The following is a 110,116-nucleotide window of genomic DNA, read 5'->3' as shown; positions in this document are numbered from 1 at the left end:
GTCTTCCTGGAAAAACCCGAGCAGGCACCGGTAAGTTGTATTGATGTAGTGATTAAAAAGACCGGCGACAAAAGTATCGACGGCGACCTGTTCTACGACAATGGCACCAAACCTTACATAGCGACTTATGCGCCTGTGCGCGGCTGATTCCGGGGACGAAACATGGAACTTTTCGAGACATTGACGACAGCGCTGGCGGCTTATCGCTACGCGATCTGGCCACTGATCAGTCTGCTGGTCCTGGTCGTGGTAATCATCCGCTGGTGGGAAGAGGTCAAGTACTTCTTCCTCAATCTAGGCGTCAGCTTTCCGGTCATGGGCTTCATTGCCAAAGCCTCCAAACGCGATCTCATGCAGGATCGCGAAGAGGGCGGGACAGCCTGGTACAAGGCTGAACGCGAACTGTGCGCGAAATATCACCGCTATTACGAGCGTGTGAACAAGGACGCAGCCTTTTACGACAAGTGCGCCAACTACCTGAACAAGGTGGAAGAGCGCGGTCGCAAACCGACGGGATTGCCCCTGTGGATCGGCAGCATCTTTCTGGTGATCCTCGAGGCGTTCATCTTCGCCCTGGTACTGGCGCCTTTCATCGCCAACAACATCTCCGCCAATCAGGCGGAATTCTCGGCCATCGTCATCTCCCTGCTGATTGGTACCATTCTGGTTCCCGCTACCCACCTCATGGGCGCCGAGATTCACCGCAACGGCCTTATCCGCAAAGCCCGCGAATGGCATCGTCAGGCCAGGCGCAACAACAATGCCAAGGATCTTCAGGCGGATGCCGGCGTCGATCTGGACCGTACCGGCCTCGATGATAGAGAGCCCAAGTACCTGCATATCATCAACCGGGTAAAGCATAACGCCACGGTCTCCCCAACCTGGTGGACCACGGTCATTGCCACCGCGCTTATTCTGACGCTGGCCATCGGTGCCTATTTCATCCGGGCGTCCACCATCAACGAATTGGAAACACAGCAGGTAAACGGTTCACCCTATGCGTCGGCCAGCAATTCGGCGCTTACCCCAGACGCCTCGCCTTTCCAGTTGCCCAGCGAAGCCACTGCCGATGGTCAGGCGGCTGACCAGCGTGCGGCCAGTGAGGTCGCTGGCGATCGGATCTTCGCCTACAAACTCACCTTCTTCATCCTGTCGGTCATTTTCATCGGCGTGCAGATCATCGGCATCCTGATCGGCGTCTTCCGTTCGTTCGCCGGCACCCAATCACGGGAAGCAGCGGGCTATATCTCCGGCTTCAGCAGTGCCAGCGAATTCGCGGCCTATCAGCAGAGTCAGCGTGATCGAGTCGCCCGAGATGCCGAGGCCAAGCTCAGCAGTCTGCAAGAGCGGATCGAGCACCGGCATTCTCTAGGCGGTAGTGCTGACCGTGGGCCGCGCCGGAGCTTTGCGCTCTATGCCAACGAGAAAGAGCGGCAGAACAGCGAAAGTCAGCGCCAGAAAAAAGCGCATGACGCCGCCAGCGAGCTGGAAGAGATGCGTGAGGCACTCGATACCGCCAAGAAAAAGCAGGCGTTGCAGCGTGAACTGGCTGCGCTCAACAACGCGGCGGCCAGTGCTGAAACCTTAACGCCTGAGCGCTCGTCGAGTGCGACCGTTGAAGCACCAGCACCAGCACCAGCACCAGCACCAGCACCAGCACCGGTACCCGCAGCTGCGTTGGATCAGAACGCCTTGATCGCCAACCTGGGTGACCTCACGGTCTATTCCCCCGAAGAACTGACCGCCATCGGCGAAGAGCTGGGTATCGACAGCGCCGCGCTGCTGAGCAAGCAGAAAGTGCAGATGGCGATAAAGCGCGCCAAGAAAGAGGGTGCCTGAGATGCGTCTGACCGTAACCCTGGCAATCGCTGGCCTGTTGTTGGCGCCTGCGGCAATGGCGGCTGAACGTAACGACCTGCCGAGCTGTTACCGCTATGCGCAATTGGCCAGCGAACAGCCAGCCGCGTCAGGGCGAGCGTTGACGGTGGTCATCGATGAAACGGTCAATATGCCCCAGGCGCTGAAAAGCAGTGCCTGGGAGCACACCCTGAGATACCTGCAGCCAGGCGACAGCATCAAGCTCTATCAATTTTCGGCTTTGTTGCAGAACAACTACATGAAGTTGCAGTTCGCCGGCATCCTGGAAAAGCCGTTGGTTGGCAAGGTGCGTAACCATATTGGCAACGCCAGTCTCAAGAAGCTCGATACCTGTCTGCAACAGCAGGCTGGCTTCTTTCAAAAGACGTTCGGCAAGCAATTCGTCGAGAGTTTCGGCAAGCCGAACGAGGAGATTTCGCGCAGTGAAATCTTCGCCAGCCTCAAGAAAATTGGTGAAGACCTAGGCCAGGAGCCCAGCGAGGATCAAGTCATCCTGCTGGTATCCGACATGCTGGAAAACAGCGACTTCGGCAGCTTCTATCAAGCCAACCGCATTCGTGGAATCGACCCCGCAGCCGAGCTGGCCAAGGTAGAGAAGAAGGCGCTGTTCGCCGAACTGCACGGCGCCCGGGTTTATGTCATGGGTGCGGGGCTGATCGGCGACGATGCCAAGGGCGCCTATCGTTCAGGCAAGGTACTGCAGAGTCTCGAACGTTTCTGGCAGGGCTATTTCGAGCGTTCCAATGGCAGGCTCGTCAGCTTCGGTACGCCGGAGCTGACGACCGATCTCAAGTAAGCCGCTGGATCCTGCTGCCTCAGCTGCGATTTCAAAGGATCAATCCTCCTTTACCAGGTGCGATCCTTTGAAGAGCCGCTTTTCCCACGCCGACGTCATCAAACACGATCGGCATTCATCCCGGTTGGCGCCCAGTCAATCGGCTTGCACCAGAATCCGATCTCTCTGTCTGCCGAAGAGCGGCTTTTGCCTGGGGGCCATAGGTGGCTATGGCGTCCTCGATCTGCCTTCGATCGTCGAAATCCAGATCGTTACGAAGTCTGCGGTATTCGCGACGCCTGACCTTCAATTGATCGATACAGGCCTGATCCCGCTCTGGTTTTGCCTCTTCTGCCTGGATCAACCGCGAACAGTTGGCCATCAGCGCTTCCAGACCAAAGCGCGCCGTTTCAAAGCGGGCCAGCTTTTGGGTAGTAGTGTCCGTATCAGTCATGTGACCTCCGGTTCTGCTTACCAATGGCAAGGATCAGCGATTGATTAGAGGCGAGAAGATTCTATCGAGCGCGCTGCCGACGTTGCCGTTCATCCATCACATCGCCCAGGGTCTTGGGTACTTCACTGCGGATCCACGCCTTGAGGTCGCGATCAAAGCGGAAGGCCTCGCCACAGGCCGCGATCATGAAGCGGCGAACGTTCTGCGTGTGCCTATAGTGCCGATCAATGACGGTGGCGCGATTCAGCTCGGCACCATGCCAATCCACTTTCATTCCGGTTACTTCGGTAGTGGGGAGTGATCGGGCGTCGGTCGTTTACCTCGGCCCGGCCTAGCCTCGCTAACGCCCCCGATACGCCTTCCCGTAATGCCGCTCAAGGCGCGACTGCATGAATTCCATGGCCAGGGACATCAGCCAGTAGAGCACCGCCGCGGTGGTCAGCATTTCCAGATAGCGATAGCTGGAGCGGCCATAGGACTGGGCGAGGAACATCACCTCCCAGACACCCATTACCGAGACCAGGGAGGAGTCCTTGAGCATGGAGATGAACTGGCTGGTGGTGGGCGGGATGATGCTGCGCATGGCCTGGGGCAGGGTGACGCGCCAGAAGATCACCCGCGGCGACAGGCCCAGCGCCCGGGCCGCCTCGCGCTGACCGGCGGGGACGCCGAGCAGACCGGCGCGAAAGATCTCGCTGAGGTAGGCGCCATAGTTCAGCGACAGGGCGAGGATGCCGGCGCTGATGGCGCCGGGCACCACGCCGATCTGCGGCAGGCCCAGGTAGATCAGCAGGATCTGGATCAGCAGCGGGGTGCCGCGAAAGAAGGAGGCGTAGAAGGTGGCCACGCCATAGGCCAGGGCACTGGACGACAGCCGCCCCAGGGCCGCGGCGAAGCCCAGCAGCACCGACACCAGGATGGAGCTGAGGCTGAGGAACAGCGTTAGGGCCGCGCCCTGCAGGAAGCCGTTGGGACCCAGGCGCCAGCCCACCAGGTTGGGCAGGCGCGGCCAGACGCTGGCGAACTTGAGGTCGAAGCCGAGCACGAAGACCACGCCCCCGGCCAGCAGCGCCAGCCAGGTCAGCCAGACACGGGTACGAAAGCTCAGCAGCGGACGCGATTCGACCGGGGGCGGTAACTGACTCATTGGCTGATGTCGGCACCGATCCACTTGTCGGAGATCCGTTTCAGGGTGCCGTCCTGGCGCAGCCCCTCGATGATCTCGCGCAGCTTGGCGGCGAATTCCGCATCACCCTTCTCGATGGCCACGGCGTTGGGCTCGGCATAGAGCGGTGCGCCTGCCAGCTTGAACTTGCTGTCCTGGGCCAGGCGCGGCTGGGCGGTCACCAGGTTGGTCAGCACCGCGTCCAGGCGTTTGCCGGCGCCCAGGCCCAGGTCCTGGAAGGCGACGTTGTCGTCGGGGAAGGGCACCACCTGCACCTGGTCGAAGGGGTAGCTCAGCGGCTGGTCTTCCTGGCCTTCGATGGTCAGGTCCTTGTTCAGATAGCTTTCGTAGGAGGAGGCGCTGGTGACGCCGACCTTCTTGCCGGAGAGGTCCTTGGCACCGTGGATGCGGTCGTCACCGGCGTTGACCACGATCACCGCTGGCGAGGCGTAGTAGTTGACCGGGAAATCGAACACCTGGGCGCGCGCCTGGCTCGGCGTCATGGAGCAGATGCAGACGTCGTAGCGACCGCTCCAGCGACCGGCGGCGATCACGTCCCAGGAAGGGGTTTCCAGGCGCAGCTTGACGCCGAGCTTGTCGGCCACCGCCTTGGCCACGTCCACGTCGAAGCCTTCCAGCTGATTCTGGGCATTGAGCTGGGAGAAGGGCGGATAGCTCTCCATGAGCACATTGACCAGCTCGCCCTTGGCCTTGATGCGGTCCAGGGTGGTACCGGCCGAGGCCGAGGTGGCGACCAGCGCCAGGGTCAGGCCGAGGGCCGATAGCAGAGCGGTTCTCATGGGGCGTCCTTTGCAAAGGGAAAGAGGGCCTGGTATTAGAGAGATATGAGAACCGATATTGAACTCTGTTTTGGTTATAAGGAAAAGTGAAATAGCTATATGGCCAACATGAATCTAGTTCTGCTCGACGGTGGCATGGGCCGCGAACTGCAGCGCCGTGGCGCGCCCTTTCGTCAGCCGGAGTGGTCGGCCCTGGCCCTGAGCGAGGCGCCGGAGCAGGTGGAGGCGGTGCATCGGGCCTATATCGAGGCCGGTGCCCAGGTGATCACCAGCAACAGCTATGCGGTGGTGCCCTTCCATATCGGCGAGGAGCGCTTCGCCGCCGAAGGCGAGGCCCTGGCTGCGCGGGCCGGTCAGCTGGCGCGGCAGGCGGTGTTGGCCAGTGGTCAGCCGGTGCGGGTGGCGGGTTCGCTGCCGCCGCTGTTCGGCTCCTATCGCCCCGATCTGTTCGAGCCGGCGCGGGTGGACGAGGTGCTGCAGCCGCTGATCCGCGGCCTGGCGCCCCATGTCGATCTCTGGCTGGCGGAAACCCAGAGTTCCCTGGCCGAGGTGCGTGCCATCGCCGCCGGGCTGCCCGGGGATGGCAAGCCGCTGTGGCTGTCCTTCACCCTGAAGGACGAAGACGTCGACGAGATCCCACGACTGAGATCCGGCGAGCCGGTGGCCGCGGCCGCGCAGCTGGCGGTGGGGCTGGGCGCCGGAGCGCTGCTGTTCAATTGCAGCCAGCCCGAGGTGATGGCCGCGGCGCTGGATACCGCGCGGGCGACCTTCGCCGCGGCGGGGATCGAGATTCCCTTTGGCGCCTATGCCAACGCCTTCCCGCCCCAGCCGGAAGAGGCCACCGCCAACGACGGCCTCGATCCCCTGCGTCCGGACCTGGATCCGCCCGGCTACCTGAGCTTCGCCCAGGACTGGCAGGCGCGTGGCGCGAGCCTGATCGGCGGCTGCTGCGGCATCGGCCCGGAGCACATCGCCGTGCTCAACACGCGACTGCGCGGCTGACGCCCGCATTCGGTCGGCAAAAAAAGCGGACAGCGCTCAGGGCGCTGTCCGCTTTTTTCTTGCCGCCAGACGCCGTTCAGACCTGCGCCTGGCCACCATCGGCGAAGAGTTCGGCGCCGTTGACGAAGCTGGAATCGCTGGAGGCCAGGAACAGGGCAACCCTGGCGATTTCCTCCGGCTCGCCGACGCGACCCAGGGGGATCTGGCTGGCCAGGTGGTCCAGCAGACCCTGCTGCTGGGCGGCATCCGGACCGGCCAGTTCCACCAGCCCCGGGGTGCGGGTGGCACCCGGACTCAGGGTGTTGATGCGGATGCCGCGGCCCTGCAGCTCCAGGATCCAGTTGCGGGCGAAGGCGCGTACGGCGGCCTTGGACGCGCCGTAGACGCTGAAGGCCGGGGTGCCGGTACTGGCGGCGGTGGAGCCGGCCAGGATCACTGAGGCATGGTCCGCCAGCAGCGGCAGGGCCTTCTGCACGGTGAACAGCACCCCCTTCACGTTGCGATCGAAGGTGTCGTCGTAGTGGGCTTCGGTCACCTCGGCGAGGGGCAGCATGCTGCCACCCCCGGCGTTGACGTAGAGCACGTCGAGGCGTCCGTGTTCGTGGCGGATGCGCGCATAGAGGGCATCGAGCTGGTCCAGGCGCGAGGAGTCCACGGCGATGCCGGTGGCGTTGCCGACCTGAGCGACCGCGGCATCCAGTTCCGCCTGCCGCCGGCCGGTGAGGATGACATGGGCGCCCTGCTGGGCGAAGAGTTTGGCGGCGGCCAGGCCGATGCCGCTGGTTGCGCCGGTGACGAGGGCGATCTTGTCGGCGAGCTTGAGAGTCATGGCTGAATCTCCGAGTGGTTGTGATCAGGTGGAGTCAGCCTATCGACCCTGGCCTCTCTGCAAAATAGAATGATTGGCAAGTCATCGTTGCAGAAATGAAATGAGCAGATTGCCGGATTTCGAAGGCTTGGCGATGTTCGCCAAGGTCGCCGAGGAGGGCTCCTTCGCCGCCGCGGCGCGGGTGCTGGGCGTGTCGGTGGCCACTGTCTCGCGGGCGGTGACGCGCCTGGAGGAGCGCCTCGGCGGGCGGCTGTTCAATCGCACCTCGCGGCAGTTGGCGTTGACCGAATTCGGCCGCGAGCTGGCCGCCCAGGCCGGTGATCTCTATCGCCAGGCGGAGGCGACCGAAAGCGCTGCCCAGGCGCGCGCCGTGCAGCCCCGCGGCCAGGTGCGGCTGGCGGTGCCCATGGCCTTCGGCCTGCGCTGGGTGGCGCCGCTGCTGCCCGAGCTGCTGCGTCGCTATCCCCAGCTGACGGTGGATCTGCACCTGTCCGATGCCACCGTGGATCTGGTGGCGGAGGGCTTCGACGCCGCCCTGCGCATCGCCGCCTTGCCCGACTCCTCGCTGGTCGCCCGGCGGCTCTGCGCGGTCAGCCAGCTGCTGGTGGCGGCGCCGGCCTATGTCGAGCGCCATGGCCATCCCCAACATCCGCAGGAACTGACCGAACATGCCTGCCTGAGCTACGCCTACCGGGCGCGCAGCCAGGTGTGGCGCTTCAGCGGGGACGACGGTCGCGAGGAAAGCGTGCTGCCGCGTGGTCCCCTGCGCGTCACCAATTCCGAGGCCCTGCTGCCGGTGCTGCTGGAAGGCCTGGCCATCGCCGAGTTGCCGGACTTCATCGCCAACGACTACCTGGCCGATGGCCGGCTGGTGCCGCTGCTGCCGGACTGGCAGCTGACCCGTGGCGGCCTCTATTTCGTGACCCCCTCGGCGCGCAGTCGCCCGACCAAGATCCAGGTGCTGCTCGATTTCTTCGTCGAGCACCTGAGCACCCCGGGCTGGCAGCGGGGCGAACAGCCCCCGTTCGTGTCGGCTTCGTGACATCCCGCAACATCCACTCGCCACCACGCAAGGCTGGCGAAAGGTTGACCTCTTAGGATCCGCTCAAGACCCGCCCCCGTGAGCGGGCGACGTGCCTACAAAAATAACCAGGATTCTTGCCATGTCGTATCTGTCCCTCCAGGCGTCCCCGCGCGCCCGTCTCCCCTGGATTTTCGCCCTCTCCGCGCCGCTGCGCCGCGGCTGAACCTTCCTTCTCTTCGCGAAAATTCAGAGGTATTCCCATGCTGACTTTCCTCGGCTTCGCCATGGTCATGACCTTCATGTACCTGATCATGACCAAGCGCCTGTCTCCGCTGATCGCCCTGACCATGGTGCCGATCGCCTTCGCCGTGCTGGCCTGGGCGCTCTCCAGCGAATTCGCCAGCCTCGGTAGCGTCAAGCTCGACGCCCTCGGCCCGATGATGCTCGACGGCATCCGCAAGCTGGCGCCCACCGGCGTGATGCTGCTGTTCGCGATCCTCTACTTCGCCGTGATGATCGACACCGGTCTGTTTGACCCGGCGGTGCGCTGGATCCTCAGGCTGGTCAAGGGCGATCCGCTCAAGGTGGCCATGGGCACCGTCTTCCTGACCCTGGTGGTCTCCCTGGACGGCGACGGCTCGACCACCTACATGATCTGCGTGGCGGCCATGTTCCCGCTGTACAAGCGCCTGGGCATGAATCCGCTGATCATGACCTGCCTGATGCTGCTCTCCAGTGGCGTGATGAACCTGACCCCCTGGGGCGGTCCGACCGCCCGCGCCGCCAGTGCCCTGCACGTGGATCCGGCCGACGTCTTCGTGCCCATGATCGCGCCCATGCTGCTGGCCATCGCCTGGCTGTTCTTCCTCGCCTACCTCTATGGCCGCAGCGAGCGCGCCCGCCTGGGCATCCTGCAGATCGGCGAGACCGAAGGCGCCGACGTCACCGTCTCCCAGTGCGCCGAGGCCCGCCGCCCGCACCTGCGCTGGTTCAACGGCCTGCTGACCCTGGCGCTGATGGCCGCGCTGATCGTTGGCGTGCTGCCGATGCCGGTGCTGTTCATGATCGCCTTCGGCATCGCCATGACCGTCAACTACCGCTGCCTGAACATGCAGAAGCAGCGCATCGCCGCCCATGCCGAAAACGTCCTGGCGGTGGTCTCGCTGATCTTCGCCGCGGGCATCTTCACCGGCATCCTCTCGGGTACCGGCATGGTCGACGCCATGTCCAAGGGCCTGCTGGCGGTGATCCCGGACGCCCTGGGTCCGTACATGGCGGTGATCACCGCCCTGGTCAGCCTGCCGTTCACCTTCTTCATCTCCAACGACGCTTTCTACTTCGGCGTGCTGCCGGTGCTGGCCGAGGCCGCCGCGGCATATGGCATCAGTCCGGTGGAGATCGCCCGGGCCTCCATCGTCGGTCAGCCCGTGCACCTGCTCAGCCCCCTGGTGCCCTCGACCTACCTGCTGGTGGGCCTGGCCAAGGTGGAGTTCGGCGACCACCAGCGCTTCACCCTGAAATGGGCGACCGTGACCTGCATGTTCCTGCTGGGCGGTGCTTTGTTACTGGGTGTGTTTCCGCTGTACAGCCGCTAGAGTTTTACCAAATGTACGACTAGCCTTGCGGGCTGTTCGAAAATGGCGCGTCGCCTGACGCGCCTTTTCCATTGGAGCGCGCGCCCGAGCGCGTCTCAGCTAAAAGAGGATTTGCAATGGACTGGCTGACCAACCCGGAAATCTGGGTCGCCTTCTTTACCCTGACGGCCCTGGAAATCGTTCTGGGCATCGACAACATCATCATGATCTCCATCCTAGTCAGCCGCATGCCCAAGCACATGCAGGCGCGGACCCGTTTCTTCGGTCTGGCCCTGGCCATGGTCACCCGCATCCTGCTGCTGCTGTCCATCACCTGGGTGATGCGCCTCACCGCCGACCTGTTCTTCGTCTTCGGCCAGGGCATCTCCGGGCGTGACCTCATCCTCTTCTTCGGCGGCCTGTTCCTGCTGTGGAAGAGCAGTGCCGAGATCTACGAAGGCCTGGAAGGCGAAGACGAGCACGACGAGGACGCCCCCCAGAAGAAGGGTGGCGGCTTCATCGGCACCATCATCCAGATCGCCATCATCGACATCGTCTTCTCGCTGGACTCGGTGATCACCGCGGTGGGCATGGTCAGCCACGTGCCGGTGATGGTCGCGGCGATCATCGTCGCGGTGCTGGTGATGATGCTGGCGGCCGGCGCCATCAGCAATTTCATCGACAAGCACCCGAGCCTGAAGATGCTGGCGCTGTCGTTCCTGATCGTGGTCGGTACCGTGCTCATCGCCGAAGCCTTCGAAGTCCATGTGCCCAAGGGCTACGTCTACTTCGCCATGGCCTTCTCGCTGGCGGTGGAAGCCATCAACATCCGCCTGCGCGGCAAGGCCAAGGCGCGCGAGGCGGTCAAGCTGCGCAAGGAGCAGATCTGATCGCGGCGGCGGAACCGACCCGGCTCTCCGCCGCCTAAACCAGCAAGTCCCCACGAGCCCGAAGGTGCCCTGCCTTCGGGCTCGTGCGTCTGTGCAGAACGGTCATTACGATTTTGTGACAAGCTCGCCAGGAGCTCTTGGACACGCGCCGGGAGGGCGCCACGATGCTGACACTGCTCAATCTGCTATCCGCCGTTGCCCTGCTGGTATGGGGCACCCATATCGTGCGCACCGGTATCCTGCGGGTATACGGCGCCAGCCTGCGCCGGGTGCTCAGCCGCAGCATGCAGCGCAGGCCGCTGGCCTTTCTTTCCGGCATCGCCGTCACCGCCCTGGTGCAGAGCAGCAACGCCACCGCGCTGCTGGTGACTTCCTTTGTCGCCCAGGGCCTGGTGCCGCTGACCCCGGCGCTGGCCATCATGCTCGGCGCCGACGTGGGCACCGCGCTGATGGCGCGGGTGCTGACCTTCGACCTGTCCTGGCTGTCGCCGCTGCTGATCTTTCTCGGCGTGGTGTTCTTTCTCGGCCGCAAGCAGACCCGCGCCGGCCAGCTCGGCCGGGTCGCCATCGGCCTGGGGCTGATCATCCTGGCGCTGCAGCTGATCGTCGAGGCGGCCTCGCCCATGACCCATGCGGCCGGGGTCAAGGTGCTGTTCTCTTCACTGACCGGTGACCAGCTGCTCGACGCCCTGACCGGCGCGGTGTTCGCCATGGTCTCCTATTCCAGCCTGGCGGCGGTGCTGCTGACCGCCACCCTGGCCGGCTCCGGGGTCATCTCGCTCAAGGTGGCGCTGTGCCTGGTGGTGGGTGCCAACCTGGGCAGCGGCGTGCTGGCGCTGATGGGCGCGGCCAAGCAGGGCGTGGAGGCGCGGCGGGTGGCGGTGGGCAGCCTGCTGTTCAAGCTCGCCGGCTGCATCCTGGTGCTGCCCTGGATCGGCCTGCTGGCCGACTGGCTGCAGGGCTACGACTTCAACGACGCCGAGGTGGTGATCGGTTTCCACGTCGCCTACAACCTGGTGCGCTGCCTGCTGTTCCTGCCGCTGACCGGACCCCTGGCGCGCTTCTGCACCGCCATGCTGCCGGCCAAGGACAGCGCCGAGACCATCCTGCGACCGCGCCACCTGGACACCGCGGCCCTGGATACCCCGGCCCTGGCGCTGACCAACGCCTCGCGCGAGCTCCTGCGCATGGGCGATGTCATCGAGCAGATGCTGCAGCACCTGCTGGTGCTGATCAATGCCGGCGACAAGCAGCTGGCCCGCGAGGTGCGCCGCCTTGATGATGATGTCGACGCCCTCTACACGGCGATCAAGCTGTACCTGGCGCGCATGCCGCGCGACGACCTGGACGAGCGCGACAGCCGGCGCTGGGCCGAGACCATCGAACTGGCGATCAACCTGGAGCAGGCCGGCGATCTGATCGAGCGCATGGCCAGCGACGTCGACAGCAAGAAGATCGCCGCGCGGCGGTCCTTCTCGGCTTCTGGGGTAGACGAACTCTCCGCGCTGCACCGGCTGCTGGTCGATAGCCTCAAGCTGTGCCTGTCGGTCTATCTCTCCGGCGACCTGGACGCGGCGCGCCGCCTGCGCCGGCTCAAGCAGCGCTTCCGCCTGCTGGAACGGCGTTATGCCCATGCCCATGTCGAGCGGCTGCACCAGCAGGTGGTGGAGAGCTTCGAGACCAGCTCCCTGCACCTGGGCTTGCTCAGCGACATGCGCCGGGTCAATTCGCTGTTCTGCAGCATCGCCCACGGCGTGCTCGAAGCGGCTGATGCCGGCTACGCCACCGAGCACGAGCTGCCGGTGGAAGGACGCGAGAAGTCGGGCGGAGCTTGAGGCCGCGGTTTGACGCAGGGGTTCGTGGAGGAGGCTACGCCACCATCCGCCCCATCCGCCCTACGGGGCTTCAATGATTTATCGCGGCCATGGCGGTCTGCCGATGCGGCCGCTCCTACAGATGACTGTCTGCTCGCATTATCGCGGCCATGGGCCGCTCCTACAGAAGCATCACACCCTGTAGGAGCGGCCCATGGCCGCGATAAACCCTTCGCTCACTGCACCCGGCTATCGAGCTGCTGCAAGATCCGCCAGGCCGCTTCGATCCGCGCGGCATTCGGGTAGTTGCGGTTGGCCAGGATCACCAGGCCGAGCTGGCGCTCGGGGATGAACAGCGCATAGGCGCCGAAGCCGTTGGTGGAGCCGGTCTTGTTCAACAGCCGGGCGCCGCTCGCCGGCAGCGGCGGGTGCTGCCAATCCACCGGTTGCGGCTCCAGGGCCATCGCCGGGGTGTTGCCGGCCAGCAACCGGGTCTTGGGCAGCGGATAGGCGTAGGCCTCCCAGGCCAGGCCCTGGCTCATGGGTCCGCTGCGGTAGTAGCCCTGCTGGGAGGCGTCGAGCGCCTTGGCCAGGGGCACCGGCAACCGGCCGGGATTGAGATTCGCCTCGATGAAGGTGAGCAGATCACCGGCGGTGGTCTTGATGCCATAGGCCTCCTCGGCATAGGCGCCCGGATTGACCCGCAGCGGCTGGTCGTTCTTGCCATGGCCCCAGGCATAGTGGGCCTGCTCGGCCGCCGGCACCTGCAGATAGGTACGGCTGAGGCCGAGGGGCTTGAGCACGTGGTGCTGCAAGGCCGTGGCGAAGGGTTCATCGAGCCGCTGGGCAGCCAGGGCGCCAAACAGGCCGATGCTGGGATTGGAGTAGAGGCGGCGGCTACCGGCGGGGAAGGGCGGCTGGAAGGCGCGGTAGAAGGCCGTCGTCTGATCGTCGCGGGTGACGCTGTCGGGAAATTGCAGCGGCAGGCCGCCGGCGCTGTAGGTGGCCAGCTGTAGCAGGCTGGCCTGGCCGATGGCGCTGCCGGCCAGGGCCGGGCGGACCTGAGCAGCGGACTCGTCCAGCCGCAGGCGACCGGTCGCCGCCGCGTAGCCACCCAGGGCGGCGGTGTAGGTCTTGCTCAGGGAGCCGATCTCGAACAGGGTGGCGGCGTCCACCGGCTGGCCGCTGCGGCGATCGGCGGTGCCGAAGTAGTAGAGCCGGCGCAGGCCTGGAGCCGTGACACCCACGGCCAGGCCTGGAATGTCCTGCGCGGCCATCACCGCGCGGGCGGCGGCGCGGATCTCGTCGTCGAGGGGGGTGGCCGCGTTGGCCAGGAGCGGCAGGGTCAGGCCCAGGCCAAGCAGCAGAGAAAGACGCGGGAAAGCCGACATGCGGGAGCTATTCTTGAGGAGGAAAGGCCAGGAGTCTAGCCGAGCCTTGCCGCACCGGTATGAGACGTGGCCGGCGTTGGAAGATTTTGCCGCCGGTGCTGTCCATGGCTGGCTGGAGCCCGGTCCTCGACTGGACTACAGTCGCCTCTTCCCTTTTCCAGGAGTCATCCCATGTCCGCTGCCCCCCTCGTCGAACAGATCCAACTGGGCCAATTGCCCGTCTGGCGCATCCGCGTCGGCCAGGCCGAAGCCCTGGTGGCCTGCCAGGGCGCCCATGTGCTGCGCTACGGCTTCGACGGCGAGCCGGACATTGTCTGGGGCAATCCGGAAGCCGTGTTCGAGCCCGGTACCCCTATCCGTGGCGGCATCCCGGTCTGCTGGCCTTGGTTCGGCGACCTGCTGAAGAATCCGGCCGCGGTACAGGCCATGTGCACCACCACCGCGGACGCCCCGGCCCACGGCCTGGTGCGCCAGGTCGCCTGGCAGGCCGGCGGCGTCGAGGTGGACACTGACCGGGTGCGCCTGGACTTCCATCACCGCACCTCCGCCGAGACTACTCCGGGCTGGCCCCATGCCACTGAGCTGACCCTTAGTCTGAGCGTCGGTGAGCGCCTGGAGCTGACCCTGAGTGTGCGCAATCTGGAAGATCACCCGCTGGTGCTGAGTCAGGCGCTGCACACCTATTTCGCCGTGAGCGACGTGCGCGAGGTAGGCATCGAAGGTCTGGCCAATGCCGACTACTACGACTGCCTGGACGGCTGGACCCGCAAGCGGCAGAACGGCGAGCCGACCATCACCGCCGAGACCGACCGGGTCTATGTCGGCCTGCCGGCACGCCTGGCAATTCGCGATACTCAGTGGCAGCGCCGGTTGTTCGTGGAGACCCGCAACAGTCATTCGGCGGTGCTTTGGAATCCCTGGATCGACAAGGCCGCGCGCCTGAGCCAGTTCGCCGATGACGCCTGGACTGGCATGCTCTGCATCGAAACCGCCCGTGTGATGGACGACGTCCTCACCGTGGCGCCGGGTACCTCGGCCGAAATGGCGGTGAGCCTGTGGCGCGAAGCGCTGTAAGGCGCTGAGCGAGCGTCTCGGCCAGCCCTCACCCCGGCTCTCCCGGAAGGTGAGGGAGCCATTGGCACCTAGCCGAAGATCACAACTCCTCGCACAGATTCCGCCCGATCCACTCAGCCACCGCCACGCGCTCCAGGCCGCAGCCGAGCAGGCTGTGCAGCTTGCCCAGGGCGGCTTCACGAGTCATACCGCGTCCTGAGATCACCCCGGCATCGGCCAGGCCGCTGCCGGCGGCGTAGGTGCTCAATTCTACTGTCCCGCGAGCGCCCTGGCTGAGGGCGACCACAGGAACGCCGGCATCGCGCAATTCGGCGAGGGCGGCGAGAAAGTCGGCGTCATCCGCGGGGCCTGTGCCGCTGCCATAGCACTCCAGCACCAGCCCCTGTACGCCGCTGCCCGCCAGGCCGCGCACGACTGCGCCGTCGACGCCTGGAAACAGCGGCAGCACCGCCACCCGCACCGACTGACGTGGCAGGTCGAAGCGCAGCGCTGGTGGCGTTGCGACCAGGGCCTCGCCGCTGCGCGGCCGGGCGCTTTCCACGAAAGCCTTCCAGCCGCTGCTGGCCTGCTTGGTGCAGCGCGCCGCCGGCAGGCGTTCGCCATGGAATTGCACATGCACCCCCGGCGTCAGCCCGCTCGAGAAGGCGGCGAAGCTGTCCACCAGGTTGCCGTCGGCATCGCTGTCCAGTATGCCGGCCGGCAGCATGGAGCCGGTCAGCAGCACCGGAATGGCCAGACCCAGCAGCCGGAAGGCCAGGGCGGCGGCGCTGTAGGCCAGGGTATCGGTGCCGTGCAGCACCAGCACGCCACGACACGCCGGGTCCGCGGCCGCGGTGATGATCGCCTGAGCCATGCGCTCCCAGGCGGCGGGGGTCATGTTGGCGCTGTCGATCAGCGGCAGCAGCTCCTGCAGCCGCCAGGCCGGCGTGCCCAGTTCCGGACGGCTGGCCAGCAGGGCGTCGATGCGCGTCTCGAAACCGGCGGCGGGAGCCAGGCCGGCGGCGGTCGCCTGCATGCCGATGGTGCCGCCGGTGTAGAGGATGTGCAGGTAGGGTGAGCTCATGAGGGACTTCCTGATAAAACTGCCCCCACACGGGGTGGGGGCAGGAAAGCGGTCGCGGTCCGGGTCAGCGCGACCCGGTGGCGGCGGTCAGTGCGCCTGGCGCGGCTGGGCGGCGCGGGCTTCGGCGACGGTCTCTTCCAGACGCTCCAGCGCCGGCCAGGCCTGGCGATCCAGGTCGAGGTCGCGGAACTGGTCGGCGTCGAACACCGGCTGGTCGACCCCGGCACGGCGCTGGGCGTCGTAGTCGTTGAGGATGCGCATGCCGACCTTGATCAGCATGGCCAGGGCGATCAGGTTGACGAAGGCCAGGCAGGTCATGGTGATGTCGGCGAAGGCGAACACCGTGGTCAGATTCTGCATCGAGCCCCAGCAGATCAGCACCAGCACCAGGCCGCGATAGCCGAGCAGCACGGCTTTGCCGCGGCCGAGCAGGTAGCGCAGGCCGTTCTCGCCCAGGTAGATGTTGTAGAGGATGCAGGTGAAGACGAACAGCGACAGGGCGACGCTGATGAAGATGCGGCCCCAGTCACCGACCACCGCGGCCAGGGAGTTCTGGGTCAGGACGATGCCATCACCTTCGAAGCCCGGGGTGTAGAAACCCGAGAGCAGGATCAGCAGCGCGGTACAGGTGCAGATGACGAAGGTGTCGAGAAAGACGCTGAAGGCCTGTACCACGCCCTGGGCGGCCGGGTGCTTGACCGCGGCCACGGCAGCAACGTTGGGCGCAGCGCCCAGGCCGGCTTCGTTGGCGAAAACGCCACGCTTGACGCCCATGGTGATGGCAGCCCCCAGCAGGCCGGCAAAGGCCGGCTCTAGGCCGAAGGCGCTCTTGACGATGGTCAGCAGGGTGCCGGGGACCAGGTCGATCTGGGTGATGATCACATAGAGGGTGACGGCGATGTAAGCCAGGGTCTTGACCGGCACCAGGATGTCGGAGACTGCGGCGATGCGCTTGATGCCGCCGATGAACACCAGACCCAGCAGGATGGCGAGGGCGATCCCTGTGTACTGCACCGGTAGGCCAAAGGCGTTTTCCAGCGAATGGGTCACGGTAAAGGACTGCAGACCAACGAAGGCGAAGCCGTAGGTCACCAGCAGCAGCGCCGAGAAGATCAGCGCCATCCAGCGCTTGTTGAGGCCGTGCTGGATGTAATAGGCCGGACCACCGATGTAGAGGCCGTCGCCGTCGGCGCGCTTGTAGACCTGCGCCAGGGTGCACTCGAAGAAGCTGCTGGCCATGCCGACCAGGGCGGTCACCCACATCCAGAACACCGCGCCCGGACCACCCAAGGTCACGGCCAGGCCCACGCCGGCGATGTTGCCGGCACCTACGCGACCGGCCAGGCTGAGCATCAGCGCCTGGAAGGAACTCAGGCCATCGCCGCTGTTGCGCAGGGAGTCCTTGAAGACGGTGAACATGTGCGGGAAATGGCGCACCTGCACGAATCGCGAGCGCAGGGTGAAATAGCTGCCCAGGCCGACGATCAGCACGATGAGCACGTGGCCGGACAGGAAGTCATTGAGCATTTCTAGGTAGTGCATGAAGAATCCTCGAGCATGCTAGTGATGCTCCAAGGCCGGCTCGCAAGCCTTGGGGCTATTATTGTGGAATATCCCGCCAGGGCATGCTCCCGGCGTGGGGAGACGACGGCAACAGGCTCTGGAACGGATCGGTCCGGGTGGAACGGGCAGTAAGACGGACCGGGCGCCTAGATTCGGCTATCCCACCGGCGTGAACAATTCCGCGCCTCGCTTCAAAATGGCGCGACTTGATGCTAGTTTTCTGGCCGTCTGTCAAGCTCGGGCCGGATTCATGAGCGACTTTTCCGCCAATTTGCAGCTGCTCTGCCAGCGCCACCGCTCGATTGCCGCCGTCTGTCGCGCCGTCGGCATCAACCGCGCCCAGTTCAATCGCTACCTCAACGGGCAGAGCCGTCCGTCGCCTTACAATTTGCAACGCCTGGCGGAGTTCTTCGGGCTGCCGGTGGGCGACCTGCAGCTGCCGCAGCGGCAATTCGAGGCGCGCCTGGGCGCGCCGGTCGGTCGGGAGACAGGCTGGGCAGGGCAGGCACTGGCCCTGTTTGGCGAGCGTCAGGAAGGCCTGGCGCGCTACCAAGGCTATTACCACGAATACTATCCGTCGCTGTCCACGCCGGGCGTGGTGCTCTGCGGACTGGTCTGGCTGTTCGCGGAAGCGGGCGTCTTCCGCTACGTGCGTTTCGAGCGCCTGCGCCGGCGCGACGAAGCCACCAGCCAGGCGCGCTTTCGCTACCTGGGCCTGGCCATGAGTCTGGAGAGCCGGCTGTTCTTTACCGACTACGAATCCCTCACCGGCAACGAGTTGTCGCAGACAGTGCTGCTGCCCAGCGCGCGCAACCGCATCGATCGCTTGAACGGACTCAAGCTCGGCGTCAGCGCCTCCGACCGGCGCGAGCCGGCCTGCACCCGGGTGGTCTGGGAGTACCTCGGCACGCGGCCACCTCGGGGTCGGGCCTATGCCCGCATCGGCCTCTACGACTGGCAGGATCCCCGCCTGGACGAGGATCTGCGCCAGCGCCTGGCCAGCGTGGCCCTGGTCGACCGGGTCTATCGCCTGGGCTAGAGGGATTCCTCCATCGCTGGGTGGCAGCGATCGCAGTCTTCGAGGATGGCGCGGTCGCGCCCGGCCTGCTTGGCCCAGTAGAGCTGGCGATCGGCGGCTTCGATGAAGGTTTCGGCGCAGTCGTGATCCGGCCGGGCGCAGGCGCCGCCGATACTCACCGTCACCCGCGGACCGGCATGGGGCGCTAGGTGAGGGATCTCCAGGCGCCTTACCGCGTCGAGCAGGCGCTGCGCCAGCTTGGCGGCATCCTCCTCGCGCGAAGGCGTGCAGAGGATGGCGAATTCCTCGCCGCCGTAGCGGGCCAGGCAATCGCCGGCGCGCAACTCGTCGGCCAGGGCGCTGGCGACCTGTTGCAGGCAGCGATCGCCGGCCGGATGCCCGTAGCGATCGTTGAAGGCCTTGAAGTGATCGACGTCGATCATCAGCAGGAGCAGCGGCCGGGGCGGGGGATGGGCCAGGGCGGTGGCCAGGGCCTGCATCAGCGCCCGGCGATTGGCCACGCCGGTCAGGGGGTCGGTGGCGGACTGCTGTGCCAGGAAGCGATTGGACGCGGTCAGTTCTTCGTTGCGCAAGCGGTCGCGCAGGATCAGCAGATAGCCCTGACGGCGGGCGCGCTCCATCCAGAAGTTGTTGAGCAGGGTGAAGCTCGCGGTGGCGAACGCCAGGGTCATGACCAGCGACGCCTCCAGGGCAGGCAGGGCATGCATCTGGGTGGCCAGGCCGATGGCCAGCAGGGCGAACAGGCTGTGTACCGCGGCCTGGCGCAGGGGCGGGGCGATGCAGCTGTTGGTGAAGAGGGTCATCAACGGCATGGTCGCCAGCCAGAGGGCGCGATGCGCGGCATCGGTGGCCTCGACGTCCAGCAGCGGCGGCGCATAGGCCAGCAGACAGGGCAGGATACCCACCCATTCGCGTGCCGGATGCTCGGCTGGCATCAGCCTGAGCGCCAGCAGGACCAGCCCGCCGCCAACCACCACCAGTGCGCTGAGCAGGCTGATGAGCCAGAAGGCATCGGTCATCAGGATCCAGTCCCAGATCGAGAAGCTGGCATAGGCGAGGATGGCCACGGTCAAGCTGATGCGCAGGTGCCGCCGGCGCGAACGGGCGATGTCGTGCTGGTAATGCCGTTCCAATACCGGTTCGAAGCGCAGGGCCCAGAAAGGGCGAGCCAGCGCTCGGGTGAGGGCGAGACTGAGGGACATGGATGCCGTACCTGGCGGGAAAATCCGAGGATCACTTCAGCACAATAAGTCCCTTAGCACGATAGAGGGTTCCCGGATGCGGGAATGTAACCGCCGAATGGTAGCCATTGGCTACCATTCGGAAGACCGTGAACGCCGCGGTCGCTAGTTGCCGGCCTTGATGCGACTCCAGGCGCGCGTCCGCACCCGCTCGATGGGCTGCGGCAGCGGCTGCACCACATAGAGCTTCTTGAGCATGTCCGGAGTGGGCACCAGGTCGTGGTTGTCGCGGATGGCGGCGGTCACCAGCGGCATGCCCGGCTTGTTGGCGTTGGGGTAGCCGAGATAGTCGCTGATCCCGGCGATCACCTTGGGTTCGAGCAGGTAATTGATGAAGGCATGGGCCTGGTCGACGTTGGCGGCGCTGGCCGGAATGGCCCAGGTGTCGAACCAGATGGGCGCGCCCTCGCGCGGCAGCCGCCAGTCCACCACCACGCCGTTGCCGGCTTCCTTGGCCCGGTTGCCGAACTGATAGAAGCTGCCCGAATAGCCCACCGCCACGCAGATGTCGCCGTTGGCGATATCGGTCATGTACTTGGTGGAATTGAAGTAGGCCATGTAGGGGCGGATCTTCAGCATCAGCGCCGTGGCCTTCTCGTAGTCCTTGGCGTTGGCGCTGTTGGGGTCCAGGCCCAGGTAGTGCAGCACCACCGGCAGGATGTCCGACGGCGAGTCCAGCATGGCCACGCCACAGCTCTTGAGCTTGGCCATGTTCTCCGGCTTGAACACCAGGTCCCAGCTGTCCACCGGTGCGTCCGCCCCCAGCGCCGCCTTGACCTTGGCCGGATTGAAGCCGATCAGGATGGTGCCGTACATGTAGGGCACGCCGTACTGGTTGCCCGGGTCGTTGACCTCCAGCAGCTTGAGCAACTCCGGATCGAGATTCTGCCAGTTGGGCAGCTTGCGCTTGTCCAGCTTCTGGAAGACCCCGGCCTTGATCTGGGTTTCCAGGAACTGGTTGGAGGGAATCACCAGGTCATAGCCGGAGCGCCCGGTGAGCAGCTTGGCCTCCAGCGACTCGTTGCTGTCGAAGGTGTCCCAGGTGACGCGGATGCCGGTCTGCTTGGCGAAGTCCTTGGGCGTCTCGGGCAGGATGTAGTCGGCCCAGTTGTAGACCCGCAGTTCGCCGGGATCGGCGGCCTGGACGGCGGTGGCGAGCAGGGCGCCCCCGAGCAGGACGGTGAGCGGACGCAGGAGGCTGTGCATGGTCGGATTCCTCGCGATAGGGATCAGGCGCCGTCGAAGGCGGCCAGGACGTTCACCGTGTTGATGCCGATCTCCGCCACGGCGTAACCGCCCTCCATGACGAACAGGGTCGGCAGGCCGAGCCGTGCCAGGCGTTCGCCCAGGCGCAGGTAGTCGTCGCTCTCCAGCCTGAACTGGGAAATGGGATCGGCCTTGAAGGTATCCACGCCCAGGGAGACCAGCAGCAGGTCCGGGGCATAGTCCTGCACGCGCGTCAGCGCTGTTTCCAGGGCGGCGCTCCAGCTGTCCCAGGCGCTGCCGGCGGGCAGCGGCAGATTGAGGTTGAAGCCCTGGCCCGCGCCGCTGCCGGTCTCGTCGGCATAGCCGAGGAAGAAGGGGAATTCGAAACCCGGATCGCCGTGCAGCGAGAGGAACAGCACATCGTCGCGCGCATAGAAGATGTCCTGGGTACCGTTGCCGTGGTGGTAGTCGACATCGAGGATGGCCACCCGCCGGGCGCCGCCGTCGAGGGCGGCCTGGGCGGCAATGGCGGCGTTGTTCAGATAGCAGTAGCCGCCCATGACGTCGGCCGCGGCGTGGTGGCCCGGCGGGCGGCAGAGGGCGAAGGCGCTGCGTGCGCCCGCGGCGACCTCGGCCCCGGCACTCAGGGCCACCTGGGCGGCGCTGTAGGCGGCCTGCCAGGTTCCGGCGGTGATGGGCGCGCCGCCGTCGAAGCTGTAGTAACCGAGGCGTCCGTGCAGGCTGGTGGGCGGCAGCACCTGGCGCAGGGTACGCGCCGGCCAGGTATAGGGCAGCAGGTCCACGGTCTCGCCGCGGGCCGCCCATTCGTCCCAGGCGCTGGCGAGAAAGTCGAGATAGGCCGTGCTATGGACGCGTGCCAGCGGCGCCCGGCCGAAGTCCGTCGGCGCCACCACCTCGCCGAGCTGCCGGCGGTGACACTCGGCGAGGATGAATTCGACGCGCTGGGGTTTTTCGAAACAGGGCTGCAACTGGCCGTCGATCAATTCGCAGCGACCGTGGTGCAGGGCGTGATCGGGACTGTGGTGGATGCGCATGGCGACTCCGGGCGGCGGGCTCTCTCCTGATTCTTGCCAGCCCGGCGACCCGCGACGAGAGGCGCAACGGCCAAAAGGGGATAGATCCGGCCAGATTGTGCCCGGCGTCGGCCATCAACCGCCCTTGGCTTCGTAGACCACGAAGCGCTTCAGGGTCGGCTCCAGCACCTCCCAGGTGCCCTGGAAGCCGCGTGGCACGACGAAGCTGCTGCCGGGACCGAGCCGGGTGGCGTGGCCCTGGTCATCGGTGACCAGACTCACCCCTTCGAGGATCTGGCAGTACTCCTCCTCGGTGTAGTTCACCCGCCAGGCGCCCACCTCGCTGTGCCAGTGACCGACGGCGAAGACACCGCTGCCATCCTCGTAGTCGAGCCAGAGGCTCTGCAGTGGATCGCCGGCCAGCAACTTCTCCGCCGGCAGGCGGTATTGCTGGGTGGGTTGGCCGCGCGCTTCGAGCAGTTTCAGCGAGGGCATGGAAAATCCTCCTTGGGGACGGGAAGCGCTCAGCATACGCCGGCCGCTAGAGCCGATACCCCCGCGGCGATTGCCCGCTCCAGCGGCGGAAGGCATGGCGGAAGCTGGCGGTTTCGCTGAAGCCCATCACCTCGGCGATGCGATAGATGGGCAGGCGCTCCTGGGCCAGCAGGTCGCGCGCCCGTTCGAAGCGCAACTCGTCGAGCAGTTGCTGATAGCCGCTGCCGCCCGCCTGCAGATGGCGGCGCAGGCTGCGCGGGGCCATGCCGAGGTGGCCGGCCAGGGCCGCGAAGGAGGGCGGGGCCGCCAGGTCGGCGCCCAGCAGGGTGCGGATGCGGGCGAGCAGGGCGCGCTGGCGATCCTGCTCGGGGGCCAGGCGACCGCACTGCTCCAGGGCGTCGCGATGGGTCACCGGATCGGCCAGGGGCAGCCCGCGCTCAAGCCAGGCAGCGGGAAAGGCCAGGCCGTTGTAGGGCGCGTTGAAGGCCAGGGGTGTGGCGCCGAAGCAGTCGCCATAGCGCACGCGATAGGCCGGCTCGGCGTGCCGAAAGGCCACCTGCACCAGCGGCAGGGGCGTCCCCAGGAGGTCGCAGCAGATCGCCAGGAGGGAGGCCAGGCAGCACTCGGCGTTGCAGCGCTCCAGTTCCGGCGCGAAGGGATGGTCGTCGGCCCTGAGCCAGGCCAGCTCGCCGTGGCGCTCCAGGCGCAGGGTGAAATAGGCGCCCAGCAGCCCCTGGTGGGCCAGGGCCGCCTGCAGCGCGGCGCCCAGGGTCGGGGCGCTGAGCAGGGCATAGCCGAGCAGGCCGTAGCCGGAGACGCGCAACCGCCAGCCCAGCAGCAGCCCCAGTTCGGGCGGGGCGACCGGCAGGGCGTTGGCGATGACCCGCTGTTCCTGGGCCAGGGTGATGAGCCGATGGGGCTGTTCGAGATCGTCCAGCCGCAGGCCGCTGCCGGCCAGCAGCGGCGCCGCCCGGGCGGGCGTGTCGGCCGCCAGTTGCTGGAGCACCAGGGACACCAGGTTGAGATTGATCAGACCGGACTGACGCATGGGCAAACTCCCCGGGGCGGTGGCAGCCTTCCAAGCAAGAAGGATACCGCGCCCGCGGGGAGTTGCCGTCGGTTACCGCTCAGGTCTGGCGTGCGGGACTCAGACCTTGGCCTTCAGCGGTACGAGCCGCGGGGCGATCATGTTTTCCGGGCGCAGGATGTCGTCCAGGGTCGCCTCGTCCAGCAGATTTTCCTCGCGCACCAGCTCCAGCACGCCGCGACCGGTTTCCAGCGCCGTCTTGGCGATGCGGGTGGAGGTCTCGTAGCCCAGGTAGGGGTTGAGCGCGGTGACCAGGCCGATGGAGTGCTCCACCTGACGGCGGCAGTGCTCGACGTTGGCGGTAATGCCGGTGATGCAGTGCTCGCGCAGCATGTCCATGGCGCGCTGCAAGAGGCGGATGGAGTCGAAGATCTTGTAGGCGATCAGCGGCTCCATGACGTTGAGCTGCAGCTGGCCGCCCTCGGCCGCCAGGGTCAGCGCCAGGTCGTTGCCGATGATCTCGAAGGCCACCTGGTTGACCGCCTCGGGGATCACCGGATTGACCTTGCCCGGCATGATCGAGCTGCCCGGCTGGCGCGGCGGCAGGTTGATCTCGTTGATGCCGGTGCGCGGACCGCTGGAGAGCAGGCGCAGGTCGTTGCAGATCTTCGACAGCTTCACCGCGGTGCGCTTGAGCATGCCGGAGAACAGCACGAAGGCGCCCATGTCCGAGGTGGCTTCGATCAGGTCGGCGGCGGGCTTGAGCGGCTGGCCGCTGATGTCCGCCAGGCGCTGCACGGCCAGCAGCTGGTAGCCGGGGTCGGCGTTGATGCCGGTGCCGATGGCGGTACCGCCCAGGTTGACCTCGGTGAGCAGCTCCGGCGCCAGGGTCTTGAGGCGCGCCAGGTCTTCGCCCAGGGTGGTGGCGAAGGCATGGAATTCCTGGCCGAGGGTCATGGGCACCGCGTCCTGCAGCTGGGTGCGACCCATCTTCAGCACCTCGGCGAATTCCACGCCCTTGGCGGCGAAGGCGGTGATCAGGCTGTCCAGGCTGGCGAGCAGGGCGTCATGGCCGAGCAGCAGGCCCAGGCGGATGGCGGTGGGGTAGGCGTCGTTGGTGGACTGCGCCATGTTGACGTCGTTGTTCGGGTGCAGGTGGCGATACTCGCCCTTGGCGTGGCCGAGCAGCTCCAGGGCGACGTTGGCGATCACCTCGTTGGCGTTCATGTTGGTCGAGGTGCCGGCCCCGCCCTGGATCATGTCCACCACGAACTGGTCGTGGAATTCGCCGCGAATGATGCGCGAGCAGGCGTCAACGATCGCCTGGTGCTTCTCGGTCGGCAGGTGGCCGAGCCGGTGGTTGGCGTCCGCCGCCGCCTGCTTGACCATGGCCAGGGCCACCACCAGCTTGGGGTAGTGACCGAGGGGTACGCCGGAGAGGCGGAAGTTCTGCACGGCGCGCAGGGTCTGGATGCCGTAGTAGGCATCGGCGGGGACGTCGAGGGTACCGAGGAGATCTTTTTCGAGGCGGACGGATGATGCAGAGTCGGACATGATAGCGTTGGGCTTCGATCAAGCGGCAGGCGCCGCGATGCCGTAGAATCTAGGCCTGCCAGCCGATCCCGGCCAATGCCGATCCGCCAAGCCTCATGCCGGATCGGCATAACTCTGGTTGTGACCTCGCGAGATCAGACGACGTATGGGTGCCATGAACATCGAATTCAAATGGCTGGAAGACTTCGTGGCCCTGGCGGCCACCCACAGTTTTTCCCAGGCCGCCGAAAAGCGTTTCGTCACCCAGCCCGCCTTCAGCCGGCGCATCCGCGCGCTGGAGGAAAGCGTCGGCCTGACCCTGGTGGACCGATCCCATACCCCGATCAGCCTTACCGAAGCAGGTCAGCTGTTTCTGGTCACGGCGCGCAGCGTGGTGGAGCAACTGGGCGAGACGGTGCGCCATCTGCATCACCTGGAAGGCGGGCAGGGCGAGGTGCTGCAATTCGCTGCCGCCCACTCCCTGGCCCTGGGCTTCTTTCCGAAGTGGATCGCCGGGTTGCGTGGCCAGGGCCTGGCGCTGGCCAGCCGGCTGGTGGCCACCAACGTCGGCGACGCCATCCACGCCCTGCGCGACGGCGCCTGTGACCTGATGCTGGCCTTCCACGATCCCGACGCCGCGCTGCAGATGGACCCGGAGCTGTTTCCGTCGCTGCACCTGGCGCACACCGCCATGCTGCCGGTCTGCGCCACCGATGGCGAAGGCCGACCGATGTTCCAGCTGGACGGGCAGAGCAGCGTCCCCCTGCTGGCCTACAGCGCCGGCGCCTTCCTCGGTCGCTCGGTGAATCTGCTCCTGCGCCAGCGCAAGCTGCGCGCCGTCACCCTCTACGAAACCGCCATGGCCGACAGCCTCAAGACCATGGCCCTGCAGGGCCTGGGCGTGGCCTGGGTGCCGCAGCTGTCGGTGGCGGCGGAACTGGCCCGCGGCGAACTGGCCGTGTGTGGCGATGCCGCCTGGCAGGTCGGCCTGGAAATCCGCCTCTACCGCTGTGCCCTGTTGCGCAAGCGGCTGGTGCAGCAGGTCTGGCGACATCTCGAAAGTCAAAGCCACGGCGGCTGATCGACAGTAGGAGACTATGCTGATATCGGCTTTTAGTTAGCCGACGTCCTGCAAGCCTTTTGCCGTCATCTGCGCGACACTGGCACCTCTCTCACGGAGGTCAGCCATGCAGCGCATCCGCGTCATCGACTCCCATACCGGCGGCGAACCCACCCGCCTGGTCCTCGATGGTTTTCCCGAGCTCGGCCACGGCAGCATGGCCGAGCGCCGCACCCTGCTGGCCGGCGAGCATGACGCCTTTCGGCGAGCCTGCATGCGTGAACCGCGCGGCAACGAGGTGCTGGTTGGTGCACTGCTCTGTGAGCCGGTATCTCCTGCCGCCAGCGCTGGCGTGGTGTTCTTCAACGAGGTCGGCTACCTCGGGATGTGCGGCCACGGCACCATCGGCCTGGTGGTGTCCCTGGCCCATCTCGGCCGGATCGGCCCTGGCGATCACCTGATCGAGACCCCGGTGGGCGATGTCACCGCCACCCTGCATGATGACGGCAGCGTCAGCGTGCGCAACGTCCCGGCCTATCGCCATCGCCATGCCGTCCATGTGGAGATTCCCGGCCATGGCCCGGTCAGCGGCGACATCGCCTGGGGTGGCAACTGGTTCTTCCTCTGTGCCGATCACGGCCAGCGCATCGCCGCCGACAACCTCGACGGCTTGCTCACCTTCAGCCTGGCCCTGCGGGGCGCGCTGGAAGCCGCCGGTATCACTGGCGACCAGGGCGGCCATATCGACCATATCGAACTCTTCGCCGACGACCCTGACGGCGCCGACAGTCGCAGCTACGTGCTCTGCCCAGGCCGCGCCTATGACCGCTCGCCCTGCGGCACCGGCACCAGCGCCAAGCTGGCCTGCCTCGCGGCCGACGGCGATCTCGCGCCCGGCGCCGTCTGGCAGCAGGCCAGCGTCATCGGCAGTCGCTTCGAGGCGCACTATCAGCCCGGCGACGAGGGTTGCATCCTGCCGGTGATCCGCGGCCGCGCCCATGTCATGGCCGAGGCGACTCTGCTGCTGGCCGCCGACGATCCCTTCGCCTGGGGTATCCCGGGGTGAAGCCCGTGGCGGAGGTCCTCGTCGTCGGCGCCGGCATCATCGGCGCCAGTTGCGCCGCGGCCCTGGCCGCGCGCGGCTGCCGGGTGCGGGTGCTGGATGCCGGCCTGCCTGGCGCCTCCGCCGCCGGCATGGGCCACCTGGTGGTGATGGACGACGACCCCGCCGAATTGACCCTGAGCGCGCGCTCCCTGGCGCTCTGGCGTGAGCTGGTGCCCCAGCTGCCGAGCGCCGCCGACTACCGCAACTGCGGCACCCTCTGGCTGGCCCGCGACGCAGCCGAGCTGGATCTGATCGATGCGAAGCGCCAGCGCCTGGACGCGCAGGGCGTCGCCAACCAGCCCTTGAATGCGGCCGCCACCGCCGCTGCCGAGCCGGCGCTGACCACCCTGGCTGGCAGTCTGGAGGTGCCCGGCGATGGCCTGCTCTATGCCCCGGTGGTGGCCGCCTGGCTGCTGCAGCGCTCACCGCTGATCGAATTCCAGCGTGCTCGGGTGACGGCGGTCGAAGGCCGGCGCGTCCGCCTGGACGACGGTCGCTGGCTGACCGCCGATGCCGTGGTGCTTGCCGCCGGCCTGCAAGCCGCCAGTCTCTGCCCGGATCTGCCGCTGGTGCCCAAGAAGGGCCATCTGCTGATCACCGATCGCTATCCCGAGCAGGTCCGCCACCAGTTGGTGGAGATCGGCTATGGCGCCAGCGCTCATGCCAGCAGCGGCGCCTCGGTGGCCTTCAATGTCCAGCCGCGACCCACCGGGCAACTGCTGATCGGCTCGTCGCGCCAATTCGAGCGTCCGGACATGGCGGTGGAGCCTGCGGTGGTCGGCCAGCTGCTGCGCCGTGCCCTGGACTTCCTGCCCGGTCTGACCCATACCTCGCTGATCCGTGGCTGGACCGGCCAGCGCGCCGCCAGTCCCGACGGCCTGCCGCTGATCGGTGCCCATCCCGACCAGCCCGGTCTATGGCTGGCGGTCGGTCACGAAGGCCTGGGCGTCACTACTGCCCCGGCCACCGCCGAAGCCATCGCCAATGGGCTATTCGGCGAGCCTTCGACGTTCCACGTGGAACCCTTCGCACCGGCGCGTTTCACCACCGTGCCGGGGAGCCAGGCATGCTGACCCTGTTCATCGATGGCGAGCGCCTGGAGATTCGCCCTGGCAGCCTGCTCACCGCCGCGCTGGCCAAGAGCGGCAATCCCGCCGCGCGCCGTTCGGTAGGCGGAGAAGCCCGGGCACCGTTCTGCGGCATGGGCATCTGCCAGGAGTGCCGGGTACAGGTCGACGGCGTACGCCGTCTGGCCTGCCAGACCCCCTGCCAGGACGGCATGCAGGTGGAGCGCCTGTCATGAATAGCGCGAGCTGCGATCTGCTCATTATCGGCGCCGGCCCGGCCGGTCTCGCCGCTGCCCGCGCCGCCAGTGGCCGCGGCCTGAACCTGGTGCTGCTGGATGACAATCCCTTGCCCGGCGGTCAGATCTGGCGCGCGCGGGCGGGCCAGGTCGCCGCCGAAGTCGGTCAGTTGCCGGCGGACGTCACCCTGCTCACCCAGACCCGCGTCGCCGCGGTCCTGGGGTCGCATCAGCTGTTGCTGGAAGACGCCCACGGCAGCCGCACCCTGGACTTCGAGACCCTCATCCTCTGCACCGGCGCCCGCGAACTGCTGCTGCCGTTCCCCGGCTGGACCCTGCCCGGGGTGACTGGCGCAGGTGGCCTGCAGGCGCTGATCAAGGGTGGCGTGGAAGTGGCCGCTGAGCGCCTCGTCGTCGCCGGCACCGGTCCGCTGCTGCTGGCCAGCGCCGCTACCGCGCGCCAGGCGGGTGCACGGGTCGCCCTGGTTGCCGAGCAGGCCGCGCGCCGCGCCCTAGTCGAATTCGGCCTGCAGCTCTGGCGCTGGCCGAACAAGTTGCGCCAGGCGCTGACCCTGGCCACTCCTCGCTATAGCCCCGGCACCTGGGTCGAGGCTGCACTCGGCAGCGAGCGTCTCGAAGCCGTGCGCCTGCGCCAGGGCGACCGACGCTGGGAGGTCGCCTGCGACCGCCTGGCCTGTGGCTACGGCCTGGTACCCAATGTCGAACTGGCGCAGAGCCTGGGCTGCGCGACCCTGGACGGCGCCGTGGCGGTGGATGACCATCAGCGCACCAGCCAGCCGCACATCCTGGCCGCCGGTGAATGCACCGGCATCGGCGGCAACGAACTGGCCCAGGCCACCGGCCGTATCGCCGGCCTGGTCGCCAGTAGCCAGCTCGACGCCATCGCTGGCGTGCAGACCGACGCCCGTGCCTGGCGCCGCTTCGCCGCCCAGCTGGCGCGCACCTTCGCCCTGAATCCGGCCATTGCCCGTCTCGCCCAGCCGGATACCCTGGTCTGCCGTTGCGAGGACGTCGCCCTCGGCGCCCTGGTCGGTCATGCCGACTGGACCCAGGCCAAGCTGCGCAGTCGCTGCGGCATGGGCGCCTGCCAGGGCCGCATCTGCGGCCAGGCCACCCGCGTCTTGCTGGGCTGGACGCCCCCGGCGCCGCGCTTTCCCCTGCAACCCACCCGTATCGACAGCCTGCTGGCCCTGACCGAGGACGAGAGATGAATGCCGCCGCCCACCTGGACGCCCTGAGCCGCGCCCGGCCCGCCGACCTGCCCGCGCTGCTGGCCAGCCTGAGCCTGGTGGCACCGCTGCTCGATGCCATCCCCGGCGTGGTGTTCTTCGTCAAGGACCTGGACGCGCGCTATGTGCTGGTCAACCTGACCCTGGCCCAGCGCTGCGGCTACGAGGACGTCAGCGAATTGCTCGGCAAGACCGCCGAGGAAGTCTTCCCGGCGCCCCTGGGTGGCGCCTACGCCGAACAGGATCGTCGCGTGCTGCGCGAAGGCCTGGCGCTGGACGACCAGCTGGAACTGCACCTCTATGCCGGGCGTACCCCGGGCTGGTGCCTGACCCGCAAGCTGCCGCTGCACGACGCCCAGGGCCAGTTGATGGGTATGGCCGGCATCTCCCACGATCTGCAGGCACCCGCCGCCGATCATCCGGCCCACGCCAAGGTGGCCGAGGTCGATCGCTATCTGCGCGAGCACTATGCCCAGCCGCTCTCGGTGGGCGAACTGAGTCAGAGAGTCGGCCTGTCGGTCTCCCAGCTCGAACGCCAGTGCAAGCGCATCCTGCGCCTCACGCCCCAGCAGTTGCTGCACAAGGCCCGGCTCGACGCCGCCTCGCGCCTGCTGGCCCGCGATCTGCCCGTCACCGAAGTGGCCCTGGCCTGTGGCTATACCGACCACAGCGCCTTCAGCCGCCAGTTCCGCCGTCTCACCGGCCTGTCGCCCCGGCAATACCGCGACTCTCTCAAGCCCCGTTCCCGTCTGGAGGAAACCCCCGCATGAGCACTCCCCGCGTCAACTGGAGCGGCGTCTTTCCCGCCGTCACCACCCAATTCAACGACGACTTCTCGGTCAACCTGGAAAAGACCCATGGCGTGATCAGCAACCTGGTGCGCGATGGCGTCTCCGGTCTGGTGATGTGCGGCACCGTGGGCGAGAACACCTCCCTGACCCTGGAAGAAAAGGTCGCCCTGGTGGAGGTCGCCAAGGACGCCGCCGGCGGTCGCGTACCGGTGATCTGCGGTGTGGCCGAATTCACCAGCCTCAATGCCGCCCGCACCGCCCAGGCGGTAGGGCGCGCCGGCGCCGACGGCATCATGCTCATGCCGGCCCTGGTCTACTCGGCCAAGCCCCACGAGACCGCCGCCCACTTCCGCAGCGTGGCCAGTGCCCTCGACCTGCCGCTGATGGTCTATAACAACCCGCCGATCTACAAGAACGACGTCACCCCGGACATCCTCATCTCTCTGGCCGACGTCGACAACATCGTCTGCTTCAAGGACTCTTCCGGCGACACCCGTCGTTTCATCGACGTGCGCAACGAGGTGGGCGACCGCTTCGTGCTCTTCGCCGGTCTCGACGACGTGGTGCTGGAAAGCATCGCCGTGGGCGCCGAGGGCTGGGTCTCGGGCATGTCCAACATCTTCCCCACCGAAGGCGAAACCATCTTCCGCCTGGCCAAGGCCGGTCGCTTCGCCGACGCCATGCCGCTCTACGAGTGGTTCATGCCGCTGCTGCACCTGGACGCTCGTCCGGACCTGGTGCAGTGCATCAAGCTCTGCGAAGAACTCGCCGGTCGCGGCAGCGCCCTGACCCGTCCGCCGCGCCTGGCCCTGCCCGACGCAGACCGTGCGTTCGTCGAACGGCTGATGGCCAAGGCCTTGGAAACCCGCCCGCAACTGCCGGATGTGGGGATCTGAGGCCGACTTCCACCTGAGCCGATCCGCCCCCCTCTTCCGCAAGCGGGAGAGGGCTGGGGCGAGGGCGCTCTTCAGGGCGATCCCACCCGAATCACCTAGGCCTCTAGCCCGCACCTCTCACCCTACGCCACCACCCATCCCATGGGCGCCACATCCTGGCCTGCAACCGACAAGCGATACCCGGCGCAGGGGCACGTTCCGCCACGCTTTCGTCTATACTGTGCCGCTCATTTCCCAAGCCACGTCTGCCGCGTGGCTTCTTCATTTCAGAGGCACGACGATGAGCGCACTCGTAGGCGTGATCATGGGCTCCAAGTCCGACTGGTCCACCCTGAGCCACACCGCCGACATGCTGGACAAGCTGGGCATTCCCCACGAAGTGAAGGTGGTCTCTGCCCACCGCACCCCCGACCTGCTGTTCCAGTACGCCGAAGAGGCTGCCGGGCGCGGTATCGAGGTGATCATCGCCGGTGCCGGTGGCGCCGCCCACCTGCCGGGCATGTGCGCCGCCAAGACCCATCTGCCGGTGCTGGGCGTGCCGGTGCAGTCGTCCATGCTCTCGGGCGTCGACTCCCTGCTGTCCATCGTGCAAATGCCGGCCGGTGTACCGGTCGCTACCCTGGCCATCGGCAAGGCCGGTGCCATAAACGCCGCGCTGCTGTCCGCCAGCATCCTCGGCGGCAAGTATTCCGAGTACCACGAGCGGCTGAATGCTTTCCGCGAAGAGCAGACCCGTACCGTGTTGGACAATCCCGATCCGAGGGAACCGGCATGAAGATCGGCGTCATCGGTGGCGGCCAGCTGGGCCGCATGCTTGCCCTGGCCGGCACGCCGTTGGGCATGAACTTCGCCTTCCTCGATCCGGCGCCGGATGCCTGCGCCGCCGTTCTGGGCGAACACCTGCGCGCCGACTACGGCGACCAGGACCACCTGCGCCAGCTAGCCGACGAGGTCGATCTGGTGACCTTCGAATTCGAGAGCGTCCCAGCCGAGACCGTGGCTTTCCTCTCGCAATTCGTACCGGTCTATCCGTCCGCCGAAGCTCTGCGCATCGCCCGTGACCGCCTGTTCGAGAAGTCCATGTTTCGCGACCTGGGGATCCCCACCCCGGCCTTTGCAGACATCCTCTCCCAGGCCGACCTGGACGCTGCCGTGGCCCGCATCGGCCTGCCGGCAGTGCTCAAGACCCGCACCCTGGGGTACGACGGCAAGGGCCAGAAGGTGCTGCGTCAGCTGGAAGACGTCACCAACGCCTTCGCCGAACTAGGTAGCGTACCCCTGCTGCTGGAAGGCTTCGTGCCCTTCACCGGCGAGGTCTCCCTGGTGACCGTGCGCGGTCGCGACGGAGAGGTGGCCTGCTACCCGCTGGTGCACAACACCCATGAGAGCGGCATCCTGCGCCTGTCGGTGGCCAGTTCCGATCATCCGCTGCAGGCGCTGGCCGAAGATTATGCCCGCCGCGTGCTGGAACAACTCGACTACGTTGGCGTGCTGGCTTTCGAATTCTTCGAGGTCGAGGGTGGCCTCAAGGCCAACGAGATCGCCCCGCGCGTGCACAACTCCGGGCACTGGACCATCGAAGGCGCAGAGTGCAGCCAGTTCGAGAACCACCTGCGCGCCGTGGCCGGCCTGCCGCTGGGCTCCACCGCCAAGGTCGGCGAGAGCGCCATGGTCAACTTCATCGGCTCGGTACCGCCGGTGGCCGCCGTCACCGCCTTGGAAGATTGCCATTTGCACCACTACGGCAAAGCCTTCAAGGCCGGGCGCAAGGTCGGTCATGCCACCCTGCGCAGCGCCGATGCCGCAACCCTGCAGACTCGCATCGCCGCCTTGGAAGCCCTGATCCAGGACTGATGCCAAACGGCTTCCGCACACGGAAGCCGTTTTTCCCTGAACCTCGACGGATCACCGGTGGTCGGAGAGTACGACGACGCCTGCTGACCGGCGTTGTCTTACCAGCACTCAAACAGGGGATTCTTCAAATGGGCATCATTGCAACCATCATCATCGGTCTCATCGTCGGCCTGGTTGCCCGCTTTCTGAAGCCGGGTGACGACAGCATGGGCTGGATCATGACCATCATTCTGGGCATCGTCGGTTCCGTGGTCGCCACCTACCTGGGCCAGGCGATGGGCATCTATCGTGCCGGTGAAGGCGCAGGTTTCATTGGTGCCGTGGTCGGCGCCATCATCGTGCTGTTCATCTACGGCATGGTGACCAAGCGTCGCTAAGACGCTGCTTCGCCTCGGCGAAGTCAAGTAGCACAGCGTTTCCGCCCCTGGTGTCGCCCGTCGACCCAGGGGCTTTTTCATGGGCGAGGCTCTGCTTTGCGGCCTTGGGGCTGGACCCCTAACCTAGCACGCCGCACACTCGAACTTTTGCGTCCGACCCGCCGACCATGCCCAGACTGCTCATCATTCTGCTGCTTGCCAGCCTGCCGCTGCTCACCCATGCCGCCCAGGGCGAACCGCCAGAAACCAACTGGCTCGATCTGCTGACCGCAGAAGATCGCCACGCCCTAGAAACCATGCCCGAAATCAGCCACAACAGCCCGGAGGCCCCAGGGGGTTTCGGCTCGCCCGGCGGACTCAAGCAGAAGGACAGTGGCCTGCCCGAGGTGATGCACTCCACCCGCACCGTGGCTGCCCTGGATGGCAAGAATGTTCGTCTGGGTGGCTTTCCCGTGCCCTTGGAGACTGACGCCAAGGGCAATTTTCGTGAATTTTTTCTGGTGCCCTATCCGGGCGCCTGCATCCACGTTCCGCCGCCGCCGCCCAACCAGATCGTGCTGGTGCGTTATCCCAAGGGCGTGCCGCTACCTGACATCTACGAGCCCTACTGGGTCATCGGCACCCTGCATACCGAGTCGGTCGATAACGCCCTCGCCGAGGCGTCCTACACCCTGGACGCCAGCAAGGTCCGCAAGGTCGAAGAAAGCGACCTGTAGCCGCAGGGTGAGTTGAGACAGGTACACCCTAAAGCGCATCAACCCCGGTCAGACCCGTAGGATGGTGACTGGCCTTGTTCACTGCTACCCACCACCCGGACATCAAGCCGATTGCCGCTCGCCGTACCGCTGTTCCAGATAGGCGATGATGTCATCAGACTCGTACATCCACACGCTTTGACTGCCTTCGTCGATACGCAGGCAGGGCACCTTCACCCGGCCACCGCCCTGTTCCAGCTCGGCGCGTAGTTGCGGGTCCTTCTTGATGTCCTTAAGGCGGATCGGCAGATTCAGCCGATGCAATGCCCGACGCGTCTTCACGCAGAAGGGGCAGGCCTGGAATTGATAGAGCGACAGATTCGCCAGCTCCGCCTCGATGGCAGCCTGAGCCTGCTCAGGGCGCTGGAGCTTGCGCGGCCGGGTTACCAGATCCAGGCCGACGATCACCTGGCCGAGGCCGTTGCGTAGCAGATTGATCAACGGGATTCACCTTGAGGGTCGTTCGAGCCGGGCAGTTTACCCTATCGTCCCAGGGCTGCCGCTCCGCCAGTCGTTACGGAACGTCACCTGCAGGGCAGCGCTCTACAGGAGGGATTAATTCCTCGATGGAGACCTGTTGCATGCCGCTGTCTTCCGCAGAGCGCGAAGCCTTTCGCCAGCTCGCTGCCGATCTTCCAGGTGTCGATCTTCCGGTCTATGAACAGTTCGCCAAGGACCCGCTGGACCCCATTATCGGTCTGGGCGATCCCGATGCGCCCCTGGGCTTCTTCGGTCGCGATCCAGGGCGGGACGAGGTGAAGTACGGCGAACCCTTCATCGGCAGCGGCGGCCAGATCGCCCGCAAGGTTCTCTACAAACACCTGCATGGCCAGCCCCCAGCTGATTTCGACGCCGCCCGCAGCCTGAGCCAACAATTCTTCTGGGCCAATACCGTGCCCTACAAACCGCTGGGTAACAAAGCCTGGTCGGAGCGAGTGAAAAAGACCTTCCACCCGTTGATGTTCCGCTTGCTAGTGAAGCACTGGCACGGCACCCAGCTCATCACTCTCGGTCGCGAAGCCTTCCTCTGGTTTGGCATCGGCCAACCCAAGGAAGAACGCACCCGCCTGGAAGCCTTCTGGAAGAGTGAAGAGCGTTTCGAAAGCAGCATCGAGGTCACCCTGGAAACGGAAGAGGGCACCCGCAAGACGCTGATGCTTTATCCGCTACCCCACCCATCGCCGTTAAATCAGACGTGGTTTACGCGATTCCCCGGGCTGTTAGAGCAGCGCTTGAAGAGGCTGATACAGTGACAGTAAGCATTTTCAACATGGACGCGGACTGTTGCGGCAACATGTACGTTCCAGATTCGCTAAGTTTGGGAGTCGCAAGGCAGGTAGGACAGTTGGGTGCGCATCATAGTCGTCTTCAATTTGATACAGACGAGCGCGTACCTCATGCAGCTATTTATGGACTTCACAGCACTGACTTGCCGTTAGCCCTGCGCAGCACCCTGCCTGGCGTGACGCCTGTGCTGTACAGGCGCTGTGCTATCTTAACCGGATGATTGGCGGGTACGCGCAGACCTGAACTGGACGCGCGCGATCCCCTCCTGGATGGTTTGAGAACGGAACAGGCTATATGCAGCGGCTCCATCGTAAACGCATCGTGCTGGGCGTCGGAGGTGGCATCGCCGCTTACAAAAGCGCCGAGCTGGTGCGCCGACTTAAGGATCAAGGCGCCGAGGTGCGGGTAGTGCTGACCCGCGGTGGGCGCGAATTCATCACTCCGCTGACTCTGCAGGCGCTTTCTGGTCTGCCGGTACACTTGGATCTGCTGGATCCGGCCGCCGAAGCGGCTATGGGCCACATCGAGCTAGCTCGCTGGGCCGACCTGGTGCTGGTCGCGCCGGCTACCGCCGATATCATGGCGCGCCTGGCCCAGGGCGTAGCGGACGATCTGCTCACTACGATCGTGCTGGCCACGGATGCCCGGGTCGCCCTGGCGCCGGCCATGAACCAGGCCATGTGGCGCGATCCGGCCACCCAGGCCAATGCCGAGCTCCTGCGCAGCCGTGGCATCAAGCTGTTCGGTCCAGCCAGCGGCAGCCAAGCCTGCGGGGACGTCGGTCCCGGTCGGATGCTGGAAGCCAACGACCTTGCCCAACTCGCCGCCGACTGCTTCCAGCGACTCGACCTGACCGGTCGCCACGTGGTCATCACCGCCGGCCCGACCCAGGAAAACATCGACCCGGTACGCTATATCACCAACCACAGCTCCGGCCGCATGGGCTTTGCCTTGGCAGAAGCAGCGGCGGAGGCAGGCGCGCGCGTCAGCCTGGTGAGCGGCCCGGTGCATCTGCCGACCCCTGATCGTGTCGAGCGTATCGATGTGATCAGCGCCCGCGACATGCTGGCCGCCTGCGAGGCACTGATGCCTTGCGACGTGCTCATTGCCTCGGCGGCGGTGGCGGACTATCGCCCCGAGGTCATCGCACCGCACAAGCTTAAGAAGGATCCCACCCGCGGCGACGGTCTCTTGCTGGAGCTGGTGCGCAACCCGGACATCCTTGCCACCCTGGCAGGCCGCCCGGATCGGCCCTTCAGCGTCGGCTTCGCCGCGGAAACCCAGAATCTGCTGGAGTACGCCCAGCGCAAGTTGCGCGACAAGAATCTCGACCTCATCGTCGCTAACGACGTGGCCAACCCGGCCATCGGCTTTAACAGCGAAGACAACGCGGTCACTGTGATCGACCGTGGCCTGCACGAGATCCGCTTCGAGCAGACCAGCAAGGGCAAGATTGCCCGTCAGCTCATCGCTCTGATTTCCATCCACCTGAAAGACCCTGCCCAGACCCATGCATAGCCTTCAAGCCAAGATCCTCGACCCGCGCCTTGGGCGCGATTTTCCGCTGCCGTCCTACGCCACCCCCGGTTCGGCCGGCCTCGACCTGCGCGCCATGCTGCAGGAGGATCTGGTGCTGGAGCCCGGGCAGACCGTGCTGATCCCTACCGGGCTCGCCATCCATGTGGCCGATCCGTCGCTGGCGGCGGTGATCCTGCCGCGCTCGGGGCTGGGCCATAAGCACGGTATCGTGCTGGGCAACCTCGTCGGCCTGATCGACTCTGACTACCAAGGCGAGCTCATGGTCTCCTGCTGGAATCGCGGCCAGACCACCTTCACCGTAAGCGTAGGCGAACGTATCGCCCAGCTGATGCTCGTACCTGTGGTCCAGGCGCACTTCGATATCGTCGACAGCTTTACCGAGACCGAGCGGGGCGCTGGCGGCTTCGGGCACTCCGGTACCCGCTGACGCCAGATACGCAACGCGCGCCGTGACATAAAGGAGAAGAACGGCATGGCAAGGGGCAAGAACGGCAAGGATGTGCGCAAGGCGGCCCCGCGGGTCGCGGCTTTGCCCGGCGTGGGTGCAGGGCTGCTGCTGGCGCTCGCCGGCCTGCTGCTGGCCGCGCTGCTGCTGTGGTTCCTGGTGTTGCAGCCGCAAGGCGCGCGCAACCAGGAGCAGCAGGCGGATCAGGCGCTGCAGGCCCAGGCGGCCTCCCTCAATCAGCTGCTGGTCGGCTTGACCCGCCGGCTGCAGGGCGTCGCCGGGGATGCCCTGGTGCTGCAAGCCTTGCAGGGCGATGACCCCGCAGCGCGCACGGCGGCCGAGCGCCAGCTGCGCGAGCGCCTCGGTGTGGTCGATGTCCTGGTGGTGCCGGCCGGCATGCGCCAGATCGAAGACGATCGCCCCGGTCCCCTCAACTATGCCGCCCTCGATCTGCTCAAGCGTCTGGAAAGCGGTCAGCGGACGCCGCCGGAAGCCTATCGGCTAGGCGATCGCTGGCTGGTATACAGTGCCCAGCCCATCCGCCGCGGCGATCAGTTGCTGGGCAGTGCCGTATTGATAGAAGAGCTGCCTGCCGTGCTGCAGGGCTTGGCCACGCCACCCGCGAACGTCGGTCATTGGCGCCTGCTGCAGCAGTTCCCCGGTAGCAGTGTGCAGGTGCTAGCCAGTGGCGGCAGCCCCGGTGATCCGTCTCTGATGCGTCGACTCGCCACCGGCAGCCCACTCTGGACGCTAGAGCTGGCACCTGCTGCCGAGGCCGGCGCCGATACACCCGTCGCCATTCCCTTGGTGGCACTGCTGCTGGCGTTGTTTGGCGTGCTGACGGGCTTTTGGCTGTTTTCCCGGGAGCTGTCACGCCGGCTCCGTGACGACGTCCGCAGTCTGACGGCCTATGCCGAGGAACTTGAATCCAATCAGATAGCCAAAAGCCCGACTTTGCGCCTGGCGGTAATGGAACCCGTGGCCAAGTCGACGGCCCGATTGGCCAGCCGATCGGCCGGGTCGTCGCCGGACCTATATGCTGCGGCACCTAGCGATGCCGTGGCCAAGACCCTGGCGGAGTTTGCCGACAGAGGCCGCTCTCAGCAGAGCGAGCCGCTGTTCCAGACCACCGACATCCTCGATATCAGTATCCTCGACGAAGACCAGGATCTCCTGGGATTGGAGAAACCCCCGATGAGCACTACCCCGCAAGCCCCCCAACTCAACGCCAGCATCTTCCGCGCCTACGACATCCGTGGTGTGGTAGGTGACTCCCTGACCGCCGAAGCCGCCTACTGGATCGGGCGCGCCATCGGCTCGGAGAGCCTGGCACGTGGCGAGCCCAACGTGGCCGTCGGCCGTGATGGCCGTCTGTCCGGCCCCGAGCTGGTCGCCCAACTGATCAAGGGCGTGGCCGACAGCGGCGCCAATGTCAGCGATGTCGGCATGGTGCCGACCCCGGTGCTCTACTACGCAGCCAACGTTCTCGAAGGCAAGTCCGGCGTCATGCTGACCGGCAGTCATAACCCGCCGGACTACAACGGCTTCAAGATCGTCATCGCCGGCGAGACCCTGGCCAACGAATCCATCCAGCGTCTGCGTGAACGCATCGAGACCGGCGATGTGGCCAGCGGCCAGGGCCAGATCAAGCAGGTCGACGTGCTCAAGAGCTACGCCGACTACATCCGCAACGACGTGGTGCTGGCCAAGAAGCTCAAGGTGGTGGTGGACGCTGGCAACGGTGTCGCCGCGGTCAATGCACCCCAGCTGATCGAGTCGCTGGGCTGCGAGGTTATCCCGCTGTTCTGCGAGGTGGATGGCAACTTCCCCAACCACCATCCGGATCCGGGCAAGCCCGAGAACCTGGAAGACCTGATCGCCAAGGTCAAGGAAACCGGTGCCGACCTGGGCCTGGCCTTTGACGGCGACGGCGACCGTGTCGGTGTAGTGACCAACGAAGGCAAGATCATCTATCCCGACCAGCTGCTGATGCTGTTCGCCAAGGACGTGGTCTCTCGCAACCCGGGCGCCGACATCATCTTTGACGTCAAATGCACCCGCCGCCTGAACAACCTCATCGCCGGCTACGGCGGTCGTCCCATCATGTGGAAGACCGGCCACTCGCTGATCAAGAAGAAGATGAAGGAAACCGGCGCCCTGCTGGCTGGCGAGATGAGCGGCCACGTGTTCTTCAAGGAACGCTGGTTCGGTTTCGACGACGGCATCTATAGCGCCGTGCGCCTGCTTGAGATCCTCAGCCAGGAGAAGAACAGCGCCCAACAGGTGTTCGATACCTTCCCGGTAGACATCTCCACCCCGGAGATCAATATCCAGGTGACCGAAGAGAGCAAGTTCGGCATCATCGAGACCCTGCAGCGCGACGCCCAGTGGGGCGATGCCCAGATCACCACCCTGGACGGCGTTCGCGTCGATTACCAGAACGGTTGGGGTCTGGTGCGTGCATCCAACACCACGCCGGTGCTGGTGCTGCGCTTCGAGGCGGAAACCCTCGAGGAGCTGGAGCGCATCAAGACGGTGTTCCGCAAGCAACTGCTGGCGGTGGAGCCGGATCTGAATCTGCCGTTCTGACCTCGGGTCAGCGGTAGCACAGAGGGCGCCTAGGCGCCCTTTGTTTTTTCTTAGTCGACCTTGAGAGGTGAGCCATGACCCTGAGCCGCGAGGATGCCTCGCACGTCGCCGAGGTGCTGTCCGAGGCGCTGCCCTATATCCGCCGGTTCGTCGGCAAGACGCTGGTGATCAAGTACGGCGGCAACGCCATGGAGAGCGACGAGCTCAAGGCCGGTTTCGCCCGTGACATCGTGCTGATGAAGGCGGTGGGCATCAACCCGGTGGTGGTGCACGGCGGCGGTCCGCAGATCGGCGACCTGCTCAAGCGCCTGTCCATTGAGAGCCACTTCATCGACGGCATGCGCGTCACTGACGCCCAGACCATGGACGTGGTGGAGATGGTCCTGGGCGGCCAGGTCAACAAGGACATCGTCAATCTGATCAACCGCCATGGCGGCAAGGCCATCGGCCTAACCGGCAAGGATGCGGGCCTGATCCGCGCCACCAAGCTCAAGGTCAGCCGGCAGACGCCGGAGATGACCAAGCCGGAGATCATCGACATCGGCCATGTCGGCGAGGTCACCGGGGTCAACATCGACCTGCTCAACATGCTGGTGCGTGGCGACTTCATCCCGGTCATCGCGCCCATCGGCGTGGGTCCGGAGGGCGAGTCCTACAACATCAACGCCGACCTGGTGGCAGGCAAGGTGGCCGAGGCGCTCAAGGCCGAGAAGCTGATGCTGCTGACCAACATCGCCGGCCTGATGGACAAGCAGGGCCAGGTGCTCACCGGGCTGTCCACCGAGCAGGTCAATTCGCTGATCGCCGACGGCACCATCTACGGCGGCATGCTGCCGAAGATCCGCTGCGCGCTGGAAGCGGTGCAGGGCGGGGTGCAGAGCGCCCACATCATCGACGGTCGGGTGCCCAACGCGGTGCTGCTGGAAATCTTCACCGACGTCGGCGTCGGTACGCTGATCTCCAACCGCAAGCGCTGAGCGCTTTCGCTCGGACCCCAAACGGCGCCCCAGGGCGCCGTTTCTATTGCTGGCCCGGACTCACTGCTCCCAGCTGGCCTTGGGCAGGGTCAGGCCGTGCTGACCGTTGTAGGCCGCCCGCTTGGGCGACTCCCAGCCCTGCAGCAGCGCTTCCTCGACCCGGTAGATCTCCACCCCCAGCGGACGGCAGACCCTGAGCGGGTCCTCGGCATCGGGCCCCCACATCGCCAGGGACAGGTCGCCGCCCGGGCAGGTGGACAGGGCGCAGAGCACGTCGATCTCGGCGAAGAATTCTAGGTAGTCGCCAGGCTTGGCCGGGCAGGCCTTCATGAAGTACAGGTCGTCATGGTTGAGGCCGGTGCACTGGAAGATGTTCAGCACATCGTGGACGTCGAATTCGGTGAGGCCGTAGGGCAGTACCGCGCGGGTCAGATTCGAGTGGCAGTGGTGGTGGAAGTCCTCGCCAGTAAGCATCTTGTTGACGTAGGGATCGCAGCGGGTGCCGAGCAGGTCATGCAGGCGGCCGCCGTGTTCGTCGATGCCATAGCCGGCCAGGCTGTCGTCGGTGATGGTCAGCAGCGGCCGCAGGAAGGGCAGGTTGGACCAGAGCCGGTCATGGGTGCTGACGTGGGCGCCCTGCAATTGCCGGGTGCGCGCGGCCCACATCCGTTCGCGGGGATCCTCGGCGTTCCAGACGTTGAAGTCGCCGACCTGAGGCCCGTGCGGGGTGGTGACGCGGAACAGATGGCCGGCGGGGACCTTCCAGGCGCGACCGGTACGGATCGGGATCTCGAATTGCTCGATCAGGGTGCGTCCGTCCTTGCGTTCACGCAGCCGATCATAGAAGGCCTGATCGACCTGCAAGGCGGAGCCCTGGGTGGACTGGTAGGCAGCGGGGTAGTCCTTGTACATGGGAGGTCTCCTCGGTCAGAGCGGCCTGGCTGCGCTGAGCAGATCCAGCAGCCGGTTTTCGGAATCGTCGAGATAGCTGGCCATGGCCTCGCCCGCCGCCTGGCGGTGCCCGGCGGCGAGCAGGTCGTGGATCTGGCGGTCGCGGGCTATCCAGGGCCGCTGGAAGTGTTCCTCGTCGGGCGCGAGGGAAAACAGCAGGCGCATCTGGGCGGCGACGGTGGCGAAGAATTCATCGAACAGCGGACTGCGCAGCAGGCCGACGATGTGCTGATGGAAATGCAGGCTGTGGGTGCCAAGGGCGCGCCAGTCCTCGCGCGACTGCGCCAGTTCGGCTGCCTCCAGGGCATCCAGCATCCGATCGGACTGGTATTCGCGCAGCGGGCAGCTGGTGAGGATGGCCTGCAGTTCCAGGGTGCGACGCACCTGGAAGATGTCGCGCACCTCAGCCAGGCCCAGGCGCCGCACCATGACCCCCTTGTGGCGAACATAGGTGGCCAGGCCCTCGCGATCCAGCTGGTGCAGGGCTTCGCGGATGGTGTTGCGCGAGGCGTTGTAGGCCTTGACCAGCTCACCCTCGACCAGCGCGGTACCGGGCAGCAGGCGGCCGCCGATGATGTCTTCGCGCATTTCCAGGAGCAGCTGAGCCCCTAGGGACAGCGCCGCCGTTTCCTTGCCGCTCATGAGTCTTGGCTATCCGATTGTTCAACAATATGTTGCAAGCGGTTTTGCACGGTACGTGCCAAGACTCTTGGGTGTAAGAGGCCAAGCGCCCTGAATCAGGTCGTCAGCTAATGCGAGGAGGGCGGCTGATAGGCAGCCAAGGGGTACGATAGGGGCTAGGGCGCAGATCCGAACATGCGCCCTGCCGGCTCAGCGATCCGCGTCGGGGGTGCCTTCCAGCCGCTGCATGCGCGCGCGATCAGCGTCGAAGGCAGCGCTGGTACTGGTGCGCAATTCAGCGTAGCGCTGCAGATCGGCCTGCAGTCTCACCTGATCAGCCGCCGCGGCGTCGAGCCGTGCCTGCAGATCTACCGGGAGCGCCTGGCCATTGCGCTGCTGCACCGCCGCCTGCTCCATCAACTGGCTTTGCAACTGGCGTGCGGCCTCTAAGTTGGCCTTCTTGATCTGCATCAGGCCGTCGAGCTCCGTCAGCTTGCGCGCCTTGGCGCGGTCGACGTCCTCGACATTGCTGTAGAGCTTGCGCAACTGGCCATCGACGACCGCCTGCTGGCGCTCGCGCGCCTGGCGATCGAGTTCTGCAGCGGGTAGCGCCGGAGCGACCTTGCGGATCACTCGGCCCTGTTCGTTGAGCACGTCGTAGCCCTTGCCAGCGTACTCCGGCGGCACGCCCTGGCGATCGATGACCAAGGTGCCGTTACGGTCTAGATAGCGATACAGCTCGGCCGCCTGGCTGGCCAGCGGCAGGGTGATGAGCAACAGGCTGGCAGCGGCGCGACGTACGACCATGGCCGTCTCTCCTGGGGCTGGCGGCTAGATGCCGTATTGAGCGCGATAGTCCTGGACGGCGGGCAGGTGACGCTTGAGCTCGGCATCCTCGGCCAGATATTCGAGCACCTGATCCAGGGCGACGATGCTGAGCACCGGAATGCCGTAGTCACGCTCGACTTCCTGGATGGCCGACAACTCGCCGCGGCCACGCTCCTGGCGATTCAGGGCGATGAGCACCCCGGCCGCGCTGGCACCCTGGCCTTCGATGATCTGCATGACTTCGCGGATGGCGGTGCCGGCGGTGATGACGTCATCGATGATCAGCGCCCGACCGGTTAGGGGCGCGCCCACCAGCAGGCCGCCTTCGCCGTGGTCCTTGGCTTCCTTGCGGTTGAAGCACCAGGGCACGTCGCGGCCATGGTGTTCGACCAGGGCCACCGCCGTGGCCGCGGCCAGGGGGATGCCCTTGTAGGCTGGGCCGAAGAGGACGTCGAACGGCAGGTTGGCCTGGACCAGCGCATCGGCGTAGCAACGGCCGAGCTGGGCCAGCGCCGAACCGCTGTGGAACAGGCCGGCGTTGAAGAAATAGGGGCTGATGCGACCCGATTTCAGGGTGAATTCACCAAAGCGCAGAACTCCGCGCTCGATGGCGAAACGAATGAAATTACGCTGGTACGCCTGCATATAAGTCCTTGCGCGGCTTGTATTTAGCTAAACCGGTTTAGCTCGGGTATCATACATCCACGATTTTTTGGGGGCCATTTATGCGGATCATCAGCTTGAACGTCAATGGTATTCAGGACGCTGTGGAGCGGGGCCTGTTGCCTTGGCTCAAGGCGCAGAATGCCGACGTGATCTGCTTGCAGGATACCCGCGCCTCTTCTTACGACATGGACGACCCGGCCTATGCGCTGGAGGGTTACATCCTCTATGCCTGCGACGCCGAAGTGCCGTCCCAGGGCGGCGTCGCGCTCTATACGCGGGTCCAGCCCAAAGCGGTGATCAGCGGCCTGGGCTTCGAGTCCTGCGATCGCTTCGGTCGCTATCTGCAGGCGGACTTCGACAAGGTCAGCATCGCCACCCTGCTGCTGCCTTCGGGCAAGCGCGGCGATGAAGATCTGAACATGAAATTCAAGTTCATGGACGACTTCACCCACTACCTGAACAAGCAGCGCCGCAAGCGCCGCGAGTACATCTATTGTGGCTCGCTGTACGTGGCGCACCAGAAGCAGGACGTGAAGAACTGGCGCGACTGCCAGCAGATCCCCGGTTTCCTGGCGCCCGAGCGAGCCTGGATGGACGAGGTGATCGGCAACATGGGCTATGTGGATGCCCTGCGCGAAGTGAGCCGCGAAGGCGACCAGTTCAGCTGGTGGCCGGACAGCGACCAGGCCGAGCACCTGAATCTGGGGTGGCGCTTCGACTACAACATCCTCACCCCGGGCCTGCGCCGCTTCGTACGCTCGGCGCGCCTGCCGCGGCAACCGCGCTTCTCCGAGCATGCGCCGCTGATCGTCGACTACGACTGGACCCTCAGCATCTGATCCACGGGGTGCCCGAAAACAAAAAACCAGCCCAAAGGCTGGTTTTTTGTTGGGTGGCTATTTCACCAGGATCACCGGCAAGGGCACCTGGTGCACCACGCGATGGGCCACCGAGCCGAGCAGCAGGCCACTGAGCGAACCCAGGCCGCGGGTGCCCATGACCACGGTGTCCACCTCCAGGCGCCGCGCCGTCTCGCCGATGGTCTCGGCGATACCGCCGAAGCCGACGTGGGTCTGGGCCTCGATACCGGCTTCGAGCAGGGCCGGGCGCGCCCGCATCAGGATGTCTTCGGCCTTGTCCTGCAGGCTGCCGCGCCATTCGCGCAGGATGCGGTCATCGAAGGGCGCGCCATAGATTTCTGGCTCGTTCTGCACGTTGAGCAGGTGTAACTCCAGCGTCAGCCCGGCCTTAACCAGGTCGAGGATATAGCGCAGGGCGTTGTCGGCGCTGGGAGAACCGTCGTAGGCGACCAAGACAGTGTGCATGGGGGCATCTCCACGAGAGGGGTATGCCTTCATGCTAGACCCTGGCTGTCAGGGTCGCTTGATCCCGATCAAGCCCGCGGCCTCAATGGCCCACCCAGTTGCGCGCGCCCTTGGGAATTACCTCGGATTCGTCCAGCTTGCTGGCGAACATGCTTACGGCTTCCACTGCGTCGCTGGCGCCATCGCGGATCTGCACGATCACCGCGCCGGCCTGGTCCGCTAGTTCGACGCCCTTGGCCGCTCGGCCTTGGGTGCTTTCCATGCTGGCGACCGCCTGCTGGGTTTCGTTGAGAATCCGCCCGATCATCTCGGCAATCTCGGCCGTGGCGCTGCTGGTGCGCCCCGCCAGCTGACGAACCTCGTCGGCGACCACGGCGAAGCCACGGCCCTGGTCACCGGCGCGGGCTGCCTCAATGGCAGCGTTTAGCGCCAGCAGGTTGGTCTGGTCGGCGATGCCGCGGATGGTGTTGACGATGGCGGTGATCTGCTCCGAACGCTGACCCAGCTGGCCGATCACCTCGGCGGAGGCACTGACGTTGTGCGCAATCTCGCGCATCTCGCCGGCGGCGGCCTGGATGATCAGGGTGCCGTGCTCGGCGACCTTCTCGGTCTCGGCGGAGATGTGATAGGCCCGCGAGGCGCTGCGGCCGTCGCTTTCGTGCTTTTCCACCCGCTCGCTGATGTCGCTGGCGTACTTCACCACCTTGTACAGCCGGCCGGTGGCGTCGTACACCGGGTTGTAGCTCGCTTCCAGCCAGATGACCCGGCCGTGCTTGCCCAGGCGCTTGAATTGGCCGCGAAAGAATTCGCCAGCGTTGAGGCGGCGCCAGAAATCAACGTATTCGCTGCTGTTGACCAAAGCGGGCTCACAGAACAGCCGATGATGCTGCCCCAGAATTTCCTTCAGGCTGTAGCCGAGGGTGGCCAGGAAGTTGTCATTGGCAGCGAGGATGCGCCCATCCAGATCGAACTCGATCCGCGCCAAGGCGCGGTCGAGCGCCTTGAGGTTACTCTGGGCTTCGCTGTCACGTTCGACCTGGGCAGTGACGTCGAGGGCGTACTTCACCACCTTGGCGATCTTGCCGCTGCTGTCGGGTAGTGGGTTGTAGCTGGCTTCCAGCCAGAGGGTACGGCCCTGGGCATCCAGGCGCTGGAAGGTGCCGGCGATGAACTCACCGCGCTTCAGGCGTGCCCAGAAATCGCCATAGTCGCGACCCTGGACTACGGTGGCGGGGCAGAGACGGCGATGATGCTGGCCGACCAGGGCGTCGGCGCGGTAGCCGGTCAGCCGGAGGAAGTTATCGTTGGCGTGCAGGATGGTGCCGTCGAGATCGAACTCGATCACCGCCATGGAACGCTCCAGCGCCTGGGTCAGGCCCTGATTGGCATGCAGCTCGGCTTCCAGCCGAGCGATGGTCTTCTTTAGATGCGCATTGAACATGGCAGAACTCGCTGGCTGGGGCAAAGACATAACTAGCCTATCGGCGCCAACAGAGCCGACTTGATAGGACCCGGCGAACGGCAGAACTCACCCGTTGAGTGGCTGTCGCAAACGCGCCGGCCCGGGGCGTAAACAGGCATCTTGGGGTCTGGGGCGGGGCCTACCATCGCGGCAAGGGGGTGGTTTTCACCGCCACAGACTTTAGGAGCGCCGCGATGTTCAGCAAGCAGGACCAAATCCAGGGCTACGATGATGCGCTGTTCGCCGCCATGGGCGAGGAAGCGCGGCGCCAGGAGCATCACCTGGAACTGATCGCCTCCGAAAACTACACCAGCCAGCGCGTCATGGAAGCCCAGGGCAGCGTGCTGACCAACAAGTACGCCGAAGGCTATCCGGGCAAGCGCTACTACGGTGGTTGCGAGCATGTCGACAAGGTCGAGCAGCTGGCCATCGAGCGCGCCAAGCAGCTGTTCGGCGCCGACTACGCCAACGTCCAGCCGCACTCCGGCTCCCAGGCCAACTCGGCGGTCTACCTGGCGCTGCTGCAGCCCGGTGACACCATCCTCGGCATGAGCCTGGCCCACGGCGGTCACCTGACCCACGGCGCCAAGGTCAGCTCCTCCGGCAAGCTGTACAACGCGGTGCAGTACGGCATCAACACCGACACCGGGCTGATTGACTATGACGAGATCCAGCGTCTGGCCGACGAGCACAAGCCCAAGATGATCGTGGCGGGCTTCTCCGCCTACTCCAAGACCCTTGATTTTCAGCGGTTCCGCGACATCGCCGACAGCGTAGGGGCTCTGCTGTTCGTCGACATGGCCCACGTGGCCGGTCTGGTCGCTGCGGGGGTCTATCCGAACCCGGTGCCCTTCGCCGACGTGGTGACCACCACCACCCACAAGACCCTGCGCGGCCCCCGTGGCGGCCTGATCCTGTGCAAGGCCAACGCCGACATCGAGAAGAAGCTCAACGCCGCGGTGTTCCCGGGCGCCCAGGGCGGCCCGCTGATGCACGTCATCGCCGGCAAGGCCGTGTGCTTCAAGGAGGCCCTGGAGCCGGGCTTCAAGACCTACCAGCAGCAGGTGATCAGGAACGCCCAGGCCATGGCCGGCGTGTTCAAGGCACGTGGCTACGACGTGGTCTCCGGCGGTACCGACAACCACCTGTTCCTGGTCAGCCTGATCAAGCAGGGCATCACCGGCAAGGACGCGGACGCCGCCCTGGGTCGCGCCTGCATCACCGTGAACAAGAACGCCGTGCCCAACGATCCCCAGTCGCCCTTCGTGACCTCGGGTCTGCGCATCGGCACCCCAGCCCTGACCACCCGTGGCCTGGGCGTCAGTGAAAGCGAACGCGTCGCGGGCTGGATCTGCGACATCCTCGACCACCTCGGCGATGCCGATGTGGAAGCCCAGGTGGCGCGCCAGGTGGCTGCGCTGTGCCGCGACTACCCGGTTTACCGCTAGTCGCCGCACGCCTGACGCAACCCTTATCCAACCCCTTTCCCCCTCGCGGAAAGGGGCGTCGTCTGCAGGAGTCTCCAGATGCAACGCTATTCCGGCTTCGGCCTCTTCAAGCACTCCCTGAGCCATCACGAGAACTGGCAGCGGATGTGGCGCACCCCGACGCCCAAGCCGGTGTACGACGTGGTCATCGTCGGTGGTGGCGGTCATGGCCTGGCCACCGCCTACTACCTCGCCAAGCAGTTCGGCGTGAAGAACGTCGCGGTGATCGAGAAAGGCTGGCTGGGCGGCGGCAACACCGCGCGCAACACCACCATCGTCCGCTCCAACTACCTGTGGGACGAATCGGCGCACCTCTATGAGCACGCCATGAAGCTGTGGGAAGGCCTGTCCCAGGACCTCAACTACAACGTCATGTTTTCCCAGCGCGGCGTCTACAACCTCTGCCACACCCTGCAGGACATGCGCGATTCCGAGCGCCGGGTCAGCGCCAACCGCCTCAATGGCGTTGACGGCGAACTGCTCGACACCCGCCAGGTGGCCGAGGAGATTCCCTACCTGGACTGCAGCAAGAACACCCGCTATCCGATCTTCGGCGCCACCGTGCAGCGTCGCGGTGGCGTGGCCCGTCACGACGCCGTGGCTTGGGGCTTCGCCCGCGCCGCCGACGCCCTGGGCGTCGACCTGATCCAGCAGACCGAGGTCACCGGCTTCCGCAAGCAGGACGGCAAGGTGATCGGCGTGGAAACCAACCGCGGCTTCATCGGCGCCCGTCGCGTCGGCGTGGTCACCGCCGGCAACTCCGGGCACATGGCCAAGCTGGCCGGTTTCCGCCTGCCGCTGGAATCCCACCCGCTGCAGGCGCTGGTGTCCGAGCCGATCAAGCCCATCATCGACAGCGTCATCATGTCCAACGCGGTGCACGGCTACATCAGCCAGTCCGACAAGGGCGACCTGGTGATCGGCGCCGGCATCGACAGCTGGGTCGGCTACGGCCAGCGCGGCTCCTACCCGGTGATCGAGCACACCCTGCAGGCCATCGTCGAGATGTTCCCGATCCTCTCGCGGGTGCGCATGAACCGCCAGTGGGGCGGCATCGTCGACACCTCGCCCGACGCCTGCCCGATCATTTCCAAGACCCCGGTGGAAAATCTGTTCTTCAACTGCGGCTGGGGTACCGGCGGCTTCAAGGCCACGCCTGGCTCGGGCAACGTCTTCGCGGCGTCCCTCGCCTCCGGCGAGATGCATCCGCTGGCCAAGCCCTTCTCCATCGACCGTTTCCACACCGGCGCGCTGATCGACGAACACGGCGCAGCGGCCGTCGCGCACTAAGGAGCCCGAGCATGTTGTACATCCATTGCCCCCACTGCGGGGAATTGCGCTCCGAAGAAGAATTCCACGCCGCCGGCGAGGCGCACATCCCGCGTCCGCTGGATCCCGAGGCCTGCAGCGACGCGGAGTGGGGCGATTACATGTTCTTCCGCGACAATCCGCGCGGTCTGCGTCACGAGCTGTGGGTTCATGCTTCGGGCTGCCGCCAGTACTTCAACGCGACCCGTAACACCGAGACCTACGAAATTCTCGAAACCTATCCGATCGGCGAGCAACCCCGCTTCACCGCCGAGCGAGGAGAGCGCACATGAGCCAGGTCCATCGACTCACCCAGGGCGGTCGCCTGGACCGCAGCCAGGCCATCACCTTCACCTTCAACGGTCAGACCTACCAGGGCTTCAAGGGTGACACCCTGGCCTCGGCGCTGCTGGCCAACGGCGTGGACGTGATCGGGCGCAGCTTCAAGTACTCCCGGCCGCGCGGCATCGTCGCCGCCGGTGCCGAAGAGCCCAACGCCATCATGCAGATCGGCGCCACCGAGGCCACCCAGGTGCCCAACGTGCGGGCCACCCAGCAGGCGCTGTACCAGGGCCTGGTCTCCGCCAGCACCAACGGCTGGCCGAGCGTCAACAACGACCTCATGGGCATCCTCGGCAAGGTCGGCGGCAAGATGATGCCGCCCGGGTTCTATTACAAGACCTTCATGTATCCGCAGAACCTGTGGATGACCTACGAGAAGTACATCCGCAAGGCCGCCGGCCTCGGCCGTGCGCCGACCCAGGTCGATCCGGATACCTATGACAACTTCAACCAGCACTGCGACGTGCTGGTGGTGGGCGGTGGCGCTGCCGGTCTGGCCGCGGCCCTTGCCGCCGGTCGTAGTGGCGCCCGGGTGATCCTGGCCGACGAACAGGAAGAATTCGGTGGCAGCCTGCTGGACAGCCGCGAGCGTCTCGACGGCGCCCCGGCCGCAGACTGGGCCGCCAAGGCGGTGGCCGAGCTGCAGGGCCTGGACAACGTGGTCTTGCTGCCGCGCGCCACGGTCAACGGCTACCACGACCATAACTTCCTCACCATCCACGAGCGGCTCACCGATCACCTGGGTGATCGCGCGCCCCATGGCCAGGTGCGGCAGCGCCTGCACCGCGTCCGCGCCACCCGCGTGGTGCTGGCCACCGGCGCCCACGAGCGGCCGCTGGTGTACGCCAACAACGACCTGCCGGGCAACATGGTGGCCGGCGCCGTATCCACCTACATCCGTCGCTATGCCGTGGCCCCGGGTCAGCGCTTGGTGCTGTCCACCAACAACGACTACGCCTACCGCGTGGCCCTGGACTGGCTCGAAGCCGGTCGCCAGGTGGTGGCCGTGGCCGATGCGCGGCCCAACCCCCGCGGCGCCTGGGTCGAGGAAGTGCGCAAGCGTGGCGTGCGCGTCATGGGCGGTACCGCCGTGAGCGAAGCCCGCGGCAACACCCGAGTGACGGGCGCCAAGATCGCCACCATCGACCTGACCGCCTTCCGCACCCTGGGTGGCGGCGAGTGGGTCGACTGCGACCTCATCGCCACCTCCGGCGGTTACAGCCCGGTGGTCCACCTGGCTTCGCACCTGGGCGGTCGTCCGCAGTGGCGTGAAGACATCCAGGCCTTCGTGCCTGGTCCGGCGCCGCAGAAGCGCGTCTGCGCCGGCGGCGTGAATGGCGTCTTCGCCCTGGGCGATGTCCTCGCCGACGGTTTCGAAGCGGGCGCGACTGCCGCCGCCGAAGCCGGCGCCAAGGTGGTCAGCGGCGAGCTGCCCCAGGCCGAATTCCGCCAGGAAGAGCCGAGTCTGGCGCTGTTCCAGGTGCCCCACGACAAGCCGTCGTCGCGAGCGCCCAAGCAATTCGTCGACCTGCAGAACGATGTGACCGCTGCCGGCATCGAGCTGGCCTGCCGAGAGGGCTTCGAGTCCATCGAGCACGTCAAGCGCTACACCGCCATGGGCTTCGGTACCGACCAGGGCAAGTTGGGCAACATCAATGGTCTGGCCATCGCCGCCCGGGTGCAGAGCAAGGCCATCCCGGAAGTCGGCACCACCATGTTCCGCCCGAACTACACGCCCATCACCTTCGGCGCCATCGCCGGACGGCATTGTGGCCACCTGTTCGAGCCCAAGCGCTACACCGCGCTGCACGCCTGGCACCTCAAGCAGGGCGCGCTGTTCGAGGACGTCGGCCAGTGGAAGCGCCCCTGGTACTTCCCCAAGGCGGGCGAGGACCTGCACGCCGCGGTCAACCGCGAGTGCCTGGCCGTGCGCCGCAGCGTCGGCCTGCTCGACGCCTCGACCCTGGGCAAGATCGACATCCAGGGCAAGGATGCGCGGGAATTCCTCAACCGCGTCTATACCAACGCCTGGACCAAGCTGGACATCGGCAAGGCCCGCTACGGCCTGATGTGCAAGGAAGACGGCATGGTCTTCGACGACGGCGTCACCGCCTGTCTCGCCGACAACCACTTCCTGATGACCACCACCACCGGCGGCGCCGCGCGCGTCTTCGAATGGCTGGAGCTCTACCACCAGACCGAATGGCCGGAGCTGGAGGTGTACTTCACCTCGGTCACCGATCACTGGGCGACCCTGACCCTGTCCGGTCCCAACAGCCGCAAGCTGCTGGCCAAGCTGACCGACATCGATCTGGACAACGCCGCCTTCCCCTTCATGGCCTGGAAGGAAGGCCAGGTGGGCGGGGTGCCGGCGCGGGTGTTCCGTATCTCCTTCACCGGCGAGCTCTCCTACGAGATCAACGTGCCAGCCAACTACGCCATGGGCGTACTGGAGCAGGTGGTCGCCGCGGGCAAGGAATTCGACCTGACCCCCTATGGCACCGAGACCATGCACGTGCTGCGGGCGGAGAAGGGCTTCATCATCATCGGTCAGGACACCGATGGTTCGGTCACGCCCCAGGACCTGGGCATGGGCTGGGCGGTGAGCCTGAACAAGAGCTTCTCCTTCATCGGCAAGCGCGGCATGCATCGCGTGGACTGCGTCCGCGAGAATCGCAAGCAACTGGTCGGCCTCAAGCCCCTGGATGCCCGCGACGTCCTGCCGGAAGGCGCGCAGCTGGTGTTCGAGCGCAACCAGCCGATCCCCATGGACATGGTCGGTCACGTGACCTCCAGCTACCACAGCGCGACCCTGGGCTACGGCTTCGCCATGGCCATGGTCAAGGGTGGGCTGGGCCGCATGGGTCAGACCGTCTACGCCCCGCTGGCCGATGGCCGCTACATCGCTGCCGAGATCGTCTCGCCGGTGTTCTACGACCCTAAGGGTGAGCGGCAGAACGTCGCCTAACGAGGATAGCGCCCCATGAACAACATCAATGTCTACGACCAATACTCCGCCAAGGCGCGCGCCGAATCCCCGCTGTTCCACGCCGAGCTGAACAAGCTCGTCGGCCGTGGCCCGGCCACCGCCGGGGTGACCCTGCGCGAGCGGGCCCTGCTGGGGCACCTGGTGCTGCGTGGCGATGCCCATGACGAAGGCTTCACCGGCGCCGTGCAGAGCGTGGTCGGCCTGGAAGTGCCCGGTCCGCTGGCGATCACCCAGAAGGGCGAGAGCTCGCTGCAGTGGCTCGGCCCGGACGAGTGGCTGCTGGTGGTACCTGGTGGCAGCGAGTTCGCCACCGAGCAGGCCCTGCGCCAAGCGCTGGGCGAGCGCCATGTCGCTATCATCAACGTCGGTGGCGGCCAGACGCTGGTCGAGCTCAAGGGACCCAAGGTGCGTGAAGTACTGATGAAGTCCACCTCCTACGACGTCCACCCGGACAACTTCCCGGTGGGCAAGGCCGTGGGGACGGTGTTCGCCAAGTCCCAGCTGGTGATCCGCCACACGGCGCCGGATACCTGGGAACTGGTGGTGCGCCGCAGCTTCGCCGACTACGTCTGGCTGTGGCTGCAGGACGCGAGCGCCGAGTACGGACTGCGCATCGAGGCCTGATTGGTCGCTGCGCTCAGTCGCTCCATCGAACCCGACCTGCGTTGCGCGCAGGTCGGGTTTTGTGATTCTGGCTTCATCTCCATGCAAAGGAATTCATCATGAGCCGCACGCCCGATACCTGGATCCTCACCGCCCAGAGCCCGAGTCGCCTCGGCACTGTGGACGTGGTCACGCGCTACCTCTTCGAGCAGGGCTGCTACGTCACCCAACACCATAGCTTCGATGACCGCGAAGCCCAGCGTTTCTTCATCCGGGTGGAATTCCAGGTGCCCAGCGACTTCAACGAAGGCCTGTTCCGCGTCGGCCTGGACCTGCGCTTCACGCCCTTCGACATGACCTTCGAGCTGACCCCGCCCGGCTATAGAGCCAAGGTCGCCATCATGGTCTCCAAAGCCGACCACTGCCTCAACGACCTGCTCTATCGCCAGCGCATCGGCCAGTTGCCCATGGACGTGGTGGCGGTCATCTCCAACCATCCGGATCTGGAGCCCCTGGCGGCCTGGCACGGCATTCCCTATCACCATTTTCCGCTGGATCCCCAGGACAAGCCGGCCCAGGAAGCCAAGGTGTGGCAGGTGCTGCAGGAAACAGGTGCCGAGCTGGTGATCCTCGCGCGCTACATGCAGGTGCTGTCGCCCGAGCTGTGCCGCCGCCTCGATGGCTGGGCGATCAACATCCACCACTCGCTGCTGCCCGGCTTCAAGGGCGCACGGCCCTATCACCAGGCCTATGCCAAGGGCGTCAAGCTGGTGGGCGCCACCGCGCACTACATCAACAACGACCTGGACGAGGGTCCCATCATCGCCCAGGGCGTCGAGTCGGTGGACCACGCCCACTACGCCGAAGACCTGGTGGCCCGCGGCCGTGACATCGAGTGCCTGACCCTGGCGCGCGGGGTGGGCTATCACCTGGAGCGCCGCGTCTTCCTCAACGCCGGGCGGACGGTGGTGCTCTAGGTCTTCTCGCGACCTCCCCAGGCTGGCTGCGAGCTCGCCGAGACGCTCGCAGTCGGCCTGTCTGGTGTCCCCCCGATCATTTTACAGTCGCTTGGCAACACCCATGAGGCGCTGCCAGGTAGGGTGTCTGCGCGTCTATTGCCCAAGGGCCATAGGCGTAGCTGAGGATCACCGGAGGCGCGAGGCGGATTGGCGAGCCAGGCTGGCTTTGCCGGCATTGGAGCAGGAGGGGGCGCACCCGCCTCCACAGTGGAGAGGCGGGTGCTGGGGAGTCAGCCCGCCTGGGACAGGGTCGAGCGGACTGCCGGCGGGACGACGTCTTCGCCGGCCTTTTCCAGATTCTTGCCAAGCAGGGCGTGGTAGAGCTCCTTGTCACCGAGGATGCCCACGGCGCGGCCGTCGGTCTCCAGCACCAGCTTGTGCCCGGTGTGGTAGCGGATCTCCAGGGCGTCGCGCATGCGGATGTCGGCTGGTGCCAGGGTCGGTTGGCGCTGCAGGCTAGTGACCGGCATGCCCGGGGTCCAGCGTTGCAGGGCCAGGCTCTCGCCGCCGCGGCGCAGGGCCTTGACCGTCTGGTTGTCCAGGGCCAGCCAGATGTCGTGGCTGCGCTCCAGGCAGATCTCGTTGCCCTCGCGGCCACACTTGTCCAGGCCGCGCATCAGGCTGTAGCCGCTGAGTACGTTGAGCGGATTAGTGTGGGCGACGAAGGTGCGTACGTATTCGTCCGCCGGATTGAGCACGATGTCCTCGGGACGGCCGTGCTGGATGATGCGACCGTCCTTCATGATGGCAATGTTGGTGCCGATCTTGAGGGCTTCGTCGAGGTCGTGGCTGACGAAGACGATGGTCTTGTTAACCTTGGCCTGCAGTTGGAGCAGTTCATCCTGCAGCTGCTGGCGGATCAGCGGGTCGAGGGCGGAGAAGGGCTCGTCCATCAGCAGGATGTCGGCATCCATCGCCAGGGCACGGGCCAGGCCGACGCGCTGCTGCATGCCGCCGGAGAGGGAATCGGGTTTCTTGTTGCGCCACTGGGTCAGGCCGACCAGCTCGAGCTTCTCGTCGACCAGCTTCTTGCGCTCGGCCGTCGAGCGACCCTGCATCTCCAGGCCGAAGCCGACGTTCTCGGCCACGGTCAGCCAGGGCATCAGGGCGAACTTCTGGAACACCATGGCGATGCGCGTGGTGCGCATGTCCTTGAGCACCGTGGGCGAGCAGTTGGCGATGTCCACTTCGCTGCCTTTGTGCTCGATCAGCAGCTTGCCGCGGCTCACGGTGTTGAGGCCGTTGATGCACCGCAGCAGGCTGGACTTGCCCGAGCCGGACAGCCCCATCAGTACGCAGATCTCGCCCTTCTGGACCTCCAGGCAAGCGTCCTCGACACCCAACACCTGGCCGGTTTCCTGAAGGATCTCGCTGCGACCCTTGCCCTGGTCGAGCAGCTCCAGGGCACGCTTGTTCTGCTTGCCGAAGATGACGTCGACGTGTTCGAAACGAATGGCGGTCATGACTTATTTAACCTCGCGAGGGGCGGGTTGCTTGCACACCCGGTCGAGCAGGATGGCGATCAGGACGATGGACAGGCCGGCTTCGAAGCCCAGAGCGATGTCCGCGGTGTTGAGGGCGTTCACCACCGGCTTACCGAGGCCGTCAGCGCCCACCAGGGCGGCGATCACCACCATGGACAGCGACAGCATGATGCACTGGGTGATGCCGGCGCCGATGCTGGGCATGGCGTGGGGCAGCTCGATACGGGTCAACAGCTGCCAGCGCGAGCAGCCGAAGGCCTTGCCGGCGTCCATCAGCTCGGCGGGAACGTCCTGGATGCCCAGGCAGGTCAGGCGGATCGGCGCGGCCACGGCGAAGACCACCGTGGAAATCAGCCCGGGTACCACGCCCAGGCCGAACAGCGTCAGGGTCGGAATCAGATAGACGAAGGTGGGAACCGTCTGCATCAGGTCCAGGACCGGGCGCAGGCCGGTGTAGAACCAGGGCTTGTGCGCGGCGATGATGCCCAGCGGCACGCCCACGGCGATGCACACCAGGGTGGCGAAGACCACCTGGGCCAGGGTTTCCATGGTTTCCTGCCAGTACCCCAGGTTGAGGATCAGCAGCAGGGAGATGAGGGCGAAGATCACCAGGCCGATGCTACGTTGCAGTAGATAGACCCCTACCGCGACCAGGGCAATGAAGGCCAGCGGGTTGAACCACATCAGGCCGGCGGTGAGGCCGTGGATGAGGCCGGACAGCACATCGGAGATCTTGTCGAAGACGCTGGCGCCATGCAGCGTCAGCCAGTCGATGAAATCGGCGATCTGCTGGCCGAGAGGGAGCTTATGGTCGGTGATTAACATAACGGTGCCCGTCAGGTAGGAGTGGACAGGTCGAAGCACGAGAACCGCTGATTCGTGCTTCGGCTGTGGCAGTACCCGCCCGAACTGGCGCGGGACAGTCGAATGTTAGTGTTCGATCAAGGTGCCAGGGCGGTCTTCGCCGCCTCCAGCGCAGGCTTGCCGTCGCGGGTGGTCACGCCGGCCAGCCACTGGTCGAGCACCTGCGGATGCGCCTTGAGCCAGGCCTTGGCGGCGGCGCTTGCGGCTTGTTTTTCGTTGAGGACCTTGTCCATCAGCTGGTTTTCCATGTCCAGGGTGAAGGACAGGTTGGTCAGCAGCTTGCCCACGTTGGGGCATTCCTGGACGTAGCCCTTGCGGACGTTGGTGTAGATGGTGGCGCCGCCATAGTTGGGGCCGAAGACGTCGTCGCCGCCCTGGAGATAGGCCATCTTGAAGCGGGTGTTCATCGGGTGGGGTTCCCAGCCGAGGAAGACCACCCACTGCTGGCGCCGCTCGGCGCGCTGGATCTGCGACAGCATCCCGGCCTCGCTGGACTCCACCAGCTTGAACTTGCCCAGGTCGAAGGTGTTCTTGTCGATCATGCCCTGGATCAGGCGATTGCCATCGTTGCCCGGCTCGATGCCGTAGATCTTGCCGTCGAACTTGTCGGCATTCTTGGCGATGTCGGCGAAGCTCTTGACCCCGGCGTCGTAGACGTACTGGGGCACGGCCAGGGTGTACTTGGCACCCTCCAGGTTGGCGCGCACGGTCTCCACGCTGCCGTTGTCGGCGTAGGGCTTGATGTCCGCCGCCATGCTCGGCATCCAGTTGCCGAGGAAGACGTCGATGTCCTTGTTCTGCAGGGACTTGTAGGTAACCGGTACGGAGATCATGTTGGTCGTGGTCTGGTAGCCAAGGGCATGCAGCACCTCGCTGGTCACGGCCGTGGTCACGGTGATATCGGTCCAACCGACGTCAGCAAAGCGCACCTTGGCACAGGAAGCCGGCTCGGCTGCCTGAACAACGAGTGGCGCCAGCAGGGCGGCACTCACGAGCCAACGGGAACAACCTTTCATGGACACATCTCCTTGCGTTTGGCGGGGTACCTTTCGGTGCGCCCCACGTGTATTTATCTGTAACCCATCCCCCCAGGCTCGCCTACCGCCTGCGTCGCTACCAGTGTACGCGGCGTCGTAACCAGAAGCGGAAATGTCGTATCCAGCGTGAGCCCCGGAGCACGTCAGCGCCTGGGACGCCGTGGCAGCACAAGCGTCGAAGCGACCGCGCACGGCCCCCTACGGTGAGCCGCTGTCCAGAGGTGTTGGCAGCCGCCGGACGGGCCTGAGATTCAATTGGCCAGGCTGGCCTTCACCGCGGCGTTGCCCGGCGCGCCGCTGCGGGTGGTGACGCCCTTGAGCCAGGCGTCGAGCCGTTCGGGATTGCGCTTGAGCCAGTTGCGCACGGCGCGGCGCGGATTGTCCTTTTCGTTCAGCACCCGATCCATCAGCTGGTTCTCCATGTCCAGGGAAAACTCCAGGTTGCTCAGCAGCCGGGCTACGTTGGGACACTGCTGGGTATAGCCCTTGCGCACCACCGTATAGACCGTCGCCCCGCCCTGGTTGGGTCCGAAATAGTCATCGCCGCCGTCGAGGTAGGCCAGCTTGTGCCGGACGTTCATTGGATGGGGTTCCCAGCCCAGAAAGACGATCCACTGGTGATCCAGCAATTCCTTCATCCGCACCTGAGTCAGCATGCCCTGCTCGCTGGACTCGTCGAGCCTGAAGTCGCCCAAGCCGAAGGCATTGCTGGCGATCATCTTCTTGACCAGGGCATTGCCATCGTTGCCGGGCTCGATGCCGTATAGGGTGTGATCGAAGCGGTCGGCGAAGCGGGCAATGTCTGCGACGTTCTTCACCCCGGCGTCATAGACGTACTGGGGCACTGCCAGGGTGTAGCGGGCGCCTTGCAGGTTGGCGTGCAGGCGTTCGACCGCCCCAGCATCGACCAGCGGCTGGCTGAGCTTGGCCTGCGCCGGCATCCAGTTGCCGAGAAAGACATCGGCCTCGTCTGCGGCCAGGGCGTCGTAGGTCTGCGGCAGGGACAAGCGCAACACCTCGGTCTCGTAACCGAGGGCGCTGAGCAGATAGCGGGCCGTGGCGTTGGTGGTATTGAGATCCGACCAGCCGACATCGGTCAGGCGGACCTGCTGACAACTCTCGGCCTCGCCCGCCTGCACGGTCGAACTCAGCAACAGACCGGACAACCACAGCGCTTGGGAGATTTTCATCCTGAACTCCAGGGTTCGCGAAGGGAAGGGCCCGGGTCACTGCACGTACCGGTCCGTCTAGCTCGGGGCTTGGTGGCTTTTCGCCACAAGTAGCGAGAGAGGCGACAGACGGTTGAAACGGCTGACCTACAACTGTGCCCACTGAGTCGCCATGCCACATTTTGGCGCGCGTCGGTTACGTCCCGGTGTTACCGATGGAATACATCTGGCGAAGTGCCATCGGCAAAAGGTCGGTCTCGGACTTGAGAGGTCGCAATTAAAAACCCTAGCTAATCAACATCATTGAGCGCTGCTGAATGGGTTGTTCGTCCCAGACAGCCTGCCTGCGCGAGGATTCACCCATTTCCGGCATGGGAATTGCGACATGACTTATGCGTCCGCGACACATTCTTCGCTCTTAGTCGTATGACGGACCTTATTAGAGCCCAGTAAAGGGGCCCAGCCTGCGTGAAGGAGATTCAAACCATGTCGCCCGTTCCCACCTCGTCACAGGCCCGTGCAGTTCAGTCCATCTGCTTCCTGCTCTTGGATAATTTCACGCTCATCTCTCTGGCTTCGGCCGTAGAACCGCTGCGCATGGCCAATCAGTTGTCGGGGCGGGAGCTCTACCGCTGGTGCACATTGAGTTTGGACGGTCGTCCCGTACGGGCGAGCGATGGTCTGCAAATCACCCCGGACAGCGCCGTAAGCGCCGCGCCGGTCATGGACATGGTGATCGTCTGCGGCGGCGTGGGCATCCAGCGCAGCGTGTCGCGCGAACATTGCACATGGCTGCAGAGCCAGGCGCGCCAGGGTCGCAAGCTGGGCGCTGTCTGTACTGGTAGCTGGGCCCTTGCCCGTGCCGGCCTGCTCGACGGCTACGACTGCAGCGTGCATTGGGAAACCCTGGCGGCCCTGCAAGAAGCCTATCCGCGGGTGGTGCTCAGCACCCGGCTGTTCACCATCGACCGCAATCGCTGTACTGCTTCGGGTGGTACCGCGCCGATGGACATGATGTTGCACCTGATCGGTCGCGAGCATGGCCGCGAGCTGTCGGCGGCGATCTCGGAAATGTTCATCTACGAACGCATCCGCAACGAGCAAGATCATCAGCGCGTTCCCCTTAAGCACATGCTGGGCACCAACCAGCCTAAGCTGCAGGAAATCGTGGCGCTGATGGAGGCCAACCTCGAGGAGCCCATCGACCTCGACGAACTGGCGGTCTATGTGGACGTGTCCCGGCGTCAGCTGGAGCGCCTGTTCCAGAAGTACCTGCATTGCTCGCCGTCGCGCTACTACCTCAAGCTGCGCCTGATCCGCGCCCGGCAACTGCTTAAGCAGACCACTCTGTCGATCATTGAGGTAGCCTCGGTGTGCGGCTTCGTCTCCACCCCGCACTTCTCCAAGTGCTATCGCGAATACTTCGGCATCCCGCCGCGCGACGAGCGCCAGGGGCCGACCATCCAGCAGCCCATCGCGCTGATGCCGCTGTCCCAGGAGCTGTCGCTGATGCCGGCCTCGTCCGCGCTGGCGGCCCTGAGCCAGGCCCAGGGCGAATCCACCTTCGCTAGCGTGCGGCTGTAAGCCGCGTCCGGCTGCCTAGCGACCGCTGGGCAGGCTGAGTAGCAGCGCCGCCGTTTGCAAATCCGGCTGGCCGTCGAAACGGCCCGGCCGGTACTTCATCTGGAAGGCGCCGATAACGTCGCGGGTGGCCGCATCGAGCACACCGGTGCGGGGTACCGCATAACCGATGCGTGCCAGCTGATCCTGGAACCAGGCCGGCGGCGGCAGCACGCCGCCCAGGCTGGCCTGGCGCTGGGTGACCACCGCCGGATCCGGCCAGTTGATCAAGCCCGCAGCGGCCAAGCGCGCCCAGGGAAACAGCGGACCCGGATCCTGCTTGCGCCCCGGGGCGATATCGCTGTGCCCGATGATGGCGCGGCGATCCAGGCCGTGGCGTTGTTCAATGTCCTTGAGTAGCGGAATCAGCGCCTTGATCTGGGCTTCGCTAAAGGGATACCACTGGCGTCCGGCCGGGGTGTCACGAAAGCCCAGGTTGACCATCTCGATGCCGATGGAGGTGGAGTTGAGCCAGGTGCGGCCTTCCCATTCGCTCACACCCGCATGCCAGGCACGGCGATTCTCGTCCACCAGGCGATAGATGGTGCCGTCGGTGTCGATCAGGTAGTGGGCGCTGACGCCGGCCTGGGTCAGTAGCTTGAGCGACTGCTGGGAGCCTGCTGCGGTGTAGTGCAGCACGATGTACTGCACTCGGCTGTCCTGGTCACGGGACGTATAGTCGTCATTGATGCGGGGACCGCTGGAGCAGCCGGCCAGGAGCAGGCCGCAGAGCAGCCAGGGGAGAAGCTTGAAGGGCTTTCGCACGATTACCTCGCGAACGTGGAAGGGGTCAGGCCACGTCCAGGCGATCGCGTCCGGCGCGCTTGGCGCGGTAGAGCGCCTGGTCGGCACGCTCGAATACGGTATCGGCATCCTCGCCTGGCGCAAAGGCCGCGAGACCAGCGGACAGGGTGATCACCACCCGTTCACCCTTGAAATGGAAGGGGCAGGCGGCGACCGCGGCCCTTAGCTGCTCGATCAAGGTAACCCCGCCGGCGACCGGCGTGGCACCGAGCAGCATGACGAATTCCTCGCCGCCGAAGCGAGCGATGAAGTCGGTCTTGCGCAGGCGGCGCTGCAATTCGCTGGCGATGATCTTGAGCACTTTGTCACCGGCCAGGTGGCCATAGCCATCGTTGATGCGCTTGAACAGATCGACGTCGAGCACCGCCAGTAGCAGGTCGCCGCCATAGCGCTGCCAGCGGGCCACCTCCAGCTCCAGGCGCTCGCTCCAGGCGGCGCGATTGGGCAGCCCGGTGAGGGGATCGCAGAGGGCCTTCTGCCGCTGTTCTTCCAGGTGGCCGCGATACTGCTGGGCCTCGCGCTCCATGCCGGCGACGCGCTCGGTGAGGGCGCTGAGTCTTTCGCTGGCTTCCTGCTCGCGGGTCTCGCGCTGGCTCTGCTGGTCGGCCAGGCTGGTCAGCAGGCCTTCCAGGCGGCTATCAAGCGACAGCTTGAGGCTGTCCAGGTCCGTCGCCTCCTGCACCTCGCTCTGCAATTCGCTGACCTGGCCGCGCAGAGCGTCGCCGAAGGCGCGCTCCTGGGTCTGGCCGTCCTGGCGCCCGACGTGGACGTCCTGCAGACCGGTCTGGAAGGCGGCGAGGCGCTCGTTTAGGCGGCGCAGGTAGAGCTGGAATTCACTCTGCCCGGAATGGTTGAGCGCCAGCACCAGCACCGACAGGTCATCGAGCACGGGTACCAATTCGTACCAGTTCAGGCTGCCCTGGATGCGTTGGCGCAGGTGTTCGGCCTGGGGCTTGTGGCTGTCCGGCAGCGCCAGGTCGTCGAGCAGCCGCAGCAGGGTCGCTTCCAGATGAGGGGCAATGGCACTGTAGCCGGGCTCGGGCACGGGGGGCAGGGCATAGGCCGGGTCGGCCTGGACTGCCTGGGGCTCTGCTGAGAGGTCAGGCCGCGCGGCGGGCATACCTTCGACCGCCAGCGGCGGCGGTTCGGGCGTTGCCGGCGTTTCCGCCGCTGGCGAGGCTGCTGTCGCCGGCGAGGCGTCTTCTACTGGCGGACTCGACGTTGTCCCCGGCGCCTCTTCCGCAGCCTCGCCACGCCCGCCCAGCAAGCGCTGCAGGAAGCCGGCGCGGGCGGGCTGTTCGGGGTGCAGCTGACTCAGGGCCTGTTGCTGCAGACGACTAAATTCGCCAAGCAGCGCGGGCAGTTCGCCCGGTTGGTCGGCAGCGGCCTGGGCGCGCTTGGCAAAGCCCTTGAGCGCCTTGCGCTGGTCGCGCGGTAACTCCAGGGTCTGCAATAGCCGGCAGAGTTCGGCGAAGGCCTCGGCCACCTGACGCGCGCGCAATTCCCGGCGCTGCTCGGAATCGAGCACCGTGCGCTCCAGGCGCGGAATCAGCTTGGCGAGATCGGCGTCGCTGTCGTCACGGCGGAGGATATCGCGCAATTCGACCAGGCAGGCGTCCACCGCCGCGTCGTTGCCTTCGGCGGCCAGGCTGCTGCGCACGAGGCCACGACGCACCAGGTCCAGGCGGTTTTCCCACCGGCTTTCCAGGCGCTCGAGATTCTCGAGGCTTTCCAGGTATTTGCTTTTCCAGCGTTCGACGTCCGCGCGCTCCATCCGCCCGCTCCAGAGGCTTGAGGGTGGCCAGCAGGCAGGCACCACGGGGCCGCCAGCCGACTTGCTAGTGGCTAGGGTATCGGCGGTTACGGAGAAAGTTTGAGCAGGACGACCGGAGGCCGCTTGAGAGGGACGAGCTGAGGAGCCGCCGCCGCGGGACGCGGCGGCGGGTGGCGCTTACTTGGCGGCGCGTTCTTTCTGGATCAGGAAGTCGGCGACCTTCAGGGTTTCGTCCGGACCACCCGAAGAGCCCAGGTCGAAGCGGTACTTGCCATTGACCACCATGGTCGGCACACCGGTGATCTGGTAGGCCATGGCCAGTTTCTTGTCCTTTTCCACCTGACCCTTCACGGCGAAGGAGTTGTAGGTGCTGAGGAATTTTTCCCGATCCACGCCCTGGGTGGCGAGGAAGTCGGCCATCTCCTCGGGGGTGGCCAGCTTCTTGTGTTCCTTGTGGATGGCGGCGAAGACGGCGTCATGCACCTTGGCTTCCACGCCCATGGCTTCCAGGGTCACGAACAGCTGACCGTGGACGTTCCAGATGCCGCCGAACATGGCCGGTACCCGCTTGAAGGAGACGTCGTCGGGCAGCTTCTTGGACCAGGCGTTGAGGGTGGGCTCGAAGGCGTAGCAGTGCGGGCAGCCGTACCAGAACAGCTCAACCACTTCGATCTTGCCGGGTTCGGACACCGGAACCGGACTGCTCAGTTCGGTGTACTGCTTGCCGGCCTGGATGTCGTCGGCATGGGCGGCCGCGCCGAACAGACTGGCGGCGGCGAACACGGCGGAGAAAAGCAGGTTGCGCATGGGACTACTCCTGGAAGAAGGCACGCCCACCAAGCGGGCATGACGGATTGCGGGCATTGTAGCCGGGTGCATCGCCGCGCCTAGTCGCCGCAGCGCCCGAGGCCGGCCATGTTCAGGCTTCGTTCAGGTTACCGGGGGCGCGGCTCTCACCCGGCGCATCCGATATACTGCTGGCTTTGCCGCGCGCTCGCGAGTACCCCCATGTCCAGCTTCAAGAATCCCATCGTCGGTCTGTGCCAGCAGGCGTCCTTTCTCATCAGCGCCGCTAAGGTCGATCAGTGCCCGCTCGACAGCGGCCGTGAAGTGGCCTTTGCCGGCCGCTCCAACGCCGGCAAGTCCAGTGCGCTGAACACCCTGACCCACGCCAACCTGGCGCGCACCTCTAAGACGCCCGGGCGTACCCAGCTGCTCAACTTCTTCACTCTCGACGACGAGCGACGCCTGGTAGACCTGCCCGGCTACGGCTACGCCAAGGTACCGATCCCGCTCAAGCAGCACTGGCAGGAGCACCTGGAGGCCTATCTGAGCAGCCGCAATTCGCTCAGCGGCGTGGTACTAATGATGGACATCCGCCATCCGCTGACCGAATTCGACCGCCTGATGCTGGACTGGTCCCAGGCCAGTTCCATGCCGCTGCACATCCTGCTGACCAAGGCCGACAAGTTGGCCTTCGGTGCCCAGAAGAATGCCCTGCTCAAGGTCCAGCGCGACGTGCGTCAGGGCTGGGGCGATACCGCCAGCATCCAGCTGTTCTCGGCGCCCAAGCGCCAGGGGATAGAGGATGCCCAGCGTGTACTGGCCAGGTGGCTGGGCCTCGACGAGCCCGCCGCCGAGACATAAAAAAACTCCGGACTTCCATCGGGGGAGGGGAGAAGTCCGGAGTTCAAGACTGGACCGCCAAAGCAGGGGTCCAGCATCTGCCAACACTAAACAGCAAAGGAGCAGAACGGTTATCCGAACCGTTCAGCAATTCAGACGGGGCGCCTTGAGAAAGGTTCGCCCTGCCCGGGAAGAAAGCCGGCGCCCTGACTAGCGGCCGCTGGCGAGTCCCAGACCCTCGTCGACACCCAGGTGCACGTTCATGCATTGAACGGCTGCGCCCGCCGCGCCCTTGCCCAGGTTGTCCAGGCGCGCCACTAGCGTCATCCGCTCGGCATTGCCATAGACGAAGAGATCGGCGCGGTTGGTGTCGTTGCTGGCCTGGACGTCGAAGAACCCATTGTCCAGCTCCTCCTCGGCCGCTACCGACGCCACGCGAATGAAGGCTTCGCCATCATAGTGACGGGCCAGCACCGCCTGCAGGTCGGCCACGGTGGTGCCCGGACGCAGGTGGCTGGCGTGCAGAGGGATAGTGACGGCCAGGCCCTTGAGGAAGGGGCCGACGATGGGGCTGAACACCGGCGCAGCGACCAGGCCGCTTTGCACACGCATTTCCGGCAGGTGCTTGTGGCCCTGGCCCATGGCATAGGGACGCGGACTCAGCAGGCGGGCGTCGCCGCCGGCTTCGTAGGCGGCGATCATCTGCTTGCCGCCACCGCTGTAGCCGGTCAGGGAAAAGGCCGACAGCGGGGTGTCCGGGGCCAGTAGGCCCGCGTCTACCAGTGGCCGGGCCAGCAGGATAAAGCCGGTGGCGTGGCAGCCGGGATTGGCGATGCGCTTGCTGGCGCGCAGCGCTTCGCGCTGACCGGGCGCCAGTTCCGGCAGGCCGTAGGTCCAGCTGCTGTCGGTGCGGAAGGCGGTGCTGGCGTCGATGATGCAGGTGTTGGGATTGGTTACCAGGCTTACTGCTTCGCGAGAGGCAGCATCGGGCAGGCAGAGAAAGGCCACATCAGCGGCATTGAGGAAACGCGCGCGTTCGGCCGGGTCCTTGCGCTTGCTCTCGTCGATGCGCAGCAGTTCGACGTCCGAACGACCGGTCAGGTAGTCCAGCAGACGCAGGCCAGTGGTGCCTTCCTGGCCGTCGACGAAAACTTTGAAGCTCATGGCGTTGCCTCTCGAGGATGGGCGCTGAAAGCCTCGATTGTAGCGACTCAGGCAGATCAGGCATACGCCGCGGAAAGCGGATACAGCCACGGCTCGTCTGACCAGCGCAGTGAGCTGGATCAGCGCGATTCAGGCAGGATCGACAGGTACAGATATATAGCTGAATGATTTGTACGGATACAGTGTTTTACAGCTGTAAGTGGTCTGTTCCTGCGTCAGCGGCGAAGCTGAGGTTCCTCCACCGCTTCGCTGGATATCGCCATGGATCGCCTCTCGCCCGACACTTCCATTACCCGCTTCGTCTCCCCTCGGCGCGACTGCCGCGCGTTATTCGCGCTGCTCCTCCGCTGGCGCGTGCGGGCCCAGGGCCGGCGGCAACTGCAGCAGCTGGACGGCCGCGCCCTGGGTGATCTGGGACTGAATCTCGCGGATCAGCAGCGGGAAGGCGGCAAACCCTTCTGGCGAGAGTGAAAATCTGCGCCAGGATGCGACTTCCTCGGGCTGACGGTAGTCTCAGTCAGGCCTATCCAGACGGGAGTCCCCCATGAAAACCCTGCACCTGGGCGCCGCCGCGGCGCTGTTCTGCCTGTCCACCGCCGCCTCGGCGTCGAGCTTCTATGTCACCACCGACATCATCGTCAACGCCATCGATGCGACCTCGGACACCACCTCGTCCATCACCGGCTCCTTCAAGAACGACAAGCTGGTACAGGAAGCCCGTGACGATGCGGCTACTTTCGTCGGCAGCGCCGGCGACATCCGCGGCGTACGCCTGGAGGCGGCGCTGGACCACTTGCGCAGCCAGGCGCCCGAACTGCGTCAGGCCAGTGACGACCAGTTGGCCCAGGCGATTCTCGCCATCTGACGCGCAACACCGCGATACCCCCCGTACTCCGTGCCTGCTAGCCCGGAGCGGGGGGCTGCGTTAGCCTTGGCGACCACCTGCCATCGGAGGGTCGCCATCCATGTATATCCGTCGTTCTGCCGCGCTGTTGCTCGGTCTCTGTCTCGCCACGCCGGTCCTGGCGTTCGACTCCACCACCGAGGGTCTGGTGAAGACCATCTACGGCACCAGCCAGATCACCACGGCGCCGTTCCAGAACAAGCTGGTCCTGGCGGCGCGTGACGATGCCGCAGCCTTCATCGCCACCGACGGCGCCCTGCGCGGTGCCCAGCTGGAGGAAACGCTTCGCGCCCTGCGCGCAGCCGATCCGGCGCTGCAGGCCTCCGACCGGGAACTCGCCGAGGCGATTCTGAGTCAGTAGTCCGTTTCAATTCCGTGACATCCCTGGAGTATCCATGCGCCGTTCCCTGCTTATCGCCGCTGCCCTGACCCTGGGCGTTTCGAGCCTGGCTCAGGCACAGACCCTGGTGGCCACCAGTAACATCGTGGTGCGGGCGCTGCAGCGCAGCATCGACTTCACCTCCGATACCACCACCTCCATCCGTGACGCCAAGATGATCCAGGCCGCGCGTGGCGACGCCGCCAGCTTTGTCGCCAGCGATGGTGACATCCGTGGCGTCCAGCTGGAAGAAGCCTTCCGCAGCCTGCGCGACCAGTTCCCGGCCGCGCGCCAGGCCAACGACCTGCAGCTGGCCCAGGCCATTCTGGCACTGTGAGGAACCGCGCCGGCCGGCTGCGGCAGTGGCTGGCTGGCCTCGCGGCCGGCCTGGCCCTCGGCGGGGCTCAGGCCGCCCTGCACCTCGAACTCGATACCCAGGGCTTGACGCCCGCGCAGATCCAGGCAACCCAGCAACTGCTGGCTGAAGCCCAGGCTTTGTTGCCACCCAAATTCAAGGCGGCGCTCGATGAGCGCATCCCGGTGCGTTGGAGCAGCGAGCTGCTGGAAGAAGCCTATGGCGAGGCGGATCGGCGCAATCTTCTGCTCAATCGCCGCCTGCTGCCCAGTTTGGTGGACGGCAGCGATACTCGCATCCAGACCGGTCGGCCCCATGGCACCCAGCACCGCGAACTGCTGGCCACGGTGCTGCACGAGCTGACCCACTTCTATGACCGCGAGCGCGTCTGGACGCCCGAGCAGCGCCAGCTGATCCTCTCCTGCGGCGGCCTGGGGCTGACCTCCGACCAGTTGCCGGTGAAATGCCAGGGCCAGGCCGGGCGCAGCTACACCCTGTCCGACGATCCACGGCTGCTGGACCTGGCCGGCTGGCAGGTGAAGACTCGCAAACATGGCAATCGCGAGTCGAAGAATCTCTTCATCGCCCGCAGTCCCGATCTCTATGAAGTCACCAACCCGAAGGAATTCGTGGCGGTGAACATGGAGTATTTCCTGCTCGACCCCAGCTACGCCTGCCGGCGGCCAGCGCTGCAGCGTTACTTCGCCGAGCACTTTGGCTGGTCGCCTGCGCACGACGCCTGCCCGGGGCGCTATCCCTATCTCAACGCCGGCAACGACTTCGGCGAGGCGCCTCTGGGCTGGCTCGATCCGGAGCGCGTCTATGCGGTCGACTACCTGCTGGCCGAGGGCAACGAACAGGTCATGAGCCGCTGGGGGCACAGCATGCTGCGCCTGGTGGTCTGCGCCCCGGGCCGGCCGCGCGGCCCGGATTGCCGGCTGGATCTGCAATACCATCTGGTACTGTCGTTCCGCGCCTTCGTCAACGACGTCCAGCTTTCCAGCTGGCGTGGCCTGACCGGCTCCTATCCGTCGCGGCTGTTTGTGCTGCCGCTGGCCCAGGTGGTGGACGAGTACACCAAGGTAGAGCTGCGCGGCCTGCAATCCGTGCCGCTCAAGCTGACCCGTCCGGAAATCGCCGACTTCCTCGAGCGGACCGCCCAAGTGCACTGGAGCTATGACGGCCAGTACTACTTCGTGACCAACAACTGCGCGGTGGAAACCTTCAAGCTCCTGCACGACGGGGTACCGCGCCTGGCCGATGCCCAGCTCGATGTCATCACGCCTACAGGCTTGATGGATGCGCTGAGGTTCAAGGACCTGGTGGACACCTCGGTGCTGGACGATCCGCGCGAGGCCTTGCGGCTGGGCTATCGCTTCGACAGCTTCCGCGAGCGCTTCCAGGCCATGTTCAAGGTGGCTCGTGAGCGTCTGAAGCTGCCCCAGGCGGATGTCGAGGCCTGGCTGGCGCTCACTCCGCAGCAGCGCCGCGAGCAATTCCAGCGCGCCGACCTGCGCGCCAGCGCCGCCTTGCTGCTCTTGGAGCAGGCGGCCTATCGCCGGGCGCTGCTGCAGGCGCAGACCGAGCTCAAGGATCGCTACCTGGGGCAGGACGCGGTGGACAAGGCGCGCTTCGGCAAAGCCGGCGGCGCCCTAGAGCAGATTCTCAAGGACAGCGGCTATCTGAGCAGGCCGGCCGAGCTGCTCGGCACCGACGGTTACGGCCTGCCGCAACCGGGGGAGTGGGAGCAACTGACCGCCGAGAGCCAGAAGCGCCAGGCACACCTGCGCAGCCTCAGGGATACCCTCAATAACGAGGTCCGCCAGCTGCTTTCGCCAGAGGCCCGCGATGGCCTGGACCTGACCGAAGCCAATCTGGATCTGCTCGGCAAGCACCTACGCGAGCTGAACAAGGCCAGTGGCGGGTTAGAGTTGAAGTAGGGCGGTTGGGGCATTGGGCTTGGCACGGCTCAACCTACCTACTGGATTTCGCCGTAGGTTAGGTTGAGCAGGCCTTATCGTCGAAGCCTAACGTTTCGAGCATCCGCTAGCGCTTCGGCGCCTTGTTCTGCGGTTTGGCGGGTGCGGCGGGTTGCGGGCGCTCCAGCAAGGCCAGCAGCTGTTCTGGCGGGACTTCCTGGCCGTTGAGCATCAGCCGCCCGGCGCTGTAGTTCAGGGTAGCCACCAGATCCTCACCGTCGGCCTTCAGCAGGCCGCTGTTCAGGCCGATGCCGGCCAGGGCTTCGGCGGTGGCCTGGGCCTGCTGCTGCATGGCCGGCTGGGTGCGCTGGGCGCCTGTCTGGAACAGGACGCCATCCACCAGGCTGCCCCGCGCCACCGACAGGCGCGCATCGAGACCGGCCAGCATCTGGGCCGCGAGTTGCTCGGGCGGCAGATCGTAGGTCGCCGGCTTGGCCAGGGTTAGGTCCAGGCGCAGGTGGTTGCTGCCGCTGGGGGTATCGAAACGCAGGTCATCCACCACCAGCTGGGGGCGCGCGGCGAGCACATCGCCGAGATGCTGCTGCAGGGTCGCCTGGGTGGTGGGATCGAGGCCTTGCTCGGTATCCAGCTGCAGGTGCTGCAGTAGGGTGTTGAGCTGGGCCAGCGCCGGGCTGTCGAGATTGGTGTAGTGACTGCTCAAGGTCGCCTTACCCAGGGTCTGGCCGGCGATATCGAGCCGGCCGAGGCTGGCGTTAAGCGTGCCCGCCAGTTGCTGGCCTTTTTGCTGGGTGTCGCCCTGGATCTGCAGATCCCGCAGCTCGACCGCAGGCTTGCCGGGCATGGCCAGCAGCAGGCGGCCGAGACGCAGCTGACCCGGGCCGAGCCAGAAGCCATCGGCATTACGACGGTTGTCGCCGGTCAGTCCGAAACCCTCGGTCTCCAGCTTGGCCCAGCCATCCGGCGTGCGCACATTGAGGCTGAATTGCCCGACGGTGCCGTCCAGGCGCAGCCGACTGGCTTCCATGTCGGTACTGAAGGTGGCATTCAGGCCGGAGAAAGCCACCGCGCCCTGGGGCTGGTCCACGTGCAGGGCGGCCAGGGCGAGACCGCCGTCCACCGCGCGGTCGTAGCCCAGGGTGGCGTCGAGCCGCACGGGCTCGGCGCCCTTGGCCAGGGTGAAGAGATCGGCGGTGAGTGGCGTACGCGCCAGGGTGAAGCGGTTGACCGCCATGACCGGCGCCAGCTGCAGGGATTTGAGGCGGGTCAGGGGGAAGGGACCGTGCTGGATGTCGTCTTGAATCCGCAGCACCTCCACGGGCGGCCGATCCTCGGCCTGTAGGGTCAGGCTGAAGGTAGCTGTGCTGCTGAATACACCGCGTTGCAGCTCAACCAGCTGAAGCTGCACGGGGTACCCTGGCAACTGAGTCTGCAGGGCTACCTGAGCCTGGCTCGCGGCCTGGCGCAACTCGCCCTCTAGCCGAGTACCGGTATACCAGGCGCCGCCTACGGCGGTACCGACGGCGATTAGGGCCACACCGGCGAGGGTGGTAAGTAGCAGTTTCTTCATGGTGACCAAATCCCTTTGTATGAGGCACACGGCGGCGCGCGGCCGATAGGAAGCGGAGTGTACGAGAGCGCCGGGTGGATGCCGAGGGGGGCGGCGGTAATCCGCTCGCAGGGCTGCAGACTGTGATGGCTTTCCGACGGTGTCGGCGCCGAGTCGACGGCTGCGGCGGTGGGTGCTAGCGTGCCGCGATCCCCACTGCCGGAACATCCGCCATGACCGCTCTCCCGTGCCTGCCTGCCGTTTCCATCCTTGCGCTGCCGGGGGTGTCGGTATGAGCAGTCAGCGTCCGGTCGATGGCCTGCAACTCCCTGCCGAACTCCTCACCCGCGCCGAGGCGCTGCTGGCCCAGGGTGGACGCCGCCTGCTGGGCATCGCCGGTACTCCGGGCGCGGGCAAGTCGACCGTGGCAGAGCTGCTGGCGGCCGCGCTCGGCGAGCGCGCCGTGGTGGTGCCCATGGACGGCTATCACCTGGCCAATCGCGAGCTGGCCTGTCTGGGCCGCGCCCAGCGCAAGGGGGCGCCGGACACCTTCGATGCGCGCGGCTATCGCGCCCTGCTGCAGCGGCTGAAGACGCCGGTGGCCGGCGAGACCGTCTATGCGCCGTTGTTTAATCGCGAGATCGAAGAGCCCATCGCCAATGCCATTCCGGTTCACGCCGAGACCCAGCTGGTGATCAGCGAGGGCAACTACCTGCTGCTGACCCAGGCGCCCTGGGGCGATGTGGCCGGGGTATTCGATGAGTGCTGGTACGTCCGGGTTGATCCTGAAGAGCGTCGCGAGCGGCTGGTCGCCCGCCACATGCACTTCGGCCGCAGCCGTGCGGACGCCGAAGCCTGGGTCGAAAGTACCGATGAGCCCAATGCGCGACTGATCGATGGTGACCGGGCACGGGCGGATCTGGTGGTGGAGTGGCGGGATGGCGCGGCTGCCGGCAAGGCTTAGGCCCGTTCCCGCTGCCATTCGGTCGGGCTCGCGCCGGTGATGCGGCGAAAGGCGCGGGCCAGGGCTGAGGGACTTTCATAGCTGACCTCGTCGGCGATCAGCGCCAGGGGGCAGCGCTGCTGCAAGCGCTGATACGCACGCGGGCGAATCAGCAGCATGAGGCTGGGCTCGACCAAGTCCCGCCGCTCGCCCCGTGCGGTTTCGAAGCTCAGGCGTCCGCCGCGCAGCAGATGGACCTGGCCCGTACCTACCGGCCTAGAGCTCTGGCCCTGGCAGGGTCAGATCAATGACTCGAAGTTGGAGAGATGCTTAACGAACTCGGGGAGCTGTTGCTTAAGCAGCGTGTCAAGGAACTCGCGGGGCGTATGAATAGGGTTCTTCAAAGAAGCACGCTGTCTTCGGGCCGCTTCAAGCACAGCTGCTTGATCCAAGTCCCAGATGTCGGACAGGAAGACGTCGGGATGCAACGCCTCGATCTCATAGCACTTGAGGAACTCAGTAGGAAAGTCCCTGAGGTTGTAGGTGACGATGACCGAAGCACCGCATTTGATGGCAGCAGCCAAGACATGCCGGTCGTCTTCGTCTGGCAGGTCGAGCCCTTTCACCAAAGGCTCATAGTCCTTCACAAGACAGTCAGGAACCGCCCGGTTCATGAGTTCGACAGTGCGATCGAGCTGCGCGCTTGTCAGGTCGGGACGGTTTTCAGCACGTTTCTCGTCCAATCATCATGGATCTGGTCGGACCATCGCGCTCGATACGCTCCAGTCAGGGCCAGTTGCATCAGCAAGTCGCGCAGAGGTGCGGGATACAGAACACAGGCATCGTAGATGACGGTAAACGGTGAATATCTCATCAATACCCCATCTTAAGCGCTTGGGCTTGCGCAGCCAGTTCTTCCATAGCGTCCTGACTCGCCCTATCACGGTCAGCTTTGTAGACCATGAGGTCGGTGAACCTAATACGTCGATGGCTACCGGTTTTGGTGTGTGGAATCTGGCCTTCGTCCAGCAGCTTAACGAGATGAGGGCGCGAGACATTAAGCATGTCGGCGCATTCTTGGGTCGTCAGCTCTGCATGAATCGGCACTACCTTCACGGTGTTGCCTAAGGCCAATTCGCTGAGTATGTCTCTGAGCAACTTAAGCGCGAGCGTAGGTAGTTCAACAACCTGGCGTTGCTGGGCCTCATCAACCAGTTCAATACGCTGAGTATCCAGCGTCGTTGAAACGAAAGCAGCGATCTGACGGCTTGATTCAGTAGCCGTAGCGATTGCTTTTTCATCCGGGAGAATGGTTCGAGCAAGATCGGCGGTGGTCATGATGTATCTCCCAAAGGCAACGCACATTTCTGGCGTCTCATACGCCACTAGCGGTTATAGTCGAAATAAACGAAACGTACAATATTCGAAATAAACGAAAAGACCATTGATGCCTACTTATCACTGCTGGAGTGACATGCACGTCGACCACTGATACCTGCCGACCGCGGGAGGCGGCCGGCAGCCTTGGTCAGGCAACGGGGATGGGGTTGTCGGCCAGCGCCTGGTTGAACTGGTTGATCAGCGCATGCTCCTGCGGGCCGGGATTGGCCCGCAGCGGCAGCACACGATCCACTAGCACCTGGGTCTCGGCAGCGACAAGCTTGTCCAAGGTCTAGGAGACGAAAGCGTCCAGTGGCATGGCGCGGCTGTCGCCAGCAGTTGCTGGTGGAGACCTAAGCCCTGGCCATCGAGCCGTCGCTCACACTGCTGGATTTCGTCCGCTTGGCCGGCGCCCAGGCGCGCCGCACAGCGGGGATCTGTACCGGTGGCTTTGCGCTGGTCGCGGCCGGTCTGCTCCACCGGCGCCGGGCTACCACCTATTGGTCCTTCGCACGGGCCATGCAGGAGCGCTATCCATAGATCCGTGTCGAGGAGGACCGCATCTTCATCTTTGACGGCCCCGTGTGGACCACCGCCGGCCTGGACCTGGCCCTAGGCATAGTGGAAAAGGACTTGGATATGGAGGTGGCGCATCGGCTGGTCATGCAGAAATTCCGCTCTGGCGGCCAGACTTAGCATTTAGAACTGCTGACCCTGATGCCCAAATCGGATCGGATTCAGATCGCGCTCGCATACGCCCGGCAGCACCTAGGTCGCCCCCTGAGTGTTGAGGAGCTGCTGAGGTGCCTCACCTGAGTCCGCGGCAATTTAGTTGGGTGCTTATCGCCGAGACGAGGTAGTCACCCGCAAAGGCCGTCGAGGGGCTGCGTCTGGAGACGGCACGTTTGATGATTGAGCAGCCCCGTCATTCGCTGGAAACGGTGGCGCGGGAGACCGGCTTTCGCAATCACCGCCATCTGCGCGGATTGTTCATGCGCGGCTTCGGCGTGCCGCCACAGATGATCCGACGCGACGCCCGTCGTTTGGCCTAGCCCAGGCCTTAAACGTTTCACGTGGAACCTGGCAGGTAGCGTTGAAATGGCCTATACGCTTGCGCTATTCAGGCTGCGACTTAGCTTAGAGCCCCTTACGCACGCTCAACAGGAGGCTTGATCTGCCACGGCTTGAGCGGCCTGAAAGGCGAGATCCCCCAGGATGTCTGCGTGCGCTTCCTGGCCGCTAATGATGTACAGCATCTGCGTCCAGAGCACATCGTAGCTTGAGAGCCAGGCGAGCAAATCTGGGTCCAGCACGTGGACGTGGAGCAGTGCGGTGGCCGCAGCCTGTAAGCGATAGGGCCGCTCAGCTGGATAGTGAACGCGATAGGGGCGCTGCAGCGGGCCTTGCCAGGGTCGCCATGGCGTTCCGTCATCGTGTTCTACGCGGAGGTCAACGACCAGCTTACCCAGATCCTGCAACAGCACGGCATAGGCCACTGCGGCAGTCCAGGCTTCGGCTTGCTCGGCCTGCTCCTCGGGTGGCGCGCCGGCAGGTAACAGACAGGCCTGGCGCAGGCGAAGTGCGCAGATGACGCGGTGAAGCGCCTGATCGAGCATACCTCCGGCGTACCGGTAGTGCCCGTCCTGTGAAGCGGGAAAGTCCTGAACCAAATGGGCGTACCGCTGCAGGGGGGCGAGGTACAGCTGTGCGAATTGCTCGCGCGAGACCGCGGTGCGTTGCCAGATCTGTTCTACCAGGACAGTGCGCGTAGGCCGTGCCAACAAGACGTCTCCCGGCAGGGGGTGACACAGGCGTTGAGCCGACTCTGTCATAGGGCCTGGATCAGGCGGTGGAGAGGCGTCGGTGCGACTATTGAGCCAACGTCTGAGCAGGCTGAGGTCTCTGGTGGCTAATCGCATCACCTGATGGAAAAAGCGTATGTGCTGGTTCACGGGTTGTGCCTGGTGGTTCAGGAATAAGCCTTTACTGCATCCCTTGTCGCAGCGCTTGGGTTCCCTTGCCGCCTGCGCCTCGTGCGTCTTGAGTGGCCGTTGCCAGCGCCTGAAGGGCCGCACCGGCCCGTAGGCCTGCCCAGGTCAGAGCCGTTATCCAGAACGTTGGAAAGGCGATGAACATCGTGGCCATGACGAAATTCAGCAACAGGTCACCGAAGGCGTTGTTCAGGCCAATCAGTGGATCGAAATTTCGATGGGGACGTCCGGCGCCAAAGCCCCAACCATAGAGAGCATCCAGGATGGTGCTGTCGAGCCAACGGGCTAGCTGAAACCAGAACTCCACGAAGAAGAGCGCGAACTGCACGGTGCTGAGCGTCATCGTGGTCTTGAGGTCGTAGGTGCCTATGACCAGCAGCAAGGGAAGGCCAATCACCAGCGCCATCTTCAGCAGTGACAGCACCATCGGCAGTGCCTGACGCACGACGTCCATGGCTGGAAAGAACCCCAGGGATCCCAAGGCCAATCCCGTGTCTCCGGCCAAACGGGCGGCCATGTTAGGCAGCGACATATCCACCTGGCCGCCATAGTCGGTATAGACCTGACCCTGATTGAGCTTCTGCTGGCGCGGCGCGACAACAGCGCGTATGACCGCATCGTCTACGGTCTGCCGGGAGACAAAGCCTGCCCACTGTGCCAGACGGTTCAGCAGGCCGGCATCAACCTGGGTCAGCAATCGCTCGCGCAGCCCCCGTCCTGGATCGGACCACCATTGGCGACAGGTTGGATAGCCTGCGCCGTTGGGACCCGGTGCCAGGCCTGCATCACGCGTCGCTTCGTAAGGCCAGGCGGCGCGTGGAGTACGCGCCCGGTCAATGTCATAAAAGCCGGGTGAGTTGAGAAAATAGCGCGAGCCGATCCAGGTGACGTCATAACGCTGATCCGCAGCCAGGCCAGGGCGCTGCATGAACAGCCGGGCGCGCGAAGGGCCGTAGCACTCACGGGTGAAGTCGGCTACTTCCTGTGCGAGCAGTGGATCGGCAATGCGTGTGGCATCGAGCTCCATACGGATCTGTCGCAAGTCCGTGCCGCAGGGAATGGCCGCGATGGCCGCACCGGTCACAGCCTTTGACAGCGCGTGCACAAAGAACCACCAGACCGGTATCAGGGCCTGCTGTCCATTGAGCTGGGTATAGCTCAGGGCCCAGCCGGTCTTGGCAGGGGCCGCAACATCGACTTGGCATTGGCGGGATCGGGTCGTATCAAACTGAAGGGTGTTCAGCGATACCGGGATCATGGGAATCGCTGCAAAGGCGATGATGCCGATCGCCAGGAGCATGCGGCTTTCGATGCGCCGGCTGGACAGTAGGCTCTGCTGGCTTTCATCCGCACTGACGGTACGAGCGTGTAGCCATTCCTGGACCACGATCAGCAGAAAGGGCAGCGCAAAGAGACCGCTGGCCAGCAAGAGATTCCAGATGCCGTTATGGATAAGCCAGCCGACCAGGGTGAGGTAGTACTCAAGGTAATCCGTGGTGTAGAGCGTCATGACAGGGTGTCCTCACTACACGGCGTGGGCCCAAAGGCGCCATTCCGCAACCACCAGTGTCGACAGGGCTAGGCCTTCCAGCAGGTACAGACGTACCACGCCGCGTGATGACCCTTCGCGGGCGCGTACCCGTTGGTGCAGCCCATACCAGCCCCACGCCGTGAGGCCATATAGGCACAGCCGCCACAGCAACAAGAGCATCGCGTGCGCCTCCAGCCAAGCGGTCCAGGCCTGTAGTCGGTCTAGGGAGGGTTGGCCGAATTGCGGTGCCAGGAGGAGCACCACCAGGAGCACCAGCGCGGCCAGTGAGCGACGCAGCAGGCATTGTTTGCGGACCGCACGCCAAATAAGTTGCCTCATGGCGCATCCTCCTGAGGGGCCTGAATCACATCCAGGCGGCGGGGCGCGGCATCACCCTGGAAGATGCCGCTTGAGCGAGCGGCGCGTTCGCGTTGGCGATCGACCACACGCGACGCCGCATTGGTCGTCAGCGTCCTGCGCAGCTCCAGCTCGGTCTTCAGGTTACCGACCTCCTGGGTCAGGGTTTCCTGCTCGGTACGAAGGGTGCGCGTGGCGATCTCATTTGCGGCGACGTTGGGCTCCTTGAGACCGGTCAGCAGCAACCGCTGGAGCAACAGCGCTTGCTCCACGACGCGTGACAAGGCCACCTCGGAGGCAAGACGCTCGCTTAGTACATCTCGGTCCGGCTCATCGCGTAAGGCCTCGATGACACCTCGGGTGACGGGCAATGCGCGGCTACCCGCAGCGGCAAGCTGCTCGGAGGTGGTGGGCGTGGTGCCTGCCACGAGGTCGCGCAGCGCGCGCAGGACCTTGTCGTACTCCTCCTGGATCAGCGGCGTCAGGCCTACGCCGGGTGTGGTTTGGGTCTTGGTGCACTGCGTACAGGTTCTAAGTTCGCGCTCTCCTAAGACTCGATTGGCCCAGGCTGTCGCGGCGTGGGGCGACGGCCAGACCTGACAGATCAACCGGTCGTGGCACTGCGCGGGGTCCAGGTCGGTGGTCTCTTGAGCACTTCGCCCGTTGAGCAGGTTGTAGCCTGCCCGGGTCACATCGCTGATCAGGCGAATTGGGGGCTGATCACGTCCTCCTGCTGGCGCGCCGGCCACCCACGGCACGCCCTGCTGACCCCCGCGCGTTTCAGCCTGCTCGATCGCGGACACTCCGTCGCGACTGGCAAGGGTTTGCTTGAGCGCCATGCCTTCGGCTAGCTGATCCCATCCGGCGCTTCCGCCTGCGAGATCTGCCATGCGACCGGCCAGGGCGCGGCAACTGGCCTTGGAGCGATCAAAGTCCAGGCGCGCCTGCAGGATGCCGTTGGTGAGGAGGTTATACAGGGCAGGATCTGCCCGTTGGATGATGAGCGCGGGCAGTGAGGCCACTGCACTGGTGGCGTTCTGGATGACGTTGTTCATCAGGCTGTGAAAGCCGTTGGTGACGCCATTGAGCTGATTTTGCACCGTGGTCGACAGGCTCATGTCGCCACAGACCAGGTTGCTGTTCCAGCCAACGCCCACACCCAAGCTCTCCATGTTGCCCGCCGGGCTCATGGACACCGCCCGGCCGCCGCCAATGCTGTAGAACACCTCGTCACTGAAGACCGGACCGCTAAGGTTGATGCCTGTGCTGTCCAGGCGGAGTGATTGCGCGCCACTGCTGGTGAGCAGCAGCATGCCTGCGGCGAGGTGCAGGGTCCGCCAGAGGCCCATTCGATGAGGAGGGGTCATGGAGATACCTGCTGAGATCGCTACATAAAGTCCTGGCTGCCCAGTAGCACCTGGCCCTGGCGCTCACAGCAGGCATAGGGGCGCCACAACGCCCAGGCGTAGTCGCCCTGCATGGCCTGTGGCCCTGCTTGGTCATGTGGGAACACCACGCAGGTGGACGAAAGCCGAGGCGCCAAGGGCTGCCACCTACCGGTTTGGGCATCGCCCTCTTTGAGCGGGCCGGCGGGCCAGTAACCCGGTTGCGGCTGCGCCCGCAGCGGCTGGTAGACGTGGGGCTGTCCCTCGCGTGTGACGATATCGCCTGCGCGCTGGGCAATGACGGCAGCGCCCTTGTAGTCATCGGCTTGATGCACAAAGCCGGTCCGGGGATAGACGGTGCTCCAGAGGTTGGCTTGCGCGCGGGTGCCAATCTCCCGTAGGCCGGGTGACACCGCTTCAGGATAGGCGCGCTCGGGTATGCCATATCGCCAGGCCAGGGTATCGAGGGTGCTGAGCAAATAGGGTTTGAACGGTGTCCCGGCGCCACCGCAGGTGTAGCCAAACTGGCCGGCATACTGACCCAGGGCGGCAGCGCCGGGATGACCGATCACATCCGCATTCTTGAATAGGGCAAGGTTGTTTTCATGCACCTCGGCGCTGGTTCCTGCGCCGCCTGAGCGTGCCATGGCAGTCGCCGGACTCAGTGCACGCAGGGCCTGCCACGGGTTTTCACCGGTGTTCGAATAGCTGGCAACGACGGCGTCCGGAACGTAATGCCTGACCTTGAGCGAGGTGCGGACGCTACAGCCGCTTAAGGTGCAGTAAAGCCAGTAACAGATGCCGACAACGCGGTACTGCAGGCAGTCGGGTGAGGCCACCGAAGCTACGATCGCCGGGGTATCCAGCGCCAAAGCCGCGGTCGTGCTGGCAAGGGTGCCGGCCAGCAGCAAAGGACGCAGGCGAGCAGAGCGCTTCATGGCCGGCGGCCCAGCTGGCGTTCGATGCGTGCCACGGCCCGGGCCACGTTCGTATCGCCATAGACGACGTAGCGGTGATCAACCACTACCGCCGGTAGGTGGGTAAGCCCCAGATGCCAGGCCTGTAGGAGATCTTGGTAGGCATGGGTCAGTTGCAGGGTGAGGACCGGCGTCTGTTCCAGGCGATGGCGAACCCGTTGTTCAGCAGTCGCAAGGTCGGGTGGTAGGTCTCGAGAAAGCGCTTCTTGCAGCCACGAGGCCTCGTCGAGCAGAACGACACGGGCACCCTGAGTCTGAGTAAGTGGATGGTGGCGGTCCGTATAGGCCACAACGTCCACAGCCTCTGCGCGAAGGCAGGCTAGCCCCAGGACCAAGGGCCCCAGGCAAGTAGGGCGATACCGGGCATTACGATGGGGCATGGCGGCAGTCGTCTCCAGGCACAGGGGATATGCCTAGTTCAAAAGACGACGAAGCCGAGTACCAGAAAGAATAGGGAAGCGGGCCTTACCGGATTTTTAACGACGTTTTTGCTTGAGCGCGCATGCGGCCAGCACCGGAGAACACCCTTTGTGAGCTGCAGTGATCGACGCTCAACGAAAATTCAACTGGCAGCGGGTCTGGACCTCACTGCCCCATGCTGCGTTGTAAGGCTGAAATGAGCGCCAGGCCAGCGCGCAATCGCTCGTAGGTATAGTGCATTATGCGCCAAATGGCAGTAATGTATACGCCAAATGACGCTAGAGGGTTTTGTCATGACTACTGTCACCAGCCGGTCGACCAAAGACTACAACCTAGCCAAGCCGACATGGTTTCTCATCCATGTTGATGCTGGCCAGCTTAGTGATTACGACATCTACAAACGCACTACAGAGGGCTTTCACCGTCACGACGTAGATGCATTGATTTCGGCATATCAGCCTCTGGCGCACAAAAAGATCACCAGCCGCATCATTGGCAAATCGATCCGTACGCTGCAACGCCAGAACAGCGCAGGCCGTTCCGAAAGGTTGGATGCTCTTCAAAGCGCTGTCGCGTTCCAGTACGCCAAGGTGCTAGAGGACGCGATCAATGTGTTCGGTGACCAGCAGCTTGCAGAGCAGTGGTTGAGTCGGCCCTGTAAGTATCTCGACGGAGACATTCCTTTAGATGTCATCCATAACCCGATGGGGTTTCAGGCGGTCGAAGATTATCTAGAGCGGATTAAGTACGGGGTCTATCAGTGAATGCTTTGCCTTGGTCGGGAGCGTGGCATGCCTGGCGCCTCGACCGTGCTGAGTTTGCGGACACATGGGACAAAGGAATCGGAGCTCATAAGGTGGGTGGCCGATGGAATCCGCCGGGGCGCCACGTTGTGTACGCGGCTGCGGATCCTGCTACCGCGATCTTGGAAGTCGCGGTCCACACCGGGTTTGACCTGCTGGACATCGTCCCGCATGTGCTGACTTGCTTCACTGTGCTTGATCCAGACCTGATCAAGGTCGTGCAACCCGAGGACGTTCCTAACCCCAATTGGTTAACAGGTGCCCGGCCTTCCCCGAATCAGTGTCAGTTCGGGGACAACCTGTTAGATAAGCATCCGTTTGTCCTCATCCCCTCCACGGTATCTCGACACTCGTGGAATCTGCTCATGAGCTGCGATTTGGCAGAAGGCTCATACCGGTTGGAAAGCCAGGAGCGGTTTGGCCTCGATACGAGATTGCTTAAAAAAGTGAGCGAAGAGTAGAAAGATCAAAAGCGTTGCTAACGCAAACCCATAACTCTGATTTGCGTTTCGCATGCTTTCGGGTGGATTTTCCAGCGTGAAACCAGCCTTACGGATGTGAAGCACCGCTCCTGCTGACGGTAAATTACCGCCTCGCTTGGATAAACCGATTTGGCTACGCTTGGGTGGAGCATGCAGATTAGGATATGCGTTTTCTATAAAGCCTATGGCAGTGCGGCGACTGATCATCCCTGCGGATAATGAGCGACAGGTCTGCCTGAGCGGCCGCTTGTTCAGTTAGGCGGCGGCCAAGGAGGGTCAAGGAGGGCCGTGGTAATGCCACGCTGCTGGTCAAGCGCCTCTGCCATTTTGAACGCTGCGTCCAACTCGCTGAGCCCGTCCTGCATATAGCGGTAGCGCTCAGCTTTTTCTTCCGGGTCGGTCATGGCCAAGGCCAGAACGAGGCTAGGCGGTACCACGCGAAAGAGCGTTTCCATCGACTTGGACAGGATGACCCCTTCGCTAAACTTGCCCGCCTCCTTGCGCGCAGAGCGCATCAAGGCCTTCTGTGCCGGCGTCAGCTCGCGGAAGCGGGCGATCTTCTCGACCTCATCGGGCGGCATCGACAGGCAGATCCACCACTCGATCATGTTGAGCATGGGTTCGGCCGCTGCTGGCAAGTCGTCCAGATTCTGAGTGGCCAGCCAGAACCAGGCGCCGAGCTTTCGCCACATCTTGGTAATCTTGACCACATAGGGTGCCAGCAGTGGGTTCTTGGTGATGATGTGTCCTTCGTCGGTGACGTTGATCAAGGGACGCCCCAGGAACTGATCGCGCTCAGCCAGGTTGTTTACGGCGTTGATGAGGCTGACGTAGGCCACGGCAAGCTGCGCGCCATAGCCCTCCCGGGCAAAGGTCGCCAGATCCACCAGGGTGATGTCAGCCTCAGGCCACGGCGTGCCAGGGCGATCAAAGAGTTCGCCGTCGCTGCCCTGACAAAACAGGCTCATGGCTTCGGCCATGTCCAAGAGGCGGGCGCGTCGAGGTTCGGGAAGGGCGTAGTCGCGCGCCTGCTCGCGTAACGTGGCGCAGAGATCGCGGGTCAGCACGGGCTGTCCCTGCGCTACACAACGTTCGGCGGTCGCCAATAGGCACTGACGCAGCAGGCTCCGGTCTGAGCGGGTCATGCGTGCGTCCTCGCGTGGATCTCCGCCGGTGATCATCAGGCGCGCAATGATCTCCAGTTCGCCCAGGACATCACGCTGCTCATCCGACGCCTCCGATTGCTCACCCTCTGCATTGTCGAGCGCTTTGGGGGAGGTCGGTGTGACCAGCCGCCAGGCATCGGCGAAGGGGGCCAGGCTGATGCCACTGCCCGGTGTGAGGGTTACGCGGTGAACGGATAACCCCAGGCGGGCGGCGAAGTCGGCAAACAGCCCAAAGGAGTTACCGGCCTCGACGATGAATAATCGAGGTCGGTACAGCGCGGTCACCTGCTGCAGCAGGTAGTTCAAGGTCGCGCTCTTGCCCGACCCGGTTGGGCCGAACAGAAACAGGTGGGCGTTCATCTGGCGATCAAGGCGGCTCAGCGGATCGAAGGTCACCAGACCCCCACCTCGATTGAAGAAAGTGATGCCGGGATGACCCGTTCCAGTACTACGGCCCCAAACCGGTGCCAGGTTCACGGTGTGCTGCACGAACATCAACTGGGTATACCAATGCCGGCGGTCGGCCGCAGGATCAAAGACTGCGGGTAACCAACGAAGGTAGCTGTTAAGCGGCGCCACCTCCGCGTCTTCGCGTACCACCTGCAGGCCTGCCGTCAGCAGCACGTTGTTAAGTGTGTGGCAGCGTTGGCGCAGACTCTCCATCGCCGGTGCGCGCACATAGAACGCCAACGCTCCTCGATACAGCTTGTGCTGTCCGCCAATCAGGGCGCGGGCCTGCTCGACGTCCTGGCGGGTGTGCAGGGAGGCCAAAGTGTCGCCCACGGCCTTGCGTGCCAGCGTATTGAGCTGCGCTTCTAATCCATCCTGTGGCGTTGCGACCACCGTCAGGCACATCACTGTGCCCTCTGGCAGCTGATCCATTACCGCATTGAGGGCCTCACCATGCCGCATCTCACCGCTCAGGTGGCCTGCTTCCGGAGGCTGACGCAGTCGATCAACCACCAGAACGCGATGAGGTTGATCGTCGAAGTACCACACCCCGGTGGTTCGGTCTGAGCGAGGTGGCGTGAAGAAAAGGCGCTGCGCAAAATCGGTCCCGCTGGCCAATTCCAGAGCGTCGGGTGGTGTCGTGTCCGGATAGCGGGTCAGGGCATAGAAGCGTGCCTTGTCGGCGTCGGTATGGCCCAGGTGAGTGGGATCGGGATTGAACCAGCGCAGCAGCCAATCATGGATGGCGGCAGCGTCCAGGCGTGTGCTGGACACACCCGCGCTGGTAAGCGCTGCAGTAAGGCGGTCGCAGGTTGCATTCAGATCCTGCTCAGGCGCTGACACAGGGCTGCGGCGTGCGGTGGCGGGAAGGCGCCGGTAGACGACCATCCGGGTACGTCGGTGCTGCCCACGCCAGGGCAACTGGGTCACGGTGGTGTCGTCGAACAGTGCGCCAGGCGTGCTGACCGCCTGCAGGTGGCGGGTGGTCAGGCGCAGGTAGTAGTCCGTGAAGACGCTGTGACGCGCGAGAGGGCGGACGTAGTCGGACAGTGTGTTGAGGTAGGCCTCGAAGGTGGGCTCGTCCTGTGCATAGAACTGTACGACCCAGGGGCTCTCGTCGTGCTCATCGAGTGTTTCCTGCAGGGCGGTTTCTACGGCGTCGCGCGCTTGCGCGAACCAGTCAGGCTCGCGTCCTTCTGTCGCCAGTGGTTGCAACTCGAAGAAGGCCGCCACCGAGCGTCCATCGTCCAAGAGCATGCACTGCGCGTCAGGCAGGTATTCCACCCACGGCAAAAGATCGACGAACGAGGGCGCCTGGGCGTACAGCCTGTCCTGATCCGCTTGGGTGGCAGGCCGGCGTTTGGACGGGTCCAGGCAGGCGCCCGGGGCGGCCAGCCCGTGCTTGGCTAGCCGCATGACATGGGCCTGCCAGGCATCCGATGACTGAGGATCCGGTGTCGTCTGGCGCAGGCGCGGCCAGCGGAGCCAAGCGCTGCGCATCAGTAGTCCTCCACTCGCTCACCGGGCAGGGCGTAGGGTACGTGTCGATAGAGCGGAAATACTGTGCTGTAGCCTGGTACCGGAACCGACTCCTCGCCGGCCAAATGCGGGAAGACATACATCACCAGGTCAGGGTTGGGCAGGCGGGGAAATTGCTGGTTGAGGGCCTGAGCGCGCTGACGGACGTCCCCACGCATGCTGCTGGAGGGGTGCTCATCTCCGACGGACAACGGACGACGCACCTGCTGCCGGGCCTCGTTCAGGCGAACCTCGGCGCCCTGGACACTACTCGTGTGGGTACGCCAGAGGTCGAGCATGGTGTGATCACCGGGCGGCAGTAGCGTGTCCTTGCTGGCGCAGCCTGCCAGCGCTAGGGCCAGCAGCGGAGTGGCAAGCGCGAAAGTCACGTCAGTCCAAGGGCGCTGCATGGAAGCCTCCTGTCAGGTGATGAACGCGTCGCCCCTGGGGGGCGTAATCCAGCGTGACGGGCCGCTCCAGGTGAACCGCAACCTGGGCGCCGGGTTTCACGTACACCGCCGCGAAGGCTTGGCCATAGAACCGATTGACCCACTGCGACAGGTCCTGCATACCGCTGGCCAGGATTTGGTTGAGCGCCCCCTGTCCGGACGTGCTGGTGGTGCCGAACGTGCCGGCGCCGCTGAAGACGGCATGCGTGCCCTTGTCGGCTGACAGGAGCGATGCCGCGCCAGCACCTGCGGCGGTGATCAAGGCTTGCGAGCCCAGGTACTGGGCCGCATTGCTACGCCGCTCACCCGCTACGCAGGGAATGCCTTGGTCATCGCTAATCCAGCCCAGGGCGTTGTCCGCTGACTCACCGCGCCGGGCCTGGCCGCTGGGCGGGTCATCGTCAGGCAGGGTGCGGATCGTGCCGTCGGTAAAGACGAAGGTCAGGCTGCGGATCTGTCCGCGGACGCAGGACAGGGTCCAGTCGCCAGAGGCCGTTCCGCTAACCACGGCGCCGGCCACGTCGGGTAATTCGATGCCGTTGGCGGTCAGGTTGTCCGGGCCGATTAGTACCTTGAAGGGGTAAGGGTCATTCACCGTGCCGTCGACGGGGACCCGGCCGATCAGGGCCGTCATGGCGACCGAGCCCACCAGGGTGGCGTTGGCCGGCAAGGTATAGACCGGTTTGGCCGGTGCATCAGGCGCGTGGCTCATTCGGTCGTCAGGGGCTGGGGCAGGTGGCGACTCAGGGGCTAATCCAAGCTGCAGTGGGTGCGCTTGGCTCTTGCCGGGCGCAGCGTCAGGCGGCACATCGCTTGGCTCAATCCAGCGCAGTGGTACTTCAGTCGACCCCTCTTGGGTGGGCTCCAGGCCGAGTCCTACCGGCAGCTCCGTGGCATCGTCCTGTGCGGGGGTGTGCAGGCGCTGCTTGACGTCGTTGAGCAGTTGTTCGGTCTGCTGCCGTTCACGCGCCAGCTGCTCCTGAGCCTGCTGCCGCTGCGCCCGCTCAGCCTGCAGGGCGTGTTCGATTCGCTGATCGACCAGCGCGGTTGCATCCTCAGGACGGCCGGACGCCTGACGCGAGTGCTGCACATCGCGCGTCGCAGTCTCCAGTTCCTGACGCAGCTGCTTGACCTGCGCCACCAGGGTCGCGACGGTATCCCGAGGGGAGTCACCTTCAATCCCCAGGGCGGCGCGTTCCTCGCGGGTCAGCGCATGAGCGGTTTCGGGGTCAACATCAGACGTACTGGATGACCCGGTGCATCGCGTAAGGCCGATAGCAGTCATCATTCCGGCCAGGGGAATGGCTGCCCATTTGAGTAGGCTACTGATCTTCATCGACATTACCGTGGCGCAGCGCGGGCAAGACAGGAGGGCGAGGTGTGACGTCTGGGAAGGGCGTGATCCTGGGGAGCAAGGCGCCCCGCAGTCCCTGGTGGCGAGTGACGAGATAAACCACTGTGGTATCGGTAGCCTGACCGGACGGGCCAAGGTCGGGGTGCTGGAAGGTGGCGGCCACAAAGTCGCCCTGTAGTGCCTCGGGTACCAACGCGATAGGACGTGCGCTTTGATTGCTCAGGCGAACTGCGGTGACTCGCAGGTGCTGCAGTTGCCAGACGGCAAGGGCGTGTGCCCTAACCAGTAGCCCCGGCAACAGGCTGTCCAGCGGCAGCGCTTTCTCCACCGCGACGGAGCGAATGCCCTCGACCGGCTCAAGGGTGCGTAAGGGTGCATAGAGACGCTGCGCGGCATAGCGGGTCAGGGTCATCGCCAGGGCCGCGTCCGGAACGCTCTGAGCAGTACCGGCTTCAGGTGTATTCGGCGCGGGCGGTAACTCTTCGTCTGGCGCATCCAGGACGATGCGAATCGGCTCCGCCGCTGGTTGCCCCGATTTTGCCGGCTCCGCGGCGACGTCGAGCAGGATGATCATGCCCGTTTGCACATCCTGTACCTGCAGCCGCGTGGGCGGAACCACGGTGCTGGCGCGCAGGTAAAGCGCGCCGCCGGTACTTTGAATACGCAAGCGATCACTCAGGGCTGTAGGGATGCCAACGCGGACCTTGCGGTCAAGGAACACGACACGTTCCTGGCCTACCGTGAGCGGCACTGCGAGGGGCAGGCGCTTCCAGTGCAGGATCTGTGTGGCCTGACCGGGTGCTGCCACACCGAGCCCAAGGAACAGCGCGGCGAGCAGGGATAGGGGCTGACGAGTCATGTGGCGGCTCCTGGGGCTTGAGCAGGCGTCGGGTCCGGATGGGTGTCGATGCGTTGTGGCGGCTGGGCATAGCAGTCCAGTGCAAGGCCGAACGGGTTGTGCTCAGGGTCTTGATCCAGCCGTACGACCTTGAGCTGATAGCGCACCAGTGCCCGCTTGATCTGCTCGCTGCTGTAGTACTCATCCGCCGTCAGATCCAGCGTGACGATCCAGTCGCGAGCCGAGATCACCTTGACCCGATGCGCCGGGTCCTCGCCGTAGCTGCGCCCTGGGATCTCGTAGACGCCCCGGACGCGTAACCGCAGCTCGCCGTTGGCGCGGCGACGCTGATAGTCCTGCTCGAGGAAGGCCTGGCAGGCGGGCGTGAGGTAGGCCGAAAGGGTCTGAAGGTTGCGCGGGTAATCCGCCTCGCCATCGCTGGGCCAGCGCTGCAGCTGCTGCCAGATGTAGAAGGCGAAGGCATAGACGTTTTCGGGCGGTACGTCCCACCAGCGTCGAGTGCTGCCTGAACGCAGGTCAGGCGGTATATGGATGGTCAGATCCCGCGGCGCGCTCCACCAGCCGAGGCCCAGTAGCAGCGCCAGTAGGGCCAGGGCACCGGCGGCCAGGCGAAGGGTGCGTATGTGCGCCTGCAGATGCACGATTTCGTGGCGAAAGCGGCTCATGACCAGTGCTCCCCTTCACGCAGGACCGCCCGGGAACGTCGTGTGCTCCAGGTGCCTGAGCGCAGAATCAACGCCTGTCCGCCGACCCAGGCGGCCAGGAGGGGTAGGTGGGTTGCTACCTGCCATTGCAGGTGCCGATGCAGCCAGGTATCAGGTCGTCCGCGCTTGAGGGTCTGCAGCACTCCGCTGCTCAGGTAGAGCCCAACCGCCAAGGTAATGAGGATGCCGGTGGGCAGCACCGCCAGCTGCCCAACCACAACCGCCAGCGGCAGACTCAGCCCTGACCCGATCAACGCAAACAGCGTGGTGGCAAACCAGAGCTCGTCCGCGGTCAGCCCTCGGACAACGGCCGGTTGGCGATTGAGTCGGTGGGGCAGGAACAGAACCTGGCCGTCTTCGGCGCGTACGGTCTCCATGGTGAGGGGCAGCTCCGCGTGTCAGAGCACACCGATGGCGGTGGTCAGCAGCCAGATCCCCACGACCAACAGCATGGCGCCAACGGCCACGGTGAGACCAAATTGCCCCCAGGTGGCGCGACCGGTGTGGATCTCGGAGTAGCGGGTATAGGCGTGGTAGCACACGCCAATAAACATGGACGCCACAACCAGCAGGGCGACCAGCATGACGATGTCGTAGCCGTAGTTTTGCAGGGTTTGCAGGATGCCGGTGCCCTGCCCACGGGTGGGTGCTTCCATCTTGGGCAAGCCAGCGGCGTGGGCGCCTTCAATCAGCTCGATACCACTAACGGCCGTCAGGGATTGAGCAAGGCGGCGAGGGCAGATGCGCAACAGCGACGTAGACACGTTCAGGTCCTCCACAAGTCAGGAGAGCAGTAGAAAAATCAGGGCCAAGTACAGGAAGAAAAAACGCACCGCGACACCCAGCAGTTGGCGTTGGGTCATGCGGTGCTCGGCCCAGCTCACGAAGGCCGTGCGCAGGGTCCAGACGCCCCAGAGCTGAAAGACGGCAAAGACCAGGCTCAGCACCACCATGGAGACGGCGGCAGGGGTGAAGCCACCGCTGGCCTGAAAGGCTGTGCTCTGTGCGGCGGAGAGGGTCATGGCGAGGACGCCTCATGTGAATCGACCTCGCGGGCGTAGTCACCTGCCAGCGGCTGCAGATCCCTGGGCTGGGCACGGGACGGTGTCAGGTAGTGTTGGATGCCCTGGCGGATGCGCTGCAGGTCTTGCTGCAGGCGGGCATAGTCGAAGTGGTAGCGGGTGCCTGCAGGGGCTGCGTGCGCAGCGGTCTGAACGGCCAGGTGTTCAGTGATCGTCAATTGCCGGATGACGGCAGCTAGCTGCTCACGTTCAGCGTCACTGTCGCCCGCCTGTGCTTGGGGGGCACTTAGGGCAACCAAGAGCGGTGTGAGGAGGATTGGCCAGTGAAGTAGGGCAGAGCCTTTGCGCGTTGCCATCTTGCTCGCGTCCTGAGCGATTCGATGGCGCGAAGGTGCCGTTTACGGGAGCGTCACGCTGCAGAAAATCCGATTCAGCGCGTACCCGGTTTTCTGTGGACGGCGGCCTCACCGAGAAAGCGGAGCGCATGCCAGCCGGTTTGTTGGTTGCAACCGATAACCACGGACGTTAGATTTTGGTTGTCGTGGTCAATCCCACGACCGGGCGTGAGAACCTGGAAGTTGTCCAAAGGCGCGGTAGCGTCATAGTGCTTAGCCAGTATTTGCATGCTGCGCTAATGCTTCTCTATGGCGGGCCGTGTGAGGCAGGCTTTTGCCTGGCCGGTTCCCTTGGACGCCGGATTCTCACCCTTGCACGGTCCGCCTCCTATGCTCGTGAGAAGGCTGGTAGGCGGTTCCTTAACCTGTCCAAGGAGTAAAAGGAAAATGCCTCGTCCTCCTTTCAAGCCCGGGCTCCGCCTGGCATATCCGACTACGTGTCTTACCTCTCGCACGGAGGTGTGCCATGACTAGTCGCACTAACACTATTGTTCCTTTTCCAACGCCTTCGCTTCGAGCGCGCCAGCCCGACTTCCAGCCAGATACGCCGGAAGCCGAAGCTGAGTTGCATGTTTCAGTGCTGAACGATCTGCTAGATCAGTTGGCGTCTGAGTCGGTAGAAAACGGAGAGCTTCGCCAGCAGTTGCTCGCATCGATGATGCGCGACCTGCTTGACGACGTTGTCGTGCTCTATCGCCGAGCCCTGACAGAAGCTCGACATTAACAACGCTCTTAAGCGATGACGCTGCACCTGTCAGATAAGGTAGCGCTGGCAGGTGCGCTACTGTCTTTGCTAAGAAGACAGGTTAATACCCGCTAGCGCTTTAGTAGAAAGCCGGCGGCCTGAAGTTGTTTCACTCAGCGAAAGATCAACGACTGGTGAGCTGCGCCACCTGTGCGAGCACCGTCGCCGACCGCGATCGCCACGTTACCGGCAGCCACTGCCGCATCTCCACAAGCGAACACGCCTGCCACGCTGGTTTCCCGCATCTGATCTACTGTGAGGAAGTCGCCCAAGGGACCGCTTTCAACGGCAAGGCCCAGCTGCTTGATCAGGGGGTTGTTCAGATGCGTGCGTGGTTGGACGAACAGTCCTGCAAGCGTAATCACATGACCACTGGCCAGTGTCACTTCCAACCGCTCCCCACCAATAGAAACAACCTGATCTTGCTCGAGCGAAACGCCACGCTGTGCAAGCTTCTCGCTTTGCTCTGCATCGGGCTGGAAGGCGCCGTTGAGGAACAAGGTTGTTGGTCCCCAATCAGGCAGCATCAGGGCCTGATGGATAGCGAGTGGTGAGCTGGCCAAGACACCGATGTTTCCTTTGTCCAGCTCATACCCATGGCAGTAAGGGCAGTGGAAGACCTGTCGCCCCCAGCGCTCAGCCAAGCCAGGAATATCTGGCAGCTCATCGGTGACGCCGGAAGCCAGAATCAGCCGACGGGCATTGAAGGTGAGGCCATCGCTTGTAGCGATAGAGATCACATCGGCCTGTTTCTCTGCTGCAACCGCAGACGCGTCATGCCAGGTGACGGATGGGTAGGCGAGTAGTTGCCGACGCGCTTGGTCAGCAATTGCATCTGGGCTGTTGCCGTCTTGCCCCAAGAACCCATGAGACGTGGCAGCGAATCGATTACGGCGTTGCCCAGCATCAATCACCAATACAGAACGGCGCGCCCTAGCCAGTTGCATGGCAGCGGACACACCGGCGTAGCTACCCCCCACAACGATCACATCGTAGATCATGGAATTTTCCTTTTGAATTTCAGGAAACAACATAAGTTACGTGATAAGCGAAAGTCTAGGTCTTGTAACTTTTCCTGTGTCGAGAGATGCTGGTTGGCTTGAATGAGGCTTTTGAGCTATGAGAAATGACACGCGCCTATCGCGGATGCTGCATACGCTGATTCACATGGCTCGCCATGAACAGCCTGCGACGTCTGACACCTTGGCGCAGATGCTGAGTACTAATCCGGTGGTGGTGCGCAGGACGATGGCCCTGCTCAAGGAGCAGGGGTACGTCCGCTCTGAAAAGGGTCATCGAGGAGGGTGGATGCTGGCAAAGCCACTTCCAGAGATCACACTGCTTGATATCCACCAGGCGCTCGGGTCGTCGTCGATTTTCGCTATAGGTTTGGCGACCGATCATCCCGAATGTCTGGTCGAGCGGGCTGTAAACAACGCGCTGACCGAGGCGTTCGATGCCGCACAGGCTCTGCTACTAACCCGCCTGAGAAGTATCACGCTGCAGCAGCTAGCGGATGGTTTCGAACAGCGCGCTGAGCTGCTCGAAACGACCAGAGCGTAACGTCTTCACGCGATCAGGCTGATCCCTAAGCCCTGTCTGGAAGCAGCTTCCATCCCCAAGGTGATGAAGTAAAAGGACCGCTCATTGGGTGGTTTATCGTGCTTGGCTCGAAGAGCGAACAGCTGGAAAACTGCTAAAGGCGATATTCGGGCTCACACGATCGGAAGGACTTAGACACAGAACAGCGTTCCACGTGAAACGTGTCGTAGCCAGGCCGGCGATCACTGCTCTAGCTGTCTTGCTTGGATGGAATAGCCGAAGCTTTTTGTCAGAGATGCTTCTTAAACGACCCAATGGCAATTGCGGCCATCAGGCCTGACAGGATCGCGCTAACAATCACAAAGCTGGCAATGGATAGGCTAATGGGCAGCACCAGGTACATGAACCCTGGCAGCAGCGTCAGTGGAAGGAAGAGGGCCTTCGCGCGGTGATGGAGATAGCCCGATTCACGCTGTACGTTGAAGCGGCGCACGTGCCGTTGGACCAAGCCGTCTACGATACCAACGAGCACGCTCAGTATCAGCAAAGGCAGCGCCTGAAGCAGCAGTAGGCTTCGTATACCAACGCTCAGCGCGCTGTGCCGAGCTGCAGATAAAGCCTCTTTTAGCCACGAGTGTTCTTTTGCCCAAGGCAAACGCGGCGTCTTATAGCCAAGGATGCTGGGTACGGCTGGGAGCCTGTCCTGCAGCTCGATCCATGGGTTGGATAGCTCCATGAGCTGCACTGAGCGTTTGGTATTTAGCCACGTACGGGAAATCGACTGCCATCGATCCGGCCAAGGCGTGCGGGCGAGATCGCGTCGATCCTGCTCGTAAAGGATCTGCGCGTGCAGATCGCGGTTATCCGGCCAAACGAACAACATGCCGAAGCCTTCCAGCAAAAGCCGAAGGAGCAGCGCGGCGCACAGCAGGCCCAGGACGGTAAAGGGCAGTAGCAGAAGCTGGGTAAACCCTCCGTAACGACGCGGCCGGGTGTCTACAGCTTCACTCATGAGGAGATGCCTCAGCAATCGAAGTCACCGGTGGCTCTGGGGCGGTCGGGAGCGGTGAGTCTGGTTCGCCAGATGGCTCAGCCGTCTTGGGTCCGAACGGGCGCCGACGCATGGCAGCGGTCAACGCGCGAAGATCAGCCGGTAAATCATCATCAGTGTCTGGTAGCGGCAAGGGCATGCGCACCTTCCACAGCGCACCACCTTCAAGCAGCGCAAAGCACTGCCCCTTGGGCAACGCGACGAGATGAGCGGGCTCAATCAGAGGCCGCCGGCTGCCTACGAGCTGATCTTGAGTGCTGGAGGTGAAGGCGCTCTCGGCCATTGGATCAGAGGTGTCGGTGACGCTACTGGATTGCGCGGGTGTATAGACGTCGACCTGTGGGAGTTGGCGGGTCAGCAGTTCGGCCGTGGCTGTTTCGCGTACCCGCAGCATGAACAGGTTATTGAAGTTGCCAATCACCTGACCGGCCTTGGCGCGATTACCTAGCCGCGCCTCGATATCCGACAGGGTCTGGGTGTAGGCCGTCACCTGAATGCCAGCGCCACCGCCCTTGTTGACCAGGGGGATAAACTCATCACCCATCAGTTCGTTGAACTCATCGGCGTGGAGATTGATGGTGGGCTTGGTGCCTGGCTTGCCGCCGGGTAATCCGCTGTCGACGCCGAACTTATAGAGGTGTCCCGCCACCGAAACCAGATCCGCGAACATGGAATTGCCTACGGCTGCGGCGACCTCGGCATCGGACAGGGCATCCAGGCCCACATAAACAATGGCGCGTTGCCGAACGACTTGCATCCAGTCGAAGATCGGCCGCGGATCTTGCAGATCCTCATAGTCCGGCGAGAGCAACTGAACGATCTTGCCTGTGGTGAGCTTCTCCAGCAGCGGCAAGAGGGACGCCACGATCTTGTCGAAGAAGCTGCGCTCATAGCGCACGGCGCTGCGCAGACCATCGAGCACCGGATCGAAGTGATTGGTAGCGGAAAGGTACTGCTCGAGGGCAACGACCCGAATATCCCGCCCGATCATGTGCCGCGGCAGATTACGGTTGTTCAGTCCCGCCTCAAGCGTGAGGATCGCCTCCCACGCCTCGGGCTCACGTGTGGCGAAGTAGTGTTCGGCGTACTGAATGAACAGCGCATCGATGTTGATGACATAGCGCTGGATCAACCGATAGTCAGGGCGCTGACCCAGCTCCACCAGCGCGCGCGCAATGATGTTGACGAAGCGCCAGGCAAACTCGCGAAAGGCGGCGCTATCGCCTTCACCAGAGAGTTGCCCGGCAAGACGAGTAGCCACCTCGGAGATACGACCAAAACGGCCGACGGCGTTGTACCGAGCCGAGCTGTCGGGCCAGCCCAGGTGGAACACCAAAAACTCCTGCTCACGACCGGCGCGCTTGGCTTCGGCGTACATCCGCTTGAGCAGATCTGCATCGCCTTTGGGATCGAACACGATGACCACTTCATGCTCGCCCTGCGCATTGCGGCGGCGGATGTCCTGCGCAATGAAGAGCTCGGCCAGCCGCGTCTTGCCGACCCGCGTTGTACCCAGTACCAGCGTATGGCCCACACGCTCGTTCAAGGGTAGGCAGACGTCTTGCTCGTCAGGCTCGACGCCATGCAGGCGAGGCAGGCCGCCAATGGCGGCTTGAGCCAGGTGACCGCGCCGTGAAGGCTGTTTGAAGAGGTGTTGGATAAAGCGGTCATACCGGCTTGGCTCGACATAGCGGCGCCACTGCGGCAAATAGGTCTCGAGCAAGCGTTGGGTATGCCGCGCCTCCCAGCGAAACCCACGGCCGATGAACAGCGTCTGCGTGCTGACCGGTATCGCAGCGCTGGACAAGGCGTAGGCAGGCAGCCGCCGGAGATTGCGTCGGTAGCGCAGGATGCGATGGGCCTGATACAGCCGTGCGGCGGCGAGGCATAGGAATGCCGTTGTGGCGAATGAGGCCATTGGGGCCGAGAGCCCGAGCGTTTCGGGGATGAGTGCAACAAGGCCAGCCGCTAGCATGCAGGCGACAACGCTGTACAACTCCACGGCTGGACGAAGCCAGCGCTCATAGCCGGTCGGATGGGACATGGCCTGCGCTACCTATCATCTGCCATTGGCAGGAGCAGCACAGGGTAGTGGTACAGCCCCAGGCGTTGGGCGAGGTCATCCCCCGAGGTTGGAATGAGGGTGAGGTCGGGGGCCAGGCGCCGAAGTTCGGCCAAGGCACCGGCAGTGTCGATATTCACCACCAGGCCGATAGCCCGCTGCTCCTTTAGCCGCCGCTGCTGCTGGCGCAGCCAATGACGTGAGTACTCATCATCACCGATGAGAAACAGGGGGCTAAGCCCAGGTGCTTGGAGCGCTTGTGTCGAAGCTTCGCCTGGAGTCAGTCTTTGCGACCGCACCGGTAGCATTGCGGTCTCAGCCTCGTAAGCATCGGCAGGAAATAGGGTCACAGTGGCCGTGCGTGGTGGAGCTGTTCGTTTGAACGGCTCGAAGTACGGCCGGGTGGAAACACCTCCCTCGTGACCCACCACGATGAGTGGGTCCGCCATTGCCTGCAAGGATAGCCATCCCGTACCGAGTACGAACAGCGAGCGTCTTCCGAACCCAGGTCTCACTGCAGCTCTCCCACCTGCAGTCCACTGGCTACCTGACCCTGTAGGCGATCCAGATGCGCCTGGACGAGGCGCTGATAGCGTGCGGCGAATGCGCCGCCGCCCGGGCGGTGGTAGCGGCCAATGGCGGCTGGCCAATCAGGAGCGGCTGCGCGCTGCTCGACGAGGATTGCAGCGGCAATCGCAAGGTTTTGATAGGGGTCTAGCAAGTCACACGGATGGGTGACGCGATGGCGGTGGTAACCCAGGTTGATCTGGCCGAGACCCACGTCGATTTTGCGGCCTGGGGTAGTGTCCATGGCCTGCAGCAGGCCGGTGCATGCCGTATGGCGATTGGCAAACCGCTTGGCCTCGCCAGCCACGTTCAGGGTCCAGGGCCACGGCACTGACCGTCCTTGCCAGCGTCGCCCGCTTTCCTGCAGTGCTATGGCGTACAGAACCAGAGAGGGAACGCCGGCTTGCTGGGCCGCAAGCTGATAGGCCGGAGGCGGCAGCTGAGCCTGCGCCCAGGTGGCGACGCTGACCAAAGCTGACAACAAAAACGCCAGGCCAGCGACTGCTCGACGGCGCCTTGTTGGCGTGGCTACTGTCGCTGCCATTGTCCATTCACCCGCTGTGCGACGACGGGCAATTCGCCGGCAAGACCTAGCGACTGAAAGCGGCCATTGTCATGGTTGAGGGTGATGGTCCGCTGCTGAACCCGTGTGGGATCCAGGCGCGCCTGACGCGCCCAACGCCGGAGTCGTGCGTCATCGCCTTTACTATCCACCAGGTACAGGTCGAAGGCCCGACCTTGTGCCTGCAACTGCCGGACACGTTCAAGACAGGGCGGGCAGTCCGCTTTGACGAACACAGAAAGGCGCGCCTCGTCTGCCACGTTGGCGTCCTCGAGCGTGACCCGCTGCAAGTCAGGTGCAAGGCGCTGCCAGGCAGCGTCGTAGGCACGCTGATAGGTCAGCAGTTTCTCGACGCGTCGGGCCTCGGCTCTGACCTGCAACTCCGCATAGCGCGCACGCTCTTCGTCACTGCGTGCCTCGATACCTAGGGCGGTCAATGGGTCTAGGTTCGGCGCGTAGATACCTAGCGGACCCTGCATCAGCTCGCGATAGCGGACCCAGTCACTGGCCTGCAGACCCCAGGCCCGAGCCTGTGCGTCCTCGTTCAGCACGAGGCGGCTGTGTTGGGTCTCGCTCCAGCGCGTCTGGTCGTGGGCAGTAGGCGCAGGAGATGCCTGAACAGCTTGAAGAGAGCTAAGGATCAGGCTAAGCAACGCGGTCGCGGGTAACCGTTGTGTCATCGCGTGTCTCCTCCAGGCAGCGGCAGACGCCGCACCAGGCCATCCACCCGAAATGTTGCGGTGTCCTGGGTCAAGCCGGTGAGCTGCCATTGGCCCAAGGACTCGCCCACGCGGAGCAGCGTGACGGCGTTGAGCCCTTGCTGATGAGCAGGTAACAGGGACAGAAAGGTGTGGCCGCCACGTTGCTCTGCACCGAGTAGCTGAAAGGGCGGTTTGGACGCCTTGGCCTTTGGTGCAGGTCGTGCCGGTGTTTGGCGCTTCTCGCGAAACGCCGTTGCTTGGTGCATCAGGGCGTGCAACTGAGCCTCAAGTCGGTCAGTGCGTTGTTGCAAAGTCAGCATATCTGCAGCTTGGGCATGCTTTTCCTGCTGCTGAACAACAGCGGCCAATCTGGCTTCAAGGTCCTCGCGTACCGCGCTTAGCTCGGTCGGGCTGACCAGGCGCTCTGGCGTTGGCAGGGCATCCAGTCGGGCAGTGAGGGAGGCCATGTCCGCCTGCAGCGCCTGAAGGCCCGGCTGGTCATTGTGTTGCACTAGTTGCTGACGCAGGCGCGACTGGCCCATGTGGTCATGCACCATCAGGATGCTGAGCGCGAGTAACCAGGCGCCGCCGCCCAGGCGTTGTAGATGATCATCACGCATGGCCAGAAAAGACGCTCGCACCCTCACGATGGCCGGCCCTCGGTTGGATGGGTTGGCGCAGGTGCAAAGCACACACGCCGAGCGAGCGAATCAACCTGTAGCGTCCAGGCAGGGCCTGCCAGGGCCTGCCAGGGCCTGCAGGGCGTCACGCAGCGGCAGCGGTCCCAACTGCAGGTGTGCGGCCGGCAAGGGCAGCGCATAGAGCCGAGCCGCCTCTGACGTCTCGCACAGCGAAAAGCCGGAGCGGATCAGCACATAGCGCAGGGCATCGCCCACGGTACGGTCGGCGCCGGCGGGGATGGAAACGTCCACAACCTGACGCATCAGGTTGCGTTGAGCGAGTTCAGGTCCTTGCTCGACCAGGGTGTAGCGTCCCTGGCGGACAACCAAAATATCCTGTTCCGGTACGGGCGCTGGCGAGCGCACAGGAGGGGTGTCAGACAGCGCGCCTGCTGGGTCGGATGGCAGTGGGGTACAGCCTTGGAGCAGTAGGCCTAGGGCCGCTCCGGCGCAGGCGGGTATGAGGCAAGCGGTGGCGTAGGGTGCGCGCATGGAAGACTCCCGAGAAGGCGAGTCGCTACTTTCCAATGCAGGGCCGTCTTGAGGCTGCGATTAAGGCGTATTGGGGCTTTACCCGTTTTCGCTATGTGTTAGCTAACCGCGTTGATTGCGAGCCATGTGATAGCTATCCCCTGGGGATAGCTCCGGGATAAGCCTCACTGGGCTAGGCGACATTGATCCAAGCCGTGTGATTTATCTTGGGTCCCGTCACCTATCCCCAGGGGATAGATCAGGTCCGCAACTGCACGGCAGCCCATGCAGGAAGCCAAGACAGTGAGAGGTCTGCATCCAGCATGAGTCCTGGAGCTATCCCCTGGGGATAGCTTCCGAAGGACAATGGCACTGAGTTAAGTACCGTAGATCCCGTTACCACGACCCCTTCTGGGAGTTCTCGAGCTATCCCCTGGGGATAGCTCAGCAAGGAGTGCGTGGTCGGTCATGCCAGGATCGTTTGTATTGATCTGCCCATATGCGGGATGACCTGTGCCCTTGGTCGATGAGCTATCCCCTGGGGATAGCGTCCCGCGGAGGAAGGCGTAGCGCTGATCGCAGTTGATCCAAGTGAGCCCGACCTACCTCAGGATTTCGCGACGTCTGGCACGCCGCACGCGCGGGTGGCGATTCGGCAGGAACGATCGGGGTCGGCTCAGGCGGTAGCGGCGGAGGGGTAGGGGTAGACGCTGCCGCGCGGTTGAATTCGCCACGCAGGGCTTTCTGGATGATGCCGAACAGATAGCCTGCGGGATTGCGAACCGCAGAGCGTTCGCAGCGGGCCGCCCATTCATCGAGAATCGCCTGTCGCTGTGCAGGCTCCACGGGCTTGAGGGCCGCCAGGGCGCCGGACTGTTGCTCGCGGTCGAGGGTGAGAAAGCGTGGGGGTAGTACGAGGTCGTTAGACACAGTCCTCTTCGTACGTACTAATTCTTTATCTACTTTACGTACAGTACGGTCTGCCTTCGGATTCCGAAGGACGTCGTCAGAATCAGGGATTGCACCTGCTTCGGAATCCGAAGGCGGTGCGGGCGTACTGTCTTCGGATTTCGGTATTTCAGGGTCCGTTACCGCCAGTACGCCTTTGTCCGTCCAGCCCTGCTGAGCGAGACGTTGAGCAATAATCTGCAGGCGAGTGGGAAGGCTCCGCTGGTTGACCTGCGGATCTTCAGTCACCTCCTTTAGCACCTGTCGCGCGACCACCTGCACTGCCTTCGCCGCGTGGCTCAGCGCTTGGCTCACCAGCTTCAGGTAGTCCGGATCCAGCTGGATTGCTTCGAACGGCGTGAGGGGCTCATCGTGCAGGACATAGAGGTTGCCCTGGATACGGCCGGTGTGAGGATCACGTTGTCGCCGGACAAGACTCAGCCACCGCGTCAGTCGGAGGAGGGCCAGGGCGCGGGCCACGGTTTCGTTGGACGCTTGTGTGGCGCAAGGCATGACCGCCAAGTACGGACGGAGCCGCTCGTAGGTCGGAAAGGCTGTCAGGCCGCTGCGATCCAGCAGCACGTGCAAAACCTGCCAGGCGTTGCGCTCTAGCGGCGTCAGGCGCCGATCAAGCAGGAGCGCGCGCGGTAGGCTGTCGTGGCGGTTACCGCTGTAGAGGAAACCGTCCTGGGGCGTGCCGTCTGCCTTTGGGGATGGTTTGAGAGTACACAGGACGTCATTGAAGACAGCTGTCAGGGGCGCGGGACTTGCGCGCCGCAACGCCTCGTGGGCCATGCCTACGCTCCCTGTTGGCCGGTCCAGCGACGAACCGACGACCAGAGAACGGCCAGCGGTACTTCATGCGTCTCGGCAAGCTCCATGGCCAGCTCGAGCATGGCGGTTTCGTCGTCGGTTGATAGCCCGCGCCGCGCCACCTCGGTTTTCCATTGCCGCCAGAGTGCGGCGTCCTGCGCATCGTCCAGCGCGGGATAACGGCCTTTGCGCTTGGGTAAGCCCAGCACCTTGCGGCGTAAGGCAACCTCTTGGTGAGTGAGCCCGAAGCGGTGACTGACCATCTCGCTGCTGCTGCCCAGGCGCAGCATGCGATCAATCTGCGCGATTTCCTGACTCACATCGGCAGATTGTCCAAGCAGCCGTTTGATCACCTCGCGATTGATCGACACCGTGCACCATGAGACGGGCGCATTCACCAGAAGACTGACCAGGTCTGGCTGCTTTAGGGCGGCCAGCTCCTCCTCGTCAAATCCCATCGCTTGGCAGCGGCGAAGCTCGCCGTGATGTAAGTGATACAGGGCTTGGGTCAGTACGGCTTGGTTCAGAGGGTGGCTGGTCGACATGACAGAGGTTCTCGGAACAGTGCACAGGATCAAGAGAAAGAACCGGCCTCTAGGCGGTTGAGGCGACGGGTGTGGCGGATGAGCCGGAATAGCAGTGAGAGCGAAGGTCCACTTAGCGGAGCGATCTCACCCGCCTGACCGTGCAAGAGCACGCCGAGTCCATCGGCAAGGGCTGCACGGTCGACCAGGGGTAGCGTCTGAGCGGTGCCAGTGAGCGCGTGAAGCAGGAGCAACACGGTACGCGCGGCGGGCTGCAGGGCATGAGCATCGGTCGGCCACGTACAGGAGAAGCCCAGGTGACTTGTCTGGACGCTCACGTAGGGCTCGACACCTGCGTCTCGAGCCAGCTGCTGCGCAAGGTGTGCAATCTGCTCCCGCAGGTGCTCAGGTTGGGTGCGCACAGATTCAGGGGGCGTCGCATGGCCGCTGGATCTATCCCTGCCCAAAGAAGGTTGAGCCATGTGAGACGTGTTTCCCGGCTGCGCGATGGGCTCACCAGTATGGCGGGCAATCAACTGCTGAATGGCCATGAGCCGTGGGGTGGTACCCGAATCAGTCTCATTGGGTGTCTGTCCCGGCACATGCGAGGTGAGCGGTGGCGTTTGCGAGAGCGCACGTTGGCGCGTTTCCTGTTGATCGATGTCCAGTGCCAGCGCCTCGTAATGCATCCCGAGCGCTGCGGCCATTTGTGCGATCAGCTCGTCCTGTACGCGTCGTGGGCAAAAGTGCTCGCCCGCAGAATCAAATTGCGCCAATACGTGTTGGAACAATTCGGCAAAGGTGTGGCGCTCGCGGTGGTTTGCCAGACGCTGCCAGGTGCGTTCGCATGCCCGTCTTAGAATCGCGAGGCGTTCCACCTGGTGCCGCCCAAGGCCGGCGTACAGCACGGTGGGTATGGCAGGGAGCAGATAGCGCAACGCTTCCTGCATGCGACTGATGTGGGATTGGCGAACGGGATAGCCATCCGCGTTGAGACGTCGCGCCAGTTCGGATTGGGAGAGGGTGCGTCCGGCTTCTTGCTCGTAGAGTACTTTCGCCCGTTGGATGGCCTTGGCGCGTTCGATGAAGGTCAGGCTGCCACGGAGTTCATTCTCGGCCAGGTGGCCCGTCAGTGCCTCCAGCTCGCCACGCTCGGTCCACGGACGATACCGGCAAGTCAGCCGGAAAAAGCGCTCCTCACCGGTTTCGGCATAGAGCTCGCGCAGGATCGACAGGCGCGTATTACCTCCGCTGTAGATGATGTAGTGAGACTCGCCAGTACGCCGCGTGATGACAGGTACGCTGTCCAGACCACGCTCGCGGATCGAGGCCTTGATCTCGTCATAGGCCGGATTCCTTACCGTACGGGGGTTGTGATCAAAGGGACGCAGTTCGTCGAGGGTGACAATCCGTAGTGACTCGTAGGCCGTTCCTGCCTTGTACGTTTCGGGCTCGAGAAGAGAATCTTCTACCTGGCCAGCTTGCTGAGCCTTAGCGGGAGCACCCTGTCGAGAAGAACGGGATTCGGCATCGCCGGAAACTGATCGGGCCAGCGGGTCAAGCGAGTCAGGTTTGATCGGCTCGTCAGAGCCGGTGGCTTCAGGAGGATACGTGTGCATGGCAGACGTAAGGTCAATTGAGTAGGGGTGAATAGGTCTGGTCTGCGTGGCTCCTGCAAACGGGGCCACCGTCGGTGGAAACGCCCTCATAGCGCACGACCAACAGGAGATACCAGGGTTAAATCGCTTCTGGCGCTCTCCCTAAACCGACTGCTCGATACGCAGTCGTGCCGCTGCCCGGGCAAAATGACGTTCTTCTGCGACGGCGATGAAACAGCGTAAGTGGCGCAGTTCCACAGCCTTTCTCCTTTAGTCAGTGTTTAGAATCGCGATGGGTGTGATGGGATGCCGTGCCTTTCTGGCGTAGCAGGAACAGTTGGGCAAAGGCGCCAAGCGTGGCTACGCCGGCAGCGTAGAGCGCCAGATTACCGACCGGCTGTTCGAGCAGTAGAACGAACCCGCCTGCAGCCGCACCAAGCGCGCTACCCAAGTACAAGGCTGATTCATTCAATGCCACTGCAAGGTTGCCATCACCATGGTGTTGGCGCGCCTGGATCAGCTCGTTGTTCTGCGGTACCTGCAGGGCCCAGCCGACCGCGCCCCAAGCGGCAATGGGCAGCATGACAAGCCAGTGATTCCACTGTGCGGTTTGAGGAAGGAGGAGCAGCGACAGTGCCAGGATGATCATGATCCCTAAAGTCAGCACCGCACCACGAACGCGATCAACCAAGGGGCCAATTAGGAAGCTTCCTAGTACACCTCCAATGCCCCATACCCAGAGATAGGGCGTAACAGAGTGGATACCACCGTAGGCGGGGTCAGACAGCAGAGGGGCGATGAAGGTATACATGCCGAGGCTGGATACGGCCGCTAGCAACGACACGAGCAAAATGGTCAGGACTCGGCCATCGCTGAGCATGGCGAGTTTTTGGCCAAGGGAGCTGGCGGTCGCCTTGGGTAGCGCTGGCAGACGCAGGTAAAGGCCCGCCCAGCTCACAGCGCCCAGGAGCGTGATCAACCATAGAGCTGCTTGCCAGCCCCATTGGTCAGCCAATAGCAAACTCAGCGGTACACCCAGGACCACACCGCTGGCCATGCCGCCCAAAATTACGGCGATACCTTTGCCGCGGCGCTCCGGAGTAGAGAGCGATGCGGCGGCAGCAATGCCCATGGCGAGGTAGACACCGGCACCGATACCGGCGATTGCGCGGCAAACCACAAGTGTCGGAAAGCTATCAGAAAGGGCGCTTCCTGCGTTTGCCAGTACGAAGACCAGTAGAGCGAGTAACAGTCCGGCACGCTGCCGGCCGGGGGGCACGAGGGCGACGAACACGGGCGAACCGATGCCATAAGCAATGGTAAAGGCGGTAACCAGTTGGGCCGCCATGGCCACTGATACTGAAAGGGAGCTTTGGATGAGCGGGATGAGCCCTGCTGTCACATAGGAGGCCATCCCAAGGGCGAATGCGCCCAGGGCGATGAGATAGGTGGGTGACGTACGATTTGAAGGCATGACAAAGTCCTCACGGAGGTGAGTCGGTAAATAGGAAGTGAAGGGGCGACGCGGCGGTCGCCCAGGTAACTAGAAAAGCTCGACGCTGACGTCGTACTCGCGCAGCCAAGTATCAAGCCCGACCGCGAGTTCCATACCCATGAGGTCATACATAGGCGAGTGGGCGCCAAGGGGCCTTTCTAACGCTGCCTCTACACGGGTGAAGTCGAGGAAGGGGCGGACGGGCGCATTCGAGTCATCCCGGATAGCAGCTAGGGCTCTGCGTAGCCTCTGCTCATAAGCGGGATCTTGCGTCGAGGGATAGGGGCTTTTCACGCGATCGACGACGGACGCTGGCAGAAGGTCGAGTGTCGCCGCGCGCAAAATGCTCTTTTCTCTATTGTCGAAGGCCTTCATCTGCCAGGGGATGTTGAACGCATATTCGACCAAGCGGTGGTCACAGAATGGCACCCTTACTTCCAGTCCGACCGCCATGCTCATCCGGTCCTTGCGATCCAGTAGTGTCTGTAAAAAACGGGTCAGGTTGACGTAGCTCATCTCCCGCATCCGACGATCCCCGGTGGCCTCGCTCGGCAAGCCAGGCGCCTCAGCAATAGCCTGCGAATAGCTGTCCTGTAGGAAACTCTGCATATCCAGATGTTTTAGTAAGCCTGGATCGAACAACGTCTTGCCGTCGAAATATTTCTCCGTCACGGAAGTCAGCCAGGGAAAAGTATGCGCTTGGATGGCTGCTGGATCGTGGAACCAGCGATAGCCGCCGAACACTTCGTCTGCGCTTTCCCCGGACAAGGCGACAGTAGAATGCTGTCGGACCTCTTCAAAGAGTCGATAGAGCGACGGCCACATATCGCCCCAATAGGCTGGGGGTAGGTCCAACGCTCGGATAACCTGCGCCCGCAGCTGCGGATCAGCAAGTTCCCGACTGTCGAGGACGACCTCGCCATGGTGAGATTGGATCTGCTGTACCAAGTCTTTCACAAAGGGTGCATCGGGCGTGCCTCGAACAGCATCGCTTGCGAAGCCTTGGCCATGATCAGCGAAATCCAACGAGAAAGAGCGGATGTTCTCTTTTCCCGCTGCAAGCAGCTTGCGCGATGCCAGCGCTGTGATGATAGAAGAGTCGAGTCCGCCTGAAAGCAGACTACATAAGGGCACATCCGAAACCACCTGATGCTCAACTATGTCTTCGAGTAATTCACGCGTGTGGCTGATGGTCTGGACTAACGAGTGCTCGTGCTCCCGTGCTTCAAGCTTCCAGTAACGATGCCGTTGCAAGCCACTGCGGGAAATCCTGACCCATTCGCCAGGTAGCACTTCGCGCATGCCAGCAAAGATGGCCTGCCCTGGAGTTTTCACCATCTCAAGGATTTCACGCAGACCGTCTGCTTGAATCTTGCGAGGTACCAGAGGGTTCGCCAGCAGGGCTTTGGGCTCGGAGCCAAAAATTACGCCATCGGCCGTTGGAAAGTAATAGAGCGGCTTGACCCCCATCCGGTCACGGACTAATAGTAGTTCTTGCTTGCGTCTGTTCCAGATCGCGAAAGCGTACATGCCATTGAGTCGTTCGACGAAGTCATAGCCCCACTCCAGATAGGCGTGTAGGACTACCTCGGTGTCGCTGCGAGTTTCGAACTGATGTCCGAGTGCTTGCAGATCACGCCGGAGGTCCTGGAAGTTATAGACCTCGCCGCTGTAGGTGATGGCTACCGCTTCAGGGTCGTTGCCGAAGCCTGCCGTCATTGGCTGGCGACCGCCTTCGAGGTCAATGATGGAGAGGCGTCGATGTCCGAGTCCAATTGGTCCATCAATCCATAGGCCGCCCGCGTCAGGTCCTCGTCGCGTCATCGTTGCGGTCATGCGCTCCAAGATAGAACGCTGGAAGTTAAGATCTTGGCTGAAAGACAGCCAGCCAGTAATGCCACACATTGGCGGTCTCCTTTGAAATCAGCCCAGAGTTTCCAAGTCACTCATTTCCGGCAGCAGGCTGCGGTTCCCGTAAGGGACATAGCAGGCCGGAGCGGGGCAACGGGCGGAGGTCTCAATCAGGTTAAGCTGGCGCTGTAGAGCGATAGCCGTTTGCAGGTCGGCAAAGGGCTGTGAGGGCGTTTCGCGAAGGGATACCCATCGCACTACCTGGCGACAGAGGCGACTCAGCTTATGCAGGGTTTCAAGCCCGGGTTGGGCAGGGCTGAAACACTGTTCATCGATCAGTTGCTCCTGCCCTTGATTATTGCGCGTCCAAATTCGCAGGTGATCCTGATCCCAAGACGGCGTATCGAAGACCAGGCGCGCCTGAATGACTTGCTGTTCTTGATCGATGAAGCTGAAGTCCACCGTGCGCTGACGCATGATGTTCACGAAGCTGGCATAGCCTGCGAGTGTGGCCTGGCCCAACGTTCCGGTGAGAGAGACGGTATCCAGCACGGAATGTCCGGAAATCGAGAAGTCCGAACGTACTCCGATCACATCGTGAATCTGCAAAGGATCAGCGGAGGAGCAGATCCACGACACCAGATCCAGCGCATGGATGACTTCACTGGTGACACCGCAGGTAGGGCGGTAGTCATTTAGCCGGTCCTTACCCCAGTGAAAGCTGGCCCTCACCAGCGACCAACCCTGTGCGCTGATCTGCCGACGCAGAGATTGTGTGGCGGGTGAGTACCGTTCTACCAAGTCCAAGGCAAAACCACTTACCTGACTTAGCTGCTCGGCAACGAGTGTCAGGTCGTCAGCGGGAGTAACGAGTGGTTTCTCGCACAGCACGAAGCCACGATATCCGCTTAGCTCCGTCAAGATTCGTGCATGACTTTCATCGTTGACGCTGACCACGACGATGTCGGGCTCGAAGTGATGAAGCGCGGACGCCACCGTAGGAAAGAATGGCAGTTCTGGTGCCTTGGGTTTCCGATCAACATACGCCAAGCGCAAGGGCATGCCAGTACTGACGGACAGGTGTTCAAAGGCACGCCAAAAACGATGACCGGCATAGCCCAGGCCGATGATAAGGACGTTCATGGCCGCCCCTCCGCACGTACCAATAGGGCTTCGCCAGTCGAGGCGAAGCCGAGCATGTGGTAGAGCGAGGTAGCAGCGGCGGTAGTTTGCAGAGCTACTGAGTTCACATGGCGCGCCCTGAACCAGTCTAGAAGCCGCTGCATGAGTGCCTTTGCGATACCGCAGCGGCGCAGCTCAGGTGTTACGGCAACCGACTGAACCCAACCCGATCGGCCGTTAAGACAATCGGGAGCCGGGGCGCGGTCATCAATGATGCCTGTGGCGCAACCGAGTATGGCGTGGGTGTGCTTATGCTCAGCGCACAGAATGAGTACCCGATCTGACCTTTCAAGGCGGGTCGCCAGCCAAAGCGGGTAGGCGCTGCGCCAACGCTCAGTGTCTGCAGGTGTACGGCTGGCGTAAGGCGCTCCGCCAGCATCTAGTAGATGAGCTCTAAGCTCGATGAGCGCTGGGATGTCGTCAGGCGTAGCACGACGGATGTCGTAAGAGGTCCTCATCACGCAACCTCCGCGCCAATCCGCTGGGAGGCAAAAGGAATGGCGAAGTGCTCAAAGGTTTCCCGTAGGGCAAGGGCCAATTGCTCGATCTGCTCATCGCTATGATTGGGCGTTGCGTTAACGCGGAAACGTTCCGTGCCTACGGCGACCGAAGGAAAGTTGATTGGCTGGAGATAGATGCGATGGGTTTGCAGAAGGCGCCCCGCAGCCGCTTTGCAACGTTCGGCATCGCCGATCAATACCGGCAGGATGTGAGTGCGTGAACAGGGCATGACGGGGATGTCTTGCTCCAGAAGCTTGCCGCGCAGTTTTGCGGTATGCGCGTGCAGCCGCTTCCGTTCTACGTCACTACGCTTGAGGTGTTCGATACTCTTAAGGCAGCCTGCCGTTACTGCTGGCGGCAGAGACGTGGTGAAGATGAAGCCCGTTGCAAAGGAACGTACAGCATCGATGATGACGGAGCTTGCGGCGATATAGCCACCGATGACACCAATGGCTTTGGCCATAGTGCCTTGAATAATGTCTACCTGCTCCGCAACGCCTAGTTCCGCCGCGACACCGGAGCCTCGAGGCCCGTACATGCCTACCGCATGTACCTCGTCGAGGTAGCTTAGAGCGTTGTATCGCTTGGCCAGCGCAACAATTTCTTTAACGGGTGCGACATCGCCGTCCATGGAGTAAATCGACTCGAAGACAATGATCTTGGGGCGCTCAAGGGAGTAGGTTTGTAGCAGTTGCTCCAAGTGCTCGAGATCGTTGTGCCGGAAGATATGGCGCTCATTTGAAGTTGAGCGGATACCGTTGATGATCGAGGCATGGTTACGCTCATCACTGATCACCACGCAATCGGGTAGCTCCCGCAGCAGACACTGCAGGGTGGCATCGTTAGACCCGAAGCCGGTAGGGAACACCAGTGCCGCTTCCTTACCGTGCCAGTCGGCCAAGCTTTGCTCTAATTGTCCGTACAGCGCATGGGAGCCCCCAATGTTGCGCGAACCTCCCGAACCTGCACCGTAGGCATCCAAGGCCTCGTGCATGGCGCTACGTACCTCGGAATGCTGGGACATTCCGAGGTAGTCGTTGCTGCACCACATTACGACCGCTAACTGCGAATCGTCGGCCAAGCGAGCCAAAGGGTAACGACCACATAAGCGGTCCAAGGTCGTAAAGGTGCGGTATTGGTTAGCCTGTTTCAGGGCTTCCAGCTTCTGATGCAAGAGCGTGTTGTACATCGGTTTGATTCCTAGGCAGTAATAGCAAGCGCGTCTATTCCTCCTCGCGCGGCAGCCCTGACATGAGGCACTTGGCGCCAGGACACGCTATTCTTCGCATCCTTTAGAGCCTGTTACAATTTGGTTGCTTATACTGTTACTAGGGGTAATGGCATGCCGGCGGCACGGTCTTTCGAGCGTTCTCGGATTGAGCTTGCAGAGTTTCTAAGAAGCCGCCGGGAGCGGCTGACGCCTGAAGAGGTTGGGTTGCCTTCCGGTGGGCGAAGACGGACACCTGGGTTACGGCGTGAAGAGGTAGCGACGCTGGCACGGGTGGGTCTTAGTTGGTACACCTGGCTCGAACAGGGCCGAGAAATCAGCGTGTCCTCGACTTTTTTGGACAATCTATCCCGTGCACTCAAGCTCGATGCCACGGAGCGTCGTCATCTCTATCTACTCGCCCAACAGCGGCCACCGTGTGAGCCCGGCAGGACGTGGTGCGTAGTTCCACCCCTGATTATCCGGTTGATCGAGGATCTGGATGCCCGCCCGTCCTACGTCTTGAACCTGCGCTGGGATGTGTTGGCTTGGAATGACGCGGCCGACCGACTGTTTGGCTTTTCGGAGCAGATCCCTGAGCGACGTAATTTGCTTTGGATGCTGTTTACGTCCAAGCGGCTACGTCAGCTTCTCGATCCGTGGGAGGGCCAGGCAGTCCAGATCTTTTCGAGCTTCCGGCGCGATTTTGTTCAGGGAACCCAGGATGCAGACATCGTGGGACTGGTAAAGGACCTGGAGCGGGTAGCCCCAGAATTTTGTGACTGGTGGAATCGCCAGGACATCCATGGGCCCTGCCAAGGGATTCGATACTTCCGACTTGATGGGATAGGCCAGATGGTGTTTGAACACACGACGCTTACAGTAGATGTGGACCGCCATCTACGGCTGGTTTATTACGCTCCACAGATGGATGGAGCGCAGGGCGCGACGTTCGAGCGCTGGATGAAGGAAGGGAGAAGCTCAAGTCACGAAGCCAAGTGACTTGGCTGCGGAGTATCCATAACCAGGTCGCATCTCGACTACAGATTTCAGCCTACGCTCATGAACAAGCGGTGATAGCTGCTTTAGAGAAATCGCTCGCCAAAGCCCATAGGCTTTTCTAGCCGTCACAACCTCATGGACAGCTGAGCACCACACGAGCGACGCTCAGCTGTCTCCTCCCCTAGGGGTGACGAGCCTCTGATAGCGCTCTGCGATAGAGCGTCACCATTTCATCGAGTAAATCTCGAGCCATATAGGCCGAAATTCGCTGACGTAGGTCTGTTGGGCTATCCGCGTTGCCCTGATCGTTGGCGAGGCGATCCAACAGGTCGCTGAGCATTGAAGCCCGTATATCCGCGTCTGCCTCTGGCGACTCCCGGGTGAACTCAGGTTGTCGTAACGAGGCTGAGCTGACGGGGAAGGGAAGGATCGCACCTTTCGTCTCAGCCATTGTTCACCTCCACCATGGAGGTACAACGTAATGGGCTAGGACAGGGGCGGGGCGCGAGCTTAAAAGGAAGACGATGCATGTTCATGCTGCTCCTTGGTTCGGTTAAGGAGCCGCCACCACCGTTGCTACGCGGTATGGAGGCGGACCGTACGGGGGTAGCAAACCGGGAACCAAGGGAACCGGCCAGGCCGAAGCCTGCCCCGCACGGCCCGCCATAGAACGCGCACAACCAGATGCTAAGCATTGGCTGTGAGCTATGACGCTGCCGCGCCTTGGTTTGTCAGGTTGCTACACCCGTCCACGGGATTGACCGTGGCCCGTAAAATCTAACGTTTAGGCCCAGCGACTGCAAATAATTGGCACGGATCGCGCGCCCGTTTCTGCAGTGTCTACTGTGGCTTGGCCCTCCCGCCTTGGTCGTCCAGCACACGGGGTCTTGGGTGTTGATAGAGCCTCACCTTCTAGCTCCGCCATTACTGTTGACGCAGAAGGTGTGTCCCCCCACGCTTGCTAGTGGGTGTCCATGGACTGCGCAGACTGTCCAACCAGCACGACGCCGGGAGAGCCAATGGAGGCTGCATCGCCGACTTGAGCGAAGGCCCCGTCCTTGC

General features: G+C 64.0%; 108 protein-coding genes and 5 pseudogenes (2 of these 113 running past the window's edge). 47 read left to right on the top strand and 66 right to left on the bottom strand.

The window, feature by feature from the left end; genetic code table 11:
• The 3 genes in view from AABM56_RS22845 to AABM56_RS22835 are tightly spaced (at most 15 nt apart) and all read left to right on the top strand, a layout consistent with a single transcriptional unit that may run on beyond the window.
• Positions 1-147: the 3' portion of an OmpA family protein gene (locus AABM56_RS22845; RefSeq protein WP_133860185.1), read on the top strand. The gene continues 1,323 nt to the left of window position 1, outside the view; 147 of the gene's 1,470 nt are visible here — the last part of the coding sequence; the start codon falls outside the window, past its left edge; its stop codon occupies positions 145-147.
• Between the two features lie 15 nt (positions 148-162).
• Positions 163-1,839 (top strand): hypothetical protein, encoded by a 1,677-nt coding sequence (locus AABM56_RS22840; RefSeq protein WP_347883765.1) that lies wholly within the window; start codon positions 163-165, stop codon positions 1,837-1,839.
• A gap of 1 nt (position 1,840) precedes the next feature.
• Positions 1,841-2,674: a hypothetical protein gene (locus AABM56_RS22835; protein ID WP_347883764.1), complete on the top strand. Its 834-nt coding sequence runs from the start codon at positions 1,841-1,843 to the stop codon at positions 2,672-2,674.
• Positions 2,675-2,789: 115 nt separating this feature from the next.
• Here AABM56_RS22835 and AABM56_RS22830 read toward each other — a convergent pair whose 3' ends face one another.
• The 4 genes from AABM56_RS22830 to AABM56_RS22815 all read right to left on the bottom strand — a co-directional run bounded on the left by AABM56_RS22830 (position 2,790) and on the right by AABM56_RS22815 (position 5,072).
• Positions 2,790-3,107, bottom strand: a complete 318-nt coding sequence (locus tag AABM56_RS22830; protein WP_133860183.1) for a hypothetical protein — start codon at positions 3,105-3,107, stop codon at positions 2,790-2,792.
• A 61-nt stretch (positions 3,108-3,168) separates the two neighbouring features.
• Entirely contained in the window at positions 3,169-3,381 is a 213-nt protein-coding gene (locus AABM56_RS22825; RefSeq protein WP_133860182.1) for a DUF6434 domain-containing protein, read from the bottom strand.
• Positions 3,382-3,447: 66 nt separating this feature from the next.
• Entirely contained in the window at positions 3,448-4,254 is an 807-nt protein-coding gene (locus tag AABM56_RS22820) for an amino acid ABC transporter permease (RefSeq protein WP_017639191.1), read from the bottom strand.
• Positions 4,251-5,072 (bottom strand): transporter substrate-binding domain-containing protein, encoded by an 822-nt coding sequence (locus AABM56_RS22815; protein ID WP_133860181.1) that lies wholly within the window; start codon positions 5,070-5,072, stop codon positions 4,251-4,253. The genes AABM56_RS22820 and AABM56_RS22815 overlap by 4 nt, the downstream gene beginning before the upstream one ends.
• A gap of 99 nt (positions 5,073-5,171) precedes the next feature.
• Between AABM56_RS22815 and AABM56_RS22810 the strand changes: the two genes are divergently transcribed.
• Entirely contained in the window at positions 5,172-6,074 is a 903-nt protein-coding gene (locus tag AABM56_RS22810) for a homocysteine S-methyltransferase family protein (protein WP_347883763.1), read from the top strand.
• Positions 6,075-6,150: 76 nt separating this feature from the next.
• Here the strand turns inward: AABM56_RS22810 and AABM56_RS22805 are convergent, their stop codons facing one another.
• A complete protein-coding gene (locus AABM56_RS22805) occupies positions 6,151-6,903 on the bottom strand; it encodes an SDR family oxidoreductase (protein WP_263258576.1) in 753 nt (250 codons plus the stop codon).
• Positions 6,904-7,003: 100 nt separating this feature from the next.
• On the opposite strand from AABM56_RS22805, the gene AABM56_RS22800 reads away from it, so the two are divergent.
• The 4 genes from AABM56_RS22800 (at position 7,004) to AABM56_RS22785 (ending at position 12,226) form a co-directional block, all read left to right on the top strand.
• Positions 7,004-7,945 (top strand): LysR family transcriptional regulator, encoded by a 942-nt coding sequence (locus tag AABM56_RS22800; protein ID WP_263258577.1) that lies wholly within the window; start codon positions 7,004-7,006, stop codon positions 7,943-7,945.
• Positions 7,946-8,187: 242 nt separating this feature from the next.
• On the top strand, positions 8,188-9,522 hold the full coding sequence (locus AABM56_RS22795) for a CitMHS family transporter (protein WP_133860177.1): 1,335 nt from the start codon (positions 8,188-8,190) through the stop codon (positions 9,520-9,522).
• A 116-nt stretch (positions 9,523-9,638) separates the two neighbouring features.
• A complete protein-coding gene (locus tag AABM56_RS22790) occupies positions 9,639-10,391 on the top strand; it encodes a TerC family protein (RefSeq protein WP_133860176.1) in 753 nt (250 codons plus the stop codon).
• A 164-nt stretch (positions 10,392-10,555) separates the two neighbouring features.
• Positions 10,556-12,226: a Na/Pi cotransporter family protein gene (locus tag AABM56_RS22785; RefSeq protein ID WP_133860175.1), complete on the top strand. Its 1,671-nt coding sequence runs from the start codon at positions 10,556-10,558 to the stop codon at positions 12,224-12,226.
• A 215-nt stretch (positions 12,227-12,441) separates the two neighbouring features.
• Here the strand turns inward: AABM56_RS22785 and ampC are convergent, their stop codons facing one another.
• A complete protein-coding gene (ampC, locus tag AABM56_RS22780; protein ID WP_347883762.1) occupies positions 12,442-13,596 on the bottom strand; it encodes a class C beta-lactamase in 1,155 nt (384 codons plus the stop codon).
• 171 nt (positions 13,597-13,767) lie between these two features.
• Between ampC and AABM56_RS22775 the strand changes: the two genes are divergently transcribed.
• The gene (locus tag AABM56_RS22775; protein WP_133860173.1) at positions 13,768-14,670 is read left to right on the top strand and encodes a D-hexose-6-phosphate mutarotase; all 903 of its coding nucleotides are present in this window, start codon (positions 13,768-13,770) and stop codon (positions 14,668-14,670) included.
• Positions 14,671-14,749: 79 nt separating this feature from the next.
• On the opposite strand, the gene AABM56_RS22770 is transcribed toward AABM56_RS22775, so the two are convergent.
• Together AABM56_RS22770 and AABM56_RS22765 are read right to left on the bottom strand one after the other, a co-directional pair.
• The gene (locus tag AABM56_RS22770) at positions 14,750-15,733 is read right to left on the bottom strand and encodes an asparaginase (RefSeq protein WP_133860172.1); all 984 of its coding nucleotides are present in this window, start codon (positions 15,731-15,733) and stop codon (positions 14,750-14,752) included.
• 87 nt (positions 15,734-15,820) lie between these two features.
• Complete coding sequence (locus tag AABM56_RS22765) at positions 15,821-17,275, bottom strand: sodium:alanine symporter family protein (protein WP_133860171.1); 1,455 nt, start codon at positions 17,273-17,275, stop codon at positions 15,821-15,823.
• A gap of 271 nt (positions 17,276-17,546) precedes the next feature.
• Here AABM56_RS22765 and AABM56_RS22760 point away from each other — a divergent pair, with 271 nt between their 5' ends.
• Entirely contained in the window at positions 17,547-18,335 is a 789-nt protein-coding gene (locus tag AABM56_RS22760; RefSeq protein WP_133860170.1) for a helix-turn-helix transcriptional regulator, read from the top strand.
• Here the strand turns inward: AABM56_RS22760 and AABM56_RS22755 are convergent.
• From AABM56_RS22755 to aspA, 6 genes are all read right to left on the bottom strand, one after another.
• The gene (locus AABM56_RS22755; protein ID WP_133860169.1) at positions 18,332-19,537 is read right to left on the bottom strand and encodes a GGDEF domain-containing protein; all 1,206 of its coding nucleotides are present in this window, start codon (positions 19,535-19,537) and stop codon (positions 18,332-18,334) included. The genes AABM56_RS22760 and AABM56_RS22755 overlap by 4 nt on opposite strands.
• 144 nt (positions 19,538-19,681) lie before the next feature.
• Entirely contained in the window at positions 19,682-20,782 is a 1,101-nt protein-coding gene (locus AABM56_RS22750; protein ID WP_133860168.1) for a polyamine ABC transporter substrate-binding protein, read from the bottom strand.
• A 23-nt stretch (positions 20,783-20,805) separates the two neighbouring features.
• Positions 20,806-21,837 (bottom strand): histone deacetylase family protein, encoded by a 1,032-nt coding sequence (locus AABM56_RS22745; RefSeq protein ID WP_133860167.1) that lies wholly within the window; start codon positions 21,835-21,837, stop codon positions 20,806-20,808.
• A 114-nt stretch (positions 21,838-21,951) separates the two neighbouring features.
• Complete coding sequence (locus tag AABM56_RS22740) at positions 21,952-22,311, bottom strand: cupin domain-containing protein (RefSeq protein WP_133860166.1); 360 nt, start codon at positions 22,309-22,311, stop codon at positions 21,952-21,954.
• Between the two features lie 46 nt (positions 22,312-22,357).
• Positions 22,358-23,359, bottom strand: a complete 1,002-nt coding sequence (locus AABM56_RS22735; protein WP_133860165.1) for an AraC family transcriptional regulator — start codon at positions 23,357-23,359, stop codon at positions 22,358-22,360.
• Between the two features lie 99 nt (positions 23,360-23,458).
• Positions 23,459-24,892 carry an aspartate ammonia-lyase gene (gene aspA / locus AABM56_RS22730; RefSeq protein WP_133860164.1) on the bottom strand — a complete coding sequence of 478 codons (1,434 nt, stop codon included), beginning with the start codon at positions 24,890-24,892 and terminating at the stop codon, positions 23,459-23,461.
• 154 nt (positions 24,893-25,046) lie between these two features.
• Here aspA and AABM56_RS22725 point away from each other — a divergent pair, with 154 nt between their 5' ends.
• The 11 genes from AABM56_RS22725 to AABM56_RS22675 all read left to right on the top strand — a co-directional run bounded on the left by AABM56_RS22725 (position 25,047) and on the right by AABM56_RS22675 (position 34,223).
• Entirely contained in the window at positions 25,047-25,952 is a 906-nt protein-coding gene (locus AABM56_RS22725; RefSeq protein ID WP_133860163.1) for a LysR substrate-binding domain-containing protein, read from the top strand.
• A gap of 106 nt (positions 25,953-26,058) precedes the next feature.
• Positions 26,059-26,997, top strand: a complete 939-nt coding sequence (locus tag AABM56_RS22720; RefSeq protein ID WP_133860162.1) for a 4-hydroxyproline epimerase — start codon at positions 26,059-26,061, stop codon at positions 26,995-26,997.
• Complete coding sequence (locus AABM56_RS22715) at positions 26,994-28,109, top strand: FAD-binding oxidoreductase (protein WP_133860161.1); 1,116 nt, start codon at positions 26,994-26,996, stop codon at positions 28,107-28,109. Before AABM56_RS22720 ends, AABM56_RS22715 begins: the two co-directional genes overlap by 4 nt.
• Complete coding sequence (locus tag AABM56_RS22710; RefSeq protein WP_027600458.1) at positions 28,103-28,339, top strand: (2Fe-2S)-binding protein; 237 nt, start codon at positions 28,103-28,105, stop codon at positions 28,337-28,339. The genes AABM56_RS22715 and AABM56_RS22710 overlap by 7 nt, the downstream gene beginning before the upstream one ends.
• Entirely contained in the window at positions 28,336-29,571 is a 1,236-nt protein-coding gene (locus tag AABM56_RS22705; RefSeq protein ID WP_133860159.1) for an FAD/NAD(P)-binding oxidoreductase, read from the top strand. The genes AABM56_RS22710 and AABM56_RS22705 overlap by 4 nt, the downstream gene beginning before the upstream one ends.
• Positions 29,568-30,359 carry an AraC family transcriptional regulator gene (locus AABM56_RS22700; RefSeq protein ID WP_133860158.1) on the top strand — a complete coding sequence of 264 codons (792 nt, stop codon included), beginning with the start codon at positions 29,568-29,570 and terminating at the stop codon, positions 30,357-30,359. The genes AABM56_RS22705 and AABM56_RS22700 overlap by 4 nt, the downstream gene beginning before the upstream one ends.
• A complete protein-coding gene (locus AABM56_RS22695) occupies positions 30,356-31,276 on the top strand; it encodes a dihydrodipicolinate synthase family protein (RefSeq protein WP_133860157.1) in 921 nt (306 codons plus the stop codon). The genes AABM56_RS22700 and AABM56_RS22695 overlap by 4 nt, the downstream gene beginning before the upstream one ends.
• Before the next feature lie 280 nt (positions 31,277-31,556).
• Positions 31,557-32,051, top strand: a complete 495-nt coding sequence (gene purE, locus AABM56_RS22690; RefSeq protein ID WP_133860156.1) for a 5-(carboxyamino)imidazole ribonucleotide mutase — start codon at positions 31,557-31,559, stop codon at positions 32,049-32,051.
• Positions 32,048-33,130 (top strand): 5-(carboxyamino)imidazole ribonucleotide synthase, encoded by a 1,083-nt coding sequence (locus AABM56_RS22685; protein WP_133860155.1) that lies wholly within the window; start codon positions 32,048-32,050, stop codon positions 33,128-33,130. The genes purE and AABM56_RS22685 overlap by 4 nt, the downstream gene beginning before the upstream one ends.
• A 128-nt stretch (positions 33,131-33,258) precedes the next feature.
• Positions 33,259-33,507 (top strand): GlsB/YeaQ/YmgE family stress response membrane protein, encoded by a 249-nt coding sequence (locus tag AABM56_RS22680; RefSeq protein ID WP_059316743.1) that lies wholly within the window; start codon positions 33,259-33,261, stop codon positions 33,505-33,507.
• A gap of 167 nt (positions 33,508-33,674) precedes the next feature.
• On the top strand, positions 33,675-34,223 hold the full coding sequence (locus AABM56_RS22675) for a DUF3299 domain-containing protein (protein WP_133860154.1): 549 nt from the start codon (positions 33,675-33,677) through the stop codon (positions 34,221-34,223).
• A 102-nt stretch (positions 34,224-34,325) separates the two neighbouring features.
• Here the strand turns inward: AABM56_RS22675 and AABM56_RS22670 are convergent, their stop codons facing one another.
• On the bottom strand, positions 34,326-34,703 hold the full coding sequence (locus AABM56_RS22670; RefSeq protein WP_133860153.1) for a glutathione S-transferase N-terminal domain-containing protein: 378 nt from the start codon (positions 34,701-34,703) through the stop codon (positions 34,326-34,328).
• A 140-nt stretch (positions 34,704-34,843) separates the two neighbouring features.
• Here AABM56_RS22670 and AABM56_RS22665 point away from each other — a divergent pair, with 140 nt between their 5' ends.
• The 5 genes from AABM56_RS22665 to argB all read left to right on the top strand — a co-directional run bounded on the left by AABM56_RS22665 (position 34,844) and on the right by argB (position 41,099).
• Positions 34,844-35,515, top strand: a complete 672-nt coding sequence (locus AABM56_RS22665; RefSeq protein ID WP_133860152.1) for a uracil-DNA glycosylase family protein — start codon at positions 34,844-34,846, stop codon at positions 35,513-35,515.
• Positions 35,516-35,843: 328 nt separating this feature from the next.
• Positions 35,844-37,067 carry a bifunctional phosphopantothenoylcysteine decarboxylase/phosphopantothenate--cysteine ligase CoaBC gene (gene coaBC, locus AABM56_RS22660; protein ID WP_133860151.1) on the top strand — a complete coding sequence of 408 codons (1,224 nt, stop codon included), beginning with the start codon at positions 35,844-35,846 and terminating at the stop codon, positions 37,065-37,067.
• Entirely contained in the window at positions 37,060-37,515 is a 456-nt protein-coding gene (gene dut, locus AABM56_RS22655) for a dUTP diphosphatase (protein WP_133860150.1), read from the top strand. The genes coaBC and dut overlap by 8 nt, the downstream gene beginning before the upstream one ends.
• A gap of 1,212 nt (positions 37,516-38,727) precedes the next feature.
• On the top strand, positions 38,728-40,122 hold the full coding sequence (algC, locus tag AABM56_RS22650) for a phosphomannomutase/phosphoglucomutase (protein ID WP_218568701.1): 1,395 nt from the start codon (positions 38,728-38,730) through the stop codon (positions 40,120-40,122).
• Between the two features lie 74 nt (positions 40,123-40,196).
• The gene (gene argB / locus AABM56_RS22645) at positions 40,197-41,099 is read left to right on the top strand and encodes an acetylglutamate kinase (protein ID WP_133860148.1); all 903 of its coding nucleotides are present in this window, start codon (positions 40,197-40,199) and stop codon (positions 41,097-41,099) included.
• 60 nt (positions 41,100-41,159) lie between these two features.
• Here argB and AABM56_RS22640 read toward each other — a convergent pair whose 3' ends face one another.
• From AABM56_RS22640 to pyrE, 4 genes are all read right to left on the bottom strand, one after another.
• On the bottom strand, positions 41,160-42,011 hold the full coding sequence (locus AABM56_RS22640; RefSeq protein ID WP_347883761.1) for a DUF1989 domain-containing protein: 852 nt from the start codon (positions 42,009-42,011) through the stop codon (positions 41,160-41,162).
• Positions 42,012-42,026: 15 nt separating this feature from the next.
• The gene (locus AABM56_RS22635; RefSeq protein WP_347883760.1) at positions 42,027-42,692 is read right to left on the bottom strand and encodes a GntR family transcriptional regulator; all 666 of its coding nucleotides are present in this window, start codon (positions 42,690-42,692) and stop codon (positions 42,027-42,029) included.
• A gap of 189 nt (positions 42,693-42,881) precedes the next feature.
• The gene (locus AABM56_RS22630) at positions 42,882-43,478 is read right to left on the bottom strand and encodes a DUF4124 domain-containing protein (protein WP_347883759.1); all 597 of its coding nucleotides are present in this window, start codon (positions 43,476-43,478) and stop codon (positions 42,882-42,884) included.
• Positions 43,479-43,502: 24 nt separating this feature from the next.
• A complete protein-coding gene (gene pyrE / locus AABM56_RS22625) occupies positions 43,503-44,144 on the bottom strand; it encodes an orotate phosphoribosyltransferase (protein WP_158890670.1) in 642 nt (213 codons plus the stop codon).
• An 80-nt stretch (positions 44,145-44,224) separates the two neighbouring features.
• Here pyrE and AABM56_RS22620 point away from each other — a divergent pair, with 80 nt between their 5' ends.
• On the top strand, positions 44,225-45,004 hold the full coding sequence (locus AABM56_RS22620) for an exodeoxyribonuclease III (RefSeq protein WP_027598631.1): 780 nt from the start codon (positions 44,225-44,227) through the stop codon (positions 45,002-45,004).
• A 57-nt stretch (positions 45,005-45,061) separates the two neighbouring features.
• Here AABM56_RS22620 and AABM56_RS22615 read toward each other — a convergent pair whose 3' ends face one another.
• Entirely contained in the window at positions 45,062-45,490 is a 429-nt protein-coding gene (locus tag AABM56_RS22615) for a universal stress protein (RefSeq protein ID WP_133860143.1), read from the bottom strand.
• Positions 45,491-45,572: 82 nt separating this feature from the next.
• Complete coding sequence (locus AABM56_RS22610) at positions 45,573-46,931, bottom strand: PAS domain-containing methyl-accepting chemotaxis protein (RefSeq protein ID WP_347883758.1); 1,359 nt, start codon at positions 46,929-46,931, stop codon at positions 45,573-45,575.
• 215 nt (positions 46,932-47,146) lie between these two features.
• Between AABM56_RS22610 and glyA the strand changes: the two genes are divergently transcribed.
• From glyA to AABM56_RS22580, 6 genes are all read left to right on the top strand, one after another.
• Positions 47,147-48,400: a serine hydroxymethyltransferase gene (gene glyA, locus AABM56_RS22605; protein ID WP_133860141.1), complete on the top strand. Its 1,254-nt coding sequence runs from the start codon at positions 47,147-47,149 to the stop codon at positions 48,398-48,400.
• A gap of 78 nt (positions 48,401-48,478) precedes the next feature.
• On the top strand, positions 48,479-49,729 hold the full coding sequence (locus AABM56_RS22600; RefSeq protein WP_017639231.1) for a sarcosine oxidase subunit beta family protein: 1,251 nt from the start codon (positions 48,479-48,481) through the stop codon (positions 49,727-49,729).
• Positions 49,730-49,740: 11 nt separating this feature from the next.
• The gene (locus AABM56_RS22595) at positions 49,741-50,040 is read left to right on the top strand and encodes a sarcosine oxidase subunit delta (RefSeq protein ID WP_017639232.1); all 300 of its coding nucleotides are present in this window, start codon (positions 49,741-49,743) and stop codon (positions 50,038-50,040) included.
• On the top strand, positions 50,037-53,057 hold the full coding sequence (locus AABM56_RS22590) for a sarcosine oxidase subunit alpha (RefSeq protein WP_187980813.1): 3,021 nt from the start codon (positions 50,037-50,039) through the stop codon (positions 53,055-53,057). The genes AABM56_RS22595 and AABM56_RS22590 overlap by 4 nt, the downstream gene beginning before the upstream one ends.
• Before the next feature lie 15 nt (positions 53,058-53,072).
• Positions 53,073-53,702, top strand: coding sequence for a sarcosine oxidase subunit gamma (locus AABM56_RS22585; RefSeq protein WP_158890323.1), 630 nt, complete (start codon positions 53,073-53,075; stop codon positions 53,700-53,702).
• A 98-nt stretch (positions 53,703-53,800) separates the two neighbouring features.
• Positions 53,801-54,658 carry a formyltetrahydrofolate deformylase gene (locus AABM56_RS22580; protein WP_133860137.1) on the top strand — a complete coding sequence of 286 codons (858 nt, stop codon included), beginning with the start codon at positions 53,801-53,803 and terminating at the stop codon, positions 54,656-54,658.
• 272 nt (positions 54,659-54,930) lie between these two features.
• Here AABM56_RS22580 and choV read toward each other — a convergent pair whose 3' ends face one another.
• From choV to choX, 4 genes are all read right to left on the bottom strand, one after another.
• A complete protein-coding gene (gene choV, locus AABM56_RS22575; RefSeq protein WP_263258582.1) occupies positions 54,931-56,163 on the bottom strand; it encodes a choline ABC transporter ATP-binding protein in 1,233 nt (410 codons plus the stop codon).
• A gap of 3 nt (positions 56,164-56,166) precedes the next feature.
• Complete coding sequence (gene choW, locus AABM56_RS22570; RefSeq protein ID WP_059316705.1) at positions 56,167-57,009, bottom strand: choline ABC transporter permease subunit; 843 nt, start codon at positions 57,007-57,009, stop codon at positions 56,167-56,169.
• Between the two features lie 116 nt (positions 57,010-57,125).
• Positions 57,126-58,064: a choline ABC transporter substrate-binding protein gene (locus AABM56_RS22565; protein WP_263258583.1), complete on the bottom strand. Its 939-nt coding sequence runs from the start codon at positions 58,062-58,064 to the stop codon at positions 57,126-57,128.
• A 272-nt stretch (positions 58,065-58,336) separates the two neighbouring features.
• Positions 58,337-59,275, bottom strand: coding sequence for a choline ABC transporter substrate-binding protein (gene choX, locus AABM56_RS22560; RefSeq protein WP_133860135.1), 939 nt, complete (start codon positions 59,273-59,275; stop codon positions 58,337-58,339).
• A gap of 465 nt (positions 59,276-59,740) precedes the next feature.
• Here choX and AABM56_RS22555 point away from each other — a divergent pair, with 465 nt between their 5' ends.
• Entirely contained in the window at positions 59,741-60,838 is a 1,098-nt protein-coding gene (locus AABM56_RS22555; protein ID WP_347883757.1) for a GlxA family transcriptional regulator, read from the top strand.
• A 15-nt stretch (positions 60,839-60,853) separates the two neighbouring features.
• Here the strand turns inward: AABM56_RS22555 and AABM56_RS22550 are convergent, their stop codons facing one another.
• The 3 genes from AABM56_RS22550 to AABM56_RS22540 all read right to left on the bottom strand — a co-directional run bounded on the left by AABM56_RS22550 (position 60,854) and on the right by AABM56_RS22540 (position 64,259).
• Entirely contained in the window at positions 60,854-61,639 is a 786-nt protein-coding gene (locus tag AABM56_RS22550; RefSeq protein WP_133860133.1) for an N-acetylmuramoyl-L-alanine amidase, read from the bottom strand.
• A gap of 25 nt (positions 61,640-61,664) precedes the next feature.
• Positions 61,665-63,452: a diguanylate cyclase gene (locus AABM56_RS22545; RefSeq protein ID WP_133860132.1), complete on the bottom strand. Its 1,788-nt coding sequence runs from the start codon at positions 63,450-63,452 to the stop codon at positions 61,665-61,667.
• A 177-nt stretch (positions 63,453-63,629) separates the two neighbouring features.
• Entirely contained in the window at positions 63,630-64,259 is a 630-nt protein-coding gene (locus tag AABM56_RS22540) for a thiol:disulfide interchange protein DsbA/DsbL (RefSeq protein ID WP_133860131.1), read from the bottom strand.
• 201 nt (positions 64,260-64,460) lie between these two features.
• Between AABM56_RS22540 and yihA the strand changes: the two genes are divergently transcribed.
• On the top strand, positions 64,461-65,099 hold the full coding sequence (yihA, locus tag AABM56_RS22535; RefSeq protein WP_133860130.1) for a ribosome biogenesis GTP-binding protein YihA/YsxC: 639 nt from the start codon (positions 64,461-64,463) through the stop codon (positions 65,097-65,099).
• 189 nt (positions 65,100-65,288) lie between these two features.
• Here yihA and argC read toward each other — a convergent pair whose 3' ends face one another.
• Entirely contained in the window at positions 65,289-66,242 is a 954-nt protein-coding gene (gene argC, locus AABM56_RS22530; protein WP_133860129.1) for an N-acetyl-gamma-glutamyl-phosphate reductase, read from the bottom strand.
• Positions 66,243-66,503: 261 nt separating this feature from the next.
• On the opposite strand from argC, the gene AABM56_RS22525 reads away from it, so the two are divergent.
• The 5 genes from AABM56_RS22525 (at position 66,504) to AABM56_RS22505 (ending at position 69,820) form a co-directional block, all read left to right on the top strand.
• A complete protein-coding gene (locus AABM56_RS22525; protein WP_263258586.1) occupies positions 66,504-66,713 on the top strand; it encodes a DUF1127 domain-containing protein in 210 nt (69 codons plus the stop codon).
• A 73-nt stretch (positions 66,714-66,786) separates the two neighbouring features.
• On the top strand, positions 66,787-67,107 hold the full coding sequence (locus AABM56_RS22520) for a DUF2388 domain-containing protein (protein WP_133860128.1): 321 nt from the start codon (positions 66,787-66,789) through the stop codon (positions 67,105-67,107).
• A gap of 100 nt (positions 67,108-67,207) precedes the next feature.
• The gene (locus tag AABM56_RS22515) at positions 67,208-67,507 is read left to right on the top strand and encodes a DUF2388 domain-containing protein (RefSeq protein WP_133860127.1); all 300 of its coding nucleotides are present in this window, start codon (positions 67,208-67,210) and stop codon (positions 67,505-67,507) included.
• 34 nt (positions 67,508-67,541) lie between these two features.
• Positions 67,542-67,862 carry a DUF2388 domain-containing protein gene (locus AABM56_RS22510; protein WP_133860126.1) on the top strand — a complete coding sequence of 107 codons (321 nt, stop codon included), beginning with the start codon at positions 67,542-67,544 and terminating at the stop codon, positions 67,860-67,862.
• Between the two features lie 17 nt (positions 67,863-67,879).
• On the top strand, positions 67,880-69,820 hold the full coding sequence (locus tag AABM56_RS22505; protein ID WP_263258656.1) for a DUF4105 domain-containing protein: 1,941 nt from the start codon (positions 67,880-67,882) through the stop codon (positions 69,818-69,820).
• Positions 69,821-69,926: 106 nt separating this feature from the next.
• Here AABM56_RS22505 and AABM56_RS22500 read toward each other — a convergent pair whose 3' ends face one another.
• Positions 69,927-71,387 (bottom strand): YdgA family protein, encoded by a 1,461-nt coding sequence (locus tag AABM56_RS22500; protein ID WP_347883756.1) that lies wholly within the window; start codon positions 71,385-71,387, stop codon positions 69,927-69,929.
• Positions 71,388-71,658: 271 nt separating this feature from the next.
• On the opposite strand from AABM56_RS22500, the gene AABM56_RS22495 reads away from it, so the two are divergent.
• Positions 71,659-72,330 carry a nucleoside/nucleotide kinase family protein gene (locus AABM56_RS22495; protein WP_347883755.1) on the top strand — a complete coding sequence of 224 codons (672 nt, stop codon included), beginning with the start codon at positions 71,659-71,661 and terminating at the stop codon, positions 72,328-72,330.
• Here AABM56_RS22495 and AABM56_RS22490 read toward each other — a convergent pair.
• From AABM56_RS22490 to AABM56_RS22475, 4 genes and pseudogenes are all read right to left on the bottom strand, one after another.
• A pseudogene (locus tag AABM56_RS22490) lies at positions 72,327-72,467 on the bottom strand (AraC family transcriptional regulator); the annotation flags it as partial. The gene AABM56_RS22495 and the pseudogene AABM56_RS22490 overlap by 4 nt on opposite strands.
• 141 nt (positions 72,468-72,608) lie before the next feature.
• Positions 72,609-73,183, bottom strand: a pseudogene (locus tag AABM56_RS22485) (PIN domain-containing protein).
• Positions 73,183-73,647 (bottom strand): helix-turn-helix domain-containing protein, encoded by a 465-nt coding sequence (locus AABM56_RS22480; protein WP_133860122.1) that lies wholly within the window; start codon positions 73,645-73,647, stop codon positions 73,183-73,185. The pseudogene AABM56_RS22485 and the gene AABM56_RS22480 overlap by 1 nt, the downstream one beginning before the upstream one ends.
• A 190-nt stretch (positions 73,648-73,837) precedes the next feature.
• Complete coding sequence (locus AABM56_RS22475) at positions 73,838-73,978, bottom strand: hypothetical protein (RefSeq protein WP_263258588.1); 141 nt, start codon at positions 73,976-73,978, stop codon at positions 73,838-73,840.
• Positions 73,979-74,106: 128 nt separating this feature from the next.
• On the opposite strand from AABM56_RS22475, the pseudogene AABM56_RS22470 reads away from it, so the two are divergent.
• Positions 74,107-74,741, top strand: a pseudogene (locus AABM56_RS22470) (GlxA family transcriptional regulator); the annotation flags it as partial.
• A 105-nt stretch (positions 74,742-74,846) separates the two neighbouring features.
• Here AABM56_RS22470 and AABM56_RS22465 read toward each other — a convergent pair.
• The 5 genes from AABM56_RS22465 to AABM56_RS22445 form a co-directional block, all read right to left on the bottom strand.
• On the bottom strand, positions 74,847-75,521 hold the full coding sequence (locus AABM56_RS22465) for a TraI domain-containing protein (RefSeq protein ID WP_133860587.1): 675 nt from the start codon (positions 75,519-75,521) through the stop codon (positions 74,847-74,849).
• Between the two features lie 151 nt (positions 75,522-75,672).
• Positions 75,673-77,190, bottom strand: coding sequence for a conjugal transfer protein TraG N-terminal domain-containing protein (locus AABM56_RS22460; RefSeq protein WP_347883754.1), 1,518 nt, complete (start codon positions 77,188-77,190; stop codon positions 75,673-75,675).
• A gap of 356 nt (positions 77,191-77,546) precedes the next feature.
• Positions 77,547-78,881: an integrating conjugative element protein gene (locus tag AABM56_RS22455; RefSeq protein ID WP_347884138.1), complete on the bottom strand. Its 1,335-nt coding sequence runs from the start codon at positions 78,879-78,881 to the stop codon at positions 77,547-77,549.
• Positions 78,882-78,955: 74 nt separating this feature from the next.
• On the bottom strand, positions 78,956-79,891 hold the full coding sequence (locus tag AABM56_RS22450; protein WP_133860119.1) for a TIGR03756 family integrating conjugative element protein: 936 nt from the start codon (positions 79,889-79,891) through the stop codon (positions 78,956-78,958).
• Positions 79,888-80,310, bottom strand: a complete 423-nt coding sequence (locus AABM56_RS22445) for a TIGR03757 family integrating conjugative element protein (RefSeq protein ID WP_133860118.1) — start codon at positions 80,308-80,310, stop codon at positions 79,888-79,890. Before AABM56_RS22445 ends, AABM56_RS22450 begins: the two co-directional genes overlap by 4 nt.
• A gap of 333 nt (positions 80,311-80,643) precedes the next feature.
• On the opposite strand from AABM56_RS22445, the gene AABM56_RS22440 reads away from it, so the two are divergent.
• Together AABM56_RS22440 and AABM56_RS22435 are read left to right on the top strand one after the other, a co-directional pair.
• Entirely contained in the window at positions 80,644-81,114 is a 471-nt protein-coding gene (locus tag AABM56_RS22440) for an antitoxin Xre/MbcA/ParS toxin-binding domain-containing protein (RefSeq protein WP_166655875.1), read from the top strand.
• Positions 81,111-81,614 (top strand): RES family NAD+ phosphorylase, encoded by a 504-nt coding sequence (locus tag AABM56_RS22435; RefSeq protein ID WP_263258591.1) that lies wholly within the window; start codon positions 81,111-81,113, stop codon positions 81,612-81,614. The genes AABM56_RS22440 and AABM56_RS22435 overlap by 4 nt, the downstream gene beginning before the upstream one ends.
• Positions 81,615-81,886: 272 nt before the next feature.
• Here AABM56_RS22435 and AABM56_RS22430 read toward each other — a convergent pair whose 3' ends face one another.
• The 9 genes from AABM56_RS22430 to AABM56_RS22390 are packed head-to-tail and all read right to left on the bottom strand — an operon-like array spanning position 81,887 to position 89,513.
• Entirely contained in the window at positions 81,887-84,751 is a 2,865-nt protein-coding gene (locus AABM56_RS22430) for a conjugative transfer ATPase (RefSeq protein WP_347883753.1), read from the bottom strand.
• Positions 84,751-85,179, bottom strand: coding sequence for a TIGR03751 family conjugal transfer lipoprotein (locus AABM56_RS22425; RefSeq protein ID WP_133860114.1), 429 nt, complete (start codon positions 85,177-85,179; stop codon positions 84,751-84,753). Before AABM56_RS22425 ends, AABM56_RS22430 begins: the two co-directional genes overlap by 1 nt.
• The gene (locus AABM56_RS22420; protein WP_263258593.1) at positions 85,160-86,554 is read right to left on the bottom strand and encodes a TIGR03752 family integrating conjugative element protein; all 1,395 of its coding nucleotides are present in this window, start codon (positions 86,552-86,554) and stop codon (positions 85,160-85,162) included. The genes AABM56_RS22425 and AABM56_RS22420 overlap by 20 nt, the downstream gene beginning before the upstream one ends.
• Positions 86,541-87,431 (bottom strand): TIGR03749 family integrating conjugative element protein, encoded by an 891-nt coding sequence (locus tag AABM56_RS22415; protein WP_133860112.1) that lies wholly within the window; start codon positions 87,429-87,431, stop codon positions 86,541-86,543. The genes AABM56_RS22420 and AABM56_RS22415 overlap by 14 nt, the downstream gene beginning before the upstream one ends.
• Positions 87,428-88,096 carry a PFL_4703 family integrating conjugative element protein gene (locus AABM56_RS22410; protein ID WP_133860111.1) on the bottom strand — a complete coding sequence of 223 codons (669 nt, stop codon included), beginning with the start codon at positions 88,094-88,096 and terminating at the stop codon, positions 87,428-87,430. The genes AABM56_RS22415 and AABM56_RS22410 overlap by 4 nt, the downstream gene beginning before the upstream one ends.
• Complete coding sequence (locus AABM56_RS22405) at positions 88,093-88,512, bottom strand: TIGR03750 family conjugal transfer protein (RefSeq protein WP_263258595.1); 420 nt, start codon at positions 88,510-88,512, stop codon at positions 88,093-88,095. The genes AABM56_RS22410 and AABM56_RS22405 overlap by 4 nt, the downstream gene beginning before the upstream one ends.
• A gap of 21 nt (positions 88,513-88,533) precedes the next feature.
• Positions 88,534-88,905: a TIGR03745 family integrating conjugative element membrane protein gene (locus AABM56_RS22400; RefSeq protein ID WP_347884137.1), complete on the bottom strand. Its 372-nt coding sequence runs from the start codon at positions 88,903-88,905 to the stop codon at positions 88,534-88,536.
• 12 nt (positions 88,906-88,917) lie between these two features.
• On the bottom strand, positions 88,918-89,157 hold the full coding sequence (locus tag AABM56_RS22395; RefSeq protein ID WP_347883752.1) for a TIGR03758 family integrating conjugative element protein: 240 nt from the start codon (positions 89,155-89,157) through the stop codon (positions 88,918-88,920).
• Entirely contained in the window at positions 89,154-89,513 is a 360-nt protein-coding gene (locus AABM56_RS22390; protein ID WP_347883751.1) for an RAQPRD family integrative conjugative element protein, read from the bottom strand. Before AABM56_RS22390 ends, AABM56_RS22395 begins: the two co-directional genes overlap by 4 nt.
• Before the next feature lie 505 nt (positions 89,514-90,018).
• Between AABM56_RS22390 and AABM56_RS22385 the strand changes: the two genes are divergently transcribed.
• Positions 90,019-90,276 (top strand): hypothetical protein, encoded by a 258-nt coding sequence (locus AABM56_RS22385; protein WP_133860105.1) that lies wholly within the window; start codon positions 90,019-90,021, stop codon positions 90,274-90,276.
• 134 nt (positions 90,277-90,410) lie between these two features.
• On the opposite strand, the gene AABM56_RS22380 is transcribed toward AABM56_RS22385, so the two are convergent.
• A complete protein-coding gene (locus AABM56_RS22380; RefSeq protein ID WP_347883750.1) occupies positions 90,411-91,298 on the bottom strand; it encodes an NAD(P)/FAD-dependent oxidoreductase in 888 nt (295 codons plus the stop codon).
• Positions 91,299-91,416: 118 nt separating this feature from the next.
• Here AABM56_RS22380 and AABM56_RS22375 point away from each other — a divergent pair, with 118 nt between their 5' ends.
• The gene (locus AABM56_RS22375; RefSeq protein ID WP_347883749.1) at positions 91,417-91,860 is read left to right on the top strand and encodes an Rrf2 family transcriptional regulator; all 444 of its coding nucleotides are present in this window, start codon (positions 91,417-91,419) and stop codon (positions 91,858-91,860) included.
• A 268-nt stretch (positions 91,861-92,128) separates the two neighbouring features.
• Here the strand turns inward: AABM56_RS22375 and AABM56_RS22370 are convergent, their stop codons facing one another.
• From AABM56_RS22370 to hemA, 16 genes and pseudogenes are all read right to left on the bottom strand, one after another.
• Positions 92,129-92,851, bottom strand: coding sequence for a DUF4400 domain-containing protein (locus tag AABM56_RS22370; protein WP_347883748.1), 723 nt, complete (start codon positions 92,849-92,851; stop codon positions 92,129-92,131).
• Complete coding sequence (gene traD, locus AABM56_RS22365) at positions 92,844-94,934, bottom strand: type IV conjugative transfer system coupling protein TraD (RefSeq protein WP_347883747.1); 2,091 nt, start codon at positions 94,932-94,934, stop codon at positions 92,844-92,846. Before traD ends, AABM56_RS22370 begins: the two co-directional genes overlap by 8 nt.
• A gap of 8 nt (positions 94,935-94,942) precedes the next feature.
• On the bottom strand, positions 94,943-95,401 hold the full coding sequence (locus AABM56_RS22360) for an integrating conjugative element protein (RefSeq protein ID WP_347884136.1): 459 nt from the start codon (positions 95,399-95,401) through the stop codon (positions 94,943-94,945).
• A 62-nt stretch (positions 95,402-95,463) separates the two neighbouring features.
• On the bottom strand, positions 95,464-96,063 hold the full coding sequence (locus tag AABM56_RS22355; RefSeq protein ID WP_347883746.1) for a transglycosylase SLT domain-containing protein: 600 nt from the start codon (positions 96,061-96,063) through the stop codon (positions 95,464-95,466).
• Positions 96,048-96,761 (bottom strand): TIGR03759 family integrating conjugative element protein, encoded by a 714-nt coding sequence (locus AABM56_RS22350; protein WP_347883745.1) that lies wholly within the window; start codon positions 96,759-96,761, stop codon positions 96,048-96,050. The genes AABM56_RS22355 and AABM56_RS22350 overlap by 16 nt, the downstream gene beginning before the upstream one ends.
• Positions 96,758-97,402 carry a hypothetical protein gene (locus AABM56_RS22345; RefSeq protein WP_347883744.1) on the bottom strand — a complete coding sequence of 215 codons (645 nt, stop codon included), beginning with the start codon at positions 97,400-97,402 and terminating at the stop codon, positions 96,758-96,760. Before AABM56_RS22345 ends, AABM56_RS22350 begins: the two co-directional genes overlap by 4 nt.
• Before the next feature lie 23 nt (positions 97,403-97,425).
• A pseudogene (locus AABM56_RS22340) lies at positions 97,426-97,792 on the bottom strand (PilL N-terminal domain-containing protein); the annotation flags it as partial.
• A gap of 672 nt (positions 97,793-98,464) precedes the next feature.
• On the bottom strand, positions 98,465-99,676 hold the full coding sequence (locus AABM56_RS22335) for an STY4528 family pathogenicity island replication protein (RefSeq protein WP_347883743.1): 1,212 nt from the start codon (positions 99,674-99,676) through the stop codon (positions 98,465-98,467).
• A 2-nt stretch (positions 99,677-99,678) separates the two neighbouring features.
• Positions 99,679-100,239: a DUF2857 domain-containing protein gene (locus AABM56_RS22330; protein WP_347883742.1), complete on the bottom strand. Its 561-nt coding sequence runs from the start codon at positions 100,237-100,239 to the stop codon at positions 99,679-99,681.
• A 29-nt stretch (positions 100,240-100,268) separates the two neighbouring features.
• Entirely contained in the window at positions 100,269-101,837 is a 1,569-nt protein-coding gene (locus AABM56_RS22325) for a ParB family protein (protein WP_347883741.1), read from the bottom strand.
• Between the two features lie 150 nt (positions 101,838-101,987).
• A pseudogene (locus AABM56_RS22320) lies at positions 101,988-102,074 on the bottom strand (LysR family transcriptional regulator); the annotation flags it as partial.
• A 16-nt stretch (positions 102,075-102,090) separates the two neighbouring features.
• Positions 102,091-103,290 carry an MFS transporter gene (locus AABM56_RS22315; RefSeq protein ID WP_347883740.1) on the bottom strand — a complete coding sequence of 400 codons (1,200 nt, stop codon included), beginning with the start codon at positions 103,288-103,290 and terminating at the stop codon, positions 102,091-102,093.
• 69 nt (positions 103,291-103,359) lie between these two features.
• Positions 103,360-105,216, bottom strand: a complete 1,857-nt coding sequence (asnB, locus tag AABM56_RS22310) for an asparagine synthase (glutamine-hydrolyzing) (protein WP_347883739.1) — start codon at positions 105,214-105,216, stop codon at positions 103,360-103,362.
• An 18-nt stretch (positions 105,217-105,234) separates the two neighbouring features.
• Positions 105,235-106,305 (bottom strand): Gfo/Idh/MocA family oxidoreductase, encoded by a 1,071-nt coding sequence (locus AABM56_RS22305; protein WP_347883738.1) that lies wholly within the window; start codon positions 106,303-106,305, stop codon positions 105,235-105,237.
• Positions 106,302-106,802 carry a GNAT family N-acetyltransferase gene (locus tag AABM56_RS22300; protein ID WP_347883737.1) on the bottom strand — a complete coding sequence of 167 codons (501 nt, stop codon included), beginning with the start codon at positions 106,800-106,802 and terminating at the stop codon, positions 106,302-106,304. The genes AABM56_RS22305 and AABM56_RS22300 overlap by 4 nt, the downstream gene beginning before the upstream one ends.
• Positions 106,802-108,034 (bottom strand): 5-aminolevulinate synthase, encoded by a 1,233-nt coding sequence (gene hemA, locus AABM56_RS22295; RefSeq protein ID WP_347883736.1) that lies wholly within the window; start codon positions 108,032-108,034, stop codon positions 106,802-106,804. Before hemA ends, AABM56_RS22300 begins: the two co-directional genes overlap by 1 nt.
• 153 nt (positions 108,035-108,187) lie before the next feature.
• Between hemA and AABM56_RS22290 the strand changes: the two genes are divergently transcribed.
• The gene (locus AABM56_RS22290) at positions 108,188-109,054 is read left to right on the top strand and encodes a helix-turn-helix transcriptional regulator (protein WP_347883735.1); all 867 of its coding nucleotides are present in this window, start codon (positions 108,188-108,190) and stop codon (positions 109,052-109,054) included.
• Between the two features lie 961 nt (positions 109,055-110,015).
• Here AABM56_RS22290 and AABM56_RS22285 read toward each other — a convergent pair.
• Positions 110,016-110,116, bottom strand: partial view of a DUF4214 domain-containing protein gene (locus tag AABM56_RS22285; protein ID WP_347883734.1) — the final stretch only. 2,560 nt of this gene lie beyond the right edge of the window; 101 of the gene's 2,661 nt are visible here — the last part of the coding sequence; the start codon falls outside the window, past its right edge — the gene reads right to left on this strand; its stop codon occupies positions 110,016-110,018.

Origin of the sequence: Pseudomonas aestiva, assembly GCF_039908605.1 — a bacterium.
Lineage (GTDB): Bacteria > Pseudomonadota > Gammaproteobacteria > Pseudomonadales > Pseudomonadaceae > Chryseomonas > Chryseomonas aestiva.
This window is presented reverse-complemented; position numbering and strand designations above follow the sequence as displayed.

What these genes read in the sequence shown, in the direction of transcription:
- AABM56_RS22380 (WP_347883750.1), bottom strand. Translation starts at nt 91,298, where the DNA reads ATGATCTACGATGTGATCGTTGTGGGGGGTAGCTACGCCGGTGTGTCC.
- AABM56_RS22410 (WP_133860111.1), bottom strand. Translation starts at nt 88,096, where the DNA reads ATGAGCCGCTTTCGCCACGAAATCGTGCATCTGCAGGCGCACATACGC.
- AABM56_RS22580 (WP_133860137.1), top strand. Translation starts at nt 53,801, where the DNA reads ATGAGCCGCACGCCCGATACCTGGATCCTCACCGCCCAGAGCCCGAGT.
- AABM56_RS22345 (WP_347883744.1), bottom strand. Translation starts at nt 97,402, where the DNA reads ATGCGTGATGATCATCTACAACGCCTGGGCGGCGGCGCCTGGTTACTC.
- AABM56_RS22685 (WP_133860155.1), top strand. Translation starts at nt 32,048, where the DNA reads ATGAAGATCGGCGTCATCGGTGGCGGCCAGCTGGGCCGCATGCTTGCC.
- hemA (WP_347883736.1), bottom strand. Translation starts at nt 108,034, where the DNA reads ATGTACAACACGCTCTTGCATCAGAAGCTGGAAGCCCTGAAACAGGCT.
- AABM56_RS22290 (WP_347883735.1), top strand. Translation starts at nt 108,188, where the DNA reads ATGCCGGCGGCACGGTCTTTCGAGCGTTCTCGGATTGAGCTTGCAGAG.
- AABM56_RS22745 (WP_133860167.1), bottom strand. Translation starts at nt 21,837, where the DNA reads ATGCGCATCCACCACAGTCCCGATCACGCCCTGCACCACGGTCGCTGC.
- AABM56_RS22710 (WP_027600458.1), top strand. Translation starts at nt 28,103, where the DNA reads ATGCTGACCCTGTTCATCGATGGCGAGCGCCTGGAGATTCGCCCTGGC.
- AABM56_RS22830 (WP_133860183.1), bottom strand. Translation starts at nt 3,107, where the DNA reads ATGACTGATACGGACACTACTACCCAAAAGCTGGCCCGCTTTGAAACG.
- choX (WP_133860135.1), bottom strand. Translation starts at nt 59,275, where the DNA reads ATGAAAATCTCCCAAGCGCTGTGGTTGTCCGGTCTGTTGCTGAGTTCG.
- purE (WP_133860156.1), top strand. Translation starts at nt 31,557, where the DNA reads ATGAGCGCACTCGTAGGCGTGATCATGGGCTCCAAGTCCGACTGGTCC.
- AABM56_RS22665 (WP_133860152.1), top strand. Translation starts at nt 34,844, where the DNA reads ATGCCGCTGTCTTCCGCAGAGCGCGAAGCCTTTCGCCAGCTCGCTGCC.
- AABM56_RS22785 (WP_133860175.1), top strand. Translation starts at nt 10,556, where the DNA reads ATGCTGACACTGCTCAATCTGCTATCCGCCGTTGCCCTGCTGGTATGG.
- AABM56_RS22725 (WP_133860163.1), top strand. Translation starts at nt 25,047, where the DNA reads ATGAACATCGAATTCAAATGGCTGGAAGACTTCGTGGCCCTGGCGGCC.
- AABM56_RS22600 (WP_017639231.1), top strand. Translation starts at nt 48,479, where the DNA reads ATGCAACGCTATTCCGGCTTCGGCCTCTTCAAGCACTCCCTGAGCCAT.
- AABM56_RS22835 (WP_347883764.1), top strand. Translation starts at nt 1,841, where the DNA reads ATGCGTCTGACCGTAACCCTGGCAATCGCTGGCCTGTTGTTGGCGCCT.
- AABM56_RS22755 (WP_133860169.1), bottom strand. Translation starts at nt 19,537, where the DNA reads ATGTCCCTCAGTCTCGCCCTCACCCGAGCGCTGGCTCGCCCTTTCTGG.
- AABM56_RS22770 (WP_133860172.1), bottom strand. Translation starts at nt 15,733, where the DNA reads ATGAGCTCACCCTACCTGCACATCCTCTACACCGGCGGCACCATCGGC.
- AABM56_RS22765 (WP_133860171.1), bottom strand. Translation starts at nt 17,275, where the DNA reads ATGCACTACCTAGAAATGCTCAATGACTTCCTGTCCGGCCACGTGCTC.
- dut (WP_133860150.1), top strand. Translation starts at nt 37,060, where the DNA reads ATGCATAGCCTTCAAGCCAAGATCCTCGACCCGCGCCTTGGGCGCGAT.
- AABM56_RS22465 (WP_133860587.1), bottom strand. Translation starts at nt 75,521, where the DNA reads ATGACAGAGTCGGCTCAACGCCTGTGTCACCCCCTGCCGGGAGACGTC.
- AABM56_RS22630 (WP_347883759.1), bottom strand. Translation starts at nt 43,478, where the DNA reads ATGGTCGTACGTCGCGCCGCTGCCAGCCTGTTGCTCATCACCCTGCCG.
- AABM56_RS22540 (WP_133860131.1), bottom strand. Translation starts at nt 64,259, where the DNA reads ATGCGCAACCTGCTTTTCTCCGCCGTGTTCGCCGCCGCCAGTCTGTTC.
- AABM56_RS22680 (WP_059316743.1), top strand. Translation starts at nt 33,259, where the DNA reads ATGGGCATCATTGCAACCATCATCATCGGTCTCATCGTCGGCCTGGTT.
- AABM56_RS22810 (WP_347883763.1), top strand. Translation starts at nt 5,172, where the DNA reads ATGGCCAACATGAATCTAGTTCTGCTCGACGGTGGCATGGGCCGCGAA.
- AABM56_RS22425 (WP_133860114.1), bottom strand. Translation starts at nt 85,179, where the DNA reads ATGCAGCGCCCTTGGACTGACGTGACTTTCGCGCTTGCCACTCCGCTG.
- AABM56_RS22515 (WP_133860127.1), top strand. Translation starts at nt 67,208, where the DNA reads ATGTATATCCGTCGTTCTGCCGCGCTGTTGCTCGGTCTCTGTCTCGCC.
- AABM56_RS22390 (WP_347883751.1), bottom strand. Translation starts at nt 89,513, where the DNA reads ATGGCAACGCGCAAAGGCTCTGCCCTACTTCACTGGCCAATCCTCCTC.
- AABM56_RS22545 (WP_133860132.1), bottom strand. Translation starts at nt 63,452, where the DNA reads ATGGAGCGCGCGGACGTCGAACGCTGGAAAAGCAAATACCTGGAAAGC.
- asnB (WP_347883739.1), bottom strand. Translation starts at nt 105,216, where the DNA reads ATGTGTGGCATTACTGGCTGGCTGTCTTTCAGCCAAGATCTTAACTTC.
- glyA (WP_133860141.1), top strand. Translation starts at nt 47,147, where the DNA reads ATGTTCAGCAAGCAGGACCAAATCCAGGGCTACGATGATGCGCTGTTC.
- AABM56_RS22395 (WP_347883752.1), bottom strand. Translation starts at nt 89,157, where the DNA reads ATGACCCTCTCCGCCGCACAGAGCACAGCCTTTCAGGCCAGCGGTGGC.
- AABM56_RS22370 (WP_347883748.1), bottom strand. Translation starts at nt 92,851, where the DNA reads ATGAGTGAAGCTGTAGACACCCGGCCGCGTCGTTACGGAGGGTTTACC.
- AABM56_RS22610 (WP_347883758.1), bottom strand. Translation starts at nt 46,931, where the DNA reads ATGTTCAATGCGCATCTAAAGAAGACCATCGCTCGGCTGGAAGCCGAG.
- yihA (WP_133860130.1), top strand. Translation starts at nt 64,461, where the DNA reads ATGTCCAGCTTCAAGAATCCCATCGTCGGTCTGTGCCAGCAGGCGTCC.
- AABM56_RS22820 (WP_017639191.1), bottom strand. Translation starts at nt 4,254, where the DNA reads ATGAGTCAGTTACCGCCCCCGGTCGAATCGCGTCCGCTGCTGAGCTTT.
- AABM56_RS22315 (WP_347883740.1), bottom strand. Translation starts at nt 103,290, where the DNA reads ATGCCTTCAAATCGTACGTCACCCACCTATCTCATCGCCCTGGGCGCA.
- AABM56_RS22775 (WP_133860173.1), top strand. Translation starts at nt 13,768, where the DNA reads ATGTCCGCTGCCCCCCTCGTCGAACAGATCCAACTGGGCCAATTGCCC.
- AABM56_RS22720 (WP_133860162.1), top strand. Translation starts at nt 26,059, where the DNA reads ATGCAGCGCATCCGCGTCATCGACTCCCATACCGGCGGCGAACCCACC.
- AABM56_RS22705 (WP_133860159.1), top strand. Translation starts at nt 28,336, where the DNA reads ATGAATAGCGCGAGCTGCGATCTGCTCATTATCGGCGCCGGCCCGGCC.
- AABM56_RS22595 (WP_017639232.1), top strand. Translation starts at nt 49,741, where the DNA reads ATGTTGTACATCCATTGCCCCCACTGCGGGGAATTGCGCTCCGAAGAA.
- AABM56_RS22760 (WP_133860170.1), top strand. Translation starts at nt 17,547, where the DNA reads ATGAGCGACTTTTCCGCCAATTTGCAGCTGCTCTGCCAGCGCCACCGC.
- traD (WP_347883747.1), bottom strand. Translation starts at nt 94,934, where the DNA reads ATGTCCCATCCGACCGGCTATGAGCGCTGGCTTCGTCCAGCCGTGGAG.
- AABM56_RS22675 (WP_133860154.1), top strand. Translation starts at nt 33,675, where the DNA reads ATGCCCAGACTGCTCATCATTCTGCTGCTTGCCAGCCTGCCGCTGCTC.
- AABM56_RS22385 (WP_133860105.1), top strand. Translation starts at nt 90,019, where the DNA reads ATGACTAGTCGCACTAACACTATTGTTCCTTTTCCAACGCCTTCGCTT.
- algC (WP_218568701.1), top strand. Translation starts at nt 38,728, where the DNA reads ATGAGCACTACCCCGCAAGCCCCCCAACTCAACGCCAGCATCTTCCGC.
- AABM56_RS22790 (WP_133860176.1), top strand. Translation starts at nt 9,639, where the DNA reads ATGGACTGGCTGACCAACCCGGAAATCTGGGTCGCCTTCTTTACCCTG.
- AABM56_RS22795 (WP_133860177.1), top strand. Translation starts at nt 8,188, where the DNA reads ATGCTGACTTTCCTCGGCTTCGCCATGGTCATGACCTTCATGTACCTG.
- AABM56_RS22750 (WP_133860168.1), bottom strand. Translation starts at nt 20,782, where the DNA reads ATGCACAGCCTCCTGCGTCCGCTCACCGTCCTGCTCGGGGGCGCCCTG.
- AABM56_RS22825 (WP_133860182.1), bottom strand. Translation starts at nt 3,381, where the DNA reads ATGAAAGTGGATTGGCATGGTGCCGAGCTGAATCGCGCCACCGTCATT.
- AABM56_RS22635 (WP_347883760.1), bottom strand. Translation starts at nt 42,692, where the DNA reads ATGAGCGGCAAGGAAACGGCGGCGCTGTCCCTAGGGGCTCAGCTGCTC.
- AABM56_RS22450 (WP_133860119.1), bottom strand. Translation starts at nt 79,891, where the DNA reads ATGAAGCGCTCTGCTCGCCTGCGTCCTTTGCTGCTGGCCGGCACCCTT.
- AABM56_RS22640 (WP_347883761.1), bottom strand. Translation starts at nt 42,011, where the DNA reads ATGTACAAGGACTACCCCGCTGCCTACCAGTCCACCCAGGGCTCCGCC.
- AABM56_RS22590 (WP_187980813.1), top strand. Translation starts at nt 50,037, where the DNA reads ATGAGCCAGGTCCATCGACTCACCCAGGGCGGTCGCCTGGACCGCAGC.
- AABM56_RS22700 (WP_133860158.1), top strand. Translation starts at nt 29,568, where the DNA reads ATGAATGCCGCCGCCCACCTGGACGCCCTGAGCCGCGCCCGGCCCGCC.
- AABM56_RS22440 (WP_166655875.1), top strand. Translation starts at nt 80,644, where the DNA reads ATGACTACTGTCACCAGCCGGTCGACCAAAGACTACAACCTAGCCAAG.
- AABM56_RS22360 (WP_347884136.1), bottom strand. Translation starts at nt 95,401, where the DNA reads ATGGCGGACCCACTCATCGTGGTGGGTCACGAGGGAGGTGTTTCCACC.
- AABM56_RS22555 (WP_347883757.1), top strand. Translation starts at nt 59,741, where the DNA reads ATGTCGCCCGTTCCCACCTCGTCACAGGCCCGTGCAGTTCAGTCCATC.
- AABM56_RS22525 (WP_263258586.1), top strand. Translation starts at nt 66,504, where the DNA reads ATGGATCGCCTCTCGCCCGACACTTCCATTACCCGCTTCGTCTCCCCT.
- AABM56_RS22305 (WP_347883738.1), bottom strand. Translation starts at nt 106,305, where the DNA reads ATGAACGTCCTTATCATCGGCCTGGGCTATGCCGGTCATCGTTTTTGG.
- AABM56_RS22460 (WP_347883754.1), bottom strand. Translation starts at nt 77,190, where the DNA reads ATGACGCTCTACACCACGGATTACCTTGAGTACTACCTCACCCTGGTC.
- aspA (WP_133860164.1), bottom strand. Translation starts at nt 24,892, where the DNA reads ATGTCCGACTCTGCATCATCCGTCCGCCTCGAAAAAGATCTCCTCGGT.
- AABM56_RS22420 (WP_263258593.1), bottom strand. Translation starts at nt 86,554, where the DNA reads ATGAAGATCAGTAGCCTACTCAAATGGGCAGCCATTCCCCTGGCCGGA.
- AABM56_RS22565 (WP_263258583.1), bottom strand. Translation starts at nt 58,064, where the DNA reads ATGAAAGGTTGTTCCCGTTGGCTCGTGAGTGCCGCCCTGCTGGCGCCA.
- AABM56_RS22335 (WP_347883743.1), bottom strand. Translation starts at nt 99,676, where the DNA reads ATGGCCCACGAGGCGTTGCGGCGCGCAAGTCCCGCGCCCCTGACAGCT.
- choV (WP_263258582.1), bottom strand. Translation starts at nt 56,163, where the DNA reads ATGACCGCCATTCGTTTCGAACACGTCGACGTCATCTTCGGCAAGCAG.
- AABM56_RS22405 (WP_263258595.1), bottom strand. Translation starts at nt 88,512, where the DNA reads ATGGAGACCGTACGCGCCGAAGACGGCCAGGTTCTGTTCCTGCCCCAC.
- AABM56_RS22330 (WP_347883742.1), bottom strand. Translation starts at nt 100,239, where the DNA reads ATGTCGACCAGCCACCCTCTGAACCAAGCCGTACTGACCCAAGCCCTG.
- AABM56_RS22445 (WP_133860118.1), bottom strand. Translation starts at nt 80,310, where the DNA reads ATGCCCCATCGTAATGCCCGGTATCGCCCTACTTGCCTGGGGCCCTTG.
- AABM56_RS22325 (WP_347883741.1), bottom strand. Translation starts at nt 101,837, where the DNA reads ATGCACACGTATCCTCCTGAAGCCACCGGCTCTGACGAGCCGATCAAA.
- AABM56_RS22375 (WP_347883749.1), top strand. Translation starts at nt 91,417, where the DNA reads ATGAGAAATGACACGCGCCTATCGCGGATGCTGCATACGCTGATTCAC.
- AABM56_RS22815 (WP_133860181.1), bottom strand. Translation starts at nt 5,072, where the DNA reads ATGAGAACCGCTCTGCTATCGGCCCTCGGCCTGACCCTGGCGCTGGTC.
- pyrE (WP_158890670.1), bottom strand. Translation starts at nt 44,144, where the DNA reads ATGCAGGCGTACCAGCGTAATTTCATTCGTTTCGCCATCGAGCGCGGA.
- AABM56_RS22495 (WP_347883755.1), top strand. Translation starts at nt 71,659, where the DNA reads ATGAGCAGTCAGCGTCCGGTCGATGGCCTGCAACTCCCTGCCGAACTC.
- AABM56_RS22455 (WP_347884138.1), bottom strand. Translation starts at nt 78,881, where the DNA reads ATGCTGCTGCTCACCAGCAGTGGCGCGCAATCACTCCGCCTGGACAGC.
- AABM56_RS22620 (WP_027598631.1), top strand. Translation starts at nt 44,225, where the DNA reads ATGCGGATCATCAGCTTGAACGTCAATGGTATTCAGGACGCTGTGGAG.
- AABM56_RS22585 (WP_158890323.1), top strand. Translation starts at nt 53,073, where the DNA reads ATGAACAACATCAATGTCTACGACCAATACTCCGCCAAGGCGCGCGCC.
- AABM56_RS22695 (WP_133860157.1), top strand. Translation starts at nt 30,356, where the DNA reads ATGAGCACTCCCCGCGTCAACTGGAGCGGCGTCTTTCCCGCCGTCACC.
- ampC (WP_347883762.1), bottom strand. Translation starts at nt 13,596, where the DNA reads ATGTCGGCTTTCCCGCGTCTTTCTCTGCTGCTTGGCCTGGGCCTGACC.
- AABM56_RS22500 (WP_347883756.1), bottom strand. Translation starts at nt 71,387, where the DNA reads ATGAAGAAACTGCTACTTACCACCCTCGCCGGTGTGGCCCTAATCGCC.
- AABM56_RS22740 (WP_133860166.1), bottom strand. Translation starts at nt 22,311, where the DNA reads ATGCCCTCGCTGAAACTGCTCGAAGCGCGCGGCCAACCCACCCAGCAA.
- AABM56_RS22300 (WP_347883737.1), bottom strand. Translation starts at nt 106,802, where the DNA reads ATGAGGACCTCTTACGACATCCGTCGTGCTACGCCTGACGACATCCCA.
- argC (WP_133860129.1), bottom strand. Translation starts at nt 66,242, where the DNA reads ATGAGCTTCAAAGTTTTCGTCGACGGCCAGGAAGGCACCACTGGCCTG.
- AABM56_RS22735 (WP_133860165.1), bottom strand. Translation starts at nt 23,359, where the DNA reads ATGCGTCAGTCCGGTCTGATCAATCTCAACCTGGTGTCCCTGGTGCTC.
- AABM56_RS22430 (WP_347883753.1), bottom strand. Translation starts at nt 84,751, where the DNA reads ATGCGCAGCGCTTGGCTCCGCTGGCCGCGCCTGCGCCAGACGACACCG.
- coaBC (WP_133860151.1), top strand. Translation starts at nt 35,844, where the DNA reads ATGCAGCGGCTCCATCGTAAACGCATCGTGCTGGGCGTCGGAGGTGGC.
- AABM56_RS22615 (WP_133860143.1), bottom strand. Translation starts at nt 45,490, where the DNA reads ATGCACACTGTCTTGGTCGCCTACGACGGTTCTCCCAGCGCCGACAAC.
- argB (WP_133860148.1), top strand. Translation starts at nt 40,197, where the DNA reads ATGACCCTGAGCCGCGAGGATGCCTCGCACGTCGCCGAGGTGCTGTCC.
- AABM56_RS22480 (WP_133860122.1), bottom strand. Translation starts at nt 73,647, where the DNA reads ATGACCACCGCCGATCTTGCTCGAACCATTCTCCCGGATGAAAAAGCA.
- AABM56_RS22415 (WP_133860112.1), bottom strand. Translation starts at nt 87,431, where the DNA reads ATGACTCGTCAGCCCCTATCCCTGCTCGCCGCGCTGTTCCTTGGGCTC.
- choW (WP_059316705.1), bottom strand. Translation starts at nt 57,009, where the DNA reads ATGTTAATCACCGACCATAAGCTCCCTCTCGGCCAGCAGATCGCCGAT.
- AABM56_RS22800 (WP_263258577.1), top strand. Translation starts at nt 7,004, where the DNA reads ATGAGCAGATTGCCGGATTTCGAAGGCTTGGCGATGTTCGCCAAGGTC.
- AABM56_RS22520 (WP_133860128.1), top strand. Translation starts at nt 66,787, where the DNA reads ATGAAAACCCTGCACCTGGGCGCCGCCGCGGCGCTGTTCTGCCTGTCC.
- AABM56_RS22355 (WP_347883746.1), bottom strand. Translation starts at nt 96,063, where the DNA reads ATGGCAGCGACAGTAGCCACGCCAACAAGGCGCCGTCGAGCAGTCGCT.
- AABM56_RS22350 (WP_347883745.1), bottom strand. Translation starts at nt 96,761, where the DNA reads ATGACACAACGGTTACCCGCGACCGCGTTGCTTAGCCTGATCCTTAGC.
- AABM56_RS22840 (WP_347883765.1), top strand. Translation starts at nt 163, where the DNA reads ATGGAACTTTTCGAGACATTGACGACAGCGCTGGCGGCTTATCGCTAC.
- AABM56_RS22805 (WP_263258576.1), bottom strand. Translation starts at nt 6,903, where the DNA reads ATGACTCTCAAGCTCGCCGACAAGATCGCCCTCGTCACCGGCGCAACC.
- AABM56_RS22510 (WP_133860126.1), top strand. Translation starts at nt 67,542, where the DNA reads ATGCGCCGTTCCCTGCTTATCGCCGCTGCCCTGACCCTGGGCGTTTCG.